The following is a 114,814-nucleotide window of genomic DNA, read 5'->3' on the forward strand; positions in this document are numbered from 1 at the left end:
TGTTCGGAGTGTGACCCGCTCTACGAACCGCCGGTCGCGTCCTGGTCCCGCAGGCGGAGGCGCTTGGCGCGCACGATGTCGGGATCGCGGGGGTCGAGGGATTCGAAGGGGGCGGACGGCTCGTCCGCGTACCGGCGGCGGGTGCGGGCCGGTCGTCGTGGTTTCTCGATCCGTGTCTGTCGCATTTCGACCAGCCCTCCGACTCGTGACCGTCCGCCGCTCGCCCGAGGGACGGACCCCCCACCTTCCCGCTTCCCGCACGTCGTAACCCCTCCGGCCCCCACCGCGCCCCCGCCGGACCCCCTGTCACCCCACCGCGCCCCCGCCTGACCACCCCCACCCCCACCGGCCGCCCCACCGCCCCCCACCCCGTCCCCACCCCACCCCCGTCCCCACTCCACCCCCACCACCCCCCCCGCTACCCCCCAGCCCCACCACCCCCCAGCCCCGCCGCCCTGTCGGTCCCCGCCAGTAGGGTGTGAGACATGGCCGACCCCTCCAGCTACCGCCCCAAACCGGGTGAGATCCCCGACTCGCCGGGGGTCTACCGGTTCCGCGACGAGCACCGCCGGGTGATCTACGTCGGAAAGGCGAAGAGCCTGCGCCAGCGCCTGGCGAACTACTTCCAGGACCTGGCCGGGCTGCACCCGCGCACCCGCTCCATGGTCACCACGGCCGCGTCCGTGGAGTGGACGGTGGTGTCCACGGAGGTCGAGGCGCTCCAGCTGGAGTACTCCTGGATCAAGGAGTACGACCCCCGGTTCAACGTCAAGTACCGCGACGACAAGAGCTACCCGTACCTCGCGGTGACGATGAGCGAGGAGTTCCCGCGCGTGCAGGTGATGCGGGGTCACAAGAAGAAGGGCGTGCGCTACTTCGGCCCGTACGCGCACGCGTGGGCGATCCGCGACACCGTGGACCTGCTGCTGCGGGTCTTCCCGGTCCGCACCTGCTCGGCCGGGGTGTTCAAGAACGCGGCCCGCACCGGCCGCCCCTGTCTGCTCGGTTACATCGGCAAGTGCTCGGCGCCCTGCGTGGACCGGGTCTCCGCCGAGGAGCACCGCGAACTGGCCGAGGAGTTCTGCGACTTCATGGCGGGCCGCACGGGCACCTACCTGCGCCGTCTGGAGAAGCAGATGACGGAGGCGGCCGAGGAGATGGAGTACGAGCGGGCCGCCCGTCTGCGCGACGACATCGGGGCCCTGAAGAAGGCCATGGAGAAGAACGCGGTCGTGCTCGCCGACGCGACCGACGCCGATCTGATCGCGGTCGCCGAGGACGAGCTGGAGGCGGCCGTCCAGATCTTCCACGTCCGCGGCGGACGGGTGCGCGGCCAGCGCGGCTGGGTCACCGACAAGGTGGAGGAGATCACCACCGGCGCCCTCGTCGAGCACGCCCTGCAGCAGCTCTACGGCGAGGAGAGGGGCGACGCGGTCCCCCGGGAGGTCCTGGTGCCCGCCCTGCCCGACCCGGTGGAGCCGGTCCAGCAGTGGCTCACCGAGCGGCGCGGCTCCGGCGTCTCCCTGCGGATACCGCAGCGCGGCGACAAGAAGGCTTTGATGGAGACCGTGGAGCGCAACGCCCAGCAGGCGCTCGTGCTGCACAAGACCAAGCGGGCCTCCGACCTCACCACGCGCTCGCGCGCGCTGGAGGAGATCAGCGACGCGCTCGGCCTGGACAGCGCCCCGCTGAGGATCGAGTGCTACGACATCTCGCACCTCCAGGGTGACGACGTGGTGGCGTCCATGGTCGTCTTCGAGGACGGACTGGCCCGCAAGAGCGAGTACCGCCGCTTCCAGATCAAGGGGTTCGCGGGGCAGGACGACGTCCGCTCCATGCACGAGGTGATCACCCGCCGCTTCCGCCGCTACCTGGCGGAGAAGGAGCGGACGGGGGAGTGGACCGACGGTGACGACGGCGCCCCGGGCACGGCCCCCGACGGTCTCACCGAGCCCCCCGCGAGCACCCTCACGGAGGACGACGGCCGCCCCAAGCGTTTCGCCTACCCGCCGCAGCTCGTCGTGGTCGACGGCGGCGCCCCGCAGGTCGCGGCGGCCCGGCGGGCGCTGGACGGGCTCGGCATCGACGACATCGCGGTGTGCGGCCTCGCCAAGCGGCTGGAGGAGGTGTGGCTGCCGGGCGAGAACGACCCGGTGGTGCTGCCCCGCACCAGTGAGGGCCTCTACCTGCTCCAGCGGGTCCGTGACGAGGCCCACCGCTTCGCGATCACCTACCAGCGCGCCAAGCGTGCCAAGCGCTTCCGTTCCAGTCCCCTGGACGACGTGCCCGGCCTCGGGGACACCCGCAAGCAGGCGCTGATCAAACACTTCGGGTCGTTGAAGAAGCTGCGATCGGCGACAATCGAGCAGATCTGTGACGTTCCGGGCATAGGTCGCAAGACGGCCGAGACGATCGTCGCGGCCCTCGCCCGGGCGGCACCCGCCGCCCCCGCCGTGAACACGGCGACGGGCGAGATCATGGACGACACGGAAGAACCCGGGGACACCACGGGTTCTCCCGGGGAACCCGTGTCCACGGGCGCCCCGGACGAACGACGGGGGCAGGAGCGATGACCGAGAACGAGACAGGGCCCGAGGCGCAGCGAGATCGGGCACAGCAGGACACCGGTGCGGACGCCACCCGCCCCGGCGACGGCCAGGACGACGGAGCACAGGTGGGTACGGGCAAGGAAGCGGCCGGGGTGCCCGAGGCGGCCATCCCCGAGCTGGTGATCATCTCCGGCATGTCCGGGGCCGGCCGCTCGACGGCCGCGAAGTGTCTGGAGGACCTCGGCTGGTTCGTCGTGGACAACCTGCCGCCCGCGCTGATCCCCACCATGGTGGAGCTCGGTGCCCGCTCCCAGGGCAACGTGGCGCGGATCGCGGTGGTCGTCGACGTCCGCGGCCGGCGCTTCTTCGACAACCTCCGCGAGTCCCTGGCCGACCTCGACGGACGCGGGGTCACCCGGCGGACGGTGTTCCTGGAGTCCTCCGACGAGGCCCTGGTGCGCCGCTTCGAGTCGGTGCGCCGCCCGCACCCGCTCCAGGGCGACGGCCGGATCGTCGACGGCATCGCCGCCGAGCGGGAGCTGCTGCGCGAGCTGCGCGGCGACGCCGACCTGGTGATCGACACCTCCAGCCTCAACGTGCACGAGCTGCGCGCCAAGATGGACGCCCAGTTCGCCGGGGAGGAGGAACCCGAGCTGCGTGCCACGGTGATGTCCTTCGGCTTCAAGTACGGCCTCCCGGTCGACGCCGACCTGGTCGTGGACATGCGCTTCCTGCCCAACCCGCACTGGGTCCCCGAGCTGCGCCCGTACACCGGCCTCAACGAGGAGGTGGCGGCGTACGTCTTCAACCAGCCCGGCGCCAAGGAGTTCCTCGACCGGTACGCCGAGCTGCTGCGCCTCATCGCCGCGGGCTACCGTCGTGAGGGCAAGCGTTACGTGACGATCGCCGTCGGCTGCACCGGGGGCAAGCACCGCTCGGTCGCCACCTCGGAGAAGCTCGCCGCCCGGCTCGCCGCCGAGGGCGTGGAGACGGTGGTCGTCCACCGGGACATGGGACGCGAATGACACCACGTACTCCGCGGCTGAGCCGGCTGCGCAGAGCGGTTCCCGAGGGGCGCGCCGGCCGGCCGGCCGACGTCCGCGGCGCGAGACCGCGCCGCAGGGGCGCCCAGCCGAAGGTGGTCGCCCTGGGCGGCGGCATGGGGCTGTCCGCCTCGCTCGCCGCGCTGCGCCGGATCACCGGCGACCTCACCGCCGTCGTCACGGTGGCCGACGACGGCGGCTCCAGCGGGCGCCTGCGGGACGAACTGGGCGTGCTGCCCCCCGGCGACCTGCGCAAGGCGCTGGCCGCGCTGTGCGGCGACGACGACTGGGGCCAGACCTGGGCCCGGGTCATCCAGCACCGCTTCCAGTCCAGGGGCGACCTGCACGAGCACGCGGTCGGCAATCTGCTGATCGTCGCCCTGTGGGAGCAGCTCGGCGACCACGTCCAGGCGCTGGACCTGGTCGGCCGGCTGCTGGGCGCGCACGGGCGGGTGCTGCCCATGTCCGCCGTCCCGCTGGAGCTCCAGGCGCTGGTCAGGGGGCACGACCCGGAGCGGCCCGAGGAGGTCGACACCGTCCGCGGCCAGGCGACCGTCGCCCTGACCCCCGGCGAGGTGCAGTCGGTGCACCTCGTGCCGAACGACCCGCCGGCCGTCCCCGAGGCGGTGGAGGCGGTCCTGGACGCCGACTGGGTGGTGCTCGGCCCCGGCTCCTGGTTCTCCTCGGTCATCCCGCACCTGCTCGTGCCGGACCTGCTGGACGCCCTCATCGAGACGAAGGCTCGCCGGGTACTCTCGCTGAACCTCGCCCCGCAGCCAGGAGAAACCGAGGGCTTCTCCCCGCAGCGTCATTTGGAGGTTTTGGGACGACACGCCCCTAAACTCGCCCTGGACGTGGTGCTGGCCGACGAGGCCGCCGTGCCCGACCGCGACTCGCTGACCGATGCCGCCAAGCGGCTGGGCGCCGCGGTCGAGCTGGCCCCGGTGGCCCGGCCCGACGGAAGCCCCCGGCACGATCCGGAGCTGTTGGCCGCCGCGTACGACCGTATTTTTCGGATGCATGGAAGGATCGGCCCATGGCGATGACGGCAGCGGTGAAGGACGAGATCAGCCGGCTCCCCGTCACCCGTACCTGCTGCAGGAAGGCGGAGGTCTCCGCCGTGCTGCGGTTCGCCGGCGGCCTCCATCTGGTGAGCGGGCGCATCGTGATCGAGGCGGAGCTGGACACCGCGATGGCGGCGCGCCGCCTCAAGCGCGACATCCTGGAGATCTTCGGCCACAGCTCCGAACTGATCGTGATGGCTCCGGGCGGACTGCGCCGCGGTTCGCGCTACGTCGTCCGGGTGGTCGCGGGCGGCGACCAGCTCGCCCGTCAGACGGGCCTGGTGGACGGCCGGGGCCGCCCGATCCGCGGCCTGCCCCCGCAGGTGGTCTCGGGGGCCACCTGCGACGCGGAGGCGGCCTGGCGCGGGGCCTTCCTGGCGCACGGCTCCCTCACCGAGCCCGGCCGTTCCTCCTCCCTGGAAGTGACCTGCCCCGGCCCGGAGGCCGCGCTCGCGCTGGTCGGCGCGGCCCGCCGGCTGTCGATCGCGGCGAAGGCGCGCGAGGTGCGGGGCGTGGACCGGGTCGTGGTCCGCGACGGCGACGCGATCGGCGCCCTGCTCACCCGCCTCGGCGCGCACGAGTCGGTGCTGGCCTGGGAGGAGCGCCGGATGCGCCGCGAGGTGCGCGCCACGGCGAACCGGCTGGCCAACTTCGACGACGCCAACCTGCGCCGTTCCGCCCGCGCGGCCGTGGCGGCCGGTGCCCGGGTGCAGCGTGCCCTGGAGATCCTCGCCGACGACGTGCCCGAGCACCTCGCCGCGGCCGGTCGGCTGCGCATGGAGCACAAGCAGGCCTCCCTGGAGGAGCTGGGCGCGCTCGCCGACCCGCCGCTCACCAAGGACGCCGTGGCCGGCCGGATCCGCCGGCTGCTCGCCATGGCCGACAAGCGCGCCGCCGACCTCGGGATCCCGGGTACGGACGCCAACCTGAGCGAGGAACTCGCCGACAATCTCGTCGGCTGACGGACCGTCCGGGGACCGGCGTCGACGCCCGCTCGGGTGAACGGCGCCGGTCTTCGCGTGTCACGACGGCGCCCTTGACTCGATCATGCCGTGTCATGAGCCTGGCATCTGTTCGCCGCTGTGGCGGACCCAGGCAAGGGGGGTTCATGAGACGAAGAGCGAGAGCGGTCCTCGCTGTCGGCGCGCTCCTGATCGGCGGAGCCGGCTTCGCACCCGTCGCCCAGGCACGACCCGCGGACCCGGCGGCCTCCGACACCGGCGAGGTGAAGGTCTTCCGCGCCGAGGTCACCGAGGAGCAGGTGCCCCTGCTGCTGGCGGCGGGGCAGGACGGACACGAACTCGGGGAGCGGGTGCCCGACCGGGGCACGGCCACCGTCGAGGTCTACCTGACCGACGGACAGGCCCGGAAGCTGGAGAAGCAGGGCGTCGACCTCACCGAACACACCCTCTCCGCCCGGGCGGAGAACCGGGTCGCGGCCGCCGCCGACGGCGTGTTCCGCCCGTACGGCGGCGAGGGCGGCCTCAAGGAGGAGATCCTGCGCACCGCGCGGGAGCACCCCGGCCTCACCAAGGTCGTCTCCATCGGCAGGACGATCAGGGGCCAGGACATCCTCGCCCTGAAACTCTCCCGGAACGCCAGGACCGCCGAGGACGGCTCCAAGCCCGCCGTCCTCTACCTGTCGAACCAGCACGCGCGGGAGTGGATCACCCCGGAGATGACCCGGCGGCTGATGCACCACTACCTGGACAGCTACCGGACCGACAAGCGGATCAAGAAGATCGTCGACACCACCGAACTCTGGTTCGTCCTGTCGGCCAACCCCGACGGCTACGACCACACCTTCGCCGACGACGACAACCGCCTGTGGCGCAAGAACCTGCGGGACGTCAACGGCGACGGTGTCATCGGCACCGGCGACGGCGTCGACCTGAACCGCAACTTCCCCTACAAGTGGGGCTACGACGACGAGGGCTCGTCCCCCAGCCCCACCAGCCAGACCTACCGCGGCGCGAGCCCCGGCTCCGAGCCCGAGACCAAGGCGATCGACGCCTTCCAGAAGCGGATCGGCTTCACCTACGGCATCAACTACCACTCCGCCGCCGAACTCCTCCTCTACGGGGTCGGCTGGCAGGTCGCCACGCCGACCCCGGACGACGTCCTCTACGAAGCCCTGGCCGGCACGCCCGGCAACTCCGCGATCCCCGGCTACCACCCGCAGCTCTCCTCGGAGCTGTACACCACCAACGGCGAGGCCGACGGCCACGCGGCCAACGTCAACGGCATGGCGATGTTCACCCCCGAGATGTCGACCTGCCAGACCGTGTCCGACCTCGACCCCGACGACGAGTGGAACGCGGGCGACTGCCGGTCGGGCTTCAACTTCCCCGACGACGAGAAGCTGATCCAGCAGGAGTTCGCCAAGAACGTCCCGTTCGCGCTCTCCGTGGCCGAGAGCGCCGCCCACCCCGACCGGCCGTCCTCCGCGGTCGGCCTCGAGGCCGCGGACTTCACCCCGGCCGCCTTCGGGACCTCGTACGCGCGCGGCGCCGACCAGGAGGTCTCCGTCGTCGTCCGCAGGGCGGTGCGCGACAAGGAGCTCAAATACCGCGTCAACGGGGGCCGTACGCACGAGGAGGACCTCGAACGCTTCAAGGGCGGCGAGCGGTACGGCGGCGAGGACAACCTCTACTTCGACGAGTACCGGGCCGAGGTGGAGCACGGCGGGCCGGGCGACGAGGTCGAGGTGTGGTTCACCGGCGAGTCCGAGAACGGCCGGGACGTCTCCAGCGAGCACTTCACCTACACCGTCGCCGAACGGCCCCGCGCGGACGTCCTCGTCGTCGCCGAGGAGGGCGCGAAGGCCGCACGGGCCGGGACGTACGTCGACGCGCTGAGGGCCAACGGCCACAGGGCGGCCGTCTGGGACGTGGCCGAGCGGGGCGCGCCCGACGCGCTCGGCGTGCTCGGCCACTTCCGCACGGTGGTGCACTACACCGGCGCCGGCACCCCGGGTGTCGCCACCCAGCTCCAGCTGCGGGCCTTCCTGAACGAGGGCGGCCGGCTGATCGAGGCGGGCGAGCAGGCCGGCGGCGGCGTCGACCTCGGCGGCGGCACCCTGTCCGACGACTTCGGCCAGTACTACCTGGGTGCCTACTCGCGCACCTCGGCCTCCGGGGCCGGCGCGTTCACCGGATCCGGGGGGCTGGCCGGCTTCACCGGCCCACTCGGCGACGCGCCCGGCAACCCGCTGGACAGGGCCGGCACCTACGGCGTCACCTCCGACGAGCTGCCGGCGGAGAAGTACCCGCGGTTCGCGAGCGCCGGCGCCGGCGGATACCCGGGCACGGTCAACCCGTACGGGCCCCACGCCGGCTCCTACATGGCCGCCGCCGTCCACACCGACGACGGCTACAAGCGCCTGACCCGCACCGTCGACCTCACCGGTGTCGACGCTGCCGATCGGCCCGCGCTGCGCACCCAGCTGCTGTGGGACACCGAGCAGGGCTACGACCACGTCGTCGTCGAGGCGCACACCGCCGGCGCCGACGACTGGACGACCCTGCCCGAGGCGGGCGGCGCGACCCGCACCACCGTGCCGAGCGAGTGCGCGGCCGGGTTCTACGTCGGCGGGCACCCCTGGCTGGAGCACTACCTGACGCTGTCCGACGACGGCTGCGCCGCGACCGGCACCACCGGGTCCTGGAACGCCCTCACCGGCTCCTCCGGCGGCTGGCGGCAGGTGGAGTTCGACCTGAGCGCCTACGCCGGGAAGACGGTCGAGGTCTCGATCGCCTACGTCACCGACCCGGGCGGCGGCGGCCACGGCGTCCTCGCCGACGACGCCTCCCTGGTCGTCGGCGGCACGGCCACCGGGACCGAGGGCTTCGAGACGTCCCTCGGCGTCTGGAGCGCCTCCGGGCCGCCCGCGGGCAGCCCGGCCGTCCTGAAGGACTGGACCCGCACCGGGGCGCTGTTCCGGACGTACGCGGCGGTCACCACCGGTGACACCGTGCTGCTGGGCTTCGGCCTGGAGCACCTGACGTCCCCGGCGGACCGGTCGGCGCTGCTGGGAAAGGCCCTGGCCGCCCTCGGCAGGTGACCGGCACCCATGGGCCGGGACCGGCGGCCCGTGGTCACCCGGAGTGACGAGGGGCCGCCGGCCGGTCCGGGCGGTCCGTGCCCTACCGACGGGTACGGACCGCCCTGCCGGGTACGGGGCAACTCGATGTCACGGCCAGGGCCCCGGAGAGGTAGGGTCGGCAGTGGTCGGGGACATCCCAAATACAGCTCGCCGGCACAGAGCCGGCGTACCAACGAGGAGATCGGTTCGTGACGATCCGCGTAGGCATCAACGGGTTTGGCCGCATCGGTCGCAACTACTTCCGCGCACTGCTGGAGCAGGGCGCCGACATCGAGATCGTGGCCGTCAACGACCTGGGTGACACGGCGACCACTGCGCACCTGCTGAAGTACGACACCATCCTGGGCCGCCTCAAGCAGGAGGTCTCCCACACCGCCGACACGATCACCGTGGACGGCAAAACGATCAAGGTGCTCTCCGAGCGCAACCCCGCCGACATCCCGTGGGGCGAGCTGGGCGTCGACATCGTCATCGAGTCGACCGGCATCTTCACCAAGAAGGCCGACGCCGAGAAGCACATCGCCGGCGGCGCGAAGAAGGTCCTCATCTCGGCTCCGGCCAAGGACGAGGACATCACCGTGGTCATGGGCGTCAACCACGAGAAGTACGACCCGGCGAACCACCACGTCATCTCCAACGCCTCCTGCACCACCAACTGCGTGGCGCCGATGGCGAAGGTGCTCGACGAGAACTTCGGCATCGTCAAGGGCCTGATGACGACGGTGCACGCGTACACGAACGACCAGCGCATCCTCGACTTCCCGCACAAGGACCTGCGCCGCGCCCGTGCCGCCGCCGAGAACATCATCCCGACCACGACGGGCGCCGCCAAGGCCACCGCCCTGGTGCTCCCGCAGCTCAAGGGCAAGCTGGACGGCATGGCCATGCGCGTCCCGGTCCCGACCGGCTCGGTCACCGACCTGGTCGTGGAGCTCTCCCGCGAGGTCACCAAGGAAGAGGTCAACGCCGCCTTCCAGAAGGCCGCCGAGGGCGAGCTCAAGGGCTACCTCGAGTACACCGAGGACGAGATCGTCTCCTCCGACATCGTCAACGCCCCGGCGTCCTGCACCTTCGACTCCTCCCTGACCATGGTCCAGGAGGGCAAGAGCGTGAAGGTCATCGGCTGGTACGACAACGAGTGGGGCTACAGCAACCGCCTCGTCGACCTGACGGTCTTCGTGGGCAACCAGCTCTGATCGTGGAGCGGGCAGCCTGATATGAGTGCAGGGCTCGGCCGGTGCGGCAACGCACTGTCCGAGCCCTGACGCACGTATCGGAACAGCCGCCCTCTTTCGATCACGAGCGATCACGAGCGAACACGAGCTCTAGCCAGGGAGCCCCCTCATGAAGACGATCGACGAACTCCTCACCGAAGGCGTCACGGGCCGGCGGGTCCTCGTCCGCGCCGACCTCAACGTGCCGCTGGACGGCACCACCATCACCGACGACGGCCGCATCCGCGCCGTGCTGCCCACCGTCAAGGCGCTCGCCGAGGCGGGCGCCCGCGTGGTCGTGGCCTCGCACCTGGGCCGCCCCAAGGGCGCCCCGGACCCCGCCTTCTCCCTCGCCCCGGCCGCCGCGCGCCTCGGTGAACTCCTCGGCGCCGACGTGGCGTTCGCGACCGACACGGTCGGCGAGTCCGCCGGCGCCACCGTCGCCGGCCTCGCCGACGGGCAGGTCGCGGTCATCGAGAACCTGCGCTTCAACGCCGGCGAGACCAGCAAGGACGACGCCGAGCGCGGCGCGTTCGCCGACCGGCTCGCCGCCCTCGCCGACGTGTACGTGGGCGACGGCTTCGGCGCGGTGCACCGGGGGCACGCCTCGGTCTTCGACCTCCCGGCCCGCCTGCCGCACTACGCCGGGTACCTCATCGCCACCGAGGTCGGCGTCCTGAAGAAGCTCACCGACGACGTCAAGCGCCCCTACGTCGTCGCCCTCGGCGGCGCCAAGGTGTCCGACAAGCTCGCCGTCATCGACGAGCTGCTCGGCAAGGCCGACCGGATCCTCATCGGCGGCGGCATGGCGTACACCTTCCTCAAGGCCCAGGGTCACGAGATCGGCACCTCCCTGCTGCAGGAGGACCAGATCCCGGCCGTCCTGGAGTACCTGGAGCGCGCCGAGAAGAACGGCGTCGAGCTGGTGCTGCCGGTCGACACGCTGGTCGCCGCGGAGTTCCCCGACATGAAGGCCAAGGCGCCGTCCCACCCCACCACCGTCGCCGCGGACGCCATGCCGGCCGGCCACATGGGTCTGGACATCGGTCCTCAGACCCGCAAGCTGTACGCCTCGAAGCTCGCCGACGCCGCCACCGTCTTCTGGAACGGCCCCATGGGCGTCTTCGAGCACCCCGACTACGCCGAGGGCACCAAGGCGGTCGCCCAGGCCCTCCTCGACTCCCCGGGCTTCACCGTGGTCGGCGGCGGCGACTCCGCCGCGGCGGTCCGTACCCTGGGCTTCGACGAGCAGGCATTCGGCCACATCTCGACCGGAGGCGGCGCCTCCCTCGAATACCTCGAGGGCAAGACGCTCCCCGGCCTCGCCGCACTGGAGGACTGACCTCAATGAGCACCCGCACGCCGCTGATGGCGGGCAACTGGAAGATGAACCTCAACCACCTCGAGGCCATCGCCCACGTCCAGAAGCTCGCCTTCGCCCTGGCCGACAAGGACTACGAGGCCGTCGAGGTCGCCGTCCTGCCGCCCTTCACCGACCTGCGCTCCGTACAGACCCTGGTCGACGGCGACAAGCTGCGGATCAAGTACGGCGCCCAGGACATCTCCGCGCACGACGGCGGCGCCTACACCGGTGAGATCTCCGGCCCGATGCTGGCCAAGCTGAAGTGCGCCTACGTCGCCGTCGGGCACTCGGAGCGGCGCCAGTACCACGCCGAGACCGACGAGATCGTGAACGCCAAGGTGAAGGCCGCCTACAAGCACGGCATCACCCCCATCCTGTGCGTCGGCGAGGAGCTGGAGGTCCGCGAGGCGGGCAACCACGTCACCCACACCCTCGCCCAGGTCGAGGGCGGTCTGAAGGACCTCCCGGCCGAGCAGGCCGAGTCGGTCGTGATCGCCTACGAGCCCGTGTGGGCCATCGGCACCGGCAAGGTCTGCGGCGCCGAGGACGCCCAGGAGGTCTGCGCCGCCATCCGCGGCAAGCTCGCCGAGCTGTACTCCCAGGAGCTGGCCGACGCGGTCCGCATCCAGTACGGGGGCTCCGTCAAGTCCGGCAACGTCGCCGAGATCATGGCGCAGGCCGACATCGACGGCGCCCTGGTCGGCGGCGCCTCCCTGGACGCCGACGAGTTCGTCAAGATCGTTCGTTTCCGTGACCAGTGAGTAGGCCGTAGCGGCGATTCGTCGTACGCTTGCGGGGTCCGGCGGTGTGCCGGGCCCCGCGTCGTCCATCCGCATCCGAGGAAGTTGGTCCAGCCGTGGTTCTGGGGTTCTCCATCGCCCTGATCGTCTTCAGCCTGCTGCTGATGCTGCTGGTGCTGATGCACAAGGGGAAGGGCGGCGGCCTCTCCGACATGTTCGGTGGTGGCATGCAGTCCTCCGTCGGCGGCTCCTCGGTCGCCGAGCGCAACCTCGACCGGATCACCGTCGTGGTCGGTCTGCTCTGGTTCGCGTGCATCGTCGTGCTCGGCATCACGATGAAGATGAACAACTGACCCGAGCACAATCCGCACGCATTCCCCACGCATTCCCCTCGTAACGCCCCATGTTCGGTACGCGCAGCTGAGCGCGGCCTATCATGGGGCGTGCGTCTGGATGCGGGGGGTTGGTAACTCCAGTCACTGGACGCGCGTTGGGCCTTACGTAGACTGAGGCGCTCGCGGCGAAGCGGTACGCCGACTCGCTTCGCGGCACCATCACGCAGGGAGTTACGACCGTGGCAAGTGGCAACGCGATCCGGGGAAGCCGGGTCGGGGCGGGGCCGATGGGCGAGGCCGAGCGCGGCGAGTCCGCGCCGCGGCTGCGCATCTCCTTCTGGTGCTCCAACGGGCACGAGACACAGCCGAGCTTCGCGAGCGACGCGCAGGTGCCCGATACCTGGGACTGCCCCCGCTGCGGATTCCCGGCCGGTCAGGACCGCGACAACCCCCCGGACCCGCCGCGCACCGAGCCCTACAAGACGCACCTCGCCTATGTGCGGGAGCGGCGCAGCGACGCCGACGGTGAGGCCATCCTCGCCGAGGCGCTCGCCAAGCTGCGGGGCGAGATCTAGACGGTCCGCTTCCGTCTCTTTCAGTCTTCTTCCCGTTCATCGCTGATCAATTAGGTTGGGAACAGCCGGGACAGCGGGGACATCCAAGGAAGAAGGCTGAAGTCCGAGATGAACGCAGACGGTCGTACCAGGCTCCACCAGACGCCCGAGTGGACCGCACTGGCCAAGCACCGTGAGGAGCTGGGCGAGGCGCGGCTGCGCGAGCTGTTCGCCGCCGACCCCGGCCGCGGCACCGCGTACACCCTCCGGGTCGGTGACCTGTACGTCGACTACTCCAAGCACCTGGTCACCGACGACACCCTGCGGCTGCTGGTCGAGCTGGCCGAGGCCACCGACGTGTCCGGTCTGCGGGACGCCATGTTCCGTGGCGAGAGGATCAACACCACGGAGGACCGGGCGGTGCTGCACACCGCGCTGCGGGCTCCGCGGGACGCGGTGGTCGAGGTGGACGGGGAGAACGTGGTCCCGGCCGTGCACGCCGTCCTGGACCGGATGGCGGACTTCGCCGGCCGGGTGCGTTCCGGGGAGTGGACGGGTCACACCGGCAGGCGGATCCGCAATGTCGTCAACATCGGCATCGGCGGCTCGGACCTGGGGCCGGCGATGGCGTACGAGGTGCTGCGCCCCTACACCGCCCGCGACCTGACGTTCCGTTTCGTGTCGAACGTGGACGGCGCCGACCTGCACGAGGCGGTGCGTGACCTGGACCCGGCTGAGACGCTGTTCATTGTCGCGTCCAAGACGTTCACCACCATCGAGACGGTCACCAACGCCACCTCCGCGCGGAGCTGGCTGCTGGACGCGCTGGGTGACGAGAAGGCGGTGGCCAGGCACTTCGTGGCCCTGTCGACGAACGCCGAGAAGGTCACGGACTTCGGCATCGACACGGCGAACATGTTCGAGTTCTGGGACTGGGTCGGCGGACGCTACTCGTTCGACTCGGCGATCGGGCTGTCGCTGATGATCGCGATCGGCCCGGACCGCTTCCGGGAGATGCTGGACGGCTTCCGCATCGTCGACGAGCACTTCGTCAACGCGCCCGCCGAGGCCAACGCGCCGCTGCTGCTGGGCCTGCTGGGCGTCTGGTACAACAACTTCCTCGACGCGCAGTCGCACGCGGTGCTGCCGTACTCGCACTACCTGTCGAAGTTCACCGCCTACCTCCAGCAGCTCGACATGGAGTCCAACGGCAAGTACGTCGGCCGGGACGGGCGCGAGGTGGAGTGGCAGACGGGCCCGGTGGTGTGGGGCACGCCCGGCACCAACGGGCAGCACGCCTACTACCAGCTGATCCACCAGGGCACGAAGCTGATCCCGGCCGACTTCATCGGCTTCGCCGAGCCCGCCGCCGAGCTGAGCGACGAACTCAAGGCGCAGCACGACCTGTTGATGGCCAACTTCTTCGCGCAGACCCAGGCGCTCGCCTTCGGCAAGACCCCGGACGAGGTGCGCGGCGAAGGGGTGCCGGAGGAACTGGTCCCGCACAAGACGTTCAAGGGGGACCACCCCACCACCACGATCCTGGCGCGCGAGCTGACGCCGTCGGTGCTCGGCCAGCTGATCGCGCTCTACGAGCACAAGGTGTTCGTGCAGGGCGCGATCTGGAACATCGACTCCTTCGACCAGTGGGGCGTCGAACTCGGCAAGGTGCTCGCCAAGCGCGTCGAGCCCGCCCTCACCGAAGGCGCCGACGTCCCCGGCCTCGACCCGTCCACCAGGGCGCTGGTCGCCACCTACCGGGAGCTGCGCGGACGGCGGTGACGACGCCACGGGAAAGCGGGCGGCGGGAGGCCGTCCGCTTACCGTAGAATCCACGGCGTTCATCACAGCGAGCGCTCGGGGGAGCACAAGGTGGCACGTACGCGCGGAAGTTGGACCGGTGGTGGCCTGACCCTCAAGTCGGTGCTGATGCCCCATCACTTCGCGCAGGCGGTGTTCCACCCGGCGTGGATCCCCGATTCGCTCGACCCGACGATCGAGCGGCTCAAACGCTTCCGGATCATCGCCGGCGCGGTGGCCTCGCTGGGCGTCTACACCTACATCGAGGGCGGTTTCGCCGTCGCGGAACTGCTGGAGAACGCGCTCACCGCCTCGGTGGTGCTGCTGTTCCTCACCCCGATGACGGTCGGCGCGATGCTCTTCGTGTGGCGGCGCACCGGAACCGCGCGCCAGTTGAGGGTGCCGCTGGTCAACGCCCTGAAACTGCTGCTGCTGTTCGTCGGCTGCGTCGTGGCCCTGGTGCTGCTGGTGCAGACGACGAACTCGTCCGGGGGCAACTTCGCCGTGATCATGGGCGCGGGCCTGACGATGATGTGGATGCTGATCTTCGTGGCCTACGGGGCCGTGCGGGTCTCCGGCAACTTCTTCGGCACGGCCGCCGTGCACCGCTGTCTGCCCGCGCTGCTCGCCACGGTGACCAGCTGGCTGATGGCCATCCCCGACCTGGTCACCGGTGATCTGCACGGGCTCGGCCTCACCATGGGCATCGTCTTCATCCTGGGCGCACCGGTCACGGTCACGCTGATCGCCCTGGCGGAGATGGGCCGGCTGAAGCGGCGCTACGGCATCAGGCTGGGCACCCACCCGGCGAGCCTCCCGCCGATCCCGGGCCACCTCCCGCCGATGCCGCCCCCCATGCCCCCGACGGGACTGCCGCACGTACCGCCGCAGGGCAACCCCTACGGCCACCCGCACCCGCCCACGACGGGCGGCAACCCCTACGCGCCGGGCGCGGGCGGCACCCCGTACGCCCCGCACCCGCAGCCCCCGTACAGTCCCCAGCCCCCGTACAGCCCGCCGAACCCGCACGGCCCCTACGGCGGCTGACCGGACCGGCCGGGACCCGGGCGCCTTCGCTCAGGTCACCGCGCTCAGGGTGTCCGCGAGACGTCGGCGGGCCGCTCGCGCGGCCGGCAGGGCGGCGAGGGCGGCGGCGCCCAGCACGGCGGCCGTCCCGAGCAGCAGCAGGAGCGCGGGGGAGGGCCCCTGGGCGATCCCGGCGCCGACGCCGCTCGACCTCCCCTGGGCGTCGATCAGCCAGTGCGCCAGCGGCAGCCCCAGCGCCATGGCCAGCAGCACGGCCGCGAGGGCCGTACCGGCCGTGGCCGTGACCGTGACGGCGGTGATCTGCCGCGGGGACAGACCGATGGCCTTGAGCGCCAGCAGGTCCCGCTCGCCCTCGCGGACCGTGCCGCCGATCGCCGTCAGCAGTTCGAGCAGTCCGATCAGGGCGAGGACGACGATCAGCCCGAGGACGACCGCGCGCAGCGGGGTCAGTTCGTCGGCCGGGTTGGCCACGGTGTGCACGTCCAGGTGGCCGCGCCCCGCCTCGGCCAGCCGCGCGGCGACCGCGCCCGGGTCGGCACCGGGCTCCAGCCGCAGCTGGTAGAGGCTCGGCCGGAGGTCCGGATCGTTGGCGTGGAGGGTGTCGAGCGAGGTGGAGATGACCCGGCCGGCGTTCTCCGGTTCGATGCTGCGGCCGACGATGTGCAGGATCTGCGGCCGGTCGCCGACGGTCATCCGCACCCAGTCGCCGACCCGGACGTGCAGCAGGTCCAGCAGCCCCTGACCGGCCACCGCCTCGTCCGTCCCGCGCGCGGCACGGCCCTCGGCCAGCGTGAACGGGTACGGCTCCCGCTGGGTGCCGAGGCCGCGCAGCGCGATGGTGGCGGTCTGGCCGGGCACCAGCGCGGCCACCTCCACCCCCGGGTAGGCGGCGGCGACCCCCGGGTCGCGCTCCAGCAGGGCGCGGGCCTCCCGGTCGCCCAGTGAGGCGTCCGCGCGCACGCTCAGCGCCGTGGGCAGGCCCATCCGCTCGGGGCTGCCGTGGAAGCGGTCGATGGTGGTCCACGCGCTCAGCGCCACGACGATCAGCAGCAGCGGGAGCGCCAGCCTGCCCACCGCGCCCAGCGCACGCGGCCGGCGCGAGAACGCCTTGTGCCAGCCCAGGACCAGCGCCGGAGGCACCCGCGCCCCCAGCGCCCGCCGCGCCAGTCCGCTCAGGCCCCCGGCCGGGGGTGCGGCGGGCCGTGGCACCGGAACCGGCGGCACCCGTCCCGCCCGCCAGGCGGCCAGCCCCGTGGTCGCGCCGATGAACAGCACCGCCCCCACCGGCACCACGAACAGCGCCACGGTGTGTCCGGGCAGCCCCTGCCACACGGCGACCGCGTCCCCGAGCCGCCCCGGTACCCCGCTGCCCAGCGCCTCGGTGAGCACGGCGGCGGCCACGGCACCGAGCAGCGCGTAGAGCAGGTGCTGGATGAGGAAGACCCGCACGACCTGGCCGGGGGTGAAACCGATCGCCTTCAGGACCGAGATGTCCCGCAGATGTCCCCGGATCCGGGTGGCGATCGCCCCGTGCACGGCGAACCCGGCGGCGGCCAGCGCGCCGAGCCCGAACAGGCCCAGCACCTGGCCGAGCAGCCGGTTGTCGCCCTGCGCCTCGGCGCGGGCCTGCTGCCAGGTGGAGACCTCGCCGATCGCCCCGGCGCCCAGCTCGGTCACCGCCCGCTGCACGGCGTACCCGGTGTCGCCCGGGTCGGTCAGCCGCAGCCCGATCACCTGGCCGTCCGGGGCCGCCACGGCCGAGGGCAGGGCCCACACCAGGCCGGAGCGCTCACCCGGCCGGTAGCGGGGCTCGGCGGTGTCGGCGACGCCCACCACGGTCAACCGCCGCGCCGTGCCCGGCACGGTGAGGGTGTCACCGGGCGCCGTCAGCAGGGCGCGGGCGAGACGGCTTTCCAGGACCACGCCGTCGGGGGTGGCCGGGTCCAGCCAGCGCCCGGAGGTGATCAGCGGGCGGCCGGGTTCGGGCCGTGCGGCGGTGCCGCGCAGCTCGACGGAGGCCCGGCCGCCCCGTGAGGCCAGGGTGAGCGAGGCGGTGGGGTGGGGGCCAGTGACCGACTCCACCCCGTCCAGGCCGGCCAGCTTCCCGGCGTCCGCGGCGGCGGTGGTGTGCAGCGTCACGTGCGCGCCGCGGGCCTGGGTGAAGACCCGCTGCCAGGGATTGGTCGCGTACCCGAACAGGGCCGTGGCCAGCAGCAGGGACGCGACGATGCCCGCGGTGGCGAGGACCAGGAACAGCGCCTCGCCGCGGTGCGTGCGCAGATCGGAGTGCGCCCAGCGCAGCGTCGCTCGCACCTGCCTCAGCCCTTCGGTCCTGTCGTCGCGGGGCGGTCGTGGAAGCGCATGTCAGTCCTTGAGCTCCAGCACACCCGAGATACCGCTCCGGCGCGGCGCGGGACCGCCCTCGAGTGCGGCGTCGTCGGCGATCCGGCCGTCGAAGAAGCTGATCACCCGGTCCGCGGCGCTCGCCAGCCGGGCGTCGTGGGTGACCAGCAGGATCGTCTGCCCGCGCTGGTGGAAGCGGGACAGCAGGCGCATCACCTCGCGGGTGCCCTTGCTGTCCAGGCTGCCGGCGGGCTCGTCGGCCAGCAGCAGCGGCGGATGGTTGACCAGCGCCCGGGCCAGCGCGACCCGTTGCTGCTCACCGCCGGACAGCTCGCCCGGCATGCTCCGCGCCTTGCCCTCCAGACCCAGCTCGGCCAGGAGCTCCTCGCGCCCGGCCCGGGCCTTCTTCGGCGACACCCCCGCGAGCAGGGCGGGCAGCTCCACGTTGTCGGCGACCGACAGGTCGGAGACGAGGTTGAAGAACTGGAAGACGATCCCGATGCGCTTGCGGCGCTCCACCGCCCACCGGGCCTCGCCGTAGCCGTCGGTGCGCTCGCCGTCCAGCCAGATGCTGCCCGCGTCGGGCCGCTGGAGTCCGCCGAGCAGGTGCAGCAGCGTCGACTTGCCCGCCCCGGAGGGGCCGGTGATCGCCACGAACTCGCCGCGCGTCACCCGCAGGTCGACCCCGCGCACGGCGTGCGCCGGGGCGCCCTCGCCGTGGTGCGTCTTGACCAGGCCTTCGGCGCGCAGCACGGGAGCGGGGCTCTCGCTCACTGAAGCTCCTCCAGCTCTTCCTGGCACCGCTCCAGCCAGTCGAGGTCGGCCTGCAGGTGCAGCATCGCGCCCTCGATCAGCAGGTGGGAGATGCGGTTGTCCCGGTCCTCGGCGGCGGCGAGCTTCGACAGCTGCCGCATGGTGTTCAGGTACTGGCGCCGCTGCTTGTTGATCAGGGCGATCTGGTCGGCGAGACCGGTCCGCGGGGCCAGGGCCAGTTTCATGAAGAACTCGTCCCGTACCCGCGGTTCGTCCGCCGTCTCCTCGTACCAGGCGCGCAGCGCCTCACGCCCGGCGTCGGTGAGGTGGTAGACCTTCTTGTTGGGCCGGCTCGACTGCTCGACGTCCTCGCCCTCGATCAGTCCGGTCTTCTCGAGGCGGCCGAGGGTGACGTAGATCTGGCCGACGTTCGGCTGAGGGTACGCGGAGCCCAGCAGTTGCTCAAGGTCCTGCTTGAGCTCGTAGCCGTGGGCCGGACCGCGGGCGAGCAGGCCCAGGAGGGGCAGCCGCACTCGTGCTCTCCTCCTCGCGCGTCCTGGGTAATGTGCCGCAGGGCCTAGTATCGCCCATACCTAACAGGTATACATGGCTGCTGACCCCGGCAAGGGTGCCCGGGTGCCGGTGTACAGGGAGGAACCTATGCGGTGGATCCATGCCGCGGGTAGGGGCCTTCTTGTCCTGATCGTCGTCCTGACCGGTTACGTCGCCTCCGGCGCGCGGGCCGACGAGGGCGGCGCGGACGGCCGCGGACCGCTCACCCTGGCCACCGCGGGCGACCTCACCGGCTACCTCGGCTCGGTGCTGGAAGGCTGGAACCGCACCCACCCCGGCGAGAAGGTGACCCTCGTCGAACTGCCCGACTCGGCCGACGAGACCCGCGCGCAGATGATCACCGACCTGCGCGGCGGCGAGCGCGGCCGGTTCGACGTGCTCAACATCGACGTCAGCTGGACCTCGGAGTTCGCCGCCGCCGGCTGGATCCGCCCGCTGCCCCGCGACCGCTTCCCGCTCGGCACCTTCCTGCCCCGGGTCGTGGACACGGCCACCTACGACGGCCGGCTCTACGCCGTCCCGTACGTCACCAACGCCGGGCTGCTCCTGTACCGCAAGGACGTCCTCGACGCGGAGGGCGTGCCGCCGCCGCGCACCTGGGCCGAGCTGGAGCGGGCGGCGAGGACCGTCGCCCCGGAGCACGGACTCGACGGCTACGCGGGCCAGTTCCTGCCCTACGAGGGCCTGACCGTCAACGCGGCCGAGGCCGTCTACTCGGCGGGCGGCACCATCCTCGGCGACGAGGGGGAGCGGGTCACCGTGAACTCGCGGGCGGCCCGGGAGGGCATCGGCTTTCTGGCGCGCGGGGTGCGCGAGGGCTGGATCCCGCGGGAGGCGCTGACGTACAAGGAGGAGGAGTCCAAGCAGGCCTTCCAGGACGGCCGGCTGCTCTTCCTGCGCAACTGGCCCTACGCCTACGTCGCCGCCTCCGCCCCGGGCTCCGCGGTCGCCGGCAAGGTCGGCGCCGTGCCGCTGCCGGGCCCGGACGGCGCGGGCACGAGCGTGCTCGGCGGCTCCAACCTCGCGGTCAGCGGCCACGCCCGGCACCCCGACTCCGCCGCGCGCCTGATCGCCTACCTCACCAGCGAGCGGGTCCAGCGCCAGGTCCTCACGCGGGGCGCGCTGCCGCCGGTACGGGCCGCGCTGTACGACGATCCGGCCCTGGTCCGGCGCTTCCCGTACCTGCCGACCCTGCGCGAGAGCGTGCTCGCCGCCGCTCCGCGCCCCAAGAGCCCGCACTACGACCAGGTGAGCCTGGTGGTGCAGGCGGTGGTGCACGACGCGATGAGCGGGCGGCAGACGCCCGAGGCCGCGGTGCGCCGGCTGGCGACCGAACTCGCCGCCGTCTCCTCCCGCTAGCGATCCACCCTAGTTACTTGTTAGGTAACGCGCACGTCTCAAATGGGTCCGTTATGACCCGGTCCAATGCTGTATGAACCCCCCAACCGCCAGCTACTTCGCGTACGTTCATTGACACCCGCTCGACACCCCTACCTAACATGCATGCATAACGACTGCTCCTCACAGACAGGTCAATGGGGTGAACAGGCACCACTGGTGGCGTGACGCGGTGATCTATCAGGTGTACGTCCGCAGCTTCCTGGACAGCACCGGTGACGGCATCGGCGATCTCGCGGGGGTCAGGGCGGGACTGCCGTACCTGAAGAAGCTCGGCGTGGACGGCATCTGGCTGAGCCCCTTCTACCCCTCGCCGCAGCACGACCACGGCTACGACGTCGCCGACTACTGCGACGTCGACCCGGTCTTCGGCGACCTCGCCGAGTTCGACCGGCTGGTCGGCACCGCCCGGCGGCTCGGCATCAAGGTGCTGCTCGACATCGTCCCCAACCACTGCTCCAGCGAGCACCCCTGGTTCCGCGCGGCCCTCGCCGCGGCCCCCGGCAGCCCCGAGCGCGCCCGCTTCCACTTCGCCGACGGCCGCGGACCCGACGGCGCCGAGCCGCCCAACAACTGGCACGCCATGTTCGGCGGCCCCGCCTGGACCCGGGTCACCGAACCCGACGGCCGCCCCGGCCAGTGGTACCTGCACATGTTCACGCCCGAACAGCCCGACTGGAACTGGCGCGAGCCGGCCGTCGCCGCCGAGTTCGACCGGATCCTGCGCTTCTGGCTCGACCGGGGTGTCGACGGCTTCCGCATCGACGTGGCCGCCGGCCTCTACAAGCACCCCGAACTGCCCGACTCGCCCGACCCCCTGGCCGACGCCCGCACCCGCGACTCGGTCAACCCGCTCGCCTGGAACCAGCCCGAGGTGCACGAGGTGTGGCGGCACTGGCGCGCGGTCTGCGAGGAGTACACCGCACGCGACGGCCACGAACGCCTGCTGGTCGGCGAGGTCTCCGTGCCCACCGCCCGCGAACACGCCCGCTACGTCCGCCCGGACGAGCTGCACCAGGCCTTCTTCTTCGACCTGCTCGGCGCGCCCTGGGACGCCGACGCCTTCCGCAAGGTCATCTCCGAGGCCCGGCAGGACATCGCCGGCACCGGCTCGACCGTCACCTGGGTCCTCAACAACCACGACCAGGTCCGCACCGTCACCCGCTACGGCGAGCCCGCCCCCCACGGCAGCGGCATCGGAGCCGCCCGCGCCCGCGCCGCCGCGCTGCTGATGCTGGCGCTGCCCGGCGCCGCGTACATCTACCAGGGCGAGGAACTGGGGCTGCCCGAGGTCGTCGACCTGCCCGACGACGTGCTCACCGACCCGATCTTCCGCCGCACCGGCAGCCGGGAGCGGATACGCGACGGCTGCCGGGTGCCTCTGCCCTGGTCGGGGCAGGCCTCGCCGTTCGGCTTCACCTCCGGCGCCGAAGGGGCCAGGCCCTGGCTGCCGCAGCCCGAGTGGTTCGCCGAGCACGCCACCGACCGCGCGCTGGCCGACACCCGCTCCTTCTGGCACCTGTACCGCGACGGCCTGCAACTGCGGGCCGCGCTGCCCCAGCTGGGCGAGGGCACGCTGCGCTGGCTGGACACCCAGCCCGGCGTCCTCGCCTTCGTCCGCGGCGACGACCTGGTCTGCGCCGTCAACTTCGGCACCGCCCCCGTACCCGCTCCGGTCCCCGGCACCCCGCTGCTCGCCAGCGGCCCCTGCGAGGCCGGCGTCCTGCCCGGCTCCACCGCCGCCTGGTGGATCGACGGCTCCTGAAACACCCGCGCAACTCCCGTACACCCGAAGGGACATCGACGATGATGCGACGACGTACCACCCTGCTCACCGGATGCACCGCCCTCGTGCTCGCGCTCGGCGCGACCGCCTGCGGCAGCGGCGAACCCGTCTCGGCCGGCGGCGGCGACAAGGCCCTCGGCGGCCAGACCGTCACCGTCGCCGGGGTGTGGTCCGGCAGTGAGCAGAAGAACTTCCAGAAGGTGCTGGACGCCTTCACCGAGAAGACCGGTGCGAAGACGCAGTTCGTCTCCACCGGTGACAACGTCTCCACCGTCGTCGGCAGCAAGATCGAGGGCGGCAACGCCCCCGACGTCGTCATGGTCCCGCAGGTCGGCGTGCTCAAGCAGTTCGCCGACAACGACTGGCTCAAGCCGCTGGACGAGAAGGTCCGGTCGACCGTGGGCACCAACTTCGCGAAGGTGTGGCAGAACTACGGCAGCGTCGACGGCACCCTGTACGGCCTGTACTTCAAGGCCGCCCACAAGTCGACCGTCTGGTACAGCCCCGAGGCGTTCGAGCAGGCCGGCGTCACCCCGCCGAAGACCTACGAGGCCATGCTGAAGGACGGGCGGACCATCTCCGACTCCGGTCTCGCGCCCTTCTCCGTCGCCGGACAGGACGGCTGGACGCTGACCGACTGGTTCGAGAACGTCTACCTCTCCCAGGCCGGACCCGAGAAGTACGACGCCCTCGCCGCCCACGAGATCAAGTGGACCGACCCGACGGTCGTGGACGCGCTCACCACCCTCGGCAAGCTGTTCAAGGACAAGCAGCTCGTCGCGGGCGGCCAGAAGGAGGCCCTCAACACCGACTTCCCCGGCTCGGTGGAGAAGGTCTTCGGCCCGAAGGCCGAGGCCGCCATGGTCTACGAGGGCGACTTCGTCGCCGGTGTCGCCAAGGACCAGTTCGGCCGGACCATCGGCACCGACGCCAACTTCTTCCCCTTCCCGCCGGTCGGCGGCGGCGAGGCGCCCGTGGTCAGCGGCGGCGACGCGGCCGTCGTCCTGAAGGACGGCAAGAACAGCGAGGCCGGCATGGCGCTCCTGGAGTACCTGGCCACCCCGGAGGCCGCCGCCGTGTGGGCCGAGGCGGGCGGCTTCCTCTCCCCGAACAAGAAGCTCGACCTCTCCTCCTACGGCGACGACGTCACCCGCGCGACCGCCGAGTCCCTGATCGGCGCCGGCGACTCGGTCCGCTTCGACATGTCCGACCAGGCCCCCGCGGCGTTCGGCGGCACCAAGGGCACCGGCGAGTGGAAGATCCTCCAGGACTTCCTGCGCGACCCGTCCGACCCGGCGAAGACCGCGGCCGAGCTCGAGGACGCCGCGGCCAAGGCGTACGGGAACTGACGGCCATGACCGCCACACTGGTCAAGGAGGCGAGCCCCCCGGCCGCCCCGCGCCCCGACGGCTCACGCGGCCTGCGCCTGCGCCGGCGCGGCCGGATCATCGCCCTGCTGTTCGTGTTCCCCGCGCTGCTCCTGCTGGGCGCCCTGGTCGTGTACCCGGTGCTGTTCTCCGTCGGCCGCAGCTTCTTCGACGCCACCGGCAACGAGTTCGTCGGCGGCGAGAACTACGCCGAGATGTTCCGCGACCCGGCCACCCTCAAGGCCATCCGGAACACCGCGATCTGGGTGGTCGTGGCGCCGACGCTGCTGACCGGGCTCGGCCTGATCCTGGCCGTCCTGGTCGAGAAGGTCCGCTGGGCCACCGCCTTCAAGCTGCTGCTGTTCATGCCGATGGCGGTGTCCTTCCTCGCGGCCGGCATCATCTTCCGCCTCGCCTACGACGAGGACCCCGACAAGGGCGTCCTCAACGCGGCCGTCGTCTCCGTCCACGACGCGTTCACGGGCACCTCCTCCTACCCGACCGCCCGCGCCCGCGACGGCGAGGGACTGACCGGGCAGCCGGACGGCTCGTACCTCACCGGCGACGTCCGGCCCGGCGGCACGGCGGCGCTCGGCCTGGTCGGCGTCGCCCCCAAGGACCTCCCGGGCGACGCCACGCCCGCCCACCCGGCGGCGTCCCGCACGGCCGGCGCCGATGCGATCGGCGGCGTCGTGTACCTCGACTTCACCCCCGGCGGAGGCGGCCGGCCGGGCGTGGTCGACCCGAGCGAGAGCGGCCTGCCCGGCATGGAGGTCGAGGCGGTCCGCGACGGCAGGACGGTCGCGAGCACCACCACCGCGGCCGACGGCTCCTTCCGCTTCACCGGACTGGACAGCGGCTCCTACGCGTTGAAGCTGCCCTCCGCCAACTTCGCGGCACCCTACGACGGCATCTCCTGGCTCGGCCCGGCGCTCGTCACGCCGGCGATCATCGGAGCGTACCTATGGATCTGGACCGGTTTCGCGATGGTGCTGATCGGCGCGGGCCTCGCCACCCTGCCCCGCGACGCGCTGGAAGCGGCACGCATGGACGGTGCCAACGAGTGGCAGATCTTCCGCCGCATCACGGTGCCGCTGCTCGCGCCCGTTCTCACCGTCGTCTTCGTGACCCTGGTGATCAACGTCATGAAGGTCTTCGACCTCGTTTACATCATCGCGCCGGGCCCCGTGCAGGAGGACGCGACGGTGCTCGCGACGCAGATGTGGCTGGTGTCGTTCGGCGGCGGCAACAACCAGGGCCTCGGCAGTGCCCTCGGTGTGCTGCTCCTGCTCCTGGTGATTCCGGCCATGGTGTTCAACGTCCGGCGTTTTCGAAGGAGTCAGCGATGAAGGCGATCCGGCGCGGCCTGGGCAACGCGGTGGTGCAGGCCTTCCTGGTCGTGATCGGCCTGGTCTGGATGACGCCGCTGGCCGGCCTCTTCCTGTCCTCGCTGCGGTCCGCCGAGGACACCGCCGAGGGCGGCTGGTGGACCGTGTTCACCGGCCCCGGGCAGCTGTCCTTCGACAACTACTCGGCGCTGCTGGAGAACTCGGGGATCACCCAGGCGTTCTGGAACACCGTGCTGATCTCGGTGCCCACGACCGTGCTGGTCGTGGTCGTGGCCGCGCTCGCCGGATACGCGTTCGCCTGGCTGGACTTCCCCGGGCGCGAGCCGGTCTTCCTGCTGGTGGTGGCGCTGCTGGTGGTGCCCGTGCAGATCGGGCTGCTCCCGGTGGCCAAACTCTTCGGTCAGCTGGGGCTGTTCGGCACGATCCCGGGTGTGGTGCTGTTCCACGTCGCCTACGGGCTGCCGTTCGCGATCTTCCTGCTGCGGAACTACTTCGCCGAGATGCCGAAGGAGATGCTGGAGGCCGCGCGGATGGACGGCGGCAGCGAGTGGCGGATCTTCACCCGGCTGGTGCTGCCGGTGGGGCGGCCGGCCATCGCCAGCCTCGCCATCTTCCAGTTCCTGTGGGTGTGGAACGACATGCTGGTGGCGCTGCTGTTCGCGGACAGCTCCGCGCAGCCGCTGACCGTGCAGCTCCAGTCGCAGATCCGGCAGTTCGGCAGCAACATCGATGTGCTGGCGCCGGGGGCGTTCCTGTCCCTGATCGTCCCGGTGGTGGTGTTCTTCGCCTTCCAGCGGCACTTCGTGCAGGGCGTCATGGCGGGGTCCGTGAAGTAGCGGGCCCGGACGGGGCGGTGGGGGCTCTCGCCCCCGCCGCCCCGTCCTGTTCCCGGGCCCGTCCGGGCCCGGACGGGCCGGTCAGGCCGACGCCGGCGGGTACAGCGACCTCGGCAGCTGGGAGGCCGCCGCCGCGTCCAGGAGCCACAGGGTGCGGGCGCGGCCGTACGCGCCCGCCGCCGGTGCCTGGATCTCGCCCGCGCCCGACAGGGCGATCGCCGCGGCCTCGGCCTTGTCCTCACCGGCCGCCAGCAGCCACACCTCACGGGCCGCGCGGATCGCGGGGAGGGTGAGGGTCACCCGGGTCGGCGGCGGCTTGGGGGCGCCGTGGACGCCGACCACCGTGCGCTCCGTCTCCCGGACGGCCGGCAGCTCCGGGAAGAGGGACGCCACGTGCGTGTCCGGGCCGACGCCCAGCATCAGGACGTCGAAGGTCGGCACCGGGCCGTGGTTCTCCGGGCCCGCCGCCGCGGCCAGCTCGTCCGCGTACGCCGCGGCCGCCGCGTCGACGTCGGAGCCGTACGGCCCGTCCGACGCGGGCATCGCGTGCACCCGCTTCGGGTCCAGCGGCACCGCGTCGAGCAGCGCCTTACGGGCCTGGGTGACATTGCGCTCCGGATCGCCCTCCGGCAGGAACCGCTCGTCGCCCCACCACAGGTCGAGCCGGCCCCAGTCGACCGCGTCCCGCGCCGGGGCCGCCGACAGCGCGGCCAGCAGGCCGTTGCCGTTGCGGCCGCCGGTCAGGACCACGGACGCCGAACCCCGCGAGGCCTGCGCGTCCACGATCCTGGTGATCAGCCGGGCCGCCGCGGCCCGCGCCATCAGCTCCTTGTCCCGGTGCACGACCAGCTGCGGTGCCGTACTCACTTCGCCGCCGCCTTCTTCACCGGTGCCGGCGCCGCCGCCCGGGCCGCGGGAGCTTTCGCAGCCGACTCGACGGGCGCGGGGACCGCCTCGCGTGCCGGTCCTCCTTTGGCCGGCGGCTCACCGGACGGCTCCCGCGCACCCTCCAGCCGTTGCACGCCGTAGCGCAGCGCCGAGGCGTAGGTGTCGTCCGGGTCCAGGCGCCGCAGTTCCTCCGCGATCAGCTCCGCCGTGTCCCGGCGCTTGAGCGCCACCGCACGCTTGGGCTGACCCTGGATGGACAGCGTCGCCAGCGAACCGTCGGCACGGTCCAGCACGATCGGACCGCAGTCGGTGTCCATGCGCACCGCCGTGAGCCCGGGGCCGCCGGACTGCGAGCGCCGGACGGGGACGTCCAGCCGGTCCGCGAGCCACATCGCCAGCAGCTCGCAGCTCGGGTTGGACTCCTCGCCCTCCACCTCGACGCCCCGCACCTCGCAGTCGACCTGGTCCAGCGCCGCGGCCAGCATCGAACGCCAGGGCGTGATGCGGGTCCACGACAGGTCCGTGTCGCCCGGGGTGTAGGCGTCGGCGCGGGCCGCGAGCTCCTCGACCGGGCGCTCGCAGGCGTAGGTGTCGGTCACCCGGCGCTGGGCCAGCGCGCCCAGCGGGTCCTTCGCCGGGTCCAGTGGAGCGTTGACCGGCCACCACACCACCACCGGGGCGTCCGGCAGCAGCAGCGGCAGCACCACCGACTGGGCGTGGTCGACGACCTCGCCGTACAGCCGCAGCACCACCGTCTCGCCGGTGCCCGCGTCCGCGCCCACCCGCACCTCGGCGTCGAGGCGGGACTGCGTACGGTCACGGGGCGAGCGGGAGACACGCTTGACGACCACCAGCGTGCGCGAGGGGTGCTCGCGCGAGGCGTCACCGGCCGCCTTCAGCGCGTCGTAGGCGTTCTCCTCGTCCGTGACGATGACCAGCGTGAGCACCATGCCGACGGCGGGTGTGCCGATGGCCCGGCGGGCCTGCACCAGCGCTTTGTTGATCTTGCTGGCCGTGGTGTCCGTGAGGTCTGTCTTCATGGCCGGCGCCAGCTCCGTCCGTCTCGCTCGAGCATTTCGTCCGCCTCGACGGGCCCCCAGGTACCGGCGGGGTACTGGGCGGGCTTGCCGTTCTCGTCCCAGTACTCCTCGATCGGGTCGAGGATCTTCCAGGACAGCTCGACCTCCTCCGTGCGCGGGAAGAGGTTGGAGTCGCCGAGCAAGACGTCGAGGATCAGCCGCTCGTACGCCTCCGGGCTGGACTCGGTGAACGACTCGCCGTAGGCGAAGTCCATCGACACGTCCCGGATCTCCATCGACGTGCCCGGCACCTTGGAGCCGAACCGCACCGTGACGCCCTCGTCCGGCTGCACCCGGATCACGATCGCGTTGGAGCCCAGCTCCTCGGTGGCCGTGGTGTCGAAGGGGGAGTGCGGCGCCCGCTGGAAGACCACCGCGATCTCGGTGACCCGGCGGCCGAGCCGCTTGCCGGTGCGCAGGTAGAAGGGGACGCCCGCCCAGCGGCGGTTGTCGATGCCCAGCTTGACCGCCGCGTAGGTGTCGGTCTTCGAGGACGGGTCGATGCCCTCTTCCTCCAGGTAGCCGACCGCCTTCGCGCCGCCCTGCCAGCCGGCCGCGTACTGACCGCGTACGGTGTCGCGGCCCAGGTCCTTCGGCAGCCGCACGGCGCCGAGCACCTTGGTCTTCTCCGCGGCCAGCGCGTCCGCGTCGAAGGAGGCGGGCTCCTCCATCGCGGTGAGCGCCAGCAGCTGCAGGAGGTGGTTCTGGATGACGTCACGGGCCGCGCCGATGCCGTCGTAGTAGCCCGCGCGGCCGCCGATGCCGATGTCCTCGGCCATCGTGATCTGCACGTGGTCGACGAAGGACCGGTTCCATATCGGCTCGAACATCGTGTTGGCGAAGCGCAGCGCCAGGATGTTCTGGACCGTCTCCTTGCCCAGGTAGTGGTCGATCCGGAAGACCTGGTCCGGGGCGAACACCTCGTGGACGATCGCGTTCAGCTCCTCGGCCGACTTCAGGTCGTGGCCGAAGGGCTTCTCGATGACCGCGCGCCGCCAGGAGCCGCTCGTCTGGTCGGCCAGCCCGTGCTTCTTCAGCTGCTGGATGACCACGGGGAAGGAGCGCGGCGGCACCGACAGGTAGAAGGCGAAGTTGCCGCCCGTGCCCTGGGCCTTGTCCAGCTCCTCGATCGTGCCGCGCAGCCGCTCGAAGGACTCGTCGTCGTCGAAGGTGCCCTGCACGAAGCGCATGCCCTGGATGAGCTGCTGCCAGACCTCCTCGCGGAAGGGGGTGCGGGCGTGCTCCTTGACCGCGTCGTGCACCTCCTGGGCGAAGTCCTCGTGCTGCCACTCGCGGCGGGCGAACCCGACCAGCGAGAAGCCCGGCGGCAGCAGGCCCCGGTTGGCGAGGTCGTACACGGCCGGCATCAGCTTCTTGCGGGACAGGTCGCCCGTCACACCGAAGATGACCAGGCCCGACGGCCCCGCGATGCGCGGGAGCCGTCGGTCCGCCGGGTCACGCAGCGGGTTGCTGCTCGACAAGGTCTCAGCCCTCCGAGGGGGCGAGGCGCTGGAGCTCCGCCTCGGTCGACTTCAACAGGTCGTTCCAGGACGCCTCGAACTTGTCGACGCCCTCGTCCTCGAGGAGCTGCACCACGTCGTCGTAGGCGATGCCGAGCGCCTCGACCGCGTCGAGGTCGGCGCGCGCCTGCTCGTAGGTGCCGGCGACGGCGTTGCCGCGGATCTCGCCCTGCTCCTCGGTGGCCGCCAGCGTCGCCTCCGGCATGGTGTTCACCGTGTTCGGCGCCACCAGCTCGTCGACGTACATCGTGGACTTGTACGCCTTGTCCTTCACACCGGTCGACGCCCACAGCGGACGCTGCTTGTTGGCGCCCTCGCGCTCCAGCGCGTTCCAGCGGTCGGTGGAGAAGACCTCCTCGTACGCCTGGTAGGCGAGACGGGCGTTGGCGATGGCGGCCTTGCCGCGCAGCGCCTTGGCCTCGTCGGTGCCGAGGGCGTCGATCCGCTTGTCGATCTCGGAGTCCACGCGGGACACGAAGAAGGACGCCACGGAGTGGATCTTCGACAGGTCCAGGCCCTTGGCCTTCGCCTTCTCCAGGCCCGCCAGGTAGGCGTCCATGACGTCGCGGTAGCGCTCCAGCGAGAAGATCAGCGTGACGTTGACGCTGATGCCGTTGCCGATCGTCTCGGTGATCGCCGGCAGGCCCGCCTTGGTGGCCGGGATCTTGATCAGGGTGTTGGGCCGGTCCACCAGCCAGGCCAGCTGCCGGGCCTCGGCGACCGTCGCACGGGTGTTGTGGGCCAGCCGCGGGTCGACCTCGATGGAGACCCGGCCGTCCTGGCCGCCGGTGGCGTCGAAGACCGGGCGCAGGATGTCGGCGGCGTCGCGGACGTCCGCCGTGGTGATCATGCGGATGGCCTCTTCGACGGTGACCTTGCGGGCGGCGAGGTCGGTCAGCTGCTGGTCGTAGCCGTCGCCCTCGGAGATCGCCTTCTGGAAGATCGTCGGGTTGGTGGTGACGCCCACGACGTGCTGCTGGTCGATCAGCTCGGCGAGGTTGCCGGACGTGATGCGCTTGCGCGACAGGTCGTCCAGCCAGATCGCGACGCCCTCCTCGGAGAGGCGCTTCAGTGCGTCTGTCATGGAAATTCCATCTCCTACGTGTCGTGTGTGAGCGTCAGCGCTGGGCCGCGGCGATCGATTCCCGGGCGGCGGCGGCCACGTTCTCGGCGGTGAAACCGAACTCCTCGAACAGGACCTTGCCGTCGGCGGAGGCACCGAAGTGCTCCAGGGACACGATGCGTCCGGCGTCCCCCACGTACTTGTGCCAGGTCAGGCCGATGCCCGCCTCGACGGCGACGCGCGCCTTCACGGACGGCGGCAGGACGCTGTCCCGGTACCCCTGGTCCTGCTCCTCGAACCACTCCACCGACGGCATCGACACCACGCGGGTCGGCACACCGTCGGCCTGGAGCCGCTCGCGGGCCTCGACGGCGACGTGCACCTCGGAACCGGTCGCGATCAGGACGACCTGCGGCTCACCGCCGTCGGCGTCGAACAGCACGTAGCCGCCGCGCGCGGCGTCCTCGTTGGGCTCGTAGGTCGGCACGCCCTGGCGGGTCAGCGCCAGACCGTGCGGGGCGCCCTTGCCGAACTCCTTCGTCCAGCGCGAGAGGATCTCCCGCCAGGCGATCGCGGTCTCGTTGGCGTCCGCCGGGCGGACGACGTTCAGCCCCGGGATGGCGCGCAGCGAGGCCAGGTGCTCGACCGGCTGGTGCGTCGGGCCGTCCTCGCCGAGGCCGATGGAGTCGTGCGTCCACACGTACGTCACCGGCAGGTGCATCAGGGCGGACAGCCGCACCGCGTTGCGCATGTAGTCGGAGAACACCAGGAAGGTGCCGCCGTAGACGCGCGTGTTGCCGTGCAGGGCGATGCCGTTCATCTCCGCGGCCATCGCGTGCTCGCGGATGCCGAAGTGGATGGTGCGGCCGTACGGGTCGGCCTCCGGCAGCGGGTTGCCCGCGGGGAGGAACGACGACGTCTTGTCGATGGTGGTGTTGTTGGAGCCCGCCAGGTCGGCCGAGCCGCCCCACAGCTCCGGGACCACCGCGCCGAGCGCCTGGAGGACCTTGCCGGACGCGGCACGCGTGGCCACGCCCTTGCCCGGCTCGAACACCGGGATGGCGTCCTGCCAGCCCTCGGGCAGCTCACCGGCGGCGATGCGGTCGAACGCGGCGGCGCGCTCGGGGTTGTTGTCCCGCCACTGCTGGAAGGACTTCTCCCACACCGCGCGGGCCGCCTGGCCCCGCTCCAGTGCCTTGCGGGTGTGGCCGATGACCTCGTCGGCCACCTCGAACGTCTGCTCGGGGTCGAAGCCCAGGACCCGCTTGGTGGCCGCGACCTCGTCGTCGCCCAGCGCCGAGCCGTGCGCGGCCTCGGTGTTCTGCGCGTTCGGCGCCGGCCAGGCGATGATCGAGCGCATGGCGATGAAGGACGGCTTGTCCGTGACCTTCTTCGCCTCCTGGATCGCGTCGTAGATCGCGTTCGGGTCCAGGTCGCCGTCGGGCTTCGGGGCGACGCGCTGCACGTGCCAGCCGTACGCCTCGTACCGCTTGCAGGTGTCCTCCGAGACGGCCGTCTCGGTGTCGCCCTCGATGGAGATGTGGTTGTCGTCCCACAGCAGCACCAGGTTGCCCAGCTTCTGGTGCCCGGCCGTCGAGGACGCCTCCGCGGAGATGCCCTCCTGGAGGCAGCCGTCACCGGCGATGCAGTAGACGTAGTGGTCGAACGGGGACTCGCCCTCGGCGGCCTCCGGGTCGAACAGGCCCCGCTCGTACCGGGCGGCCATCGCCATGCCCACCGCGTTGGCCACGCCCTGGCCCAGCGGGCCGGTCGTCGTCTCCACGCCCGTGGTGTGCCCGTACTCCGGGTGGCCCGGGGTCTTCGAGCCCCAGGTGCGGAAGGCCTTCAGGTCGTCCAGCTCCAGGCCGAAGCCGGCCAGGTACAGCTGGGTGTAGAGGGTCAGGGACGAGTGGCCGGCGGACAGCACGAAACGGTCGCGCCCGACCCAGTCCGGGTCCGCGGGGTCGTGCCGCATCACCTTCTGGAAGAGGGTGTAGGCGGCAGGCGCCAGGCTCATCGCCGTACCCGGATGGCCGTTACCGACCTTCTGTACGGCATCGGCGGCCAGGACGCGGGCGGTGTCCACGGCCCGCTGGTCCAACTCGGTCCACTCGAGGTCTGTGGTGGTCGGCTTGGTGCTCACCCTGAGTCAGGGCTCCTCTCCACATGTCGGATGCCGGTGAATGCCCACCGGCGAGGTCGAGCCTACCCCCGTGGGACGTGCCTTCTTTCGAGTCATTCCAGACTGTGGGAACTGCCGTGTAATCGCCTCCTGACCGGTCCGTTTTCCCGTTCGGCAGATGAATACGGGGCCGCTCATCCGGGTGCTCAATCGAGCCGGTGGGCGCACCTCGGAGGGCGCCGCCCAACACGAGCCGACCCCCGCGAATGTCCGGGTCTGGGCAACGTCTACAGTGGCGTGGTACGCGCGAGCCTTTACCCCCGCTTCACCAGGGTGCGGCTTGCTGGGATGTCTCTGTAGGGGTGTGCGTGACGGCCGTTGAATCCCGTCCTGCGGGAATTGTGGGGACCAGTCAGAGCCCTGCCCGTCGGCCGTTCGGGGCCCGTGCGATGGCGTTCGTGGCTCTCACCAAGCCGAGGATCATCGAGCTGCTGCTCATCACCACCGTGCCGGTGATGTTCCTGGCGCAGCAGGGCGTGCCCGACCTGACACTGGTGCTGCTGACGTGCGTCGGCGGCTACCTGTCCGCGGGCGGCGCCAACGCGCTCAACATGTACATCGACCGCGACATCGACGCCCTGATGGACCGCACCTCGCAGCGCCCGCTGGTGACCGGCATGGTCAGCCCGCGCGAGGCCCTGGTCTTCGGCATCACCCTGGCGGTCGTCTCGACGCTGCTGTTCGGCCTCACCGTCAACTGGCTGTCCGCCTGGCTCTCCCTCGGCGCGCTCCTCTTCTACGTGGTCGTCTACACGATGATCCTGAAGCGGCGCACCTCGCAGAACATCGTGTGGGGCGGCATCGCCGGCTGCATGCCGGTGCTGATCGGCTGGACCGCGGTCACCAACTCGATGGCGTGGGCGCCGGTCATCCTCTTCCTCGTCATCTTCTTCTGGACGCCGCCCCACTACTGGCCGCTGTCGATGAAGGTGAAGGACGACTACGCGCGCGTCGGCGTGCCGATGCTGCCGGTGATCGCCGGCAACAAGGCGGTCGCCAAGCAGATCGTGCTCTACAGCTGGGTCATGGTCGCGGTGTCCCTGCTGCTGACCCCGCTGGGCTACACGGGCTGGTTCTACACCGCGGTCGCGCTGGCCGCCGGCGGCTGGTGGCTGTGGGAGGCGCACGCGCTGCTGAACCGCGCGAAGGCCGAGGTGACGGGCGGCAGGCTCAAGGAGATGCGCCTGTTCCACTGGTCCATCACCTATGTGTCGCTGCTCTTCGTGGCCGTCGCCGTGGACCCCTTCCTGCGGTAGGCCCTTGCGTACCGGACCCGGGCGGGGCGCGTGGCCAAGGCCACGGACCCCGCCCGTCGCCGTTCCGTCTACCCGTCGGTAGCATCCTGGTCATGGCAGACACGCAGCAGGTGGACCCGAAGGCCGGACAGAAGGCGGCCCGGCTCGCCAAGCAGATCAGCGGCTTCGCCAAGGCGCACGGCGGCGCCGAGGGACAGGTCGCGTACCTCGGACAGCGCGGCGCCCGGATCGTGCTCGTCGGCGCGGACGGCGGCTGGGGCGACCTGGTGGCGCCCTCCTACGAGATCGCCCGCACGGCCGTCGAGAAGGCCGGCATCACCGTCCACGAGGACTTCGACGGCGAGTTCGCGGCGAAGGTGCGGACGGGCCCGTACGAGTGGAAGCGGATGGCCGGCATCCAGGTGGGCGGCTGAGCGACGCCCCCGTGGGCCCTGCGCCCACGGAAACCGGCCGCACTCCGCGGACGCTCCCGCGCCACCTCACCCCCGGTTCACCCGTTAGGACCCGTGAAGCGTCAGCACACGGTCCCGCCCCGGGGAGCTCCGGATGATCGACACGCCCTCACTCGTGGACCAGTACTGCCACGGAGTGCTCCGCACCGAGCTGGGCCTCGGCACCTTCGAGGCCCAGCTGGCCCGCACCGAGGGCCCGCCCGCGCCCGGCACCACCCTCTTCGACACCCAGACCGGTTTCGCCGTACGCCGCTGGTGCCCGCCCCTGCTCGGCCTGGAGCCGCACTGCCCGCCCGCCCGGTACCTCGCCCGGCGCCGTGAGCTGGGCGTGATCGAGGCGGGGCGCCGGCTGCTGCGGGGCAGCGGCATCACCGCCTACCTGGTCGACACCGGGCTGCCCGGCGACCTCACCGGCCCCGGCGAGCTGGGCAGGGCCGGGAACGCCGAGGCCCATGAGATCGTCCGCCTGGAACAGCTGGCCGAACAGGTCGCCGACACCTCCGGCACCGTCGAGTCCCTCCTCGCCAACCTCGCCGAGTCCGTGCACGCGGCCGCCGCGCACGCCGTCGCCTTCACCTCCGTGGCCGGCCTGCGGCACGGGCTGGCGCTCGCCCCCGAGCCGCCCGGGCCGGGGGAGGTGCGCGGCGCGGCCGGGCGCTGGCTGGCCGCACGCCGGGCCGGGGACGAGCTGAGCGACCCGGTGCTGCTGCGGCATCTGCTGTGGATCGCGGTCGCCTCGGGCCGGCCCCTCCAGCTCCACGCGGGGCTGGGCGCGCCGGGCGCCCGCATCGACCGCACCGACCCGGTGCTGCTGACCGACTTCGTCCGGGCCACCGCCGGACTCGGCACCGACCTCGTGCTGCTGCACGGCTACCCGTACCACCGCCACGCGGCCCATCTGGCCGGCGTCTTCCCGCACGTCTACGCCGACTCGGGCGCCGCCCTGGTGCGCACCGGCGCCCGCGCGGCGACCGTCCTCGCGGAGATCCTGGAACTCGCCCCCTTCGGCAAGATCCTCTTCTCCAGCGGCGCCCGGGGCCTGCCCGAGCTGCACGTGGTCGGCGCCGGACTGTTCCGCGAGGCCCTCGGCCGGGTGCTCGGCACCTGGGTGGCCGAGGGGGCGTGGTCGCTCGAGGACGCCCAGCGGGTGGCCGGCATGATCGCGTCGGGGAACGCGGGCAGGGTGTACGGACTGGCGTGAGGGAGGAAGACTGGGCGGATGCCGACCGACGCGCTGCTCGACCGCTTCCTCACCGGCCTGGCACCACTGTCGCCCGTCGCCGTGTGGGCGCACGGCTCACTGGCCGGCGGCGACTACCAGGAGGGCCGCAGCGACCTGGACCTGATCGCGGTCCTGGACCACCCGATCGGCGCCCGGACGGTGTGGCGGATCGCCCTGCTGCACAACCGGCTGCGGGCCGGACCGCTCGCCGACCGGCTGCACTGCACCTATCTGACGCCGTCCACCGCGGCGGACGCCGAACGGCGCCACCTCACCTGGGCGCACGAGAAGCTGTTCCGGCGCCCGGTCACCCCGGTCACCCGGGCCGAGCTGCACCGCTTCGGCCGGGTCCTGCGCGGGGCGCCGCCCGCGGACGTACTGCCCCCGGTGCCGGACGGTGAACTGGCCGCGTTCGTGGTGCGCGACCAGCGCGACTTCTGGCGGCGCGCGGTGGACCGGGCCGCCCACTGGACCCAGGACGTGTGGGTGGACCTGGGCCTGCTGACCTTCGCCCGCGCCACCGTCACCCTGCGCGAGGGCCGCCTGATCACCAAGCGGGAGGCCCTGGACGTCCTGCCCGGGCTGGGCGCCCCCGCCGAGGTCGTCGCGGACATCGGCAGGCGGCGCTACGGCGATCCCGCGCCGCCTGCCGCGGAGTGGACCGAGCGGCGGGCCCGGCTGACCCGTGACTACCTGGGGCCGGCCATCGACGCGCTCGTGGCGGGCTCCTGAGCGGCCGGTACGGCCGCCTCGGGAGCCGTCGTCCCGGCGCGTTCGCGCAGCGACAGCAGGACCCGCAGGACCCAGATCCACATCACGCACGAGCCGAACATGTGCAGGCCCACCAGGACCTCGGGCAGGTCGGTGAAGTACTGGACGTAACCGATGGCGCCCTGGGCGAGCAGGATCAGGAACAGCTCACGGGTGCGGGCCAGCGGCCCGCCGGGGGCGTCGACCGCCTTCAGCACGAACCACAGGGCGAACGTCAGCGTCACCACGATCCAGGCGAGGACGGCGTGCAGCTTGCTGACCGTCTCCCAGTCCAGCGGCATCCGCGGGACCTCGCTGGAGTCACCCGCGTGCGGGCCCGCGCCGGTGACCACCGTGCCGGCCGCGATCAGCAGCACGGAGACGGCCACCATGCACCACACCAGCTGCTGCACGGCCTTGCCGACCAGCGGCCGGGGCTCGGCGTCGCCCTCCCGGGTGCGCTGCCACATCACCGCGGCGACCGCGATCAGCGCGGAGGAGAGCAGGAAGTGCGCGGCGACCGTGTACGGGTTGAGGCCGACGAGGACCACGATGCCGCCCAGGACGGCGTTGCCCATCACGATCCAGAACTGCGTCCAGCCCAGCCGGGTCAGCCCGCGCCGGTACGGCTTCTGCGAACGCGCCGCGATGATCGCCCAGCCGACGGCGGCGCACAGCACGTAGGTCAGCAGGCGGTTGCCGAACTCGATGATGCCGTGCAGGCCCATCTCTCTGGTCGTGGTCAGTGAGTCGTCGGTGCACTTGGGCCAGGTCGGGCAGCCGAGGCCGGAGCCGGTCAGCCGCACGGCACCTCCGGTGACCACGATGACCACCGCCATGACGAGGGCGGCGAGGGCGGCCCGCCGGACGGTCCGGGGATCCGGCGTCCAGCGTGCGGCGATGAAGGCGAGCGGGTTGCGCACGGCGGCTGCGGCGTCCGAGCGGGTCACGTTTGGCACGCGTCCCATCGTAGGCGTCCGCTTGTGCACGCTTTCACGAGGGTCCGTCCCGGCCATGACGCCCTACTCCCAGCGGAAGAACTTTCCGGCCGCCGCGAGCCCGGCGACCGCCCAGACGGCGAGGATCCCGAGGCAGCCCCACGGCATCCCGGCCCCGTCCTTCAGGACGTCCCGCAGCCCCTCCGACAGCGCGGAGATCGGCAGCAGGCCGAGCACGTCACGGGCCGCGTCCGGGAACTCCTCCAGCGGGACCACCACCCCGCCGCCCACGAGCAGCAGCAGGAACACCAGGTTGGCGGCGGCGAGCGTCGCCTCGGCCTTCAGGGTGCCCGCCATCAGCAGACCGAGCCCGGAGAAGGCGGCGGTGCCGAGGAGCAGCAGCAGGAACACCGCGAAGGGGTTGCCCCGCGGGGACCAGCCGAGCGCGAGCGCGATCACCGTGACGAGGGCGACCTGGAGGACCTCGGTGACCAGCACCGACAGCGTCTTCGCGGTCATCAGTCCCCAGCGCGGCAGCGGTGAGGCGGCCAGCCGCTTCAGCACGCCGTAGCGGCGCTCGAAGCCGGTCGCGATGGCCTGCCCGGTGAACGCCGTCGACATCACCGCGAGCGCGAGGACGCCGGGGGCGAGGAAGTCGACCGCCTCGCCGTCGCCGGTGTCCACGACGTCCACGGTGCTGAAGAGCACCAGCAGCAGCGTGGGGATGACCACGGTCAGCAGCAGCTGCTCGCCGTTGCGCAGCAGCATCTTCGTCTCGAGCGCCGCCTGCGCGCCGATCATGCGGGCCAGGGGAGCGGCCCCCGGCCGGGGGGAGTGGGTGCCGGTGGCCGTCACGCGCGCAGCTCCTTGCCGGTGAGCTCCAGGAAGACGTCTTCGAGGGTGTGCCGCTCGACCGAGATCCGGTCCGGCATCACCCCGTGCTGCGCGCACCAGGAGGTGACGGTGGCGAGCAGCTGGGGGTCGACCTTGCCGGTGACCCGGTACGAGCCCGGGGCCACCTCGGTGGCCGAGGAGTCGGCGGGCAGGGCCTTGAGCAGGGCGGCCACGTCCAGACCCGGCCGCCCCGAGAAGCGGAGCGTGTTCTCGGCGCCGCCCCGGCACAGCTCCTCGGGGGAGCCCTGGGCGATGACCCGGCCGGCGTCGATGATCGCCACGTCGTCGGCCAGTTGCTCGGCCTCGTCCATGTAGTGGGTGGTGAGGATGACGGAGACGCCGTCGGCGCGCAGGTCCCGCACCAGGTCCCAGGTGGCGCGGCGGGCCTGCGGGTCGAGGCCGGCGGTCGGCTCGTCCAGGAACACCAGCTCGGGACGTCCGACCACGGCCATCGCCAGCGCGAGCCGCTGCTGCTGGCCGCCGGAGAGCCGCCGGTAGGCGGTGCGGCCGCAGGAGCCGAGTCCGAGCCGCTCGATCAGCGCGTCCACGTCCAGCGGGTGCGCGTGCAGCTTCGCCACGTGCCGCAGCATCTCGTCCGCGCGGGCGCCCGAGTAGACGCCGCCGGACTGGAGCATCACCCCGACGCGGGGCCGCAGCGCCGCGGACTGGCGCACCGGGTCGAGGCCCAGGACGCGCACGGTGCCGGAGTCCGGCCGCCGGTACCCCTCGCAGGTCTCGACCGTGGTCGTCTTGCCCGCCCCGTTGGGGCCGAGCACGGCGGTCACGCCCTGCCGGGCCACCAGGTCGAGGCCGTCCACCGCGGTCTTCTTTCCGTACCGCTTCACCAGGGCCTGGACCTGGACCACGGGCTCGCTTCGCATGGGTCACGAGTCTAGGGAGACGAGCCGGGGGTCAGATCCTGGGGTGCCGGAACTCCTCCTCGCGGGGCCGGTGCACCGCCAGCCACCGCTCGGCGTAGGCCACCGCCTCCGCCACCGGGAACAGCCGCGCCTCGGCCGCCCCGACCCTGCCGCGTACGACGGGACGGTCCCGTTCGAAGTCGTACCCCAGCTCGTCGAAGCGCTCCGAGGTGATCGACACCTCCGTCACCGTCTCCCAGCCGCCCGGACCGGGGCGGCCCACCGCGACGCGCGGGGAGGGGACGCGGTACTCGGCGAGGTGGAAGCTGGTGCAGCTGTCGTACCCGGCGCCGAGCAGCAGCACCCGCGCGCCGGTGCGCTCCAGCTTCGCCAGCGGACTCCGCTCGCCGAGCCGGCAGTCGGCCGCGTGCCCGTCGACGATCTCCGCCGCGCGGGGGCCCACCGCGGCGAACGACGTCTGCGGGTGCGCGCTGCGCCGTGCGCCCGGCCAGGTCCGCACGGTCTCCGGGATCACGCCGACCCCGTGCGAGGGCGTGGTCAGCGGGTCGTAGGCGGGCATGGTGGCCCGGATGGTCTCCCACCACTCCTCGGGCACCGGCGGTGCCTGCCACACGGCCGGGTCGGAGAGGCCGCCGGTCTGGGTGGGGACCACCAGGGTGCCGTCCGGGCCCAGCGCGTCGAGCAGCGCCCGGACGACCGTGACCGGCCCGCCGTTGACCCAGCCCAAGGAGCTGAGCGAGGAATGCGCGAGAAGGGTCTCACCCGGCCGGACGCCGCGGGCGCGCAGCTGCGCGGTGAGACTGCCGAGGGTGACAAGAGGGCCGGTCGGAGGGGGTGTGGGCATGGTCCGGCAGTGTCCCGCACGCCGTCGTCCGACGCCACCGGATTGATCGATCAAAGATCGTTTCCGCAGGTCAGATTAGGTCTACCTAAGTGATGCAGCGCACCTTCGGGTCGATCGGGCGCGGCTTGCCCGGCTCGGATGAATTACGCAACAATGGCGTTGTGAAAAACGGCGCACGATCAACGGAGCCTCCCAGCGAGGAGCTGGCGACCGGAGAGCGGTCCACCCGCAACCGGGTCGCCCGTTCCATCCTGGACCACGGCCCCTCGACCGTCGCCGAGCTGGCCGAGCGCCTCGGGCTCACCCAGGCGGCCGTCCGCCGGCACCTGGACGCGCTGGCCGCGGACAACGTGGTGGAGGCGCGCGAGCGGCGCGTCTACGGCGCGCGCACGCGCGGGCGCCCGGCCAAGGTGTTCGCCCTGACGGACTGCGGACGCGACGCCTTCGACCAGTCGTACGACCAGCTCGCCGTGGACGCCCTGCGCTGGATCGGTGAGCGGGAGGGCGGCAGCGACGCGATCGCCGCGTTCGCCCGCGCCAGGATCGCCGCCCACGCGGAGGCCTACCGCGAGGCGGTCGAGGCCGCCGCCCCCGACGAGCGGACGGAAGCCCTGGCCAAGGCCCTGAGCGCGGACGGGTACGCTGCAACCGCGCGCAGCGCACCGGTCGGCGAACAGCTCTGCCAGCACCACTGCCCGGTCGCCCACGCCGCCGAACAGTTCCCGCAGCTGTGCGAGGCCGAGACGGAATTTTTCGCCGAGCTTCTCGGTACGCACGTACAGCGGCTGGCGACGATCGCGCACGGCGACGGCGTCTGCACGACGTTCATCCCCAAGATTTCCCACAACGCATCTGCAAGCACGTCCGGGAGGAACCCCGCATGACTCTCCCCACGGAGACTGCCCACCCCGAGCTGGAGGGTCTGGGCAAGTACGAATACGGCTGGGCCGACCGTGACGAGGCCGGTGCGGCGGCGCGCCGCGGCCTGAACGAGGACGTCGTCCGGGACATCTCCGCCAAGAAGGACGAGCCGGAGTGGATGACCAAGCTCCGCCTCAAGGGCCTGCGCCTGTTCGAGAAGAAGCCCATGCCGAACTGGGGCTCCGACCTCTCCGGCATCGACTTCGACAACATCAAGTACTTCGTGCGCTCCACGGAGAAGCAGGCGGAGTCCTGGGAGGACCTGCCCGAGGACATCAAGAACACCTACGACAAGCTGGGCATCCCCGAGGCGGAGAAGCAGCGCCTCGTCGCCGGTGTCGCCGCCCAGTACGAGTCGGAGGTCGTCTACCACCAGATCCGCGAGGACCTGGAGGAGCAGGGCGTCATCTTCCTGGACACCGACACCGCGCTCAAGGAGCACCCGGAGCTCTTCAAGGAGTACTTCGGGACCGTCATCCCCGTCGGTGACAACAAGTTCGCTTCGCTGAACAGCGCCGTGTGGTCCGGCGGCTCCTTCATCTACGTCCCGCCGGGCGTGCACGTCGAGATCCCGCTCCAGGCCTACTTCCGGATCAACACCGAGAACATGGGCCAGTTCGAGCGGACCCTGATCATCGTCGACGAGGGTGCCTACGTGCACTACGTCGAGGGCTGCACCGCCCCGATCTACAAGTCGGACTCGCTGCACTCCGCGGTCGTCGAGATCATCGTCAAGAAGAACGCCCGCTGCCGCTACACGACCATCCAGAACTGGTCGAACAACGTCTACAACCTGGTCACCAAGCGCGCCGTGGCCTACGAGGGCGCGACCATGGAGTGGGTCGACGGCAACATCGGCTCCAAGGTGACGATGAAGTACCCGGCCGTCTACCTGATGGGCGAGCACGCCAAGGGCGAGACCCTGTCCATCGCCTTCGCCGGCGAGGGGCAGCACCAGGACGCGGGCGCCAAGATGGTCCACATGGCCCCGAACACCTCGTCCAACATCGTCTCCAAGTCGGTGGCGCGCGGCGGCGGCCGTACCTCCTACCGCGGTCTGATCGAGATCGGAGAGGGCGCCCCGGGCTCCAAGTCCAACGTGCTCTGCGACGCCCTGCTCGTCGACACCATCTCCCGCTCGGACACCTACCCCTACGTGGACGTCCGTGAGGACGACGTGTCCATGGGCCACGAGGCGACCGTCTCCAAGGTCTCCGAGGACCAGCTCTTCTACCTGATGAGCCGCGGTCTGAGCGAGTTCGAGGCGATGGCGATGATCGTGCGCGGCTTCGTCGAGCCGATCGCCAAGGAACTGCCGATGGAGTACGCGCTCGAGCTCAACCGGCTGATCGAGCTCCAGATGGAAGGCGCGGTCGGCTAAGCACCAGCGCCGTTCCGTCAAGCCCCTTACGCAAAGGAAAGCGAGCACTACGACAGCCATGGCTGAGGCTCAGAACTCCCCCGCTCTCGGTTCCACTCGAGCGGGGGGACCCCCACCGGTGGGCTCCACCACCGCCGGCTCGATCGCGGTGGCCGCCGAGTCGACCGTCGCCACCCGCATGAGCGCGCCCCCGTCCTTCGACGTGGCGGACTTCCCCGTCCCCCACGGCCGCGAGGAGGAGTGGCGGTTCACCCCGCTGGAGCGGCTGCGCGGTCTGCACGACGGCACCGCCACCGCCAACGGCGAGGGCGTCAAGGTCACCGTCGAGGCGCCCGAGGGTGTCGTCGTCGAGACCGTCGGCCGCGACGACGCGCGGCTCGGCCGCGCCGGTACGCCGGTGGACCGCGTCGCCGCCCAGGCGTACTCCGCCTTCGAGCGGGCCTCGGTCGTGACCGTGCCGAAGGAGACCGTCCTCACCGAGCCGGTCCGCATCGCGGTGCACGGCGAGGGCGGCACCGCCTACGGCCACCAGGTGATCGAGCTCGGCGCCTTCGCCGAGGCCCTCGTGGTCATCGACCACACCGGTGACGCGGTGCTCGCCGCCAACGTCGAGTACGTCCTCGGCGACGGCGCCAAGCTGACCGTCGTCTGCGTCCAGGACTGGGACGACAAGGCCGTGCACGTCGCCCAGCACGACGCGCTGGTCGGCCGGGACGCCACCTTCAAGTCGGTCGTCGTCACCTTCGGCGGCGACGTCGTCCGGCTGCACCCGCGCGTGACGTACGCCGGTCCCGGCGGCGAGGCCGAGCTGTACGGCCTGTACTTCACCGACGCCGGCCAGCACCAGGAGCACCGCCTCCTGGTCGACCACAACGTGCCGCACTGCAAGTCCAACGTCGCCTACAAGGGCGCGCTCCAGGGCGACGCCGCGCACGCCGTGTGGATCGGTGACGTGCTCATCGAGGCCAAGGCCGAGGGCACCGACACCTACGAGATGAACCGCAACCTGGTCCTCACCGACGGCGCCCGCGTCGACTCCGTGCCCAACCTGGAGATCGAGACCGGCGAGATCGTCGGCGCCGGACACGCCTCCGCGACCGGACGCTTCGACGACGAGCAGCTCTTCTACCTGATGGCCCGCGGCATCCCGGAGCAGGACGCCCGCCGCCTGGTGGTCCGCGGCTTCTTCGCCGAACTCGTCCAGCAGATCGGCGTCCCGGACATCGAGGAGCGCCTGCTGGCCAAGATCGAGGAGGAGCTGGAGGCGGCGGTCTCATGACCTTCCGACGCGCCTGCGGGCTGAGCGAGCTGGAGGAGGACACCCCGAAGCGGGTGGACCTCGACGGCACGCCGGTCTCCATCGTGCAGACCGAGGGCGAGGTGTTCGCGATCAACGACATCTGCTCGCACGCGAACGTCTCCCTCTCGGAGGGCGAGGTGGACGACTGCCACATCGAGTGCTGGCTGCACGGCTCGCGTTTCGACCTCCGTTCCGGCAAGCCCGACGCCCTTCCGGCGACGCGCCCCGTCCCCGTATACCCCGTAAAGATCGAAGGGGACGACGTGCTCGTCTCCCTCACCCAGGAGTCCTGAGGCACCCATGGCAACGCTTGAAATCCGAGACCTGCACGTCACCGTCGAGGCCGACAACGCCACGAAGGAGATCCTCAAGGGCGTCGACCTCACCGTGAAGCAGGGCGAGACGCACGCCATCATGGGCCCGAACGGCTCCGGCAAGTCGACCCTCGCCTACTCGCTGGCCGGTCACCCCAAGTACACGATCACCGGCGGCACCGTCACCCTCGACGGCGAGGACGTCCTGGAGATGTCCGTCGACGAGCGCGCCCGCGCCGGCCTGTTCCTCGCCATGCAGTACCCGGTCGAGGTCCCCGGTGTCTCCGTCTCCAACTTCCTGCGCACCTCCGCCACCGCCATCCGCGGCGAGGCCCCCAAGCTGCGCACCTGGGTGAAGGAGGTCCGCGAGGCCATGGAGCGCCTCAACATGGACCCCGCCTTCGCCGAGCGCAACGTGAACGAGGGCTTCTCCGGCGGTGAGAAGAAGCGCCACGAGATCCTCCAGCTCGAACTGCTCAAGCCGAAGGTCGCGATCCTCGACGAGACCGACTCCGGCCTGGACGTCGACGCCCTGCGCGTCGTCTCCGAGGGCGTCAACCGCGTCCGCGAGTCCGGTGAGGTCGGCACCCTGCTGATCACGCACTACACGCGCATCCTCCGCTACATCAAGCCCGACCACGTCCACGTCTTCGCGGCCGGACGGATCGCCGAGTCCGGCGGCCCCGAGCTCGCCGACAAGCTGGAGGCCGAGGGCTACGAGGCCTACACGAAGGGTGGCGCATCCGCGTGACACAGCTGCCGGGCCTCCTCGACACCGAGGCGATCCGCAAGGACTTCCCGATCCTCGACCGCCAGGTCCACGACGGGCACAAGCTCGTGTACCTGGACAACGCGGCGACCTCCCAGAAGCCGCGCCAGGTGCTGGACGCGCTGAGCGAGTACTACGAGCGCTACAACGCCAACGTCCACCGTGGCGTGCACGTCCTCGCCGAGGAGGCCACGGCACTGTACGAGGGCGCGCGCGACAAGGTCGCGGAGTTCGTCAACGCGCCCAGCCGCAACGAGGTGATCTTCACCAAGAACGCCTCCGAGTCGCTCAACCTCGTGGCCAACATGCTCGGCTGGGCCGACGAGCCCTACCGGGTGGACCACGAGACCGAGATCGTCATCACGGAGATGGAGCACCACTCCAACATCGTGCCGTGGCAGCTGCTCGCGCAGCGCACGGGCGCGAAGCTGAAGTGGTTCGGCCTGACGGACGACGGCCGTCTCGACCTCTCCAACATCGACGAGATCATCACCGAGAAGACGAAGATCGTCTCCTTCGTGCTGGTGTCCAACATCCTGGGCACGGTCAACCCGGTCGAGGCGATAGTGCGCCGCGCCCAGGAGGTCGGTGCGCTCGTCTGCATCGACGCCTCCCAGGCCGCCCCGCACATGCCGCTGGACGTCCAGGCCCTCCAGGCCGACTTCGTGGCCTTCACCGGCCACAAGATGTGCGGCCCGACCGGCATCGGCGTCCTGTGGGGCCGCCAGGAACTCCTGGAGGACCTTCCTCCGTTCCTCGGCGGCGGCGAGATGATCGAGACCGTGTCGATGAGCTCGTCGACGTACGCGCCGGCCCCGCACAAGTTCGAGGCGGGCACCCCGCCGGTCGCCCAGGCGGTCGGTCTCGGCGCGGCGATCGACTACCTGTCGGCCATCGGCATGGACAAGATCCTCGCCCATGAGCACGCCATCACCGAGTACGCGGTCAAGCGCCTGACCGAGGTCCCGGACCTGCGCATCATCGGCCCGGCCACGGCCGAGGAGCGCGGCGCCGCGATCTCGTTCACCCTGGGTGACATCCACCCGCACGACGTGGGCCAGGTCCTGGACGAACAGGGCATCGCCGTCCGGGTCGGCCACCACTGCGCGCGGCCGGTCTGCCTCAGGTACGGAATTCCTGCGACCACGCGAGCGTCGTTCTATCTGTACTCCACGCCGGCCGAGATCGACGCACTGGTCGACGGCCTGGAGCACGTACGGAACTTCTTCGGATGAGGGGCTGAGGCGTGAAGCTGGACTCCATGTACCAGGACGTCATCCTGGACCACTACAAGAACCCGCACGGGCGGGGTCTCAGGGATGGCGACGCCGAGGTGCACCACGTCAACCCGACGTGCGGTGACGAGATCACGCTGCGCGTGAAGTACGACGGCACGACCATCCGCGACGTCAGCTACGAGGGCCAGGGCTGCTCCATCAGCCAGGCTTCCGCCTCCGTGCTGAACGAACTGCTGGTGGGCAAGGACGTCGCCGAGGCGCAGAGGATCCAGGCGACGTTCCTGGAGCTGATGCAGTCCAAGGGGAAGATCGAGCCCGACGACGCGATGGAGGAGGTGCTGGAGGACGCGGTCGCGTTCGCCGGCGTCTCCAAGTACCCGGCCCGGGTCAAGTGCGCCCTCCTCAGCTGGATGGCGTGGAAGGACGCGACGGCCCAGGCGCTGGGCGCCGACGCCGAAAGGACAACGGCATGAGCGAGACCCTGGAGATGAAGCCGGCCTCGGAGGAGGAGCTCCGCGAGGCCCTGATGGACGTCGTCGACCCCGAACTGGGCATCGATGTCGTCAACCTCGGCCTCATCTACGGCATCCACATCGACGACTCCAATGTGGCGACGATCGACATGACCCTGACGTCGGCGGCCTGTCCGCTGACCGACGTCATCGAGGACCAGGCCAAGTCCGCCACGGACGGTCTGGTCAGCGAGTTGCGGATCAACTGGGTCTGGATGCCGCCGTGGGGCCCCGACAAGATCACCGACGACGGCCGGGAACAGCTCCGGGCGCTGGGCTTCAACGTCTGAGCGTCCCCGTTCACGGACCTCGAAGCGGCCCCCGGCGCTCCGCCGGGGGCCGCTTCGCGTCCCGGGGGCCCTCGTTACGATCACCGGCATGGGGTACGCACTGCTCGCCGGAGCCATCGCAGCCGAAGTCGTCGGGACCACCGCCATGAAGTACAGCGAGGGCTTCACCCGCCTGTGGCCCTCGCTGGTCACCGTCGTCGGGTACCTCGTCGCCTTCGCGCTCCTCGCGCAGACCCTGAAGTCCCTGTCGGTCGGCACGGCGTACGCCATCTGGTCCGGGGCGGGGACGGCCGTCATCGCGGCGATCGGGACGATGTTCCTCGGCGAGGGGCTCACCCTCGCCAAGGCCGCCGGCATCGGGCTGATCATCGTCGGCGTGGTGGTGCTGAACCTGGGCGGGGCGCACTGAACGGCGGGGGCGCGGCGCGCCGGCGGACCGCCCCCTGAGACGCCGCCCCGACCGGTTCGCGTCCGTGGCCACCGGGCGGTTAGGTTGCCCTTATGACCGACACGACTGCTCACAGCACCACCGGCGCAGTGGCCGCCGGCCTCGCCACCATCGCCGCCGACGGCACCGTCCTCGACACCTGGTTCCCCGCCCCCGCGCTGGCCGCGGACCCCGGCCCGTCCGGCACCGAGCGGCTCTCCGCCGAGCGGGCCGCGGAACTGCTGGGCGGCGGCGCCACCGCCGCGGTCGGTCCGGACGCCCGCCGGGGTGTCGAGGTCGTCGCGGTCCGCACGGTCATCTCCTCGCTGGACGAGAAGCCGATCGACGCGCACGACGTCTACCTGCGCCTGCACCTGCTCTCGCACCGCCTGGTCCGGCCGCACGGCCAGAACCTCGACGGCATCTTCGCCTTCCTCGCCAACGTCGCCTGGACCTCGCTCGGCCCGGTCGCCGTGGACGACCTCGAGAAGGTGCGGCTCAACGCCCGCGCCGAGGGCCTGCACCTGTCCGTGACCTCCGTGGACAAGTTCCCCCGCATGACGGACTACGTCGCCCCGAAGGGCGTGCGTATCGCCGACGCCGACCGGGTGCGGCTCGGCGCGCACCTCGCCGAGGGCACCACCGTCATGCACGAGGGCTTCGTCAACTTCAACGCCGGCACGCTCGGCACCTCGATGGTCGAGGGCCGCATCTCCGCCGGTGTGGTCATCGGCGACGGCTCGGACATCGGCGGCGGCGCCTCCACCATGGGCACCCTGTCCGGCGGCGGCGACGTGCGCATCAGCGTCGGCGAGCGCTGCCTGATCGGCGCCGAGGCGGGCGTCGGCATCGCCCTGGGCGACGAGTGCGTGGTCGAGGCGGGTCTGTACGTCACCGCGGGGACGCGCGTCACGATGCCCGACGGCCAGATCGTCAAGGCCCGTGAGCTGTCCGGCGCCTCCCACATCCTCTTCCGCCGCAACTCCGTCACCGGCACGGTCGAGGCCCGGCCGAACAACGCGGTCTGGGGCGGCCTGAACGAGGTCCTGCACAGCCACAACTGACCTGATTGTCACACCCGTATGCACGTACGGGTTACTCCCCGTGACCCCGGGGTCGTTTTGGCAGATGAACGGGTGGACACAGAGTCCGATCAGACGCCGGGACGACTGACATAAAGGAATGGGGACGGGCGATGACGAACGAGTGGGTGTGGGGCGTGCTGCGCTACGCGGTCGGAGTGATGGGGGTGGTGGCCGTGGTGATGCTGTGCGGGACGCTGGCGGGTTCCGCCCACGCGGACGAGACCAACACCAACTCCCACAACGGCCACCGGTTCGGACTGCTCAACGCCAACACGGGGCAGATCGACGACCCCGCGGAGGACGTGCTGGAGCACTTCCTGCTCCTCGGGGACGGATACGTCTGGGACTGAAGGGTCTCGCTCCGGCGGGCCGGACCGCACGCGTCGTCACGCGTGATGCGGTTCCGGCCCGCTTCTTTGCGTGGTGCGCGCCGTGTCTCCCCCCCGGCGCGCGCCGTACGTCTTCGCGGCGCGTGCCGTGCGCCGGGTCAGGTGGCCACCAGCGCGTCGTGGACCGACCTGAGCCCGTCCGTCGTCGCGCGGTCGGCGGGCGCCAGGGGCGGGCGGACCGGGCCCGCGGGGAGGGACAGGGTGGCGAGGAGGGCCTTGGCCGTGACGGTGCCGGGCAGGCCGTTCGCCATCATCGCCTCGATGAGGGGCGTGAGCCGCTGCTGGAGGTGCGCCGCGCGGGCCGTCAGGCCCGCGTCGAAGGCGTCCAGGACCGCGCGGACGTGGTCGGGGGCGACATTGGCGACCGTGCTGACGCATCCGGCGCCGCCGACGGCGTAGAGGGCGAGGTTGTGCTCGTCGCAGCCCGCGTAGTAGGCGAGGCCGGTGCGGGCGAGGACCTTCTGGGCGGCCAGGAAGTCGTAGGAGCAGTCCTTCACCGCCACGATCCGGGGGTGCTCGGCGAGGCGGAGCAGGGTGTCGGCCTCGATACGGACGCCGGTGCGGGCCGGGATGTCGTAGAGGACCAGCGGGAGGCCCGTGGCGTCCGCGATCCGGCGGAAGTGCGCCTCGACCGCGTCCTGCGGGGGACGGCTGTAGTACGGGGCGACCACCAGCAGGCCGTCGGCGCCGGCCCGCTCGGCCTCGCGGGCCAGTCGGGTGGTGTGCAGGGTGTCGGGGGTGCCGATGCCGGCGACGATCGTGGCGCGGGTGCCGACCGCCTGGCGCACCGCCGCGATGAGGGCGGCCTTCTCCGCGTCCGTGGTGGTGGGGGACTCGCCCGTGGTGCCGGAGAGGACCAGGCCGTCGCAGCCGCGCCCGACCAGGTGGGCGGCCAGTTCCTGGGCACCGTCGAGGTCGAGGGCGCCGGCGGGGGTGAACGGGGTGATCATCGCGCACAGGGTGCGGCCGAAGGGTGGCGTCATGGGGGTAGTCTCGGCCGCTCGGTAGTGAAGTTCCACTTAAATGTTCTGTCCGGTACGGGTAAGCGTTGCTTCATGGATAGGGGGGATGGGTGGGGGGTACCCGGAGAGCCCGACCGAGAGGAGGCAACGTCGTGACCGGAACCATCGATCATCGGCGGGTTCGCGACGAGCACAGCGTGGGCGAGCTCGTCGGGCAGGCCACCGAACAGATCTCACGGCTCGCCCGGCAGGAAGTCGCCCTCGCCAAGGAGGAACTGGCGGAGAAGGGCCGCCGGGCCGGCCGCGGCGGAGGGATGCTGGGCGCGGCGGGTGCGTTCGCCTACGCGGGACTGCTCGCGCTGGCCGCGACGGGTGTCGTCGCGCTCGATCTGGTGCTGCCCCTGTGGGCGGCGGCGCTGATCATCACCGGGGTGCTGTTCGCCCTCGCGGGCCTGCTGGCCCTCGCCGGTCGCGGGCAGTTGCGCCGGGCCACACCGCCCAAGCCCGAACGGACGCTGGGCAGCGTGAAGGCCGATGTGGAGGAGATCAAGGGAAGGGCGCACCGATGACGCACGATATGAGGCGCGCGGGGTCCCATGTCGACGCGAGCGCGGAGAGCGCGGCGGCGGCGCGGGGGGCCAAGGGGCCGGACGAGCTGCGGCGGCAGATCGAGCGGACGCGGCACGAACTCGGCGACACCGTCGAGGAACTGGCGGGCAAGATGGACGTCAAGGGGCGGGCGCGGGCCCGGGCCGACGACCTGCGGGACCGGGCCGGGGCGATGACCGTGCAGCTGCGGAGCAGCGCCGCGCACGCCGGTGAGGTCGGGGCCCGGCAGCGCAAGCCGATCCTCCTGGCCGCCGCGGCGGTGGCGGTGATCGTCGCCATGGGCGTGATGACGCGGCGGCGGCACCGCGGCTGAGCGGATCCGGGTGCCCACAGCCGGTGGGCGGGGCGCGGTGGGGCCGGTCGGGCGGAGGTGCGCCCGGCCGGCCCCTTCGCTTCCCGTGCGGTCGGCGCTTGACCTCAAGTCCGGTTGAGGTCGGAGGGTGGGGTCGTCACCCACCGACGGAGGAAGCCATGCGTACGACCCGGCAGCCCGACCTCGCCGACCCGCGGATCGGGGCGTCCCTGTTCAGCACCTGGCGGGTGGGCACGCCCGAACGGCAGCGGCAGGCCGTCGAGGCCATCGGACGGACCTGGGAGCGGCGGCCCTGGCCGGCCCGTGATCTGCTCGGCTACCACGTCTACGCGGGCGAGGACGGGGACACGCTGCTGCACTACTCGCAGTGGGCGAGTGAGGGGGCGTACGAGTCGTTCGTGAAGACGCACCGGCAGGAGCGGGTGGACGAGATCGACACCGCCGTGCCGGGGATCGAGCGGGTGGCGCTGCACCGGTACCGGCACTACCGCAGCGGGGTGCGGGACGGCAGCCCGGTGCCCGGGTGCGTGGTGATCGTCGACGTCGAGTTCGAGGGCTCCGACGCCGGACGGCTGCGGAGCTGGACCGACGCCGTCTTCGAGGCGCTGGAGGGTGAGGCCGAGCCGCCCGCGGGCGGCATCTCCGCCCACTTCCACCTCGGGACCGACGGGGACCGGGTGCTCAACTACGCGGAGTGGGAGAGCGCCCGGGCGCACCGGGACGCCCTGGCCGCGCCCGGACCGGGAATCGGGTCGGGGAGCGCCGCGTGGCGCCGGGTGCAGGAGTGGCCCGGGCTGCGGAGCAGCACCGTCCGGCGGTACGTGCACGCGCTCGGGCTCGTGCCCGGCGGGGCCGGCCGAAGGGTTCGGCCGGCCCCGGGCGGGACTACGGACGGAACCGCAGGACCTGCGGGTCGTGGTCGCTGATCTGGTCGTGGAACTCGGCGTTGAGGTGCACGCTGTCGTAGCTGAACGCGTGCGAGCGGCGGATTGACGGGCTGATCAGGATCTGGTCCAGGGCCTGGCTGTTGCCCTGGTAGACGTACGAGTAACGCTCGGACTTCGGAAGGGACTTGATGGCCGACCAGAGGGTGCCGTCGCCCTCGAGGAGGTCGGTCGTGGTGGAGAACTCGAAGTCGTTGATGTCGCCGAGGACCACGACGTCCGCGTTCTTCTGCGCCTTGAGGATCTTCGCGGTGAAGTCGTGGACGGCCCGCGCCTGGAGGTGGCGCTGCTCCTCCGAGCCGCGGGACGGCGGCTGGTACTGCGAGGTCAGGCCCTGGTCGCCGCCCTTGGACGCGAAGTGGTTGGCGATCACGATCACCGTGCGCCCGCGGAAGACGAACTCCCCGGCCAGCGGCTTGCGGCTGTTGTCGAAGGCCGCGGACGCCGGGTCGACGCGGCCCGGCGAGAGCGTCAGGGCCGCCTTGCCGCGGACCTTGGTGACGTCGACCGGGGTGGTGGCGTCACCGCCGGCCCGGTCGGTGAAGGAGACGCGGTCCGGGTTGAAGAGGAAGACCTGGCGGATGTTGCCGCCGGGCTGGCCGCCGTCGGCCTTGTCGGCCGGGTCGACCGAGCGCCAGTCGTAGCGCGGGCCGCCCGCCGTCTCGATGGCGTCGATGAGCGCGGCCATCGTCCGGTCGGCCGCCACCGTGCCGTCGTCGGTGGCGCCGTTGTTGTCCTGGATCTCCTCCAGGGACACGATGTCGGGCGACTGCAGGTTGTTCACGATCGCGGCGGCGTGCGCGGCGAAGGTGTCGTCGGAGGGGTCGAGGTTCTCGACGTTGTAGGTGGCGACCGCCAGTTCGCCGGCGCGCTGCTCGCGGGTGGTCTCCCGCCGCAGGCCGCCGTCCTGGAGCGTGCCGAGTTCGGCGGCCACGAGGGTGTAGCCGCCGTACTGGTTGTAGTCCAGCGGGCCCGAGGTGGTGCCGGCGAGGGTGTCGCCGACGTTCGCGTCCGGGAAGTCGGCCGCCCTGCCCAGCGACTGGATCTGGAGCCGGCCGGTGTTCTGGGCGTCGTAGGAGCCGTAGACCGTGCCGCCGCGGTGGTTGCGGTGCTCGTCGGGCTTCACCGTGACCCAGAGTTCCGTGTACGGGTCGGTGGCGCCCACCACCCGGGTGTCGGAGACCCGGACGTTCATGCCCTCCAGGGACTCGTAGTGGTCCAGGGCGTACTCGGCGGGGCGCAGCGGGAGCGCGTTGACCGAGCCGTTCGGCGACGCCGTGTAGGCGTCCGGGACGGACCGCTCGTCGATCGTGACCGCGGCCGGGACCTCGTTGCCGCCGGAGACGACCGTGAAGGTCGGACGCGTGATCTCCGTCAGGGACTGGTTGCCGGAGGACGTGCCGCCGGGGACGTACTCCGAGACCGTGCCGGACACCGTGACGGCGTCGCCGACCGCCACCCCCTTCGGCGTGGAGCCGGTGAAGACGAAGACGCCCTCGCTGGTGGCGGGGTCGGCGTCCGGGGCGGGGTCCTGGATCCAGAAGCCGCGGGACGAGCCGTAGGTGCGGATGCCGGTGACGATCCCGGTCACGTCGGTGACCTGCTCGCCGGCGTACGGCGAGATGCGGGTGTCGCCCTGGAGGTCATGGATGCGCACGGTCTCCGCGTGCGCGGGCGACGTGAGGACGACGGTGGACGCCGCGGAGCACACGGCGGCGACGGTGAGCGCGGCGAGACGCGCGGACGACTTGCTCGGCAACGGATTTCCCTCCGGGGACGTGATCTGCGCCGGGAGGAGGGTGGAGCGTGCGTCACTCCCGGTCTACGCGCGTCAATCTCCAGCCTGGTCACGCCACTTGTCAAGGTTTCGGCCATGTACGGCCGCTGAAGGGGAGATGAAGCGGGCGGCATGGGTGGAAATCCGTCTAGGCTGAGCGGCTGAGTCGTAAGAGGCGCCCTAGGAGAAACAGCCGATGTCAGACAGCTCCATCATGCCCCCGGCGCGGCTGCACCCCGAAGCGGAGCTGGCGCGCGACGCCCTGTCCACCCCGCTGCTGTCCCGGGCCGCCCGGCTCGCCCGCTGGGCCGGCCCCGGCACCCGGGTGGACGCCGGCGGCAGCCTCGTCGAGGAGCAGATTCCGGCCGCCGCCGCGGAGCTCGGGCTGACCGGCGAGGACGCCGCGGCCGACGCCTCCGAGGCCTGGCGGGTCGCCGTGGACACCGGGCTCGTCGAGGTGGTCGACGAGGAGGAGGGGACGGTCGCCGCGGGCGCCGGCCCGGCACTGCTCACCGGGGGCTCGCCGCAGGACGTGCTCGGGGTGTGGCTCACCGCCCTGGAGACGGTGCTCGCCGACGCGAGCGTCCCCGACCTCGGCGGGCTGGTCGACGCCATCGCCGAGGGGGACGGCTCCGGCGAACTCGACCTCGGCGCGCTGGACTGGCAGCCGGAGGCCGAGGCGGAGTTCCTCGACGCGGTGCTGGGCAACCTGTACCTGCTGACCGTCGGCGAGGAGGGGCCCGGCGCCGCCATGGTGCCGCTGCCCGCCCTGGCCGCCTCCGTGATCGTGCCCGGTGACATGGCGGAGCCCACCGACGACGTCCTCGAGCAGGTGTCCGACGCGATGATGCGGCTGGACGACCGGTTCCGGATGCTGGAGCCGATCGGGCTCGTGGAGTACCGGCCGGTCGACGAGGCGCTGATGGCCGACGGCGACGAGGAGCCCGCGGCGCCGCTGGACGACACCGACGTCGCCCGGTACGGCATGGTGCGGCTGACCCCGCTCGGACTGTACGGACTGCGCGCCCGGCTGCTGGAGGCCGGCTTCCAGGCCCCGGTCGTCGGCGACCTCGCGGACAAGGGCGCGGACGCGCTGCTCGACGGCACGGCCGTCTTCCCGTCGGCGGCGGCCCACGCGGAGACCGAGCACTGGCTGTCCCGGCGCGAACCGCTCGCCGCTGCGCGGGAGTTGCTGGCCGCGGCCCGGGGCGCCGACGAGGGCGCGCCGCTGCGCAGGCTGCGCTGCCAGCAGGCGCTGTCGCTGGTCGGCGCCTCGGCGGAGCCCGCGCTGCGCGAGGTGCTCGACGACGCCGAACTCGGCGGCCTGGCCCGGGTGTGGCTGGCCGAGCACGGGGCGGCGGACGTGCCGCCGCCGTCCCAGGCGATGATCTTCTGGCTGACCATCGACACGGTGGCCGCCCAGCTCGCGGCCGAGGGCAACTCCGAGGAACTGCGCTCCCTGGTGGAGGGACTGGCCGGCCGGCACAGCGGCTTCTTCGCCGCCGCCTGGCGGGTGGACCACCCGGCCACGGCGGACGTGCTGGAGGCCATGGGACGCCTCCACCCGGACAAGAAGATCGCCAAGGAGGCGCGGAAGGCGGCGTTCAAGGCGCGGTCGCAGTCCCCGCACGGCAGCTGACCCGACCTCGCGCGGCGGCCGCGGGGAAGCGCGCGGTTCACGGAAGCGAGAACCGGTGGGCCCCTCGGCGTTCAACCGGTGTTCAGGGACGGGCGGGAGCGTGGCGGGCGAACGGGGTCCGCCACCCTCCACGGCCTATCCACCGTCACAGGAGACAGCATGTCGCTCACCCGCAGGGACTTCGCCAGAACGTCCGCGATCGCCGGTGCCGGCGTCGCGCTGGCGGGCAGTGTCGGCGCCCTCGCCTCCGCGCCCAACGCCCTCGCGTCCGCCGACACCGAGACCGCGGACGAGCACGCCGAGGACACGGCGGACCGGCACGGGGGCGTCGGCTACGGGCCGCTCGTCCCGGACCCGGCCGGGCTCCTCGCCCTGCCCGCGGGATTCACCTACCGCGTCCTCACCCACACCGGCAGGACCCGCCTGGAGTCGGGCGAGTTCACGCCCGCCGAGCACGACGGCACGGCCGCCTTCCCCGGCCCGCGCGGCACCACCCTCCTGGTCAACAACCACGAGATGGACGGCCCCCGCGACGAGGTCGAGTTCCCGGTGCCGCTCGTCGAGGGCCTCGTCTACGACCCGGCCGCACCCGGCGGCTGCACCGTCGTCGAAGTCCGCCCCGACGGCGGCGTCGCCGAGTGGGTCGGCATCGCCGGCACCGCCAACAACTGCGCCGGCGGCAGCACCCCCTGGGGCACCTGGCTCACCTGCGAGGAGAACTCCGACCGGGCCGGCGAGAACGGCATGACCAAGGACCACGGCTACGTCTTCGAGGTCGACCCCGCCGACCGGCGCGCCAACCGCGACCCCAAGCCGTTGAAGTTCTTCGGCCGCTACGACCACGAGGCCGTCGTCATCGACACCAAGCGCGGCCACGCCTACCTCACCGAGGACGCCGACGAGCCCAACGGCCTCTTCTACCGCTGGACCCCGCCGGAGGGCTTCCGCTACGGCCCCGGCACGCTGCGCAACCTCGCCGACGACGCCGGCGTCCTCCAGGCGCCCAAGTGCTACGACTCCGGCGGCCGGTACGTCGACGACCTGTCCCGCGCCACGAGGACCGGCACCGTGTACGGCGTCGACTGGGTCGACGTGCCCGACCGGGACGCCCGCGAGGTCGCGGTCCGCGAGCAGTTCGGCGAGGGCGAGGTCACCCGCGCCCGCAAGCTGGAGGGCATGTGGTGGGGCGACGGCGGGGCGTACATCGTCGCCTCGTACGCCCGTGACGAGAGCCCCGTCCAGCACGACGGACAGGTCTGGTTCTACGACCCCAAGCGCCGCACCCTCACCCTGAAGGTGCTGCTCGGCGTCAACCGGAACCCGGCCGAGGACGGCGCCTTCGACGGCCCCGACAACATCACCGTCTCCCCGTACGGCGGGCTGATCATCGCCGAGGACGGCGAGGGCGTGCAGCACCTGTTCGGCGCCACCGACAGCGGACGCACCTACCCGATCGCCCGCAACGAACTGAACATCGGCACCGAGGAGGAGCCCGAGTTCAGCGAGTTCACCGGCGTCACCTTCTCGCCCGACGGCAGGACCCTCTACGCCAACATCCAGGAACCGGGCATCATGCTCGCCATCACCGGGCCCTGGAAGCGGCAGAAGCGCGGCTGACCTCCCGGCCCGGGAACCTCCCCGCCCGCCCTCGATAGGCTACGGGGAGGGTCCCCGGGGGCGAGGAGTGACTGATGGCCCAGGTCAGGCCCATGCGCGCGGACGCTCGGCGCAATCACGAGCGGTTGCTGAAGGTGGCGGTGGAGGCCTTCGCCACGTACGGCGAGGGCGCCTCGCTCGACGACATCGCCAAGCGGGCCGGTGTCGGCTCCGGCACGCTCTACCGGCACTTCCCGACCCGCCGGGCGCTGCTGGAGGCCGCCTACGTCGACCGGATCGAGTCGATCGCGGCGCGCGCCGCCGAGCTGGGCGAGCGGCTGCCGCCCGGTGAGGCGCTGGTGGAGTGGCTGAACGAGCTGGGCGCCGGGATGATCCAGCTCCGCGGGCTGCGGGTGCTGCTCGGCACGGCGGTCGGGGGCGGCACGCCCGCGGGCGACGCCACCGACTGCTGCGATCCGCTGCTGCGGGCCGTGGCCCGGCTGGTCGGGGCGGCCGTGGAGGCGGGCGCGGTGCGGGCGGACGTCGAGCCGGTCGACGTGCTGCGGCTGGCCCACGGCGTGGCGACGGCCTCGGAGCTGGCGGGCGGGGAGGGCGCGCACGTCCGCCGCTACCTGGAGCTGCTGATGACGGGGCTGCGGGCGTAGGCCGGGCGCCCCCTCGGTCGTGGGGGCGCCCTTCGGTCCCGCGGGGGTGCTCAGAGGGCCTGGGCGGCCGGCTTCACCATCCCGCGGACGGTGCGGGACTTCACGAAGTCGCCCATCGCGGTCATCTCCCACTCGCCGGAGTACTGGCGGATCAGCTTCGCCATCATCACGCCCGTCTGCGGCTCGGCGCTCGTGAGGTCGAAGCGGACCAGTTCCTCGCCGGTGGTGGCGTCCAGCAGGCGGCAGTACGCCTTGGCCACCTCGGTGAACTTCTGCCCGGTGAAGGAGTTGACCGTGAAGACCAGGCCGCTGACCTCCTGGGGGAGACGGCCGAGGTCCACGGTGATCACCTCGTCGTCGCCGCCGCCCTCGCCGGTGAGGTTGTCGCCGGAGTGGCGGATCGCGCCGTTCACGATCTGGAGCTTGCCGAAGTAGCAGCTGTCGATGTGGTTGCGCTGCGGGCCGTAGGCGATGACGGAGGCGTCGAGGTCGATGTCCTTGCCGCGGTAGGCGGGCTCCCAGCCGAGGCCCATCTTGACCTGGGAGAGCAGCGGGCGGCCGCCCTTCATCAGGGAGACGGTCTGGTTCTTCTGGAGGCTGACCCGGCCCTTGTCGAGGTTGATCTTCCCGGTGCCGGGGGCGGCGGCGGGCGGGGCGGCCGGGGGCGCGGCGGGGGCGGTGGCGGGCATGGGGGGTGCCTGCGGGGCGGCCGGCTGGGCCGGGGCGGCGGGCTCCTCGACCGTGACACCGAAGTCGGTGGCGATGCCGGCCAGGCCGTTGGCGTATCCCTGGCCGACGGCGCGGGCCTTCCAGGCGCCGTTGCGCAGGTAGATCTCGATGATCACCAGCGCGGTCTCGCTGCCGAGCCGCGGGGGTGTGAAGGTGGCGAGGACGGCGTTGTCGTCCGCGCTGCGGAGGGTGGCGGTCGGTTCGATGCCCTGGAAGGTCTGGCCCGCGGCGTCCGGGCTGGCGGTGACGACGATCTTCTCGATGCCGGGCGGCAGGGCCGCGGTGTCGACCGTGATGGCGTCCGGGGCGGTGCCGCCGCCGGAGCGGTGGGTCACGCCGGGGCCGGCGGGCTGGTTGTAGAAGATGAAGTCGTCGTCGGAGCGCACCTTGCCGTCGGCGGTGAGCAGCAGGCCCGAAACGTCGAGCCGCACCGGGGCGGCGACGTCCACCGTCACGCGGGCGGTGGGGAGGGGGATGTTCGAGCCGGGGGTCATAGCTGTCATGCCGGGTGAACGAGCGGGGGCGTTTTACCGTTCCCTTACCTGGTCCGATCGGGCCGGGACGTCGCCCCGGCCGCCCCTTCCCGTCCCGTCCCGGGGGCGGTGCCCCGGACCGCGGTCGGCCCGCGGCCTCGTACGCGGACGCCGGACGGGCTGGCGGGGGACCAGTCCGTCCGGCGTCCGACGGGGCGGGCGCCGCCCTCCGGGAGGGAAGGGCGGCGCGGGCGGGGAACCCTACGGCACCACCACGATCTTCCTGCCCACGCCCGCGGCGAACTGCTCCAGCGCCTGCGGGTAGCGGTCCAGCGGGATGCGGTCGCTGATGAAGACGTCCGGGTCGAGCACGCCGTTCGCGAACAGCTCCGCCGCCCGCTCGAAGCTGTGCAGCACGGCCATCGAACCCGTGATGGTGATCTCCTGGTTGTAGATCCGGTACGGGTCGATCGTCACGCGCGTCGCGTAGTCGGCGACACCGAACTGGAGGAAGGTGCCCGCCTTGGCCACCCGGTCCAGACCGTCCTGGATCGCCGCCGCGTTGCCGGTCGCGTCGATGACGAGGTCCCAGCCCTGGGGGCGGTCCAGCTCGTCCGGGGTGGCGGCCGACGCCGAGACGCCCAGCTTTCGGGCGGTCTCCAGACGCGTCGGGTTGAGGTCCACCATGTCCACGCTGGCCGCGCCGGTGCGCTTGGCCAGCTCCAGCATCATCAGCCCCATGGTTCCGGAGCCGTAGATCAGCACATGGGCGCCGAGGCGGGACTGGAGCACGTCGTAGCCGCGCACCGCGCAGGAGAGGGGCTCGATCAGCGCCGCGTCCTGGGTGCGGACGTGCTCGGGGAGCTTGACGCAGTTCGCCACCGGGGCCATCGCGTACTGGGCCGCGCCGCCGGCCGTGGTGACACCGATCGCCGCCCAGCGTTCGCAGAGGTTGTTGTGGCCGTTGCGGCAGTAGCGGCACTCGTAGCAGTAGAGGGAGGGGTCCACCGCGACCTGGTCGCCGACCGCGACCTCCGTGACCTGGGCACCGACGGCGACCACCTCGCCGGCGAACTCGTGCCCCGGCACGATCGGGAGCTTCGGGGCGAACTCGCCCTGGAGGATGTGCAGATCGGTGCCGCACAGACCGCAGGCCGCGACCTCGACGACGACGTCACGCGGCCCGGGCGTCGGGTCGGGGACCTCGGTGACGACGGCCTTCCCCACGGACTCGATGACGGCGGCCTTCATTTCACGGCTCCCAACGACAGGCCCTGGACGAGTTTGTCCTGGGCGGCGAACCCCGCGGCGAGCACCGGCAGGGAGATGACGAGCGACGCGGCGCACACCTTGGCCAGGAACAGGCCCTGGCTGGTGATGAAGCCGGTCAGGAAGACGGGGGCGGTCTCGGCCACCACGCCCGTCAGGACCCTGGCGAACAGCAGTTCGTTCCAGCTGAAGATGAAGCAGATGAGGGAGGTCGCCGCGATGCCGGGGAGCGCGATGGGCGCGACCACCCGGGCCAGGATCGTCGGCAGCTTCGCGCCGTCCACCCGCGCGGCCTCGATGATCGCGACCGGGACCTCGGCGAGGAAGGACTGCATCATCCACACCGCGATCGGCAGGTTCATGGAGGTGTAGAGGAGGACCAGCAGCCAGATGTTGTCGAGCATGTCCGTGTTCTTGGCGAACAGGTAGATCGGCAGCAGACCGGCCACGACGGGCAGCATCTTGGTGGAGAGGAAGAAGAAGAGGACGTCCGTCCACTTCTTCACCGGGCGGATGGACAGCGCGTAGGCCGCCGGGAGGGCCAGCAGCAGGACCAGCAGCGTCGAGGCGACGGACGCCACGGCGGAGTTGATCAGGGCCGGCCAGGGGCTCGCACCGCCGCCCGCGCCGAAGAACTCGCGGTAGCCGTCGAGGGTGAGGGCGGCGGTGAAGGACGGCGGGTTGGTGGCCGCGTCCGCCTCGGAGTGGAAGGACGTCAGGGCCATCCAGGCGATGGGCAGGAAGAACACGATTCCGGCCAGCCAGGCGACCAGACCAAGACCCGCTCCGTTGCGGAACCGGCCGCGGGTGCGTACGGCGATGCTGCTCATGCGCGGGACACCTCCTCGCGGAACAGGGACGACACCACGCGCAGGGCGAAGGTCGCGATGATGATCGAGCCGATGACGACCAGGACGCCGGCCGCCGAGGCGAGGCCGTTCTCGTGGGCCTGGTAGAAGGTCTGGTAGACGGTGTAGGGCAGGTTGGCGGTGCCCAGACCGCCGGACGTGATCGTGAAGACCGCGTCGAAGTTCTGCACGATGTAGATCGAGCCGAGCAGGGCGCCCAGTTCGAGGTAGCGGCGCAGGTGGGGCAGGGTCAGGTGGACGAAGATCTGCCAGTCGCTCGCGCCGTCGACCCGGGCCGCCTCCAGCTGCTGCTGGTCCCGGCTCTGCAGTCCGGCGAGCAGGATCAGCATCATGAACGGGGTCCACTGCCACACCAGCGAGGCCTCGACGGCGAGCAGCGGGGTGTTGCTGATCCAGTCGGGCTGGGGGCCGCCGACGTAGTGCAGCAGGCCGTTGAGGAGGCCGTACTCCGGGTTGTAGAGGACGTGCTTCCACAGCAGGGCCGCCGCCACCGGGACCACCAGGAAGGGGGCGATGAGCAGGGTGCGGACGATGCCACGGCCGCGGAACCTGCGGTCCAGCAGCAGGGCGAGGAGCAGTCCGAGGACGAGGCTGGCGAGCACCACCGCGACGGTCAGCAGGATCGTCGTCCAGACGGACTTGCGCAGCGCCGCGTCGGTGAGGACCTCCTGGTAGTTCTCGAAGCCGGCGAAGTGCCGGGCGTCGGGATACAGGGAGTTCCAGTCGAAGAAGGAGATCACCAGGGTCGCCACGAAGGGCAGCTGGGTGACCGCGATCATGAAGATCAGGGCGGGCAGCAGGGGCGCCCGGGTGGCCCAGGCGCGCAGCCGGGCGGAGGGCGGGCGGGGGGTGGAGCGGGTCTCCGGTGCGGCCACGGGGGCCGTTGTCGTGGCGGTCATCGTCCCTCGTACTCCTCGGAGATCTCTTCTGCGAGCTGCTGGGACTTCTTCAGGGCCGATTCGACGGACTGGCGTCCGGCGATGGCCGCGCTGATCTCCTGGGAGACCTTGGTGCCGAGGTCGGTGAACTCGGGGATGCCGACGAACTGGATGCCGGGCGCCGGGCGGGGCTGGACGCCGGGGTCGTCGGGCCGGGCCTTCTCGATGGCCTCCTTGGTCATCTCCTGGAAGGCGGCGGCCTCCGCGCGGTAATCGGGGTTGGAGTAGGTGGAGGCGCGCTTGCCGGCCGGGATGTTGGACCAGCCGAACTCCTCGCCGACCAGCTGCTCGTACTCCTTGCTGGACGCCCAGGAGACGAACTTCCAGGCGTTGTCGGGGTTGCGGGAGGCGTTCTGGATGCCCCAGGCCCAGGTGTAGAGCCAGCCGGACGACTCGGTCTTCTCCACGGGCGCGGGGGCGTAGCCGACCTTGCCCTGGACGGGGGACTTGGCGGCCTCCAGGGAACCGGCCGCGGAGGTGGCGTCGTACCACATGGCGACCTTGCCCTGGGTCATGTTGTTCAGGCACTCGGCGAAGCCGGCCTGGGCGGCGCCGGACTCACCGTGCTCACGGACCAGGTCGACATAGAACTTCGTCGCCTTCTCGAACTCGGGGGAGTCGAGGCGGGCCTTCCAGTCCTTGTCGAACCAGGTGCCGCCGAAGGTATTGACCACGGTGGTGAGCGGGGCCATCACCTCGCCCCAGCCGGGCAGGCCGCGCAGGCAGATGCCCTTCATGCCCGGTTCGGCGCCGTCGAGTTCGGCGGCGAGGCCGGCCACCTGCTGCCAGGTGGGCTTCTCGGGCATGGTCAGGCCCTCCTTCTCGAAGATGTCCTTGCGGTACATCAGGAAGGAGGACTCGCCGTAGAAGGGCTGGCCGTAGAGCTTGCCGTCGTCGCCGGTGAGGGACTGGCGCATCGGCTTGAGGACGTCCTGCTCGTCGTACGCCTTGTCCTTGGCGACGTAGGGGTCCATCTCCTTGAGCCAGCCGTTGCGGGCGTAGATGGGGATCTCGTAGTTGGACAGCGTGGCCACGTCGTACTGGCCGGCCTGGTTGGCGAAGTCCTGGCTGATCTTGTCGCGGACGTCGTTCTCCGGCAGCACGGTGAAGTTCACCTTGATACCGGTGTCCTTGGTGAAGTGCTCGGCGGTCAGCTTCTGCAGTTCGACCATCTGCGGGTTGTTGACCATCAGGACGTTGACGGAGTCACCGCCGGATCCTGCCCCGCCCGCTCCGACCCAGCAGCCGGAGAGCAGCGGGGCGAGCAGCGTCCCTGCGGCGACCGCGGCGAGTGTGGCTCGCGGCGGCCTCCGTCGGCTCTGGGTTCGCATGGATCGCTCCTGGACGTATAGGGGGATTGCGGGGCGTAACCGGGCATGGCTCCGCCCCGGAGGGATGTGAATCATGTGGTGATGTACCGACCTGCTGAATGCGGCTCAGACCCGGATGACCTGGGGTCCGAGCAGGGAGTAGCGGTGGGCCTCGGCGGCCGGCAGCAGGGTGCTCGTGACGATCGCCTCCAGCGCGCCGACCTCGGCGAACCGGCAGAAGCTGACCGCCCCGAACTTGGTGTGGACGCCGGCGAACACCACCCGGCGGGCGGCCCGGACCGCCTGTGCCTTGACCTCGCTGACCGCCGGGTCGGGCGTGGTCAGACCGTGTTCGCGGGAGATGCCGTTGGCGCCGATGAACGCCAGGTCGATGACGAAACCGGAGAGCATCTTCGTCGTCCAGTGGTCGACGGTGGCGAGGGTCCCGGAACGGACCCGGCCGCCGAGCAGCAGGACGGACGCGGTGCCGCTCTCCGCGAGCGCGCCCGCGACCGGGAGGGACGCGGTGACCACGGTGAGCGGCCGGTCGGTGGGCAGGGCCTCGGCGATGAGCTGGGGGGTGAAGCCCTCGTCGACGAAGACCGTCTCCGCGTCCCCGAGCAGCTCGGCCGCGGCGGTGGCGACCCTGCGCTTCTCGGGCACGTGGCTGGTGGCACGGAAGGCGAGGGTCGTCTCGAAGCCGGCGCTCTCCACGGGGTAGGCGCCGCCGTGGGTGCGGCGCACCAGACCGTGGTCCTCCAGTGCGCGCAGATCCCGTCGTACGGTCTCCTTGGCCACGCCCAGTTCGACGGCGAGCGCCGTGACGTCGACCGAACCGGTGGCGCGCGCCACCCGCACGATCTCCCGCTGGCGCTCTTCGGCCGTCCTGTTGCTCATGGACGGACACCTGCTTCCTGATCTCACTGCCCGTTCGGGCCCGGTGGGGCCCATGCAGGAAGTTCTACAGCGGGTGCTCGGTGCTGACCAGGCCTGTTGGGAACCCGGTCCTGCCCGGTTGTGCCCGTTCGACCCGGGCCGTGCCTGGCCCGGACCAGGAAAAGGGCGGGTGGGCGCGGCGAAGCGGGCAGTGGGTCTGCCCGTTTGGGGTGTCGAACGGGTCCGTTCGATGCCCGCACGCCGGTGCGACCGTCCATTTCACGCCGACCGGGCGCGCGGAGGCGTGGGGAAGTCGTGTGCGGTGGGGGCGCGTGAGGTGGACGCCGTGGGGGCGTCCGGTGGGTGCTCAGTACGGCCAGATGGGCGGGTCGGTGACGAAGTGGCCGCCCAGGCGGGCGTGCGCCGGGTTGTCCGGGTCCAGTTCGCCCTGCTCGGCGATCAGCTTCTCGGCGAACACCTCGGAGTCGTCCTGCGGTGCGTAGCCGAGCGCCCGCGCGGAGGTGAGGTCCCACCACAGGCGGGTGTTGGCGGAGGAGCCGTGGACCACGGTGTGGCCGACGTCCTCGGCGGTCAGGGCCGCGTGGAAGAGGCGGGCGCCGTCGGCGGGGCTCATCCACACCGAGAGCATGCGCACGCTCGTCGGTTCGGGGAAGCAGGAGCCGATGCGCACGGAGACGGTCTCGATGCCGTGCTTGTCCCAGTAGAGCTGGGCCAGGTCCTCGCCGAAGCACTTGGACAGGCCGTAGAAGGTGTCCGGGCGGCGCGGGGTGTCGACCGGGATCAGCGGGTCGTCGCCCCGCGGGCGCGGGGTGTAGCCGACGGCGTGGTTGGAGGAGGCGAAGACGATGCGCCGGACGCCCTCCTCGCGGGCGGCCTCGTACAGGTTGTACGTGCCCTCGATGTTGGCCTTGAGGATCTTGTCGAAGGAGGCTTCCAGGGAGATGCCCGCGAGGTGGATGATCGCGTCGACGCCGCGGACCGCCTCGCGCACGGCCTCGCGGTCGGCGAGGTCGGCGACGACCGCGTCCGGCTCGCCGTCGATCGGGCGCAGGTCGAGCAGGCGCAGCGCGTAGCCGTGGTCCGGGAGCAGGCCCCGCATCAGGGTGCCGAGTCCTCCGGCGGCGCCGGTGAGCAGAACGGTGCGGGGAGCGGGCATCCTCGGGTCTCCTTGCATCGCCGGCCGGGCGGCCGTACATATGGGCGTGCGTGTACATGGGCGCACGGCATTCATATTCGTGGACACGCTAAGGAGGTGGGGTGTGACCCGTCAAGTGTGCCGCGACTTCCCGCGGAACGCGAGAATCCGCTGGTGTGTGGTGGGTTGCGGTGCTTGACCGTGGTCCCCGGGGCGTCTTAGCGTGTACATGTTCAGGAATATGGACGTGAATCATGAATATGGACCTGGGAGAGCTTGTGACGCCAGCCCCTCTCGCCGCCCGACTCGGTGTCCCCAGCGGGCCGTTGTTCTTCCCGGTCACCGCCTACGGGCCCGACGGCGCCGTCGACCCCGACACCTACCGGCTGCACGTGCGGCGCGGGGTGGAGGCCGGAGCCGCCGCCGTCTTCGCCTGCTGCGGCACCGGTGAGTTCCACGCGCTGACGCCCGAGGAGTTCGAGACCTGCGTACGGGCCGCCGTGGAGGCCGCCGAGGGACGCGTCCCGGTCGTCGCCGGCGCCGGCTACGGCACGGCGCTCGCCGTGCGCTACGCCCGGCTGGCCGAGCGCGCCGGGGCCGACGGACTGCTCGCCATGCCGCCGTACCTGGTCCGGGCGGCGCAGGAGGGACTGCTGCGGCACTACCGGGAACTCGCCGCCGCCACCTCCCTGCCGGTGATCGTCTACCAGCGGGACAACGCCGTCCTCACCCCGCGGACCGTCGTCGAACTGGCCCGCACCGACGGCATCATCGGCTTCAAGGACGGCCACGGCGACCTCGACCTGATGCAGCGGACCGTCAGCGCCGTGCGCACCGAGGTACCCGGGGACTTCCTCTACTTCAACGGACTGCCCACCGCCGAGCTGACCCAGCTCGCCTACCGCGGCATCGGCGTCCCCCTCTACTCCTCCGCGGCGTTCTGCTTCGCCCCCGAGATCGCCCTCGCCTGCCACACCGCCTTCCGCACCGGCGACGACGCCACCGCGAACCGGCTGATCGACGGCTTCTACCGGCCGTTCGCCAACCTGCGCGCCCAGGGCCCCGGCTACGCCGTCTCCCTGGTCAAGGCCGCCGTACGGATGCGCGGCCTCGACGTGGGGGAGGTGCGGCCGCCGCTGCACGAACCGTCCGGGGATCATGTCGAGCAACTCGCCCGGCTGATCGAGCGGGGACAGGCACTGCTGGAGGAGGACCGGTGAAGGCGTCGGCATTCGTCTACCCCTGGGACGTCAACGGGGACCCGGAGGCGCCCGCGCGGATCGCCGCGCTCGGCACGGCGCAGGTCACGCTCGCCTCCGCCTACCACTCCACGCGCGCCCTGACCCCCCGCCATCCGCGCCACCGCGTCGTCACCGCCGAACACGCGGCCGTGCTCTACCCGGTGGACGACCGCTGGTCCGGGCGCACCCTGCGCCCGTACGCGGCCGGCGACTGGGCGCCGGGCGACGCCTTCGGCGAGGCCGCCGCCGCGCTCGCGGACGCCGGTCTCGACGTGCACACCTGGGTGGTGCTCGCGCACAACTCCCGCCTGGGCGCCGAGCATCCGGACACCTCGGTGGTCAACGCCTACGGCGACCGCTACCCGTGGGCGCCGTGCATCGCGCAGCCCGCCACCCGCGCCTACCTGACCTCGCTGGCCGCCGAGGCGGCGGTGCGTCCCGGGGCGAGCGGCACCGAACTGGAGTCCCTCGGCTGGTACGGGCTGGCCCATCTGCACGCCCACGACAAGACCGCCGGGGTCGGGCTCGGGGACGCCGGGCAGTACCTGATGTCCCTGTGCTTCTGCCCGGCCTGCCGCGACGGCTACGCCGCCCAGGGCCTGGACGCCGGTGAACTGGCCGCCGCCGTACGGGCCGCGCTGGAACCGGTGTGGCGCGGCGCCCCCTCCGACGGCGGCTGGGCGGGGGTCGAGAAGCTGCTCGGCGAGGCGCCGGCGCACGCCACGCGCGCCTGGCGCGACCTGACCGCCCGCACGCTGCAGGAGGCGGCGGTCACCGCCGTACGACGGGCCGCGCCCGAGGGGTTCCAGGTGCTGCTGCACGCCGATCCGGTCTCCCACCACTGCGGCGCCAACGCGGGTGTCGACCCCGCGCACATCCTCTCCGTCGCCGACGGCGTGGTCGTGCCCTGCACCGGAGGGGCCGGCCTGCTGACGCCGTTCGCCGCGCAGCACCGCGAGGGCGCCGTCCTCGCCGCCAACTTCACCGTGGTCTCCGGCATGGGCGGCAGCCCCGCCACCCTCGCGGCCGACGCGTCCGAGGCCCTCCGCCTGGGCGCCACCGAACTGCGCCTCTACCACGCCGGGCTGGCGTCGGACGAGGACCTGGAGGCGGTGCGGGGGGCCCTCGCCGGGCTGTGAGGTGAGGGGGCGCGTGCCGGGGCGGGCGGCTCCGGGGGCGCCTGGGGCCCGGTGGGCTCCGGCCGGGGCGGGCGCCGGGGCATGGCGGCTCCAGGGGCGTGCCGGGGGCCGTGTCACGTCGGGCTGCCGTCGGACGGGGTGCCGGACGCGGCGGGCTCGGGGTGTGCCGGGTCGGCGTGCCGCAGGGTTGCCGCCGTCGCGGCCAGGGCGCATCCGAGGGCGGCCAGCGGCAGCCGGTGGCCGACGAGTTCGACCAGGGCCGCGCCCGCCGCCAGGCCCAGCACGTTCGGGGCGAACACCAGGGTGTTGGCGGTGGCGGTGACCCGGCCCAGCAGCGGACCCGGGGTCGCCCGCTGCACGGCGGTCAGCGTGGCGATCAGCACCGCCGGCAGGCCCGCCCCGATGGCCGCGCTGCACGCCCACGCCAGCGGGTCCGACGGCACCGCGCGCAGCGCCACCGCGGCGGCCAGGAGGGCGATGCCGTACGCCGCGAAGCGCCGTGCGCCGACACGGCGCAGGGCCGGGCCGGCGAGCACCCCGACGGTCACCGACCCGGCGCCCTGCACGGCGTAGAGCACACCGGCGTACGCGGGGGAGTGGCCGAGGTCGTCGACCACCGCGTGGACGAGCGCGCCGCTCAGCCCCGCGCACAGCATCGTGGCGCCGCCCGCCCGCACCAGCGGGCGCAGCCCCGGATGCGACCACAGGAAGCGGGCGCCCTCGACCGTCCGCGCCCGGCGGCTGCCCGCCGGCGGCACGGGACGGTCCGCCGGGACGCGCAGGAACGCGTAGACGACGGCGGCGAGCAGGAAGGTGAGCGCGTCCAGGAGGGCCACGCCGGGCCCGCCGTACGCGGCGTACAGGCCCGCTCCCGCCAGCGGGGCCAGCAGCTTCACGCCCTCGTTGGCGGTCATCCGCAGCCCGTTGAAGTCGCCGAGCAGCGAGCGGTCCACGGCGGTCGCGATCAGCGCGGACTCGGCCGCGTCGTGGACGACGCCCGCCGCGCCGTACACGCACAGCACCGCGTACAGCAGCCACAGCACGTGCGGCGGGTCCACGGCGCACAGCGTCAGCAGGAGCGCCGCCATGAGCAGGCTCGCGCCGATCAGCAGCGGCTTGCGGCGGGTCCGGTCGGCGAGCGTGCCCAGCAGCGGGCCGGCCAGGGTGGGCGCCCACATCGCCAGCATGCACAGGGCCGCCAGGCCGTCCGAGCCGGTGAGGTCCTTCACCCACACTCCGGAGGCGAGCCACAGCGCGGAGGTGCCGAAGCCCGAGATCACCACCCCGGCGAGACAGAGTGCGGCGTCGCGGTCCCGCACCACGCGTGCCACCGGCCGGCCGGCCCTGTCGGTCTTCTTGGTCTGCTCGGTCGTCATGCCTGGCCATCGTGGGTCTAAGGACCGCCCGCGCGGATCGGGAAAGTGCCCAGGACCGGGGACGGGCGAGCGATGAGTTCCGCGGCCCGCATCGGTCTCACTTCCCGTGGGACAGCCCGGTGCGCACCTCACCGGGACACGACGACGGAAGGCACCCGATGACCGACACCCCCCTCGACCTCGGACCGCAGGCGCGGATCGTGGCCCGCCTCGCGGAAGGCGTCACGGACGAGCAGCTGGCCGACGGCACGCCCTGCCCGGACTACGCGGTGCACCACCTGCTGGGTCACCTCATCGGGCTGGCCGTCGCCTTCCGCGACGCGGGGCGCAAGGACCTCGGCGTCACCACCGACACCCGCCCGGACGCCGCCGTGCCGGACATCGGCCCCGGCTGGCGCGAGGACCTGCCCAAGGCGCTCGACGAACTGGCCGAGGTGTGGCGGGACCCGGCCGCCTGGACCGGTATGACCAGGGCCGGGGGCGTGGACCTCCCGGGCGAGGTCGCCGGTGCCGTCGTCATCGACGAACTGGTGACCCACGGCTGGGACCTGGCCCGCGCGACCGGCCAGGACTACACCCCCGACCCCGCCGCCCTGCGCGCGACGCACGACTTCCTCGCCGCGGCGGCCGAGGAGGCCGACCGGGGCGACATCTTCGGCCCCGTCGTCCCCGTCCCGTCCGACGCCCCGCTCCTGGACCGCACGGTCGGGCTGAGCGGCCGCGACCCCCACTGGACGCGCCCCGTCTGACGCACCCCGTCCGACCCGCCCCGGGGCGGTGCCCTCCATCACCCCCCGAGCGCCCACCGCCCCCACCCCGCACCCCGCACACCCACCGCTCCCCGCCCGCCCGCGCCCGACGCGGACGGGCGGGGCGCGGTCTTTCGGGGGCGGACCGGGCACCGACCGCGCAGGACCGCCAGGACCCACCGCGTTCACCACGTCGCGAAGGCACACCATCGCGGGGGCGCGCACCGCCACGCCAACCACCGCTGCCACCGCGCCCCTTCACGTCCACCCCTCCCGGACGGCACCGACCGGCATCGCATCCGCGAACGCGGACGTCCGGCGCACGGAAGCGTGCCCTCCGTGCCGTCGCGGTCGCGCAGGGTCGCTTCCGCCCCGTGGGAAGCAACGACAACTTCTCCTGTCGGAAGCATTGACGAAACCCCGGGCCACTCCTACGGTCATCGCGTCGTACTTCGTACGTCATATATGAGACGCGATACGCGAGATCAGCTCCGCGACATCCGAGAGGCGCGCATGACCTCTGTGCCCACGCCGATCCCCTCCCGCACGCAGTACGTGCTGGAGGAGATCAAACGCCGCATACTCACCGGCCGGTTCACACCGGGCCAGGCCCTGGTCGAGACCGACCTCGCCGCACAGTTCGGGGTCTCCAAGACCCCGGTGCGCGAGGCGCTCAAGACCCTGGCCGGCACCGGTCTGGTCGTGATGAGCCAGTACAAGGGCGTCACGGTGCGCATGGTCGACGCGGACATGGCGCGCGAGGTCTACGACGTGCGGCTGCTCCTCGAACCCGAGGCGCTCAAGCGCGCCGTCCGCCGCGGCGCCTCCCTGGACGCCGCGCGCGACGCGCTGACCCGTGCCGACGGGGCCACCGACACCGCCGAACGCTCCCTGGCCAACCGCGCGTTCCACCGCGCCCTGTACGTGCCGTGCGGCAACCCGCTGCTCGGCCGGATGCTCGACGAGGTCCGCGACCAGGCCGCCCTCGTCTCGGCCGTCGCCTGGGCCGCCGACCCCTCCTGGGAGCGGGAGGCGAGCGAGCACCGGGAGATCCTGCGGCTCGCCCTCGACGGCGACGCGGACGGCGCGGCGCGCGCCCTGCACTCGCACATCGCGTCGTTCGTGCGGCGGGCGTTCCCCGAAGCGGGGTTCGACACCCCGGAGGCCGGGGACGCCCCGGAAGCCCAGAAAGAGGACGGTCAGGCATGACAACGACGTTCGAGACCCAGCGGGCGGCCCTGGCCGACGTGGTGGCGATCCCGGTGACCCCGTTCGCCGAGGACGGCACGGTCGACCCCGGCACCTACCGGGCCCTGCTGCGTCGTCTCCTCGACGGTGGCATCACGACCCTCACGCCGAACGGCAACACCGGTGAGTTCTACGCCCTGACGCCCGACGAGCGCCGTCTGGTCACCGAGCTGACCGTCGAGGAGGCCGGCGGACGCTCGGCGATCCTGGTGGGTGTGGGCCACGACGTGCCCACCGCCGTCGCCTCCGCGCGCCACGCCCGTGAACTCGGCGCCCAGATGGTGATGGTGCACCAGCCCGTCCACCCCTACGTCTCGCAGAGCGGCTGGGTCGACTACCACCGCGCGATCGCCGAGGCGGTGCCCGAGCTGGGCGTCGTCCCCTACATCCGCAACGCGCAGCTGACCGGCGCCCGCCTCGCCGAACTCGCCGACGCGTGCCCCAACGTGATCGGCGTGAAGTACGCCGTGCCGGACGCGTCGAAGTTCGCCGCGTTCGCCCGGGACGCGGGACTCGAACGGTTCGTGTGGGTCGCGGGACTCGCCGAGCCGTACGCCCCCTCCTACTTCTCGGCCGGCGCCACCGGCTTCACCTCCGGACTGGTCAACGTCGCCCCGTCGGTCTCGCTGAACATGATCGAGGCGCTGCGCTCCGGCGACTACCCGACCGCCATGAAGGTGTGGGAGCAGATCCGCCGCTTCGAGGAACTGCGCGCCGCCAACGGCTCCGCCAACAACGTCACCGTCGTCAAGGAGGCCCTCGCCTCCCTCGGCCTGTGCCGCCGCGAGGTCCGCCCGCCGAGCAGACCGCTGCCCGAGAGCGAGCGCGCCGAGGTCGCCGCCATCGCCGCGGGGTGGTCGATATGAAGTCCCCCGAGCAGCTCCGCAGCCACCAGTGGTACGGCACCGACGGCCTGCGCTCCTTCAGCCACCGCGCCCGCACCCGCCAGCTCGGCTACCTGCCCGAGGAGCACCTGGGCAAGCCCGTCGTCGCGATCCTCAACACCTGGTCCGACATCAACCCCTGCCACGTCCACCTGCGCGACCGCGCGCAGGCCGTCAAGCGGGGCGTCTGGCAGGCGGGCGGCTTCCCCCTGGAGTTCCCGGTCTCCACCCTCAGCGAGACCTTCCAGAAGCCGACCCCCATGCTCTACCGCAACCTCCTCGCCATGGAGACCGAGGAACTGCTGCGCTCCTACCCGGTCGACGGCGCCGTCCTGATGGGCGGCTGCGACAAGTCCACGCCCGCGCTGCTGATGGGCGCGGCCAGCGCCGACCTGCCGGCCGTGTTCGTGCCCGCCGGGCCGATGCTCCCCGGGCACTGGCGCAACGAGGTCCTCGGTTCCGGCACCGACATGTGGAAGTACTGGGACGACAAGCGGGCCGGCCTCATCGGCGACTGCGAGATGCAGGAGCTGGAGAACGGCCTGGCCCGTTCGCCCGGCCACTGCATGACCATGGGCACGGCCTCCACGCTGACCGCGGCCGCCGAGGCGCTCGGCGTCACGGTGCCGGGCGCGTCCAGCATCCCGGCCGTCGACTCCGGGCACGACCGGATGGCCGCGCGGGCGGGCATGACGATCGTCGACCTGGTCCACAAGGACCGGAAGCTGAGCGACATCCTCACCGCGGACGCGTTCGAGGACGCGGTGACGACCGTCCTCGGACTCGGCGGCTCCACCAACGCCGTGATCCACCTGATCGCCATGGCCGGACGCGCCGGCGTCCGGCTCACCCTCGACGACTTCGACCGCATCGCCCGCACCGTCCCGGTGCTGGCCAACGTCCGGCCCGGCGGACAGAAGTACCTGATGGAGGACTTCCACTTCGCCGGCGGTCTGCCCGGGTTCCTCTCCCGGATCCCCGACCTGCTCCACCTGGACCGGCCCACCGTCTGCCACGACACGCTGCGCGAGCAGCTCGCCGGCGCCCAGGTGCACGACGACGACGTCATCCGGCCCCGCGACAACCCGGTCGCGGACGAGGGCGGGGTGGCCGTGCTGCGCGGCAACCTCTGCCCGGACGGCGCCGTCATCAAGCACATCGCCGCCGAACCCCACCTGCTCAAGCACACCGGTCCCGCCGTGGTCTTCGACGACTACCGGCAGATGCAGCGGACCATCAACGACCCGGCGCTGAACATCACCGCCGACAGCGTGCTCGTGCTGCGCAACGCCGGCCCCAAGGGCGGCCCGGGCATGCCCGAGTACGGGATGCTGCCGCTGCCCGACCACCTGCTCAAGCAGGGGGTGCGGGACATGGTGCGGATCTCCGACGCCCGGATGAGCGGCACCAGTTACGGCGCCTGCGTCCTGCACGTCGCCCCCGAGTCGTACGTCGGCGGGCCGCTGGCGCTGGTGCGCACCGGGGACACCATCACCCTCGACGTCGAGAACCGCACCCTGCGGCTCGACGTGGACGACGAGGAGCTGGAGCGCCGCAGGGCGCGCTGGACACCGCCGCCGGTCCGCTACGAACGCGGCTACGGCGCGCTCTACAACGAGCAGATCACCCAGGCCGACACCGGCTGCGACTTCGAGTTCCTCGCCCGCCCGGGCACCGTCCAGGACCCGTACGCCGGCTGACCGGCCGTCGGGTCCCGGCTTCCGCACACCCACGCAGAAAGCGCTTCCCCCCGCTCACGCACCACACAGCACGACGTACCGAGAAACGGAGAACAGTCATGGCCCATGCCGCAGCCGTGGCGAAACCGCCCAGGCCACCCCGGCGGCGCCGTGCCTCCGCCACGCCCCGCAGGCTCCCCTACCTGCTGATCGCGCCGGCCGCCCTGCTCATGCTGGGTTTCATCGCGTACCCGGTCATCAGCGTCTTCTACTACAGCCTGCAGAACTACAACCCCACCAAGCCGTGGCGGAACGGCTACGCGGGCTTCGACAACTTCACCCGCATCTTCACCGACGACCCGCTGTTCTGGGACACACTGGTCTTCAGCGCCAAGTGGGTGTTCGTCGAGGTCGGCCTGCAACTGCTGTTCGGCCTGGCGCTCGCCCTCATCGTCAACCAGACCTTCGCCGGGCGGGCCCTGGGCCGCGCCCTGGTCTTCTCACCGTGGGCCGTCTCCGGCGTCCTGACCTCCGCGATCTGGGTGCTGCTCTACAACTCCCAGACCGGCATCACCCGTTACCTCGCGGACATGGGCATCGGCGACTACGGCGTCAGCTGGCTGTCGGACACCTCCACGGTCTTCCCGGCGGTGGTCGTCGCCGACCTGTGGCGCGGCGTGCCCTTCTTCGCGATCCTCATCCTCGCCGACCTCCAGTCCGTCTCGAAGGACCTCTACGAGGCCGCCGAGGTCGACGGGGCCAGCCGCATCAAGCAGTTCTGGCACATCACGCTGCCGCACCTGAAGGACGCCATCATCCTGTCCACGCTGCTGCGCGCGGTGTGGGAGTTCAACAACGTCGACCTGCTCTACACGCTGACCGGCGGCGGACCCGCGGGCGAGACCACGACGCTGCCGCTCTACATCGCCAACACCTCGGTCGACGCCCACAACTTCGGCTACGCGTCGGCCCTGACCACGGTCGCGTTCGTGATCCTGCTCTTCTGCTCGATGGTCTACCTGCGGCTGAGCAAGTTCGGAGGCGAAAGCAAGTGATCACCAAAGAGGCCGCACAGGCCGCCCCCGCCCCCGCGCCCACCGCCCCCGAACCGCCCCGCCCGGCCAAGCGCCGCCGGGCCTGGGACGAGGCGCCCCGCTGGCAGATCTACCTGCCCCTCGGCATCTACCTGGTCTTCACCCTCATCCCCTTCTACTGGATCCTGCTCTTCGCGCTGCGCCCGGCCGGCTCGACCTCGCTGGTGCCCTGGCCGATGACCTTCGTCCACTTCGAGAAGGTGTGGACGGACCGCAGCTTCGGCACCTTCTTCTACAACAGCGTCCTGGTCGGCGTCGCCACGCTGATCACGACCACCCTGGTCGCGCTGGCCGGCGGCTACGCCCTCGCCCGGTTCGACTTCAAGATCAAGCGGGCGTTCATGCTGGGCCTGCTCTGCTCCCAGTTCGTGCCCGGCGCGCTGCTGCTGGTCCCGCTGTTCGAGATCTTCGCCGAACTGCAGATGATCAACTCCCTCGGCAGCGTCATCATCGCCGAGACGGTGTTCCAGCTGCCGCTGTCGATGATCCTGATCAGCAACTTCATCAAGAACGTGCCGTACTCCCTGGAGGAGGCCGCCTGGGTCGACGGCTGCAACCGGATGACGTCCTTCAGGATCGTCGTCCTGCCGCTGCTGCGGCCCGGTCTGATCGCCGTCGGCTCCTTCGCCTTCGTCCACTCCTGGAACCACTTCCTGTTCGCCCTGATGTTCCTCAACAACCAGGAGAAGCAGACCATCCCGGTCGGCCTCAACACCCTGATGAGCGCGGACAGCGTCGACCTCGGCGCGCTCGCGGCGGGCGGCATCATCGCGGCCGTCCCCGTCGTGATCGTCTTCGCCTTCATCCAGAAGTGGCTGATCACCGGCTTCAGCGCGGGGGCGGTGAAGGGATGACGGAACCCCGGACCGCGCCCGGCGCCCCCGTCCCCGTCGTCCTCGCCGGCGCCCGCGGCCACGGCCGCTGGCACGTGGCGAACATCCGCAGACTCCAGGACCTCGGCGTCGTACGGCTGGTGGGGATCTGCGAACTCACCCCGCTCACCGAGGACGAGTTCGGCGGGGAACTCCCCGAGCAGTCCTCCGACTTCGGCGCGCTGCTGGACTCCACCGGCGCCCGGATCGCGGTGGTCTGCACCCCCATCCCCACCCACACCGACCTGGCCCTCACGGCCGCCGGGCGGGGCGTGCACCTGCTGCTGGAGAAGCCGCCCGCGCCCTCGTACGCCGAGTTCCGCCGGATGGCCGACGGGGTGGCCGCCGCCGGTGTCGCCTGCCAGATCGGCTTCCAGTCGCTGGGCTCGCACGCCGTGCCCGCGATCCGGGACCTGATCGCCGAGGGCGCCGTCGGCGAGGTGCGGGGGATCGGCGGGGCCGGCGCCTGGGTGCGGCCCGAGACGTACTTCCGGCGGGCGCCCTGGGCGGGCCGGCGGCGCCTGAACGGCGTCGACGTGATCGACGGGGTGCTGACCAACCCGCTCGCCCACGCCGTCGCCACCGCCCTCGCGCTCGCCGGCAGCACCCGCGCCGAGGACGTCACCCGCATCGAGACCGAACTGCTGCGCGCCAACGACATCGAGTCCGACGACACCTCCTGCGTACGGGTCACCACCGCGCGGGGCGGGCCGGTGACCGTCGCCGTGACGCTGTGCGCCGAGCGGGCCGACGAGCCGTACGTCGTGGTGCACGGCACCCGGGGCCGGATCACCTTCTGGTACAAGCAGGACCGCGTGCTGCTCCAGCGCACCGAGCACGGCCCCGAGGAGACGCGGTTCGAGCGCACCGACCTGCTGGCGAACCTCGTCGCCCACCTCACCGACGGCACCCCCCTCCTGGTCACGCCGGACGGGACCGGCGCCTTCATGAAGGTGGTCGAGGCGATCCGGCAGGCCCCCGACCCGGCCCCGCTGCCGGACGGCGCCTGGCACCGCGTCCCCGGTGAGAACCGCCGGGTCGTGCCCGGCATCGACGGCCTCGTCGCGGCCGCCGCCGACACCCTGTCCCTCTACTCCGAGCTGGGCGCCCCCTGGGCGCCGCCCGCGCACCACCTGCCGAAAGAGGTGAGCACCCGATGACCGGCAACGACTCCGTGGTCCTGCGCGTCGCGGGCCGGCCCGTCGGCCGGTACGTCACCCGGCCCGAACTGCCGGCCCGGCTCTCCCCGCGGCCGTACCTGCACCCCGTCACCACCCTGGCCGGCACGGCGGTCACCGAGCTGAGCCCCGCCGACCACGCACACCACCTCGGCGTCGGTGTCGCCGTTCCCGACGTCGAGGGGTTCAACTTCTGGGGCGGACGCACCTACGTCCGCGACCGGGGCCCCACCGAGCTGGACAACCACGGCTCCCAGCGGCACACCGCCTACCAACTGCGCGACCCCGACGGGTTCGTGGAGGAGCTGCGCTGGGTGGCCGCGCCCGGCGAACTGCTGCGCGAGCGCCGCACGGTGGCGGCCACCGAACTCACCGGCACCGCCTGGGCGCTGGACCTCACCTTCTCCCTTACCAACATCACCTCCGCCCCGCTCTCCCTGGGCAGCCCGGCCACCAACGGCCGCCCCGGCGCGGCCTACGGCGGCTTCTTCTGGCGGGCCCGCAAGGAGGACACGGCCCCGGACGTCTTCACCGCCGACGCCGAGGGGGAGGGCGCGGTCCACGGCCGCCCCGCCGACTGGCTGGCGCTCGCCGGATCCACCTGGACCCTGGTCTTCGCCGGGGTCACCGCACCGACCCGGCGCGACCCCTGGTTCGTGCGCACCGCCGAGTACCCGGGCGTCGGCTCCTCCCTGGCCCACGGGGCGCGGCTGCCGGTGCCGCCGGGCGAGACCGTGGTCCGCCGCGTCGTCACCGTCGTCGCCGACGGCCGCCTCGGCCGGGACGAGGCCGCCGCCCTGGTCCGCAAGGCGGTGAGCGCGTGACCGCCGGGCGGACGGAGTCCACCTACCGCAATCCGGTCCTGAACGCCGACTGGTCCGACCCCGACGTCATCCGTGTGGGCGACGACTTCTACCTGACCGCCTCCAGCTTCGGCCGGGTCCCCGGACTGCCCCTGCTGCACTCCCGCGACCTCGTCAACTGGACCCTCGTCGGGCACGCCCTGGACCGCCTCGAACCCGAGGCCGAGTTCGCCGTGCCCCGCCACGACTGCGGCGTCTGGGCCCCGTCCCTGCGCCACCACGACGACCGGTTCTGGATCTTCTGGGGCGACCCCGACCAGGGCATCTTCCAGGTCAACGCCCCCGAGATCCGCGGGCCCTGGACACGGCCGCTGCTGGTGAAGGCCGGCAAGGGCCTGATCGACCCGTGCCCGCTGTGGGACGAGGAGACCGGCGAGGCGTATCTCGTGCACGCCTGGGCCAAGTCCCGCAGCGGCGTCAAGAACCGCCTCACCGGCCACCGGATGCACCCGCACGGCACCGAACTCCTCGACGAGGGCAAGGTGATCGTCGACGCCGACCGCATCCCGGGCTGGTTCACCCTGGAGGGCCCCAAGCTCTACCGGCACGACGGCTGGTTCTGGATCCTCGCCCCCGCCGGGGGCGTGGAGACCGGCTGGCAGGGCGCCTTCCGCTCCCGCGCGTTCTTCGGACCGTACGAGGAGAGGGTCGTCCTCGAACAGAAGGACACCGACGTCAACGGCCCCCACCAGGGCGCCTGGGTGCGCACCCCGTCCGGTGAGGACTGGTTCCTGCACTTCCAGCAGCGCGGGGCGTACGGCAGGGTGGTCCACCTCCAGCCGATGGGCTGGAGCGGTGGGGGCACCTCCCGGCCGAGCGAAGCCGGGGACGGGGGAGGCTGGCCGGTGCTCGGGGCCGACGGCGCCCCCGTGACCGTCCACCGCCGCCCCGACCTGCCCGCGCAGCCGCCCGCCGCGCCCGCCACCGACGACGACTTCCCCGGCGGACGCCACGGCCGGCAGTGGCAGTGGACGGCCAACCCGCGGGAGGGCTGGGCCACCCAGCACTCCGCCGACGGGCTGCGGCTGACCTGTGTGCGCTCCGCCGACGCGGACGACCTGCGCCGGCTGCCGAACGTGCTCACCCAGCGGCTGCCCGGCACGCCCTGCACCGTCGAGGTGGAACTGCGGCTCGACAGCGAGGAACCCGGGGCGCGCGCCGGGCTCGCGGTGCTCGGGGACGCGTACCGCTGGATCGGGCTCCAGCGGGGCGCGGACGGCGCGGTGCACCTGGTGCACCGGTTCGCCGAGACCGTCGCCGAGGGGGAACGGGACGCCGATCACGCGCGGCCCGCCCCCGAGGGCCGGGCCCGGCTGCGCATCGACATCGGCGCCGGTGCGCGCTGCCGCTTCTCCTACGACACCGGCGACGGCTTCCGCCCCACCGGTCAGGTCTTCGCCGCCACGCCGTGGCGCTGGGTCGGGGCGCTGCTCGGCCTGGTCGCCCTGGCGCCCACCGGTCAGGGACACGCCGGTGCCGCCACGTTCACCCAGTTCAGGATCAGCGCCCCGGCGCACGGCTGACCGTCGCCGGACGGCCGTGACAGAGCCCCACAACCGCACAGTCCGTTGCATCCGGAAGAAGAGAGCCGACCAATGAAGATCAGCATTCGCAGAAGCAGCACAGGCAGGCGCCGGACGTCGGCCGCCGTCGCCCTGGGGGCCGTGCTCGCCCTGACCGCCACCGCCTGCGGCGACGACGGCAGCGGCGCGGGCGGCGACGACGGCGCCGAGGGCAGCGGCACCGGCAAGATCATCTTCTGGGACAACAACGGCGGTGTCCGTACCGACATCTGGAAGGAGGTCATCGCCGACTTCGAGAAGGCGAACCCCGACATCGACGTCCAGTACGTCGGCATCGCCTCCACCGAGTACCAGTCCAAGGTCGACACCGCCATCCAGGGCGGCGGACTGCCGGACGTCGGCGGCATCAGCGCGTCCATGCTCGCGGGCTTCGCCGCCCAGGGCGCGCTGGAATCGCTGGACTTCCGCCTGGCCAAGTCCTCCCTGAACGGCAAGCTCAACAAGGACATGATCGAGTCGCTGCGGGCCGCCGGCGGCGGCGACGACAAGCTGTACTCGATCCCGACCTCGGCCAACAACGGCGTCCTCTACTACCGCACCGACCTGTTCGAGAAGGCGGGCCTCGAGGAGCCGACCACCTGGGACCGCTTCTACGAGGCCGCGGAGAAGCTGACGGACAAGGGCAAGAACGAGTTCGGCTACACCATCCGCGGTGGCGCCGGCTCCATCGCCCAGGCCCTGGACGCGATGTACGGCCAGTCGGGCATCACCTCGTTCTGGGACTCGACCGGCAAGAAGACCACGGTCAACGACCCCAAGAACGTCGAGGCGCTGGAGAAGTACGCGGCCCTGTTCAAGAAGGCCACGCCCGCCGCCGACCTGAACAACGACTTCACCAAGATGGTCGCGCAGTGGGACTCCGGCCAGATCGGCATGCTCAACCACAACCTGGGCTCCTACCAGGACCACGTGAAGGCGCTCGGCGGCGACAAGTTCCGGGGCATCCCGCAGCCCACCGGGCCCGGCGGGAAGCGCGTCCAGGTCTCCAACCCGGTCGACGGCGTCGGCCTGTTCAAGAGCTCGAAGAACAAGGAGGCCGCCTGGAAGTTCATCGAGTTCGCCACGTCGGCCGCGTCCAGCTCGAAGTTCAACGAGTCGGCCGGACAAGTGCCCGCGCACCTGGACGCCGCGAAGGCCGACTGGATCGCCGAGGCCGAGCCGACGAAGCTGGCGGCCGAGGCGCTGAGCGACGGCTCCACCAGCATCGTGCAGCTGCCGTACTACCTGCCGGACTGGAACACGATCTCCAAGGCGGACAACGAGCCGAACTTCCAGAAGGTGCTGCTGGGCGACATGAGCGCCAAGGAGTTCCTGGACACGATGGCCGAGCAGCTGAACGAGGCCCAGACGGAGTGGCAGGAGCAGCTGGGCTGACCGGTACGGCTCCGCCGTGGGGCGGCCCGTGGTTCCCGGGCCGCGGGCCGTCCCCGGCACAGCACCGAACCCCCGGGCATCCGTCCGTTCCCCCAGGAGAAAGGGCCACCGGCGTGTCGCTCAGCCGAAGACAGGTCACCGCCGCCGCTGTCGCTTCCCTTCCCGCGGCGCTCGCCGCGACCGGTACCGCCCATGCCGGCGGCCACCGTCACCGCACCCTCTACATCGCCGGTGATTCCACCGCCGCGCAGAAGTACGCCGACGCCGCGCCCGAGACCGGGTGGGGCATGGCGCTGCCCTTCCTGCTGCACCGGCATCTCACGGTCGCCAACCACGCCGTCAACGGGCGCAGTTCCAAGAGCTTCGCCGACGAGGGGCGGCTGGAGGCGATCCTCTCCGTCGTCCGGCCCGGTGACCTCCTCCTCGTGCAGTTCGCGCACAACGACGAGAAGACCGCCGACCCCACCCGCCACACCGAGCCCTGGTCGACGTACCAGGAGTACCTGCGCCGGTACGTCGACGGCGCCCGGGCCCGTGGGGCGCGGCCCGTGCTGGCCACGGCCGTGGAGCGGCGGAGGTTCGACGCGGAGGGCCGTGCCGTGCCGAGCCACGGCGAGTATCCGGCCGCGATGCGGGCGCTGGCGCAGGAGGAGCAGGTCGCGCTGCTCGACGTCCAGGCCCTGTCGCTGGCGCTGTGGCAGCGGCTCGGGGCCGAGGGGACCAAGACGTACTTCAACTGGACGGCGACCGAGCAGGACAACACGCACTTCAACCCGCCGGGCGCGATCGCCGTGGCGCGGCTGGTCGCCCGGGAGCTGCTGCGCACCCGGGTGCTCGCCCCGCGCGACGTGCGGCGGCTGGAGGAGGAGATCCCCGAGTCGTGGATCACCTGGCCGGAGGCCGCCGCGTAACACCCCCGACCACGAAGGAGAGCCGCACCATGAACCGATCGAAATGGCATGGGCATGCCAGGGCGAGAGCCGCCTCGCTGGCCGGCTGCACCGCCCTCGTGCTGGCCCTGACCGGCACCGGCGCCCAGGCGCACTCCCCGTCGCACCACCACCACGATCCCGCCCGGCAGACGCTGACCGCCGGTGACGGCTGGGCCTCCCACGGCACCGGCACCACGGGCGGCGCGCACGCCGGCGCCGAGCACGTGTACACCGTGACCACCTGGGCCGGGTTCAAGGCCGCGCTGGCCCGCGGAGGCAGCGCACCGAAGATCATCAAGGTGAAGGGGACCATCGACGCGGTCTCCGAGGGCTGCGAGGCCTTCGCCGCGCCCGGCTACGACTTCGACGCCTACCTGGAGAAGTACGCGCCGCAGACCTGGGGCCTGGAGCGGGACCTGAGCGCCGAGCCCGACGACAGCCCGGAGGGCCTGCGCAGGGCCTCCGCCGCCCGGCAGGACACCGCCATCAAGGCGGACGTCCCCGCCAACACCACCATCATCGGCGTGGGACGCGACGCCGGCCTCAAGGGCGCCAGCCTCCAGATCCGCGGCGTGGACAACGTCATCGTCCGCAACCTCACCCTGCAGAGCCCGGTCGACTGCTTCCCGCAGTGGGACCCGACCGACGGCAGCAAGGGCAACTGGAACTCCGAGTACGACACCGCCGTGGTGTACGGCTCCACGCACGTCTGGCTGGACCACAACACCTTCACCGACGGCGAGCACCCCGACAGCGAGGCCCCCACCCACTTCGGCATGCTGTACCAGCAGCACGACGGCGAACTGGACATCGTCCGCGGCGCGAACTACGTCACCGCCTCCTGGAACGTCTTCACCGAGCACGACAAGACGATCCTGATCGGCAACAGCGACGGCGAGTCCACCGCCGTCGGCGACCGGGGCAAGCTCAAGGCGACCTTCCACCACAACCTGTTCTCGCACCTGGTCGAGCGCGCGCCGCGCGTCCGCTTCGGACAGGTCGACGTCTACAACAACCACTTCGTGGCGGACGCCGGCTACTCCTACAGCTTCGGCATCGGCAAGGAGTCCCAGCTCGTCGCCGAGCACAACGCCTTCACCCTCCCCGAGGGAGTCAGCCCCGCGAAGGTCCTCAAGCGGTGGAACGACTCGCCGCTCACCGCCGCGCACAACCGGGTCAACGGCCGCTCCGTCGACCTCATCGCCGTGCACAACGCGGAGATCCCGGCCGAGACCCTCCGCTCCGGCGCCGGCTGGACCCCCACCCTGCGCACCGCGGTCCACCCGGCCCGGGCGGTCCCGGCCCTGGTCGCGCACGGCGCGGGCGCCGGCCGCGTCCGCTGACGCCGCCGAGCGGCGTCCGCGTCCGCCGGCACTCCCCGAACACCGGCCGGGGCGGTCCGCACCCACCCCCACCCCGGGGTGCGGACCGCCCCGGGCCGTATCCGTCGTCAAGGAGCACCCGTATGGCACCGTCCCCGTCCAGAAGGACCTTCCTGCTCGCCGGCGCCACGGCCGGCACCGCGCTCGCCCTGTCCGCCGCCCCCGCCCGGGCGGGCCACCGGCCCCGCGGCCCGTTCGGCCGGTACGGCTCACCGTCCGCCCGCCTCACCCCCCGCACCGTCTACGTCCACCCCGGCGGCGCCGGTGACTTCCCCTCCGTCCAGGCCGCCGTGACCGCCGCCACCGGCACCGGACGCACCCTCGTCATCGCCCCGGGCACCTACCGCGAGACCGTCTCGGTCGACGCCGACCGCACCGGCATGACCTGGATCGGCGCCTCCGAGGACCCCCGCGACGTGGTGATCGTCTACGACAACGCGGCCGGCACCCCCAAGCCCGACGGCTCCGGCACCCACGGCACCTCCGGCTCGGCCACCACCACCCTGCGCCCCGACGGCTTCACCGCCCGCTGGATCACCTTCGCCAACGACTGGCTGCGCACCGACCTCCCCGGCACCAGCGGCACCCAGGCCGTCGCCCTCAAGGTGCAGGGCGACCGCAGCGCCTTCACCCACTGCCGGTTCCTCGGCCACCAGGACACCCTGTACGCCGACTCGCTCTCCCTGGACGCCTTCGCCCGCCAGTACTTCTCCCACTGCTACGTCGAGGGCGACGTCGACTTCGTCTTCGGCCGGGCCACCGCCGTCTTCACGCACTGCCACTTCCGCACCCTGGTCCGCCCCGACCTCACGGCCGCGCCGTACGGCTTCGTCTTCGCGCCGTCCACCGCCGGGGCCAACCCGCGCGGCTACCTGGTCACCCGGAGCAGGATCTCCAGCGAGGCCCCCGACGGCTACTACAAGCTGGCCCGCCCCTGGGTGCCCAGCTCCGACACCACCGCCCGCCCCATGCTCACCGTGCGCGAGACCCACCTCGGCGCGGGCATCGACGCGGTCGCGCCCTACGCGAACATGCGGGACGCCCACCCCTGGCAGGACCAGCGCTTCGCCGAGTACCGCAACACCGGCCCAGGCGCCGTGATCACCGTCCCCGGGAACCGGCCCCAGCTCACCCGCGCCGAGGCCGCCTCCCACACCCCGCGGGCCTACCTCGGCGACTGGCGGCCCGGTGCGTAGCGGCGCGGCGCGCCCCGGACGGCGGGCGTTCGTGACCGGGGCCACCGCCGCTGCCCTCGCCGCGGGCGGCGGGAGCGCGCGGGCGGCCGAACCCGTCGGCGGCAACCTGCCGGGCTTCCACCCCGCCCTCAAGGACGACCTGCGGTTCCCGCTCGCCTGGGGCACCTCACCCGTGCGGGACTTCCGCGCATGGCGGCGGGCGGCCCGCGCCAAGGTCGAGGAACTACTGCTGACCGACCGGCAGGAGGACACCCCGTACGCGCCCGAGTTCACGGCGGGCGGCCGGGGCGACGGCTACACGCGGGAGTCGGTGACCGTCTCCCTCACCCGGTACGAGAGGGTGCGCGGCTCCCTGCTCACCCCGGACGGCCCGGGGCCCTTCCCCGCGGTGCTCCTGCTGCACGACCACGGATCCAGGTTCGACATCGGCAAGGAGAAACTGGTCCGGCCCTGGGACGACGACACCCGGCTCGCCTCCGCGCGGGGCTGGGCGGACCGGTACTTCGACGGACGGTTCGTCGGCGACGAACTCGCCCGGCGCGGCCATGTGGTGCTGTGCCTGGACGCGCTCGGCTGGGGCGACCGCGGCCCCCTCGTCTACGAGCAGCAGCAGGCGCTGGCGAGCAACCTCTACCACCTGGGGTCCTCGCCCGCCGGGCTGATGGCGCGCGAGGACCAGCGGGCCGCGGCCTTCCTGGCCGGCCTGGACCGGGTGGACGCACGCCGCGTCGCCGCCGTCGGGTTCTCCATGGGCGGCTACCGCGCCTGGCAGGCCGCCGCCCTCAGCGACGACATCGCGGCGGCGGCGAGCGTGTGCTGGATGACGGGCCTGAAGGAGATGATGGTCCCCGGCAACAACACGCTGCGCGGGCAGTCGGCGTTCCACATGCTCCACCCGGGGCTCTCCCGGCACCTCGACATCCCCGACGTGGCGAGCATCGCCGCGCCCCGGCCGATGCTGTTCCTCCACGGCGGGCAGGACACCCTGTTCACCGCCGACGGGGTGCGGGTGGCCCACGAGAAGCTGCGCGCCGTCTGGCGCTCGCGCGGCGCCGGGGAGCGGCTGCGGCTGAGGACGTGGCCGGAGTACGGCCACGTCTTCAACGCCGTGATGCAGGACGAGGTGTACGGCTGGCTCGACGCCGTGCTGTGAGCCGGGCGCGGTTCAGCGCCGCACCGGCCGGACCGACTCCAGGGTCGGCACCACCGGCTCGATGCCGCCGTCGGCCGCGAACTCCAGGCGGTCGACGGTGGTCTCCCGGTGCGTGCCGTCCCCGCCGGACCTCCCGGGGCCGTTCAGCGCGAACCGGTGGTAGACGATGTACCAGTCGTCGGTGCCGGGGGTGTTGACCACGGAGTGGTGGCCGGTGCCGAGGATGCCGTACTCGGGGCGCTTGGACAGGATCGTGCCCCGCTCGGTCCAGGGGCCGAGCGGGGACGGCCCGGTCGCGTAGGCGACGTGGTAGTCCTCGCTGCGGGTGTCGTCCTCGGACCACATGAAGTAGTAGGTGCCGTCGCGCTTCACCACGAAGGAGCCCTCGCGGAAGTCGCCCGGGGTGATGTCCTTCACCCGGGAGGCGTCGAAGGACACCATGTCGTCGTTCAGCGGGACCACATAGCCGTGCCCGTTGCCCCAGTACAGGTACGACTGCCCGTCGTCGTCGGTGAACACGGCCGGGTCGATCATCTGGCCGCTGAACTGCGTCTTCCCGATCAGCGGCTTGCCGAGCGCGTCCGTGAACGGGCCGGCCGGGGAGTCGGCCACCGCGACGCCGATCTGCTGCTCGGCGCAGAAGTAGAAGTAGTACGTCCCGTCGCGTTCCGCGATCGCGGGCGCCCAGGCGTTCCTGTCGGCCCAGGACACGTCCGGCCCGAGGTCCAGGATCACCCCGTGATCCGTCCAGTGGACCAGGTCCTTCGACGAGAACGCCTTGAACCGGGTGCCGCCCCAGCCGGGGAAGCCGTCCGTGGTCGGGTAGATCCAGTACCGGCCGTCCAGGTACCGCACGTCGGGGTCCGCGTACAGGCCGGGCAGGACGGGGCTGCGGGTGGGCACCGCCTCGACGGTCCAGGTGCGCCGGGTGCCGTCGGCGGCCGTCACCGTGTACGTCCGCGGCGCGCGGAAGTCGCGGCGGACACCGGGCCGCGGGCTGACCGTCGCGCCCTCGCCCACCCACAGCCTGGGCGCGAGGTGCCGCAGGTCGGCGTCCGGCTCCATCGGCAGGACGACCTTGCCGGTCTCCTCGCTGACGACGGCGTACCCCTTCTGGCCGGGGGCCGTGGCGTCCACGACCGACGCGGGGCTCTCCGGGTACGCGGCCAGCAGCCGGTCGTACTCCGCCCGCGTCACCGGGATGACGGTGCCGTGCCGCGGGCTCGCCGGCAGCTGGTAGCCGGTGGACGGGGTCCACCGGCCCGAGGCGAGGTCGGTGGTCTCGAAGGGGAGGTAGCCCCGGCCGCCGTACTCGTCGATGAACAGGTACCACTTCTCCTCGGTGTTCGACTTGAACACCGTCGGCCCCTCGCCCCGGCTCATCGCGCCGCTGCCGATGCAGTCGGAGACGAAGTCGTACGAGGTGTCGGTCAGCGACGTGGACTTCTCGCCGGTGATGAACTTCGAGCACGGGGAGCCGGAGGACGGGTCGCGTTCGTCCTTGGTGTAGCGGTAGTACGTGCCCTCGTGCTCGACGACGGTCGAGTCGATGACGGAGTAGCCCGGGTCGTTCCAGACCTTCGGCTCGCTGAAGGTGCGGAAGTCCTTCGTGGTCGCGTACAGCATCCGGTTGTACGTCGAGCCGGTGTGGTCCGGGTCGTCGTCGGCGTACAGCTTGGACGCCCAGAAGACGACGTAGGCGTCGAGCTCGTCGTCCCAGTAGGCCTCCGGCGCCCAGGTGTTGCCCGCGTTGCCGGGGGAGACCTGCACCAGCCGCTGGTCGGTCCAGTGGACCAGGTCGGTGGACTCCCACACCATGATCGACCTGCTGCCGTGCCGCTGGACCTCGTCCCAGCTGCCGCTGCTGTTGCGGTACATCCGCAGATCGGTGGCGATCATGTAGAACCGGTCGCCGCCGGGCGAGCGGATCACGAACGGGTCGCGCAGCCCCTTCTCACCGGTGGTCGAGGTCAGCACCGGCTTGCCGCCGTTCAGTTCGCGCCAGTGCAGGGCGTCGTTGCCGCGGCTGAGGGCGTAGCGGATCTGCTCGCCGTCGGCGGTGCCCTCGCCGGTGAAGTAGGCGAAGAGGTAACCGGCGTACGGGGGCTGCTTCACGGGTGGTGCTCCGGAGTGTGCGGTGCCCGGCGGGGCGGCGAGCAGGGCGAGGAGGAGGGCGAGGAGGGGGACGAGAAGCGCGCGGCGTGCGGTGTGGCGGCGCATGACACTTCCTGTCGCAGTCTGAGGGATTCTGTTGGTTGACGGGTTCTCGGAGTGTCACCAGTGCGGTGCGGGGCGTCAACCGATGCCGGCGGGACCCGGGGCACCGAAAGTTTTCGGGTGTTTTCGCTGTTCGGAGACTCGGACAACGAGGGACGCCCCCGCCGGGCGTGGCCGGCGGGGGCGTCCTGGCGGCCGTCCGGATGGGGGTCCGGAGAGCCGGGGTCCGGCCGCCCGAGGGGGGCTCGGGCGGTACCGGGACCGGGCCGCCGGACGTCGAAGGCGGCGGCCCGGGGTCGGTCACGGGCTCGGCGGGATCACTTGTAGGTGATGTCCGAGGCCGAGAACTTGCAGTACGTGCCGTCGGGACCGGAGCCGAGGTCCTTCGGCTCCTTGCCCGTGTTGTTGCCCTGGTAGCGGGTGCACGTCTTGATCTTCTTCTTGCTGTCGCCCTGGATGCGGATGCCCGACAGCGTGGCGGTGTCGCCGTAGTTGGTGTTGATGCCGACCAGCGACTTGCCGGGCGCGACGACGTCGATGTCCTTCAGCACGATCGTGCGCTTGTACTGCGTCTTGCAGTTGCCGCAGGAGCGCACCAGCTTGCCGAAGTCCTCGACCCGGAAGCCGCTGACGGTCAGCGTGCCGGCGCCGTTGAACTGCAGCACCTTGTCGTCGGCCTTCTTCGCGCCGCCGCCGATCACCTTGTACTGGGCCGACGAGGACTTGCCCTTGAAACTGGCGGCGTCCTCGCCGACGTCCAGCCACCACACGTTCTCCAGCGTGCAGCTGCCCTTGCAGTGCACGCCGTCCGCGGCCGGGGTGCCGATGATCACGTTCTTCAGCGTGGCGCCGTCGGCCAGCTCGAAGACCGGGTCCTGGCCCTCGTCCTGGCCGTCGCCGCCCAGGGCGCCGGTGCCGTAGAACTTCTTCATGCCGCCGTCGTAGACGCCGGAGACCGGGACGGTCTTCGAGACCGGCTTGCTGCCGGTGTCCGAGGGCCACGTCGAGGCGGCGCCCGCGGGAGACAGCATCGTCGTGGTGACGATCGCCGCCCCCGTGATGCCGAGCGCGGAGAACCCGGCGATCACGGCCCGCCGCCTGGTGGTCCGGCGGCGGTGGGAGACGGGCTGTTCGGGTCGTGCAGTCATGCGCGATGTCCTTGCGTGGAGGGGGTCTGTGCGTCTTCTGGTCGCCGCCGCCGCGAGAAGGGTTGCCGCGTCGGCGATCTTTTTTCACGACTCCCCGTCGTCCGCCGCGTCCTTGTCGCCCTGTGCCGCGAAATCCCCGCCCACCGCGAGCCGTCCGGACCCGGTGCCGGCCGTCGCCGCGTAGGTGTCGTCCCCCGCGTCCCGGCCGCCGCGCTCGTGGTCGTACTGCCCCGCGAACATCCACTCGCCCGCCGGGACCGTACGGCCCTCCACGAGCGTCCAGGTGTAGACGAGGAAGCCGTCCCGCTCCTCGACCGTGAGCGCGAAGTCCCCCTCGGGCAGCGAACGCCAGGCGCCCGCGGAGCGCACCCCGCCGGTCTGCGCGACCCGCAGTTCCACGGTGAGCGACGTCAGGGGGACGTCCGTCTTCAGCGTGACGTTGCTCTGCGCCCAGAACTCGTTGCTGTGCGGGTCCACCGAGCCGTCCGACCACAGCGGCCCGTCCGCCACACCGGCCGGTGGCCGGGAGGCTCCGCCGGACGGACCCGGCGTCCCGGCGGGCGGCGTGGCGCTGTCCCGGGGCTCGTCCGGGGCGTCGGGCGAGGGGTTCGCCGGCGGCTCGGGCGCGCGGCTCGTCGCCGCCGGGGACGGCGTGGGGGCCGGTGAGACGACCACCTGCCGCTGCGGGGGAGGCGCGTCGTCCTTCACCGCGGACGCCACCGCGTAACCGCCCACCGCCAGCACCCCGGCCACCGCCGCCGTCGCGCTCGCCACCCGCACCCAGCCGAACACCGGCGGGCGGGTGGCCCGGTGATCCGGACGGGAGGGGCCGGCCATGCCGCGCTCCACCCGGGCCAGGATGCGCTCCCGGTCGGGCTCGTGCGCCCCGGCCGCGTCGTGCAGCCGGGCGCGCAACTCCTCGTGCACGTCCCGCCGCATCGTCATCGGTCCCTTCCCGTGGCCTCGTCGGCGCGTGCGCGCACGCCGGCGCCCTCGTCCCCGCGGGCGGTGGCCGCCACCGCGGCGTGCACCCGGCGCGGCACCTCCCGCGTGCCCAGCAGCCGCTGCAGTTCGGTCATCCCCTTCGAGGTCTGGCTCTTCACCGTACCCACCGAGATGCCGAGGGCCAGCGCGGTGTCCTTCTCCGACAGGTCGAAGGCGTGCCGCAGCACCACGCACGCCCGTTTGCGGAACGGCAGCCGGCGCAGCGCCTCCTGCACGTCCACCACGCCCGGCACGTCGGGGTTCTCGGTCCGCTCCTCGCGCGGCGACCAGAACAGCGCGATCCGCCGCCGCTCGCGCACCGCGCTGCGGATCCGGGTGCGGGCCAGGTTGGCCACCACTCCCCGGGCGTACGCCGCCGGATGGTCGGCGGCGCGCACCCGGTCCCAGCGGTGCCACAGGGCCAGCAGCGCGTCCGCCGCCAGATCGTCGGCGGTGTCCGGCTCACCCGTCAGCAGGTGGGCCAGCCGGGCCAGTTCGGCGTAGTGGCGCTCGAAGAACGCCTGGAACTCCACGGAGGCGGCATCGTCGACGACGGTGCCCACGGGCGACCTCCCCTCGCAGCGGCGTCGGGCGCCCGACGGGGCACCGATGACGGTGTGTGTCATGTAGATGACATGTGAATGTCCGGAGTCGACCGGCGCGAGTTCCGGAGCGTAGCAGTGATCATTCACGGGTTCGTACGGAGGGTCGAACGGTGTCTGGCCGGTCGGCATGGGAATGCGTAACACGGACCCCGCCCGATGGAGGTTCACCACGGGCACGATCCGGCCTGGGACCCGCGCACTGTCCGGCCGGGCGCCTAGGGGCAGTTGCCCGGTCCGGGGCGCGGAGGACGGACGGCCGGCCCGTGACCCGGCCACCCGCGGTGAACAGCCCCGACCGGTTCCTCCACGTCCTCGAAGGCGCGGCGGCGCTCGGCCGCGCTCGGCCGGGAGGCACGCGGCGGCCTCACCGCGTGCCTCCCGGCGGCCCCCATCCTTGGCCTGAATTCCTCACCCCGGGACGGCGGTCACCGCGCGCGGACGGGCCCGCCCCCGGGGGGAGGGAGCGGGCCCGTCCGTACAGACGGCGCTGCGGCCGGGGAGGTTCACTCCTCGAGCGCCGCCTCCATCACCGCCTTGGCGACCGGGGCCGCCAGACCGTTGCCGCTGACCTCCGAGCGGGCCGCGTCGGACTGCTCCACCAGGACCGCCACGGCGACCTGCTCACCGCTGGAGCCGGACGTGCCGTAGGAGGTGAACCAGGCGTACGGCGTCCTGCTGTTGTTCTCGCCGTGCTGCGCGGTGCCCGTCTTGCCGCCCACGGTGACACCGTCGATCCGCGCGTTCGACCCCGTGCCCTCCTCGACGACCGTCTCCATCGCCGACCGCAGCTGCGCGGCGGTCGAGGAACTGACGATCCGCTCCGTCCCGGCCTCCTCGTCGTAGTCCTCCAGCACATCGCCGCCGCTGTCGGTGACGCGGCTGACCATGTGCGGTGACACCATCTCGCCGTCGTTCGCCAGGGCCGCCGACACCATGGCGATCTGCAACGGCGTCGCCGTCACGTCGAACTGGCCGATCCCGGTCAGCGCGGTCTGCGAGGGCTCCATGTCCGACGGGTACACGCTGGTGTAGGCGCGCACCGGCACGTCCTGCGTCTCGTCGTTGAAGCCGAACCTCTCGGCCATCGCCCGCACCTTGTCCTGCCCCAGCTGAACGGCCAGCTTCGCGAAGACGTTGTTGCAGGAGTACTGAAGCCCGACACGGATCGAGGCGTTCTCACAGGGCGCGCCGGGGTTCTCGTTGGTCAGCTCCGTGACGGTGCCCGGCAGCGTGTACGGGTCGGGGCTGTCGGTCGGCTCGTCCACCGACGCGTACAGCCCGTCCTCCAGCGCGGCCGCCGCGACCACCAGCTTGAACGTCGAGCCCGGCGGCAGCGGCTGACGCAGCGCCCGGTTGACGAGCGGCTTGTCCGGGTCCTCGGTGAGCCGCTCCCATGCCTCGCCCGCGGTGTTGGCGTCGGTCAGCGACGCCGGGTCGTACGACGGCGTCGACACCGCCGCCAGGATCCGGCCCGTCCCCGGGTCGATCGCGACGGCCGCGCCCTTCTTGTCGCCGAGCGCCTCGTACGCCGCCTTCTGCACCGCCGGGTCGATGGTGGTCACCACGTCGCCCGGGTCCGCCCGCCCGTCGGTCACGGTGTCCATGACCGTCCGCAGCCGCGGGTCCGTGCCGTTGAGCAGGTCCGCGTAGATGCCCTCCAGCTGCGTCGGCGCGTACGCCTGCGAGGCGTAGCCCGTCACCGCCGCGTACAGCGGGCCGTTCTCGTACGTGCGCTTGTACGCGAGGTCGCCCCCCTTCGTCCGCGCCGAGCCGGTGATCGACTCACCCGCCACGACGATGTCGCCCAGCGGCTCCGCGTACGTCCTGATCGCGTTGCGCCGGTTGTGCTGGTCGTCCGCCAGTGCCCGGCCCTCGTGGAACTGCACCCAGGTCGCCCTGACCAGCAGGGCGAACACCAGCAGCAGCGTGAAGACCGAGGCACGCCTGATCGTCTTGTTCATCGCGTTCGGACAGACGAACGGGACGGGGTGAATGTTCCCTTCCGACCCGGTTTCTCATCGGGCGTTCATGAAGCGGACCCAGGGGGTGGCGGGCGGGGCGCCGCTCACGCGCCGCGCAGGAAGCCCGACTCGTAGGCCGCGATGACGGCCTGCGTGCGGTCCCGGGCGCCCGTCTTGGCCAGCACCGAGGCCACGTGCGTCTTCACCGTCGCGGCGCCGACCTCCATCCGCCGGGCGATCTCCGCGTTGGTCAGCCCGGCCGCCATCAGCCGCAGCACCTCGCTCTCGCGCCCGGTCAGCCGCGCCACCCACGCCGCGGGCGCGGCGCACGCGCGCGCGTGCTCGGCGGCGAGCGCGCGGACCGCCGCCGGGAACAGCAGGGTGTCGCTGCGCGCCACCATCCGCACCGCCCCGACGAGCGCGTCGGCGTCCGACCGCTTCAGCAGGAACCCGGCGGCCCCCACCCGCAGGGCGTCGTACACGTAGGAGTCGTTCTCGAAGGTGGTGACGACCACGATCCGGGGCGGCGCGTCCAGCCCGGCGAGGATCTGCTCGGTCGCGCGGATGCCGTCGATCTGCGGCATCCGGACGTCCATCAGTACGACGTCGGGCCGCAGCTTCCGCACCACGGCGACCGCCTCCGCGCCCGTGGCCGCCTCGCCGACCACCTCCAGATCCGCCTCCGCGGACAGGATGGCCCGCAGGGCGGTGCGCACCATGCGCTCGTCGTCGGCGAGCACGACACGGATCGGGGCGGGGCCGGTCATGAAACGTCCTTCAGGTGGGGGGCGGGCCGGATCAGGGCGTCGCGCGGGTCGGGAGGCGTACGTGCAGGCGCCAGGTGTCCCCGGCCGGGCCCGCGGAGGCCGTGCCGCCCAGGACGCGGGCGCGGGACTCGATGCCGGGCAGCCCGTGGCCGCCGCCGGGACGCGTGGCGGGAGCGGGCGGAAGGGGGTTCTCCACGGTGAGGTCCAGGCCGTCGTCGTCCAGCGCGACGCGCACGCTCACCCCGGCCCCCTCACCGGCGTGCTTGAGCGCGTTGCTCAGTCCCTCCTGCACGATGCGGTAGGCCTCGCGGGAGAGCACCGGCGGCAGTGCCTCCAGCGGTGCCCCGACCGCGGCCGTCACCGTCATCCCGGCCGTCCGGGTGCGGTGCAGCAGACCGTCGAGGTCGGTGGCGAGCGTGGGCGCCGGCGCCGTACCGGGCGCGTCGCCGTCCCGCAGCAGACCGAGGACGGCGTCGAGTTCGCCCACCGTGCGCCGGGTGGTCTCCTCGATCGCGGCGAGGGCCTCGCGGACGAACCCCGGGTCGGCGTCCAGGACCCGGCGGGCCGCGCCCGCCTGAAGGGTCACCGCGCTCAGCGCGTGCCCGACGCAGTCGTGCAGCTCCCGCGCCAGGCGGTTGCGCACGGCGAGATCGGCGGCGCGCGCCTCGGCGGCGGCGAGCCGGTCCTCGGGGGTGGGACCGAGCAGCGCGGGCGCCCAGCGGGCCAGCAGCGCCCCGGCCGCCGCCGCGCAGCAGGCCAGCGCCAGCAGTGACGCCACGCCCGCGAGGGGCGCGAGCGCCATCGCCCACGGCTGGTCGAACACCTCGGGGAATCCGAGCCGTTCGTGGAACACCCCGCCGGCGAGCGGCATCACGAGCAGCACGACCGCGAACGGCGGCACCGCCAGCGACATCCCCGCGAGGATCCCGCCGAACGCCAGGTGCAGCGTGAACCACAGCGCCGTACGGCCCTTGGCGGCCCGGCCGCGGGCGGGCCCGTCGGCGAGCCGGTCCGCCGGCACCCCGCACAGCCAGCGCACGGCGGCGCTCTCCAGCGGCCGGGTCAGCGGGAACAGCGAGGTGACGGCGGCCAGCGGCAACCCCACGGCGAACGACGACAGTTGCAGCGGGAACGACGAGAAGACGTCGGAGGAGCCGGCCACCGGACCGACGACGACCGCGCCGACCAGGACGTACGGCATGGCGAGCGCGCCGCCCAGGATCAGGTGGATCCAGCGCAGCCGCGCCCGCCGGCCGAACAGCGGCCGGGCGAAGGCCCTCACGGCGCCGGGTGCCGCACGGCCCCGGCGGACCGTGCCGCGAGGAAACGGGCGGCGACGAGGGCGACGAGCAGGCCGACGGTCATCTGGCCAGCGTAGGCCAGGAGCATCAGCCCCGTCGGGCGGTGTGCGGCATCCCCCTGCGTGACCACGGCGGCGGCCGCCATCCAGCCGCCCCAGCAGGCCACCGCCCCCGAGCCGATCCCGGCCAGGACGAGCGGCACCCGCACCGGCAGCGCCGGGACCCGGCGGAAGGCCAGCAGGAGCCCGCCGGTGACCGCGGCCAGGAGGTAGACGACGTACAGGGACTCCAGGACGTGGAAGTCGCTGCCCCGCTCCGCGACGACGCCCGCGCTCAGCCCGGTCGTGCCACCCCCGGCCCACAGGGCCCGCAGGGTCAGCGGGAACAGCACCAGCACCGCGGCCGCCACCGCCGCCGCCCGCTGCGCCCGCTCCGCCGGACCGGCGGGCAGGTCCGCCAGGCGGCCGCGCCACAGATGACCCCAGCGGTCCCGGGCGTACAGACAGAACAGCGCGCCCAGCGCCAGGCCCTGGAGGATGAAGCCGCCGTAGACGACGGCGAACACCCAGTCGTGCAGGAAGGGTTCGCCCCCGCCGCCGGAGGTGCCCGCGGCGCTCCCGCCGAACGCGCGCACCAGCAGCTGGAGCGGATAGCCGGCCATGACCGGGGCCAGCAGCCCGGCCGCGATCCACATCGGCGCCACGAGCAGCCACGCGGGCACCGCGCGCCCCCACGGCCGGGTCAGCAGCAGCGCCAGCACGATCACGGCGCCGTCCATCGCGACCGTGACGACGTTCGCGACGACCAGCGCGGTGCCGTGGTCCAGCAGCGGGCTGCCCTCCGGCATGCCGACCCGGCTGCCGGCCACCCAGAGGGTCTTGAGCGTGAGGTACGGCAGGCAGGCCACGACGGCGGCGGCGCGCAGCAGCCTGCGGGAACGGGGAAGGGCGGGGCCGGCGGTGGCGACGGCCGGGGCGAGTGTCTGCGACATGCCCCCAGCCTTCCGCGCGGGCGCCCGCCGGCACCTCCTGCGCGGCGACGATCCGCCTCCGCCGCGCGGGGGAGGAGCGGGTCAGCCTTCCAGGACGAGCACGAACTCCTCGATCTCCGCGCCCCGCGCGGGCGCGTACCCCGTGGCCCGCGCCCGGACCTCGAAACCGCACCGCCGCAGCACCCGCAGCGACCCGGCGTTGTCCGCCGCCGCGCGCGCGTACAGCGGGCGCTCGGTCACCTCCGCCAGCAGTCCGCTCAGCGCTGCCGTGGCGACGCCCTTGCCCCAGTGGGCGCGGTCGATCCAGTACGTCACCTCGCGCTCGCCCGGCTCCCCGTACACCGAGGCGTGGCCCACCACGTCGCCGTCGCCCAGGACCGTGCGCACCACGACCCCCGGCGAGGTGCGGATGCGCGCCCAGTGGGCGTCGAAGGCGTCCCGGTCGGCCGGGTCCTCGGGGGTGAAGGCCGCCATGCGCAGCGCGTCCGGGTCGTTGAGCTGCCGGTAGAAGACCGGGAGGTCGCTGTCGTGCACGGGCCGCAGGGAGACGTCCATGGCTCAGAGCCTACGGGTGGCCAGGGTCAGCCGGTCGCGCGCGTCGAACAGGGCGTCCTTGACCAGCTGCTCGTGCGCGGGCGTGAGCCGCGCCACCGGAACCGAGCAGCTGATCGCGTCCCGCGCGGGGGTGCGGTACGGGATCGCCACGCCGAAGCAGCGCAGGCCCAGCGTGTTCTCCTCGCGGTCCACGGCGAAGCCCTGCTCGCGCACCAGGTGCAGCTCCTCGATGAGCTTCTCCCGGTCGGTGATGGTGTTCTCGGTCAGCGCGGGCAGCGTCTCCGGGAGCATCTTGCGCACCTGCTCGTCGGAGTAGGTGCTCAGCAGCGCCTTGCCGAGCGACGTCGAGTGCGCGGGCAGCCGCCGGCCGACCCGGGTGAACGGGCGCAGGTAGTGCTGCGACTGGCGGGTGGCCAGGTAGACCACGTTGGTGCCGTCGAGGCGGGCGAGGTGGATGGTCTCCGTCGTGTCGTCGGAGAGCCGGTCCAGGGTCGGGCGGGCCGCCGCGACCACCTCGTCGCCGTCGATGTAGGAGGTGCCGACCAGCAGCGCCCGGACGCCGATGCCGTACCGCGTGCCCGTCGCGTCCGTCTCCACCCAGCCGAGGTCCACCAGGGTGCGCAGCAGCATGTAGAGGCTCGACTTGGGGTAGCCGACGGCCTCCTGGACCGCCGCCAGGGAGTGCATGCCGGGGCGCCCGGCGAAGTATTCGAGCAGTTCAACGGTCCGTACCGCGGACTTGACCTGTGCCCCGCCGCCCGTCTCGCCAGCCGACATCGCCCTTGACCCCTTCGTTCGCCGGGAAATAGTCTCCGTAGCACATTCATCCACAGAGACGGCGTTCAGTATATCGAACGCCCCTGGTGGGTGACGCACATACTGCGGCATTCGTTGCGGCAATCAAGTGGAGGGACCCGCGGTGGCAGCAGCACCAGTCTGGAGTGTCGACCCCCGAACCGGGAAGCAGCGTGAACAGGTTGCGGTGGAGGCCACAGCCCAGGAGGTGGACGCCGCCGTACGCGCCGCGCACGACGCGCGCGGCGCGCTGGTGGACCGCACCGTCCGTGCCGCCTTCCTGCGCACGGCCGCCGACGAGCTCGAGGCGGCCAGGGACCAGCTCGTCGAGGCCGCCGACGCGGAGACCGCGCTCGGCCCGGTCCGGCTGACCGGCGAGCTCGCCCGCACCTGCTACCAGCTTCGGGCCTTCGCCGGCATCGTCGACGAGGGCGCCTTCCTCGACGTCGTCATCAACCACCCCGACGACACCGCGACGCCGCCCGTCCCCGACCTGCGCCGCTACAAGGTGCCGCTGGGCGTCGTCGCCGTCTACTCGGCGTCCAACTTCCCCTTCGCCTTCTCCGTGCCCGGCGGCGACACCGCGAGCGCGCTCGCGGCCGGCTGCCCGGTCGTCGTCAAGTCCCACCCGGACCACCCCGGCCTGTCCGAGCTGGTCGCCAAGGTGCTGCGCCGGGCCGCCGCCCGGCACGACATCCCCGACGGCGTGCTCGGTCTGGTGCACGGCTTCGAGGCCGGCGTCGAACTCATCAAGCACCCGCTGGTCGCGGCGGCCGGCTTCACCGGATCGGTCCGCGGGGGCCGCGCCCTCTTCGACGCGGCCGCCGCCCGGCCCGTCCCGATCCCCTTCCACGGTGAGCTGGGTTCCCTGAACCCGGTCGTCGTCACCGAGGCCGCCGCCGCCGAGCGCGGCGAGGCGATCGGCGCCGGGCTCGCCGGTTCCATGACCCTGGGCGTCGGCCAGTTCTGCGTGAAGCCCGGCCTGGTCCTGGCTCCGGCCGGCGAGGCCGGCGACCGGCTGCTGAAGTCCCTGACCGAGGCCGTCAGCGACACCGACGCGGGCGTCCTGCTCGACCACCGCATGCGCGACAACTTCGTCGCCGGGGTCGCCGAGCGCGCCCAGCTGCCCGACGTGGAGTCCCCGGTCACCCCGGGCTCGGGCGGCGAGCACACCGTCAGCGCGGGCTTCCTCACCGTCCCGGCGAGCCGGCTGGCCCAGGAGGGCGAGCACGACCTGCTCCTCGAGGAGTGCTTCGGGCCGGTCACCGTGGTGGCCCGTTACGAGGACGACGACGAGGTGCGGGCGGTGCTGTCGCGGCTGCCCGGCAACCTCACCGCGACGGTGCAGCTGTCCGCCGGGGAGGCGGCCGGTGAGGGGCGCGGCGCGGAGATCGTGCGGGAGCTGACGCCGCTGGCCGGGCGGGTGCTGGTGAACGGCTGGCCGACGGGCGTCGCGGTCGCCCCCGCGCAGCACCACGGCGGGCCCTACCCGGCGACCACCTCGACCTCCACGTCGGTGGGCGGCACGGCCATCGAGCGCTGGCTGCGGCCGGTCGCCTACCAGGGGACCCCCGAGGCGCTGTTGCCCGAGGAGCTGCGCGACGACAACCCGCTGGGGCTGCCGCGACGCTTCAACGGCGTGCTGGAGCGCTAGGGACGTCGTGCGGAGGCGGGTGCGCCCGCCCTGGGAGTGCACCAGCACCCTCAGGGCGGGCGCACCCGCCCTGGGATACTCGGGCGATGGACATGGAGCTTCCCGAACTGCCCTTCGCCCTGCGCACCTACGGCCCCGACGGGCACTGGTCCTACGAGGACGGGGTGCTGACCGGCTGGGCGGGCGCCCGGCAGGACCGTTTCGTGCCGCCCACCGGTGAGGCCCTGGACCCCGCCTCCGACGCGCCCCGCCTGCTGGGCGCCCCCGAGGGCGACTTCCAGCTGATCGCCCGGGTCACCGTCGGGTTCGCCGCGTCCTTCGACGCCGGGGTGCTCTACGTCCACGCCGGCGAGCGGGCCTGGGCCAAGCTCTGCCTGGAGTACTCCCCGGACGTGCCCACCGTCTGCACGGTGGTCACCCGGGGCCACTCCGACGACGCCAACTCCTTCACCGTCGACGGCACCTCCGTCTGGCTCCGGGTCAGCCGCACCGGGCGTGCCTTCGCCTTCCACGCCTCCCGCGACGGCGAGCGCTGGACCTTCGTCCGCCTCTTCACCCTCGGCGACGAGAAGGAGACCGGGGCCGCCCTGATCGGCTTCATGACCCAGTCGCCGATGGGGGAGGGCTGCGTGGTGACGTACGACCACCTCGCCTACCGGCCGCAGTGGCCGCGCGACCTGCGGGACGGCAGCTGAGGGCGAGGAATGAAAGCGGCTGCTTGAACGTTCACGCAGTCGCCGGAGGGAGTCTCCGCACCCGTACGACCCTGGAGAGAGCCGACTCATGCGCGTCGAGATCTGGAGCGACATCGCCTGCCCCTGGTGCTATGTCGGAAAGGCCCGGTTCGACAAGGCGCTGGCCGCCTTCCCGCACCGCGAGCAGGTCGAGGTGGTGCACCGCTCCTTCGAGCTGGACCCCGGCCGCGCCAAGGACGACATCCAGCCCGTGATCACGATGCTCACCAAGAAGTACGGCATGAGCGAGGCCCAGGCCGAGGCCGGTGAGGACAACCTGGGCGCCCAGGCCGCCGCCGAGGGCCTGCCCTACCGCACCCGGGGCCGCGACCACGGCAGCACCTTCGACATGCACCGCCTGCTGCACCACGCCCGCGAGCAGGGCCGCGAGGCGGAGCTGCTCGACCTGCTGTACCGGGCGAACTTCGCCGAGGAGCGGTCCGTCTTCGGCGACGACGAACGGCTCGTCGGACTCGCCACCGCCGCCGGTCTCGACGAGGACGCCGTGCGCGCGGTCCTCGCCGACCCGGAGGCGTACGCCGACGGGGTCCGCGCCGACGAGCGCGAGGCCGCCCGGCTCGGCGCGAGCGGAGTGCCGTTCTTCGTGCTGGACCGCAAGTACGGCGTCTCCGGCGCCCAGCCCGCCGAGGTCTTCGCACAGGCACTCACCCAGGCCTGGGGCGAGCGCCCGGCGCTCCAGCTGATCGACGACGGTGCCGAGGCCTGCGGCCCGGACGGCTGCGCGGTGCCCCAGCGGTAGACGCCCAGGTCAGGACGTATGCATAAGCGTTCCTTGGCGATACCGCGCAGAACGCGGCAATGGACGGGGGGATCCCGGGCCTCCAGAGTGGTCCCATGGAGAACTTCGAGAACCTCGTCCGTGCCGAGTTCGCCCCGGAGAACACCTTCCTGAACACCGCCAGCAATGCCCTGCTGCCGGCCCGGACCGTGGCCGCGCTCCAGGACGCCGCACGGCTGCGCGCCGAGGGCCGCTCGCTCGACCCGCTCTTCGCCGACGTCGAGGCCTGCCGCGCCGCCTACGCCCGGCTGGCCGGTGTCCCGGCCGAGCGGGTCGCGGCCGGCGCGACCGTCGCCCTGTTCACCTCACTGGTCGCGGCCTCGCTGCCGCCCGGAGCCGAAGTCCTCACCGCGGAGGACGACTTCACCTCCGTACTCCAGCCCTTCCACGCCCGCGGCGACCTCAAGGTGCGGGCGGTGCCGCTGGAACGCCTCGCCGACTCCGTCCGCCCCGGCACCGCGCTGGTCGCGGTCAGCGCCGCGCAGTCCGCCGACGGACGGATCGCCGACCTCGCCGCGCTGCGCGAGGCGGCCCGGGCCCACGGCGCGCGCACCTACGTCGACTTCTCCCAGGCGGCCGGCTGGCTGCCGGTCACGGCCGGCGACCACGACTACAGCGTCACCATCACCTTCAAGTGGCTGCTCGGCCCGCACGGCGCGGCCTTCCTCGTCGTGCCGGAGGACTTCGGCGACCTGACGCCGGTGCAGGCGGGCTGGGTCGCGGGGGAGAACCCGTGGGACAGCTGCTACGGCCCCGTCGCCGAACTCGCCCACTCCGCCCGGCGGTTCGACTCCAGCCCGGCGCTGTTCAGCTACGCGGGGCTGCGCGCCTCGCTCGGACTCGTCGAGGAGATCGGCGTGGACGCCGTCCGCGCCCACGACCTGGCCCTCGCCGACCGCTTCCGCGCGGGGCTCGCGGAGCTGGGCCGCACGCCCCTGCCCGCGCCCGGCTCACCGATCGTGTCCGTGCCCGGACTGGGCCGCCTCCAGCCGGAGCTGGCCGAGGCGGGCATCCAGGTGTCGAACCGCGCGGGCAGTCTGCGGGCGTCCTTTCACCTCTACAACACGGCCGCCGACGTGGACCGGCTGCTCGACGCCCTGTCCGGCTGACGGCACGGCAGCGGGCCGGTGCCTCCCTGTCCCACACGAGGAGGCCCGGCCCGCGGTCCGTGTCACGCGGCTACTTCACCGGGGTGAAGTCCCGCGCGCCGATGAACTCCGGCCGCCGGATCGGCGCCGCGAAGGGCTCGACCGCCGTGTTCTCGACGCTGTTGAACACGATGAACACGTTGCTGCGCGGGAACGGCGTGATGTTGTCGCCGGAGCCGTGCATGGCGTTGCAGTCGAACCAGGTCGCCGAGCCGGCCCTGCCGGTGAACAGCTTGATGCCGTACTCCGACGCCATCTTCGTCAGCGCCTCGTCGGACGGGGTCCCCGCGTCCTGCATCTGCAGGGACTTCTTGTAGTTGTCCTTCGGCGTGGCCCCCGCGCACCCGAGGAACGTCTTGTGCGACCCCGGCATGATCATCAGACCGCCGTTGGTGTCGTAGTTCTCGGTGAGCGCGATCGAGACCGAGATGGTGCGCATGTTCGGCAGGCCGTCCTCGGCGTGCCAGGTCTCGAAGTCCGAGTGCCAGTAGAAGCCGCTGGCGCCGAAGCCCGGCTTGACGTTGATCCGCGACTGGTGGACGTAGACGTCCGAGCCGAGGATCTGCCGGGCGCGCCCGACCACCCGCTCGTCGCGCACCAGGTTCGCGAAGACCTCGCTGATCCGGTGCACCTCGAAGACGGACCGGATCTCCTTGGACTGCGGCTCCACGATGGAGCGTTCGTCCGCGCGGATCGCCGGGTCGGTGGTGAGCCGCTCCAGCTCGCGCTGGTAGACGGCGACCTCGTCCGGCCCGATGAGCTGGTCGACGGCGAGGAAGCCGTCGCGCTCCAGGGCCTGGAGATCAGCGGCCGGGACGGGACCGGGCGTGTCCGGGGAGCCCCAGACGACCGGGTCCTGCCGGGGGGTCGCCACCTCGGTGGCGCCGCGGGTCGGGTAGAGGTCGGTGATGTGCGCGGTCGTGGTCACGGTGACTCACACCTCCTCGGTGAGCAGCGGGTAGACGCCGTTCTCGTCGTGGTCCTCCCGTCCGGTCACGGGCGGGTTGAAGACACAGATGCAGTGGAAGTCCTCCTTGACCTTGAGCGTGTGCCGCTCGTGGCCGTCCAGGAGGTACATGGTGCCGGGCGTGATGCGGTACGTCTTCCCGGTCTCGCGGTCGGTCAGCTCGGCGTCGCCCTTGGTGCAGACGACGGCCTCGATGTGGTTCGCGTACCACATGTCGGTCTCCGTACCCGCGTAGAGGATCGTCTCGTGGACGGAGAAGCCGACCTTCTCCTTGGCGAGGACGATGCGCTTGCTCTCCCAGGTGCCGGACGCGGACTTCACGTGCCGGTCGGTGCCTTCGATCTCCTTGAAGGAACGGACAATCACGGTGCTGCGATGCCTCCTCGGCTCGGGTGCGTGGTTCAGGCGGTTTCGCGGACGGCTCGGGCGAGGGTGGTGAGCCCCTCGTCCAGCTCGTCCGGGGTGATGGTCAGGGACGGGAGCAGCTTGACGACCTCGCTCTCGGGTCCGGACGTCTCGATCAGCAGCCCCAGTTCGAAGGCGCGCGCGGCGATCCGTCCCGCGCGCTCCTTGTCGCGGAACTCCAGGCCCCACACCAGGCCGCGGCCGCGGTACTCCTTGACGTCGGCGAGGTTCTCCTCGGTGATGGCGATCAGCGCCTGCTCGACCTGCTCGCCGCGCGCACGGGTCTGCTTCTCCATCGCCGACCCGTCGGCCCAGTACGCCTCCAGGGCCGCGGTGGCCGTGACGAAGGCGGGGTTGTTGCCGCGGAAGGTGCCGTTGTGCTCGCCCGGCTCCCAGACGTCCAGCTCGGGCTTGAACAGGGTCAGCGCCATCGGCAGTCCGTAACCGCTGATCGACTTGGACACGGTGACGATGTCGGGCGTGATGCCGGCCTCCTCGAAGGAGAAGAAGGCACCGGTGCGGCCGCAGCCCATCTGGATGTCGTCGACGATGAGCAGCATGTCCTGGCGTGCGCACAGCTCGGCCAGGGCGCGTAGCCACTCGGGCCGGGCGACGTTGATGCCGCCCTCGCCCTGGACGGTCTCGACGATCACGGCGGCGGGCTTGTTCAAGCCGGAGCCCTGGTCCTCCAGGATCCGCTCGAACCACAGGAAGTCCGGGACCTGGCCGTCGAAGTAGTTGTCGAACGGCATCGGCGTGCCGTGCACCAGCGGGACGCCCGCGCCGGCCCGCTTGAAGGCGTTGCCGGTGACGGCGAGCGAGCCCAGCGACATGCCGTGGAAGGCGTTGGTGAACGACACGATCGCCTCGCGCCCCTTCACCTTCCGCGCCAGCTTCAGCGCGGACTCCACGGCGTTGGTGCCCGTCGGGCCCGGGAACATCACCTTGTACGGCAGGTCGCGCGGGCGCAGGATCCAGTTCTGGAAGGACTCCAGGAACGCGCGCTTGGCCGTGGTCGACATGTCGAGGCCGTGGGTGACGCCGTCGCGCTCCAGGTAGTCGATCAGGGCGCGTTTCAGGACGGGGTTGTTGTGCCCGTAGTTGAGTGAGCCGGCTCCGGCGAAGAAGTCGAGGTACTCGTGGCCGTCCTCGTCATACATGCGGCTGCCGTGCGCGCGGTCGAAGACGGTGGGCCAGCCGCGGCAGTAGCTGCGCACCTCGGACTCGAGGGTCTCGAAGACGCTGAGGTCGGGCTGGGTGATGGTCACGGCGAATCGCTCCTCGGTGGCGTGGGAGGTCAGAGGGAGTCGGAAGATCAGGGGGCGGCGGGCCGGCCGGGCGGTCAGTGCGCGAGCGGCCCGATGCGGTACAGCACCTCGGGGTCGTGCGACCCGTCGGGGAACTGGCCGGCGTCGAACAGCACCTCGCGCTCCAGCCGGGCGCCGTGGCGCTCGGCGAACGCGGTGAACAGGCGCTCCGACGCGATGTTGCCCGGAGTGATGGTGGTCTCCACGGCGGTCACCCCGTGCTCGGCGGCGGTCCGGGCGACCAGTCCGTCGAGCAGGGCGGCGGCGAGGCCGCGGCCGCGGTACGTCTCGTCGACCGCGACCTGCCAGACGAGCAGGGTGCGCGGGCTGTCCGGCCGCAGGTATCCGCTGACGAAGCCGATCGGCTCTCCGTGCTCGTCGCGGGCGACGGCCGAGGTGGCGGCGAAGTCGCGGCACCACAGCAGATAGCTGTACGACGAGTTCAGGTCGAGGACCTTCGAGTCCTTGGCTATCCGCCACAGCACGGCTCCGTCCGCCACGGTGGGGCGGTCGATTTGCAGGTCTGCTTGTGCGGCAGTCATGCGAATTGAACTTACCCAGGTAAATTCGAAATTGCATCGCCTGACGGGGTTACGTACCGGCTTGATCTGTGTTATCGCGCGTACGGGTGGGTCCGCGCGAGCACTCGGCGGTATGCCCGCATTTGCACGGGATATAGGGCGCGAAACGGGCGTGGTGTGGAACCGGTCACACCTGTGTAACTCTCATGACCATGTCCGGAACGCACCGGTTCCCGCTCTCGGAATCGTGGCGTTTAGGGTCCGGAAAAGCGGGCAGAAGAAGACGGGAAGCTACCCCGGAAGATAATCGCGGAATAAGCGAAAGAATGTCGCAGGAGAATATGTGCGAGGGATTGTGATAATCCCGCTGAATTCACGCCCCGGTCACTTCGCCGATACGCTCCCGCAGGACTTCGCGCCAGGCCCGCTCCGCCGCGCCCAGCGCCGCCGCCACGTCCACCGTCAGCCCGGCGTCCGCCAGCGCGCCGCCCAGGGCCGCCAGGCTCGCCCGCACCGCGCCCGGGCTCGCCTCGGGCCCGTAGTGGTTGACCCGGATCATCTCCTTGGCCAGCGCGCCGCCGCCGGCCGCCAGCACGAGCCCCGGGTCGGCGGCCAGGGCGCGCCCCACCAGCTCCGCGGCCACCGTGCCGGACGGCGCCCGCAGCGTGGTGGCGACCGGCGCCGCCTCGGCCGCGTCGTGGACGTACGGCTCCAGGCCGCCGCCCAGCGCCGACGCGCCCGCGCGGGTGGCCGCCGCGGCCGCCGCGTGCCGGGCCATCACGGTGTCCGGGCCCGCCGCCTCGATGCGCTCCACGCACGCCTCCAGCGCCAGCATCTCCAGCTGGGCCGGCGCGTGCAGCAGCGCCCTGCGGCCCCCGTCGATCCAGCGCTCCTTCCAGTCCAGCAGGGACAGGTAGGAGCGCCGCGGCGCCCGCGGGTTGGCGGCCATGCGCGCCCACGCCCGCTCGCTCACCGACACCGCCGACACCCCGGCCGGGCCGCCCATCGCCTTCTGCGCCCCGATCACGCACAGGTCCACGCCCCACGCGTCCGGCAGCACCGGCTCCGCGCCGACCGACGCCACCGCGTCCAGGTAGAACAGCGCCCCGTGCGCCCGCACGACCTCGCCGATCTCCGCGACCGGGTTGGTGTTCCCGGTGGCCGCCTCCGCGTGCACCAGCGACACGAAGTCGATCTCCGGGTGCTCCGCGAAGGCGTCCCGGACCTGCCCGGCCGTCACCGCCGTGTGGAAGGGCACCGCCAGATCGATCACGGTGGCACCGCAGTCCCGCAGCCAGTCGCCGAAGGTCTGCCCGTACGGGCCCGTGATCACGTTCAGCGCGGTCGTGCCCGGACCGGCGGTCGCGCGGATCGCGCCCTCCAGCGGCAGCAGCGCCTCACCCTGCATGATCACGACGTCCTGCCGGGTGCCCAGCAGCCGGGCCACCCGGTCCTCGATCGAGGCGAAGCGCGCGGCGCTCAGCGGGGGCAGGTCGAGGAGGAGGTGGGTCACGGCGGTGCTCTCTTCGCTGTGCGGCTGCGGGGGTACGACGCAGTCGAGCGTAAACCGTCCGTAGCGCCGCCCGGCCGCCGGTTCTCAGGCCGCCGGGCCCCGTCGCCATCGGGTTGGTTTGAGGCGGTCAAACCCCTCCTTATAATCGGAACTCACAGTTCCCTGACAGGAGGCCCCCCGTGAAGACGCTCCTCGGCCGCCGGACCCGCATGCTGGCCGCCACCACCGCGACGGCCGGGCTGGTCCTCCTGACCGCCTGCACCTCCAGCGACGACGGAGGCAGCGGGTCCAAGACCGCCGCCGGCGGGGTCGAGCTCGTCAAGGCGGGGCAGCTCACCACCTGCACCCACCTGCCCTACCCGCCCTTCCAGTCGGAGATCGACGGCAAGGTGCAGGGCTTCGACGTCGCCCTGATCGACCTGGTCGCCAAGGACCTGGGCGTGAAGCAGGAGATCCTCGACACGCCCTTCGAGAACTTCAAGACCGGCGCCTTCCTCAACTCCGGCGAGTGCGACCTGGCCGCGGCCGGCATGACCATCACCGAGGAGCGCAAGAAGAACGTCGACTTCTCCGACCCCTACTTCAACGCCACCCAGGCGGTCCTCGTCGACAAGAAGAGCGGCGTCACCTCCCTCGACGACGTGAAGGCGAAGAACGTCAAGCTCGGCGCCCAGGCGCAGACCACCGGTGAGGACCACGTCAAGAAGCAGGGCCTGGACCCTGTCTCCTTCGAGTCCTCCGACGCCGTCCTCAACGGCCTGCGCACCGGCCAGGTCAAGGCCGTCGTCATCGACTACCCCGTGGTCCAGGGCTGGCTGAAGGACAAGGCCAACGCCGACGCCTTCGAGGTCGCCGAGCAGATCGACACCGGCGAGGAGTACGGCGTCACCGTGAAGAAGGGCAACACCGCGCTGCGCGAGGCCATCAACAAGGCGCTCGCGGACGCCAAGGCGGACGGCACGTACAAGAAGCTGTACGAGCAGTGGATCGGCCCCTACGACGAGTCCGCCGCCTCGCCGGCCGCATCCTGAGTCCATGACCGACACGGACACACGACTCCAGCCTAGGAAAAAGGGACTGACGCGGCGTCAGAAGCGGAGCCTGTCGCGCGGCATCCAGTACGCCGTCTTCGTCGCGGCCGTGATTGCCTTCGCGCTCGCGGCCGACTGGGACCGGTTGCAGAACCAGTTCGCGCAAGCGGACATCGCGCGGCAGATGTTCCCCGAGGTCATCACGCTGGCGCTGAAGAACACCGTGCTGTACACGGTGACCGGCTTCGCCGTCGGGCTCGCCCTCGGCATGCTGATCGCGCTGATGCGGCTGTCGTCCGTCGGCCCCTACCGCTGGCTGGCCGGCGTCTACATCGAGATCTTCCGCGGCCTGCCCGCCCTGCTGATCTTCATCTTCATCGGCGTCGCCGTGCCGCTCGCCTTCCCCGGCACGGAGATCATCGGCGGCACCTACGGCAAGGTCGCCCTCGCCCTCGGCCTGGTGGCCGCCGCGTACATGGCGGAGACCATCCGGGCCGGCATCCAGGCCGTCCCCAAGGGGCAGATGGAGGCGGCCCGTTCGCTGGGCTTCTCGCCCGCCCGGGCCATGGTCTCCGTCATCATCCCGCAGGCCTTCCGGATCATCCTCCCGCCGCTCACCAACGAACTCGTCCTGCTCTTCAAGGACTCCTCGCTGGTGCTGTTCCTCGGCGTCACCCTGGAGGAGCGCGAACTGTCCAAGTACGGCCGCGACCTGGCCAGCACCACCGCCAACTCCACGCCCATCCTGGTGGCCGGCCTGTGCTACCTGCTGATCACCGTCCCCCTCGGCTTCGTCGTGCGCCGCATGGAGGCCAAGGCCCAGGAGGCCGTGAAATGAGCCGGCCCGAGATCCGCGTCAGCGGCCTGCACAAGTCCTTCGGCGACAACCAGGTGCTGCGCGGCATCGACCTGGAGATCGGCCAGGGCGAGGTCGTCTGCGTCATCGGCCCCTCCGGCTCCGGCAAGTCGACCCTGCTGCGGTGCGTGAACCTCCTGGAGGAGCCCACCAAGGGCCAGGTCTTCGTCGGCGGTACGGAACTCACCGACCCGGACGTCGACATCGACGCCGTACGCCGCCGCATCGGCATGGTGTTCCAGCAGTTCAACCTGTTCCCGCACCTCACCGTCACCGAGAACCTGACCCTGCCGCAGCGCCGGGTGCTGCGCAGGGGCAAGGCGGAGGCCGCGAAGGTCGCCGCCGAGAACCTGGCCCGGGTGGGCCTCGCCGAGAAGGCGGACGCCTACCCGGCCTCCCTCTCCGGCGGCCAGCAGCAGCGCGTCGCCATCGCCCGCGCGCTGGCGATGGGCCCCGAGGTGATGCTGTTCGACGAGCCGACCTCGGCGCTCGACCCCGAACTGGTCGGCGACGTCCTCGCCGTCATGCGCATGCTCGCGCACGAGGGCATGACGATGATGGTCGTCACCCATGAGATGACCTTCGCCCGCGAGGTCGCCGACCGGGTCGTCTTCATGGACGGCGGCGTGATCGTCGAGGACGGCAGCCCGGAGCAGGTCATCGGCCGGCCCCGGCACGAACGCACCCGCCACTTCCTCTCCCGCCTCCTCGACCCGGCGATGGCCGAGGTCGAGGAGGAGACCTCGGACCAGGTGGGCAAGTCCGGGTAGCGCCTGACTAGGGTGCCGGGTATGAGCGAACGCGCGGTGCTGCACGTGAAGGGGCGGATCCTCGTCGGCCCGGACGAGGTCCGCGACGAACTCTGGGTGGTCGGCGGCCGGATCTCCTACGACCGTCCCGCCGGCGCCCGCGACCTGCGGACCGTGGAGGGCTGGGCGCTGCCCGGGCTGGTCGACGCCCACTGCCACGTGGGCCTCGACCGGCACGGCCCCGTCCCCGCCGAGACCGCCGAGAAGCAGGCGCTCACCGACCGCGACGCCGGGGCGCTGCTGCTGCGCGACGCGGGTTCGCCCTCCGACACCCGCTGGATCGACGACCGCGACGACCTCCCGAAGATCATCCGGGCCGGGCGGCACATCGCCCGCACCCGCCGCTACATCCGCAACTACGCCTGGGAGATCGAGCCCGACGACCTGGTCGCGTACGTCGCCCAGGAGGCCCGGCGCGGCGACGGCTGGGTCAAGCTCGTCGGCGACTGGATCGACCGCGATTTGGGCGACCTGTCGGCCTGCTGGCCGCGCGGCGCGGTCGAGGCGGCTATCGCCGAGGCGCACCGGCTGGGCGCCCGCGTCACCGCCCACTGCTTCGCCGAGGACTCGCTGCGGGACCTGGTCGAAGCCGGCATCGACTGCGTCGAGCACGCCACGGGCCTGACCGACGACACCATCCCGCTGTTCGCCGAGCGGGGCGTCGCCATCGTCCCCACCCTCGTCAACATCGCCACGTTCCCCTCGCTCGCCGCGGGCGGCGAGGCCCGGTTCCCGCACTGGTCGGCCCATATGCGCCGGCTCCACGAACGCCGCTACGACACCGTGCGCTCCGCCTGGGACGCCGGCATCCCCGTGTTCGTCGGCACGGACGCGGGCGGCGGCCTGGCGCACGGCCTGGCGGCGGACGAGGTCGGGGAACTGACCAAGGCCGGCATCCCGCCCGTCGACGCCCTGTCCGCCGGAACCTGGGCCGCACGCGCGTGGCTCGGCCGCCCCGGCCTGGAGGAGGGCGCCCCGGCGGACCTCGTCGTCTACGCCTCCGACCCGAGGACCGACGTCCGCGTCCTGACGGACCCACGCCGGGTGATCCTCAACGGCCGGGTGGTGGGCTGATCACGGGGCTGTGGGCCTGTGTGCCGTGGTCCGTCGGCCCGCCGTCTCTCGGCGCGTCGTCCTCGGCCTGGCGAGCCGTCGGTCCGCCGATCGGGCCCACGGCTCGCGCTCCCGCTCCCGGCACCGGGATCGGGTACCGGACGGCCGTCGGGGCGGTGCGGTGCGGTGTGCGGGCTGTTTTCCAGGAGGCCGAGCGGCGGTCCACTCGGTGCTCGGCGGGCCCCGGCCGCCTCGCCGAGCGCGGTGCTCAGCGCCGTCCCAGTGCGACGGCCAGCGCCGTGAGGAAGCGATCCGTCGTCTCCCGGTCGCGGACGGCCAGGCGCAGCCAGGTGTCGTCCAGACCAGGGAACGAGTCGCCGCGGCGCACCGCGTAGCCGAGGGAGCGCAGCCGGGCGCGTACCGTCGCCGCGTGCGGCAGGCGCAGCAGGACGAAGGGGCCCTCGGCGGGGCCCGCCGCGCGGACGCCGCGGTCGGCGAAGCGGGCCAGTCCCGCCAGCAGATAAGCCCGGTCCGCCGCGACGCGGTGCGCCGCGTGCGCGGCCTCCGCCAGCGCCCGGGTACCCACGCAGACCTCGGCCGCCGCCAGCGCCGGTGTGGACACCGGCCACAGCGGCTGGGCACGCTCCAGCTCCGCGACGGTCTCCGGGGCGGCGAGGACGTAACCGATGCGCAGCCCCGCCAGGCCCCAGGTCTTGGTGAGGCTGCGCAGGACCACCAGGCCGGGCACGTCCGTCCGCCCGGCCAGCGCCTCGCGCTCGCCGGGCACCGCGTCCATGAACGCCTCGTCCACCACCAGCGTCCGCCCGGGCCGGGCGAGCCGGGCGATGTCCGCGGCCGGGTGCAGCACCGACGTCGGGTTCGTCGGGTTGCCGATCACCACCAGGTCCGCGTCCTCGGGCACCGCCGCCGGATCCAGCCGGAAGCCCTCCGCCTCCCGCAGCAGCACCCGGCCCACCGTGTGCCCGGCGTCCCGCAGCGCCGCCTCCGGCTCCGTGAACTGCGGATGCACCACCACCGGCCGGCCCACCTTCAGCGCCCGCGCCAGCAGCACGAACGCCTCCGCCGCACCGGCCGTCAGCAGCACCCGCTCCACCGGCAGCCCGTGCCGGGCCGCCACCGCCGCCCGTGCCGCCCGCCCGTCGGGATAGGCGGCGAGGCCCGACAGGGACGCGGCGATGTGCCGCCGCAGCCACGGCGGCGGCGTGTCCGCCCGGACGTTCACCGCCAGGTCGACCAGCGCCGAGCCGTCGTCGCGGACCTCGGCGTCGCCGTGGTGACGCAGGTCGTGCCCGCCGCCCCCCGGCTCAGTGCGCATGGGAGTGGCTGTGACCGTGCCCGTGATGGTGCCCGTGGTGGTGGCCGTCGTCGTCGGGGTGGAAGTGCGGCTGCTGCGGCAGGCCCACCTTGTCCTCGAAGCCCGGCAGCGCGATCCGGTACACGCACGAGTCGCAGTTCATCCGCAGGTCGCCCTTGACGGCCTCCTCGTACCGCTCCCACACCAGGTCGAGCAGTTCCGGCTCGGGACCGATGACGTCCGCCGACCGCACCCCGGTCTCCGGGTGCGCCGCCGCCCACTCCTCGGTCTGCTGCCGCACCCGGTCCGGCAGGATCCCGGTGAACAGGAAGTACGGCAGGACCACCACCCGCCGGGCGCCCAGCCGGGCGCACCGGTCGAGCCCGCTCGGCACGTCCGGCGCCGCCAGCGACACGAACGCCGTCTCCACCGCCGCGTAGCCGCGCCCCTCCCACAGCAGCCGCGCCGCCTTGAACACCTCGGCGTTGGCGTCCGGGTCCGTCGAGCCGCGCCCCACCAGCAGCACGGTCACCTCGGACGGGTCCCAGGACGGGTCCACCGCCTCGGCCAGCCGCCGCTCCAGCACCCGCAGCAGGGCGGGGTGCGGGCCCAGCGGACGGCCGTACGTGTACGTGATCCCCGGGTGGCGCTCCTTCTCGCGGGCCAGCGCCGCCGGGATGTCGCCCTTGGCGTGCCCGGCGGACACCAGCATCAGCGGCACGGCCGCGAACCGGCGCGCCCCCCGCTCCACCAGCTCGGTGACGGCCTCGCCCAGCGGCGGCGGCGACAGCTCGATGAAGCCGCCGGCGACGGGCAGTTCGGGGTGACGGCGGCCCAGCTCCCGCACGAAGTCGCGGAACGCCTCCGCGCCGGCGTCGTCCCGGGTGCCGTGGCCGGCGATGAGCAGGGCGGGCGGGGTGGTCACAGGTTCTCCTCGGAGGAAATCGGGTGGTACAGCAGGGCGTTGAGCGCGGCGGCGGCCACCGCCGACCCGCCCTTCTCGGACACGTTGCTCACGGCCGGCAGCCCGCTCTCGCGCAGCGCGGCCTTGGACTCGGCCGCCCCGACGAAACCGACGGGCAGACCGATGACGAGGGCGGGGGAGGCGTCGAGGGTCAGCAGCTCCTCCAGGGCGGTCGGCGCACAGCCGATCACCCACAGGGCACCGGGCCCGACCTCCTCGTAGGCCAGCCGCATCGCGTGCGCCGAACGCGTCAGGTCCGGCCCCGCCTTCGCGTCCCTCAGCCGGCACACGGTCTCCCGGCGGGTGATGCCCGCCGCGACCATCTCCACGTCCACCACGACCGGCGCCCCGGCGTGCAGCGCGGCGTGCGCCGTCACCAGCTCGCCCTCGTCCATGACGAGTTCACCGGCGTAGCCGAGGTCGGCGGAGGAGTGGATGACGCGTTCGACGACCGCCCGGGTCAGCGGCGGGAAGTGCGAGGTGTCCAGGCGGGCGCGCAGCCGCCGGAAGGACTCCTGCTCGATGGGGTGCACCACGCGGTTCACCGGGGCTCCTCCTGCCAGCGGTAGCCACGCGGGGTGACCATGCGCCCCGCGATCTCACGGGTCGCCGTGTTGCCCACGGTCACGACCGTCATCATGTCGACCGTCGCCGGATCCAGCGCGGCCAGGGTGGTCAGCCGGCTCGACTCGTCGGCGCGGGACGCGTTGCGCACGACGCCGACCGGCGTCCCGGGCTCCCGGTGCCCGGCGAGGATCGCCAGCGCCTTCGGCAGCTGCCAGTCCCGGCCCCGGCTGCGCGGGTTGTAGAACGTCACCACGATGTCCGCCTCGGCCGCCGCCCGCACCCGGCGCTCGATGACCTCCCACGGGGTGTGCAGGTCGGACAGGCTGATCGAGACGTGGTCGTGGCCCAGCGGCGCGCCCAGGATCGCCCCGGCCGCCAGCGCCGCGGTCACACCGGGCACACCGACCACGTCGATGTCGTCGGACGCCTCCGCCAGCGCCGGCGACGCCATGGCGTACACGCCCGCGTCGCCGCTGCCGATCAGCGCCACCGCCCGGCCCTCGCGGGCCTCGGCGACGGCCGTGCGGGCCCGCTCCTCCTCCGCGCCGAGGCCCGACTCCAGCACGCGCGTGCCGGGCCGCAGCAGGTCGCGGATCTGGTCGACGTACTGGTCGAGGCCCACCAGCACCGAGGCGCGGCGCAGTTCGGCCTCGGCACGCGGGGTGAGCAGATCGCGGGCGCCGGGCCCCAGCCCGACCACCGCCAGCCGCCCCCGCCCCGGCCGTCGCACGACGGCGCAGGTCGCCATCGCGGGCCGCCCGTCGGCGCGCCGCGACTTCCGCTTGGGCACCAGCAGTTCACCGCCGCCCAGCAGCGCGGCGGCCTCCGCGACCGACGGGGTGCCGACGGCGTCGAGCGGCGCGTCGGAGGGGTTCGGCACCTCCACCCGCGCCAGCTCCGCGGCACCGTGCGTCACCAGCGGCACGCCGAGCCGCCGGGCCGCCTCCACGATGCCCGGCTCCCCGGCCTTGGCGTCCACGGTGGCCAGTTCGGCGAGCGACGCCGCCGACAGCCCGGCCTCCCGCAGCGCGTCCTCGACGAGCGCCAGCACCTCCTCCTCGGGGGCGCCCTTCGACGCGCCGACGCCGACGACGAGGGTCGGCGGGCGCAGCAGCACCTCCCGTTCGGCCGGCCCGGCGAGCCGGTCCGTCACCCGGATCGTGTACCGGCCCTCGTCCGCCACCGGCAGCGGCGGCAGCGGCCACGCCACCTCGGCGCGCAGCGCCACCGCCTCGCCGTCCAGCAGGGCCCGGGACACGGCGGCGACGTCGCCCTCCACCGGCAGGCCCAGCGTGTCCAGACCGGGCAGCCCCACGGCGTCGGTCGCCGTGGTGATCACCGGTTCGGCGCCCAGCACCCCGGCCACCGCGCGGGCGAGGTCGTTCGCCCCGCCGCCGTGCCCGCCGAGCAGCGACACCGCGAACCGTCCGCCCTCGTCGACGCAGACCACGCCCGGGTCGCTGGTCTTGCCGGCCAGCAGCGGCGCCACCAGCCGCACCACGGCACCCGTGGCGAGGAAGCACACGAGCCGCTCGCACTCGGCGAACGCCGACCGCACCGCGTCCGGCACGGGGCCTTCGTACACGCGCGTCCGGTCCGGCCACGCGGCGGCCAGCCGGTCCCGCGCGGCGGCTCCCGCCGCCGTTGCGGAGATGAGGCCGATCACTGGACAACTCCTTCGGTGTGCGCCGGAGGCCTGACGCCCCACAGCAGGAAAACGGGATTGGCCGCCGCCAGCCGGGTCACGTCCCCGGGCAGCGGCGCCAGACGCGACGACTGCAACAGCACCCCGTCGCAGGTGAACCCGGCGCCGGTCAGCGCCTCGCGCGCGGCCGGCACCCGGTCCAGGGCGGCCACGGCGACCACCACCGTCCGCCGGGCCCGCCGCGCGCACGCCGTGACGACGGCGGGCAGCTCCCGCCCGCCGCCGCCGACGAACACGGCGTCGGGGTCGCCGTCCAGGCCGGACAGCACGGCCGGCGCCGCCCCGTGCACCACGTGCACGTCGACGCCGTGCGCCGCGGCGTTCGCCCGGACGCGCTCCACACCGTCCGGGGTCTTCTCCACGGCGGTGACGGCGGCGCCGAGCCGCGCGCACTCCACGGCCACGGACCCCGAGCCCGCGCCGACGTCCCACACCAGCTCGCCCGGACGCGGCCCGAGGCGCGCCAGCGCCAGCGCCCGCACCTCGAACTTGGTGATCATCGAGTCGCGGTGGGCGAACGCGGCCTCGTCCAGCGCCCACCCGGCGGGCGCGGACGGCGGGCCCGCGACCGTGCGCACCGCCCCGAGCGCCCGCTCCTCGTCCAGACAGAGCACCACGCTCACCGCCGTCCCCCAGTCCCGGGCGGCGGCCTCGGCGGGCGTCACCCGCTCCACCCGCTCCGCCGCGGAACCGAGCGCGGAGGCGACGACCAGCACCCGCGCGTGCGCCCGCAGCGCCGCCCCGAGCTCCGCCGGACCGGCCCCGGGCCCCGTCAGCACGGCGACCTTCGGATACGCCCGGCACAGGTTCACCGCCGTACGCGCGTCCCGCCCGTGCGCGCTCACCACCACCGCGTCGTCCCAGGGCAGCCCCACCCGCGCGAACGCGGCGGCCACCGACGGCACCCCGGGCCGCACGTCCAGCCGCTCCGGCCCGAACCGCTCGGCCAGCGCCCGGACGATGCCGAAGAACCCCGGGTCCCCGGAGGCCAGCACCACCACCCGCCGCTCCTCGGCGACGTACTTCGCCACGGTGTCGAGCGCGGGCGCCAGGGGCCCCAGCACCACCCGCTCGGCCCCCTCCGGCAGGGCCACCGCGTCCAGATGCCGCCGTCCGCCGACCACCAGCTCGGCCCCGGCCGCAGCCGAGGCGTCGACCGGCGCCCCCGCCCCCATACCGACGACCGTGATCACGTGCTCGCACCCCGCGAACGCAACGCCCTGCGCGCCTCGGGGTCCGCCTTGCGGAAGCCGTGGAAGT

106 protein-coding genes (1 of these 106 running past the window's edge) are annotated in these 114,814 nt (G+C 72.3%); 62 read left to right on the top strand and 44 right to left on the bottom strand.

Translation table 11 applies throughout. The features are described 5' to 3' along the window. Positions 1–20 precede the first annotated feature (20 nt). Positions 21–185 (bottom strand): hypothetical protein, encoded by a 165-nt coding sequence (locus FHX78_RS36920; RefSeq protein WP_167531863.1) that lies wholly within the window; start codon positions 183–185, stop codon positions 21–23. A 300-nt stretch (positions 186–485) separates the two neighbouring features. Between FHX78_RS36920 and uvrC the strand changes: the two genes are divergently transcribed. The 12 genes from uvrC to FHX78_RS26785 all read left to right on the top strand — a co-directional run bounded on the left by uvrC (position 486) and on the right by FHX78_RS26785 (position 15,814). Continuing rightward, positions 486–2,573, top strand: a complete 2,088-nt coding sequence (gene uvrC / locus FHX78_RS26730) for an excinuclease ABC subunit UvrC (RefSeq protein WP_145869950.1) — start codon at positions 486–488, stop codon at positions 2,571–2,573. Beyond that, on the top strand, positions 2,570–3,574 hold the full coding sequence (gene rapZ, locus FHX78_RS26735) for an RNase adapter RapZ (RefSeq protein WP_145869951.1): 1,005 nt from the start codon (positions 2,570–2,572) through the stop codon (positions 3,572–3,574). Before uvrC ends, rapZ begins: the two co-directional genes overlap by 4 nt. After that, positions 3,571–4,638, top strand: a complete 1,068-nt coding sequence (locus tag FHX78_RS26740; RefSeq protein ID WP_145869952.1) for a gluconeogenesis factor YvcK family protein — start codon at positions 3,571–3,573, stop codon at positions 4,636–4,638. The genes rapZ and FHX78_RS26740 overlap by 4 nt, the downstream gene beginning before the upstream one ends. Then, entirely contained in the window at positions 4,629–5,618 is a 990-nt protein-coding gene (whiA, locus tag FHX78_RS26745; protein ID WP_145869953.1) for a DNA-binding protein WhiA, read from the top strand. Before FHX78_RS26740 ends, whiA begins: the two co-directional genes overlap by 10 nt. A gap of 146 nt (positions 5,619–5,764) precedes the next feature. Beyond that, entirely contained in the window at positions 5,765–8,719 is a 2,955-nt protein-coding gene (locus FHX78_RS26750; protein WP_145869954.1) for a M14 family metallopeptidase, read from the top strand. Positions 8,720–8,949: 230 nt separating this feature from the next. After that, positions 8,950–9,957 (top strand): type I glyceraldehyde-3-phosphate dehydrogenase, encoded by a 1,008-nt coding sequence (gene gap, locus FHX78_RS26755; protein ID WP_145869955.1) that lies wholly within the window; start codon positions 8,950–8,952, stop codon positions 9,955–9,957. Positions 9,958–10,105: 148 nt separating this feature from the next. Next, positions 10,106–11,317, top strand: coding sequence for a phosphoglycerate kinase (locus FHX78_RS26760; RefSeq protein ID WP_145869956.1), 1,212 nt, complete (start codon positions 10,106–10,108; stop codon positions 11,315–11,317). Between the two features lie 5 nt (positions 11,318–11,322). Next, entirely contained in the window at positions 11,323–12,099 is a 777-nt protein-coding gene (tpiA, locus tag FHX78_RS26765; protein WP_145869957.1) for a triose-phosphate isomerase, read from the top strand. A 101-nt stretch (positions 12,100–12,200) separates the two neighbouring features. Further along, on the top strand, positions 12,201–12,431 hold the full coding sequence (gene secG / locus FHX78_RS26770; RefSeq protein ID WP_030858697.1) for a preprotein translocase subunit SecG: 231 nt from the start codon (positions 12,201–12,203) through the stop codon (positions 12,429–12,431). Between the two features lie 221 nt (positions 12,432–12,652). After that, complete coding sequence (locus FHX78_RS26775) at positions 12,653–12,988, top strand: RNA polymerase-binding protein RbpA (protein ID WP_003957010.1); 336 nt, start codon at positions 12,653–12,655, stop codon at positions 12,986–12,988. Positions 12,989–13,096: 108 nt separating this feature from the next. Continuing rightward, positions 13,097–14,749, top strand: coding sequence for a glucose-6-phosphate isomerase (gene pgi / locus FHX78_RS26780; protein WP_145869958.1), 1,653 nt, complete (start codon positions 13,097–13,099; stop codon positions 14,747–14,749). A gap of 90 nt (positions 14,750–14,839) precedes the next feature. Next, positions 14,840–15,814, top strand: a complete 975-nt coding sequence (locus FHX78_RS26785) for a hypothetical protein (protein WP_145869959.1) — start codon at positions 14,840–14,842, stop codon at positions 15,812–15,814. Between the two features lie 30 nt (positions 15,815–15,844). Here the strand turns inward: FHX78_RS26785 and FHX78_RS26790 are convergent, their stop codons facing one another. From FHX78_RS26790 to FHX78_RS26800, 3 genes are read right to left on the bottom strand one after another with little or no spacing between them, the layout of a single operon-like run. Then, a complete protein-coding gene (locus FHX78_RS26790; RefSeq protein ID WP_145869960.1) occupies positions 15,845–18,127 on the bottom strand; it encodes an ABC transporter permease in 2,283 nt (760 codons plus the stop codon). A gap of 51 nt (positions 18,128–18,178) precedes the next feature. Beyond that, complete coding sequence (locus FHX78_RS26795; protein ID WP_145869961.1) at positions 18,179–18,931, bottom strand: ABC transporter ATP-binding protein; 753 nt, start codon at positions 18,929–18,931, stop codon at positions 18,179–18,181. Next, positions 18,928–19,443 (bottom strand): PadR family transcriptional regulator, encoded by a 516-nt coding sequence (locus FHX78_RS26800; RefSeq protein ID WP_145869962.1) that lies wholly within the window; start codon positions 19,441–19,443, stop codon positions 18,928–18,930. The genes FHX78_RS26795 and FHX78_RS26800 overlap by 4 nt, the downstream gene beginning before the upstream one ends. A 127-nt stretch (positions 19,444–19,570) precedes the next feature. Between FHX78_RS26800 and FHX78_RS26805 the strand changes: the two genes are divergently transcribed. The 5 genes from FHX78_RS26805 to FHX78_RS26825 all read left to right on the top strand — a co-directional run bounded on the left by FHX78_RS26805 (position 19,571) and on the right by FHX78_RS26825 (position 26,219). Further along, complete coding sequence (locus FHX78_RS26805; RefSeq protein ID WP_145869963.1) at positions 19,571–20,842, top strand: ABC transporter substrate-binding protein; 1,272 nt, start codon at positions 19,571–19,573, stop codon at positions 20,840–20,842. A gap of 181 nt (positions 20,843–21,023) precedes the next feature. After that, positions 21,024–22,646, top strand: a complete 1,623-nt coding sequence (locus tag FHX78_RS26810) for a glycoside hydrolase family 13 protein (protein ID WP_145869964.1) — start codon at positions 21,024–21,026, stop codon at positions 22,644–22,646. Positions 22,647–22,687: 41 nt separating this feature from the next. After that, entirely contained in the window at positions 22,688–24,016 is a 1,329-nt protein-coding gene (locus FHX78_RS26815) for an ABC transporter substrate-binding protein (RefSeq protein ID WP_145869965.1), read from the top strand. A gap of 5 nt (positions 24,017–24,021) precedes the next feature. Beyond that, entirely contained in the window at positions 24,022–25,383 is a 1,362-nt protein-coding gene (locus FHX78_RS26820; protein ID WP_145869966.1) for an ABC transporter permease, read from the top strand. Continuing rightward, positions 25,380–26,219, top strand: a complete 840-nt coding sequence (locus tag FHX78_RS26825) for a carbohydrate ABC transporter permease (RefSeq protein WP_145869967.1) — start codon at positions 25,380–25,382, stop codon at positions 26,217–26,219. The genes FHX78_RS26820 and FHX78_RS26825 overlap by 4 nt, the downstream gene beginning before the upstream one ends. An 81-nt stretch (positions 26,220–26,300) precedes the next feature. Here FHX78_RS26825 and pgl read toward each other — a convergent pair whose 3' ends face one another. Genes pgl through tkt form a run of 5 tightly spaced genes read right to left on the bottom strand, consistent with a single transcriptional unit; the run spans position 26,301 to position 32,912 of the window. After that, positions 26,301–27,086: a 6-phosphogluconolactonase gene (gene pgl, locus FHX78_RS26830; RefSeq protein WP_145869968.1), complete on the bottom strand. Its 786-nt coding sequence runs from the start codon at positions 27,084–27,086 to the stop codon at positions 26,301–26,303. Continuing rightward, positions 27,083–28,147, bottom strand: a complete 1,065-nt coding sequence (gene opcA, locus FHX78_RS26835; RefSeq protein ID WP_145869969.1) for a glucose-6-phosphate dehydrogenase assembly protein OpcA — start codon at positions 28,145–28,147, stop codon at positions 27,083–27,085. The genes pgl and opcA overlap by 4 nt, the downstream gene beginning before the upstream one ends. After that, positions 28,144–29,667 carry a glucose-6-phosphate dehydrogenase gene (gene zwf / locus FHX78_RS26840; protein ID WP_145869970.1) on the bottom strand — a complete coding sequence of 508 codons (1,524 nt, stop codon included), beginning with the start codon at positions 29,665–29,667 and terminating at the stop codon, positions 28,144–28,146. Before zwf ends, opcA begins: the two co-directional genes overlap by 4 nt. A gap of 4 nt (positions 29,668–29,671) precedes the next feature. Next, positions 29,672–30,790: a transaldolase gene (gene tal, locus FHX78_RS26845; RefSeq protein ID WP_145869971.1), complete on the bottom strand. Its 1,119-nt coding sequence runs from the start codon at positions 30,788–30,790 to the stop codon at positions 29,672–29,674. A 34-nt stretch (positions 30,791–30,824) separates the two neighbouring features. Continuing rightward, positions 30,825–32,912 carry a transketolase gene (tkt, locus tag FHX78_RS26850; protein WP_145869972.1) on the bottom strand — a complete coding sequence of 696 codons (2,088 nt, stop codon included), beginning with the start codon at positions 32,910–32,912 and terminating at the stop codon, positions 30,825–30,827. A gap of 341 nt (positions 32,913–33,253) precedes the next feature. On the opposite strand from tkt, the gene FHX78_RS26855 reads away from it, so the two are divergent. From FHX78_RS26855 to FHX78_RS26870, 4 genes are all read left to right on the top strand, one after another. Next, the gene (locus tag FHX78_RS26855; RefSeq protein ID WP_145869973.1) at positions 33,254–34,207 is read left to right on the top strand and encodes a heme o synthase; all 954 of its coding nucleotides are present in this window, start codon (positions 33,254–33,256) and stop codon (positions 34,205–34,207) included. A gap of 92 nt (positions 34,208–34,299) precedes the next feature. Further along, complete coding sequence (locus FHX78_RS26860; RefSeq protein ID WP_167531864.1) at positions 34,300–34,620, top strand: hypothetical protein; 321 nt, start codon at positions 34,300–34,302, stop codon at positions 34,618–34,620. 133 nt (positions 34,621–34,753) lie between these two features. Continuing rightward, a complete protein-coding gene (locus FHX78_RS26865; protein WP_145869974.1) occupies positions 34,754–35,860 on the top strand; it encodes an amidohydrolase family protein in 1,107 nt (368 codons plus the stop codon). Positions 35,861–35,878: 18 nt separating this feature from the next. Beyond that, positions 35,879–36,613 (top strand): nucleotidyltransferase domain-containing protein, encoded by a 735-nt coding sequence (locus tag FHX78_RS26870; RefSeq protein ID WP_145869975.1) that lies wholly within the window; start codon positions 35,879–35,881, stop codon positions 36,611–36,613. Here the strand turns inward: FHX78_RS26870 and FHX78_RS26875 are convergent. Genes FHX78_RS26875 through FHX78_RS26890 form a run of 4 tightly spaced genes read right to left on the bottom strand, consistent with a single transcriptional unit; the run spans position 36,571 to position 40,188 of the window. Further along, positions 36,571–37,599: a COX15/CtaA family protein gene (locus FHX78_RS26875; RefSeq protein ID WP_229924073.1), complete on the bottom strand. Its 1,029-nt coding sequence runs from the start codon at positions 37,597–37,599 to the stop codon at positions 36,571–36,573. The two genes, FHX78_RS26870 and FHX78_RS26875, sit on opposite strands and share 43 nt — an antisense overlap. A 54-nt stretch (positions 37,600–37,653) precedes the next feature. Next, on the bottom strand, positions 37,654–38,424 hold the full coding sequence (locus tag FHX78_RS26880; RefSeq protein WP_145869977.1) for an ABC transporter permease: 771 nt from the start codon (positions 38,422–38,424) through the stop codon (positions 37,654–37,656). Beyond that, entirely contained in the window at positions 38,421–39,344 is a 924-nt protein-coding gene (locus tag FHX78_RS26885; protein ID WP_145869978.1) for an ABC transporter ATP-binding protein, read from the bottom strand. Before FHX78_RS26885 ends, FHX78_RS26880 begins: the two co-directional genes overlap by 4 nt. A gap of 31 nt (positions 39,345–39,375) precedes the next feature. Then, positions 39,376–40,188, bottom strand: a complete 813-nt coding sequence (locus FHX78_RS26890; RefSeq protein WP_145869979.1) for an AAC(3) family N-acetyltransferase — start codon at positions 40,186–40,188, stop codon at positions 39,376–39,378. 125 nt (positions 40,189–40,313) lie between these two features. Here FHX78_RS26890 and FHX78_RS26895 point away from each other — a divergent pair, with 125 nt between their 5' ends. From FHX78_RS26895 to FHX78_RS26945, 11 genes are all read left to right on the top strand, one after another. Then, the gene (locus FHX78_RS26895) at positions 40,314–41,072 is read left to right on the top strand and encodes a helix-turn-helix transcriptional regulator (RefSeq protein WP_229924078.1); all 759 of its coding nucleotides are present in this window, start codon (positions 40,314–40,316) and stop codon (positions 41,070–41,072) included. Continuing rightward, entirely contained in the window at positions 41,069–42,490 is a 1,422-nt protein-coding gene (gene sufB / locus FHX78_RS26900; protein WP_145869981.1) for a Fe-S cluster assembly protein SufB, read from the top strand. Before FHX78_RS26895 ends, sufB begins: the two co-directional genes overlap by 4 nt. A 58-nt stretch (positions 42,491–42,548) precedes the next feature. Continuing rightward, positions 42,549–43,769, top strand: a complete 1,221-nt coding sequence (gene sufD, locus FHX78_RS26905; protein WP_145869982.1) for a Fe-S cluster assembly protein SufD — start codon at positions 42,549–42,551, stop codon at positions 43,767–43,769. Next, positions 43,766–44,083, top strand: coding sequence for a non-heme iron oxygenase ferredoxin subunit (locus FHX78_RS26910; RefSeq protein ID WP_145869983.1), 318 nt, complete (start codon positions 43,766–43,768; stop codon positions 44,081–44,083). Before sufD ends, FHX78_RS26910 begins: the two co-directional genes overlap by 4 nt. Before the next feature lie 7 nt (positions 44,084–44,090). Beyond that, positions 44,091–44,855 carry a Fe-S cluster assembly ATPase SufC gene (sufC, locus tag FHX78_RS26915; protein ID WP_145869984.1) on the top strand — a complete coding sequence of 255 codons (765 nt, stop codon included), beginning with the start codon at positions 44,091–44,093 and terminating at the stop codon, positions 44,853–44,855. Beyond that, positions 44,852–46,108 (top strand): cysteine desulfurase, encoded by a 1,257-nt coding sequence (locus tag FHX78_RS26920; RefSeq protein WP_145869985.1) that lies wholly within the window; start codon positions 44,852–44,854, stop codon positions 46,106–46,108. Before sufC ends, FHX78_RS26920 begins: the two co-directional genes overlap by 4 nt. 11 nt (positions 46,109–46,119) lie before the next feature. Then, the gene (sufU, locus tag FHX78_RS26925) at positions 46,120–46,584 is read left to right on the top strand and encodes a Fe-S cluster assembly sulfur transfer protein SufU (protein WP_145869986.1); all 465 of its coding nucleotides are present in this window, start codon (positions 46,120–46,122) and stop codon (positions 46,582–46,584) included. Further along, positions 46,581–46,913, top strand: coding sequence for a metal-sulfur cluster assembly factor (locus FHX78_RS26930; protein WP_145869987.1), 333 nt, complete (start codon positions 46,581–46,583; stop codon positions 46,911–46,913). The genes sufU and FHX78_RS26930 overlap by 4 nt, the downstream gene beginning before the upstream one ends. A gap of 88 nt (positions 46,914–47,001) precedes the next feature. Beyond that, positions 47,002–47,322, top strand: a complete 321-nt coding sequence (locus tag FHX78_RS26935) for a DMT family transporter (protein WP_145869988.1) — start codon at positions 47,002–47,004, stop codon at positions 47,320–47,322. Positions 47,323–47,414: 92 nt separating this feature from the next. Beyond that, positions 47,415–48,404 (top strand): 2,3,4,5-tetrahydropyridine-2,6-dicarboxylate N-succinyltransferase, encoded by a 990-nt coding sequence (gene dapD, locus FHX78_RS26940; protein ID WP_145869989.1) that lies wholly within the window; start codon positions 47,415–47,417, stop codon positions 48,402–48,404. A 131-nt stretch (positions 48,405–48,535) separates the two neighbouring features. Next, positions 48,536–48,775 carry a hypothetical protein gene (locus tag FHX78_RS26945; RefSeq protein ID WP_145869990.1) on the top strand — a complete coding sequence of 80 codons (240 nt, stop codon included), beginning with the start codon at positions 48,536–48,538 and terminating at the stop codon, positions 48,773–48,775. Positions 48,776–48,912: 137 nt separating this feature from the next. On the opposite strand, the gene dapA is transcribed toward FHX78_RS26945, so the two are convergent. Continuing rightward, positions 48,913–49,797 carry a 4-hydroxy-tetrahydrodipicolinate synthase gene (dapA, locus tag FHX78_RS26950; protein ID WP_167531865.1) on the bottom strand — a complete coding sequence of 295 codons (885 nt, stop codon included), beginning with the start codon at positions 49,795–49,797 and terminating at the stop codon, positions 48,913–48,915. A gap of 131 nt (positions 49,798–49,928) precedes the next feature. Here dapA and FHX78_RS26955 point away from each other — a divergent pair, with 131 nt between their 5' ends. The 3 genes from FHX78_RS26955 to FHX78_RS26965 all read left to right on the top strand — a co-directional run bounded on the left by FHX78_RS26955 (position 49,929) and on the right by FHX78_RS26965 (position 51,624). Continuing rightward, positions 49,929–50,345 carry a phage holin family protein gene (locus FHX78_RS26955; protein WP_145869992.1) on the top strand — a complete coding sequence of 139 codons (417 nt, stop codon included), beginning with the start codon at positions 49,929–49,931 and terminating at the stop codon, positions 50,343–50,345. Then, positions 50,342–50,698, top strand: a complete 357-nt coding sequence (locus tag FHX78_RS26960; RefSeq protein ID WP_145869993.1) for a DUF3618 domain-containing protein — start codon at positions 50,342–50,344, stop codon at positions 50,696–50,698. Before FHX78_RS26955 ends, FHX78_RS26960 begins: the two co-directional genes overlap by 4 nt. Positions 50,699–50,856: 158 nt before the next feature. Further along, positions 50,857–51,624, top strand: a complete 768-nt coding sequence (locus FHX78_RS26965) for an antibiotic biosynthesis monooxygenase (protein ID WP_145869994.1) — start codon at positions 50,857–50,859, stop codon at positions 51,622–51,624. Here the strand turns inward: FHX78_RS26965 and FHX78_RS26970 are convergent. Continuing rightward, entirely contained in the window at positions 51,584–53,401 is a 1,818-nt protein-coding gene (locus FHX78_RS26970) for an endonuclease/exonuclease/phosphatase family protein (protein WP_145869995.1), read from the bottom strand. The two genes, FHX78_RS26965 and FHX78_RS26970, sit on opposite strands and share 41 nt — an antisense overlap. 214 nt (positions 53,402–53,615) lie before the next feature. Here FHX78_RS26970 and FHX78_RS26975 point away from each other — a divergent pair, with 214 nt between their 5' ends. The 3 genes from FHX78_RS26975 (at position 53,616) to FHX78_RS26985 (ending at position 57,319) form a co-directional block, all read left to right on the top strand. Next, the gene (locus FHX78_RS26975) at positions 53,616–55,058 is read left to right on the top strand and encodes a hypothetical protein (RefSeq protein WP_145869996.1); all 1,443 of its coding nucleotides are present in this window, start codon (positions 53,616–53,618) and stop codon (positions 55,056–55,058) included. Between the two features lie 159 nt (positions 55,059–55,217). Further along, a complete protein-coding gene (locus FHX78_RS26980) occupies positions 55,218–56,675 on the top strand; it encodes an alkaline phosphatase PhoX (RefSeq protein WP_145869997.1) in 1,458 nt (485 codons plus the stop codon). Positions 56,676–56,749: 74 nt separating this feature from the next. After that, positions 56,750–57,319: a TetR/AcrR family transcriptional regulator gene (locus FHX78_RS26985; RefSeq protein WP_145869998.1), complete on the top strand. Its 570-nt coding sequence runs from the start codon at positions 56,750–56,752 to the stop codon at positions 57,317–57,319. 50 nt (positions 57,320–57,369) lie between these two features. On the opposite strand, the gene FHX78_RS26990 is transcribed toward FHX78_RS26985, so the two are convergent. The 7 genes from FHX78_RS26990 to FHX78_RS27020 form a co-directional block, all read right to left on the bottom strand. After that, entirely contained in the window at positions 57,370–58,542 is a 1,173-nt protein-coding gene (locus tag FHX78_RS26990) for a TerD family protein (RefSeq protein WP_145872175.1), read from the bottom strand. Positions 58,543–58,782: 240 nt separating this feature from the next. Next, the gene (locus FHX78_RS26995) at positions 58,783–59,772 is read right to left on the bottom strand and encodes a zinc-dependent alcohol dehydrogenase family protein (protein WP_145869999.1); all 990 of its coding nucleotides are present in this window, start codon (positions 59,770–59,772) and stop codon (positions 58,783–58,785) included. Continuing rightward, a complete protein-coding gene (locus tag FHX78_RS27000; protein WP_145870000.1) occupies positions 59,769–60,620 on the bottom strand; it encodes a carbohydrate ABC transporter permease in 852 nt (283 codons plus the stop codon). The genes FHX78_RS26995 and FHX78_RS27000 overlap by 4 nt, the downstream gene beginning before the upstream one ends. Beyond that, positions 60,617–61,558 carry a carbohydrate ABC transporter permease gene (locus FHX78_RS27005; protein ID WP_145870001.1) on the bottom strand — a complete coding sequence of 314 codons (942 nt, stop codon included), beginning with the start codon at positions 61,556–61,558 and terminating at the stop codon, positions 60,617–60,619. The genes FHX78_RS27000 and FHX78_RS27005 overlap by 4 nt, the downstream gene beginning before the upstream one ends. After that, on the bottom strand, positions 61,555–62,928 hold the full coding sequence (locus FHX78_RS27010) for an ABC transporter substrate-binding protein (RefSeq protein WP_145870002.1): 1,374 nt from the start codon (positions 62,926–62,928) through the stop codon (positions 61,555–61,557). Before FHX78_RS27010 ends, FHX78_RS27005 begins: the two co-directional genes overlap by 4 nt. A gap of 105 nt (positions 62,929–63,033) precedes the next feature. Beyond that, positions 63,034–63,804 carry a DeoR/GlpR family DNA-binding transcription regulator gene (locus FHX78_RS27015; RefSeq protein ID WP_145870003.1) on the bottom strand — a complete coding sequence of 257 codons (771 nt, stop codon included), beginning with the start codon at positions 63,802–63,804 and terminating at the stop codon, positions 63,034–63,036. Between the two features lie 346 nt (positions 63,805–64,150). After that, positions 64,151–64,960 (bottom strand): NAD-dependent epimerase/dehydratase family protein, encoded by an 810-nt coding sequence (locus FHX78_RS27020; protein WP_145870004.1) that lies wholly within the window; start codon positions 64,958–64,960, stop codon positions 64,151–64,153. Between the two features lie 257 nt (positions 64,961–65,217). Between FHX78_RS27020 and FHX78_RS27025 the strand changes: the two genes are divergently transcribed. Both FHX78_RS27025 and FHX78_RS27030 read left to right on the top strand, forming a co-directional pair. Beyond that, on the top strand, positions 65,218–66,159 hold the full coding sequence (locus FHX78_RS27025; protein WP_145870005.1) for a 5-dehydro-4-deoxyglucarate dehydratase: 942 nt from the start codon (positions 65,218–65,220) through the stop codon (positions 66,157–66,159). After that, positions 66,156–67,319 (top strand): hypothetical protein, encoded by a 1,164-nt coding sequence (locus FHX78_RS27030; protein ID WP_145870006.1) that lies wholly within the window; start codon positions 66,156–66,158, stop codon positions 67,317–67,319. Before FHX78_RS27025 ends, FHX78_RS27030 begins: the two co-directional genes overlap by 4 nt. 113 nt (positions 67,320–67,432) lie before the next feature. Here the strand turns inward: FHX78_RS27030 and FHX78_RS27035 are convergent, their stop codons facing one another. Continuing rightward, the gene (locus FHX78_RS27035) at positions 67,433–68,695 is read right to left on the bottom strand and encodes an MFS transporter (RefSeq protein WP_145870007.1); all 1,263 of its coding nucleotides are present in this window, start codon (positions 68,693–68,695) and stop codon (positions 67,433–67,435) included. Positions 68,696–68,853: 158 nt separating this feature from the next. Between FHX78_RS27035 and FHX78_RS27040 the strand changes: the two genes are divergently transcribed. From FHX78_RS27040 to FHX78_RS27105, 14 genes are all read left to right on the top strand, one after another. Next, positions 68,854–69,444 carry a TIGR03086 family metal-binding protein gene (locus tag FHX78_RS27040; protein ID WP_145870008.1) on the top strand — a complete coding sequence of 197 codons (591 nt, stop codon included), beginning with the start codon at positions 68,854–68,856 and terminating at the stop codon, positions 69,442–69,444. Positions 69,445–69,957: 513 nt separating this feature from the next. Next, on the top strand, positions 69,958–70,653 hold the full coding sequence (locus FHX78_RS27045) for a GntR family transcriptional regulator (protein ID WP_145870009.1): 696 nt from the start codon (positions 69,958–69,960) through the stop codon (positions 70,651–70,653). Continuing rightward, entirely contained in the window at positions 70,650–71,558 is a 909-nt protein-coding gene (locus FHX78_RS27050; RefSeq protein ID WP_145870010.1) for a dihydrodipicolinate synthase family protein, read from the top strand. Before FHX78_RS27045 ends, FHX78_RS27050 begins: the two co-directional genes overlap by 4 nt. Continuing rightward, positions 71,555–73,276 carry an L-arabinonate dehydratase gene (gene araD, locus FHX78_RS27055; protein ID WP_167531867.1) on the top strand — a complete coding sequence of 574 codons (1,722 nt, stop codon included), beginning with the start codon at positions 71,555–71,557 and terminating at the stop codon, positions 73,274–73,276. Before FHX78_RS27050 ends, araD begins: the two co-directional genes overlap by 4 nt. A 98-nt stretch (positions 73,277–73,374) precedes the next feature. Then, positions 73,375–74,310 (top strand): carbohydrate ABC transporter permease, encoded by a 936-nt coding sequence (locus FHX78_RS27060; protein WP_145870012.1) that lies wholly within the window; start codon positions 73,375–73,377, stop codon positions 74,308–74,310. Further along, entirely contained in the window at positions 74,307–75,203 is an 897-nt protein-coding gene (locus FHX78_RS27065; protein WP_145870013.1) for a carbohydrate ABC transporter permease, read from the top strand. The genes FHX78_RS27060 and FHX78_RS27065 overlap by 4 nt, the downstream gene beginning before the upstream one ends. Further along, on the top strand, positions 75,200–76,381 hold the full coding sequence (locus FHX78_RS27070) for a Gfo/Idh/MocA family protein (protein ID WP_145870014.1): 1,182 nt from the start codon (positions 75,200–75,202) through the stop codon (positions 76,379–76,381). The genes FHX78_RS27065 and FHX78_RS27070 overlap by 4 nt, the downstream gene beginning before the upstream one ends. After that, a complete protein-coding gene (locus FHX78_RS27075; RefSeq protein ID WP_145870015.1) occupies positions 76,378–77,223 on the top strand; it encodes a DUF6807 domain-containing protein in 846 nt (281 codons plus the stop codon). The genes FHX78_RS27070 and FHX78_RS27075 overlap by 4 nt, the downstream gene beginning before the upstream one ends. Then, positions 77,220–78,785, top strand: a complete 1,566-nt coding sequence (locus FHX78_RS27080) for a glycoside hydrolase family 43 protein (protein ID WP_145870016.1) — start codon at positions 77,220–77,222, stop codon at positions 78,783–78,785. Before FHX78_RS27075 ends, FHX78_RS27080 begins: the two co-directional genes overlap by 4 nt. A gap of 72 nt (positions 78,786–78,857) precedes the next feature. Further along, complete coding sequence (locus tag FHX78_RS27085; RefSeq protein ID WP_145870017.1) at positions 78,858–80,219, top strand: ABC transporter substrate-binding protein; 1,362 nt, start codon at positions 78,858–78,860, stop codon at positions 80,217–80,219. 113 nt (positions 80,220–80,332) lie between these two features. Beyond that, positions 80,333–81,130, top strand: coding sequence for a rhamnogalacturonan acetylesterase (locus tag FHX78_RS27090; protein ID WP_145870018.1), 798 nt, complete (start codon positions 80,333–80,335; stop codon positions 81,128–81,130). Positions 81,131–81,159: 29 nt separating this feature from the next. Continuing rightward, positions 81,160–82,494, top strand: coding sequence for a pectate lyase family protein (locus FHX78_RS27095; RefSeq protein WP_145870019.1), 1,335 nt, complete (start codon positions 81,160–81,162; stop codon positions 82,492–82,494). Between the two features lie 122 nt (positions 82,495–82,616). Continuing rightward, positions 82,617–83,729: a pectinesterase family protein gene (locus FHX78_RS27100; RefSeq protein ID WP_145870020.1), complete on the top strand. Its 1,113-nt coding sequence runs from the start codon at positions 82,617–82,619 to the stop codon at positions 83,727–83,729. Positions 83,730–83,760: 31 nt separating this feature from the next. After that, the gene (locus FHX78_RS27105; RefSeq protein WP_229924074.1) at positions 83,761–84,882 is read left to right on the top strand and encodes a dienelactone hydrolase family protein; all 1,122 of its coding nucleotides are present in this window, start codon (positions 83,761–83,763) and stop codon (positions 84,880–84,882) included. Positions 84,883–84,894: 12 nt separating this feature from the next. Here FHX78_RS27105 and FHX78_RS27110 read toward each other — a convergent pair whose 3' ends face one another. The 10 genes from FHX78_RS27110 to FHX78_RS27155 all read right to left on the bottom strand — a co-directional run bounded on the left by FHX78_RS27110 (position 84,895) and on the right by FHX78_RS27155 (position 96,188). Further along, a complete protein-coding gene (locus FHX78_RS27110; protein ID WP_145870022.1) occupies positions 84,895–87,102 on the bottom strand; it encodes a glycoside hydrolase family 43 protein in 2,208 nt (735 codons plus the stop codon). A 314-nt stretch (positions 87,103–87,416) separates the two neighbouring features. After that, positions 87,417–88,247 carry a pectate lyase gene (locus FHX78_RS27115; RefSeq protein WP_145870023.1) on the bottom strand — a complete coding sequence of 277 codons (831 nt, stop codon included), beginning with the start codon at positions 88,245–88,247 and terminating at the stop codon, positions 87,417–87,419. A gap of 84 nt (positions 88,248–88,331) precedes the next feature. Then, positions 88,332–89,192, bottom strand: a complete 861-nt coding sequence (locus FHX78_RS27120; protein WP_145870024.1) for a hypothetical protein — start codon at positions 89,190–89,192, stop codon at positions 88,332–88,334. Further along, positions 89,189–89,794, bottom strand: a complete 606-nt coding sequence (locus FHX78_RS27125) for a SigE family RNA polymerase sigma factor (protein ID WP_145870025.1) — start codon at positions 89,792–89,794, stop codon at positions 89,189–89,191. Before FHX78_RS27125 ends, FHX78_RS27120 begins: the two co-directional genes overlap by 4 nt. A gap of 545 nt (positions 89,795–90,339) precedes the next feature. Continuing rightward, positions 90,340–91,797, bottom strand: coding sequence for a peptidoglycan D,D-transpeptidase FtsI family protein (locus FHX78_RS27130; RefSeq protein ID WP_145870026.1), 1,458 nt, complete (start codon positions 91,795–91,797; stop codon positions 90,340–90,342). Between the two features lie 104 nt (positions 91,798–91,901). Further along, positions 91,902–92,564 (bottom strand): response regulator transcription factor, encoded by a 663-nt coding sequence (locus FHX78_RS27135; protein ID WP_145870027.1) that lies wholly within the window; start codon positions 92,562–92,564, stop codon positions 91,902–91,904. A gap of 31 nt (positions 92,565–92,595) precedes the next feature. Next, positions 92,596–93,846 carry a sensor histidine kinase gene (locus FHX78_RS27140; RefSeq protein ID WP_145870028.1) on the bottom strand — a complete coding sequence of 417 codons (1,251 nt, stop codon included), beginning with the start codon at positions 93,844–93,846 and terminating at the stop codon, positions 92,596–92,598. Continuing rightward, positions 93,843–94,856: a hypothetical protein gene (locus tag FHX78_RS27145; RefSeq protein ID WP_145870029.1), complete on the bottom strand. Its 1,014-nt coding sequence runs from the start codon at positions 94,854–94,856 to the stop codon at positions 93,843–93,845. The genes FHX78_RS27140 and FHX78_RS27145 overlap by 4 nt, the downstream gene beginning before the upstream one ends. 81 nt (positions 94,857–94,937) lie before the next feature. Further along, entirely contained in the window at positions 94,938–95,411 is a 474-nt protein-coding gene (locus FHX78_RS27150; protein ID WP_145870030.1) for a GNAT family N-acetyltransferase, read from the bottom strand. Between the two features lie 3 nt (positions 95,412–95,414). Beyond that, positions 95,415–96,188: an IclR family transcriptional regulator gene (locus tag FHX78_RS27155; protein ID WP_145870031.1), complete on the bottom strand. Its 774-nt coding sequence runs from the start codon at positions 96,186–96,188 to the stop codon at positions 95,415–95,417. A gap of 142 nt (positions 96,189–96,330) precedes the next feature. Here FHX78_RS27155 and FHX78_RS27160 point away from each other — a divergent pair, with 142 nt between their 5' ends. The 4 genes from FHX78_RS27160 (at position 96,331) to FHX78_RS27175 (ending at position 100,502) form a co-directional block, all read left to right on the top strand. Further along, complete coding sequence (locus FHX78_RS27160) at positions 96,331–97,860, top strand: aldehyde dehydrogenase (NADP(+)) (RefSeq protein ID WP_145870032.1); 1,530 nt, start codon at positions 96,331–96,333, stop codon at positions 97,858–97,860. Positions 97,861–97,946: 86 nt separating this feature from the next. Beyond that, complete coding sequence (locus tag FHX78_RS27165; RefSeq protein ID WP_145870033.1) at positions 97,947–98,555, top strand: DUF1349 domain-containing protein; 609 nt, start codon at positions 97,947–97,949, stop codon at positions 98,553–98,555. 88 nt (positions 98,556–98,643) lie between these two features. Beyond that, on the top strand, positions 98,644–99,354 hold the full coding sequence (locus FHX78_RS27170; RefSeq protein ID WP_145870034.1) for a DsbA family oxidoreductase: 711 nt from the start codon (positions 98,644–98,646) through the stop codon (positions 99,352–99,354). Positions 99,355–99,449: 95 nt separating this feature from the next. Next, complete coding sequence (locus FHX78_RS27175; protein ID WP_145870035.1) at positions 99,450–100,502, top strand: aminotransferase class V-fold PLP-dependent enzyme; 1,053 nt, start codon at positions 99,450–99,452, stop codon at positions 100,500–100,502. A 70-nt stretch (positions 100,503–100,572) separates the two neighbouring features. Here FHX78_RS27175 and thpD read toward each other — a convergent pair whose 3' ends face one another. The 5 genes from thpD to FHX78_RS27200 all read right to left on the bottom strand — a co-directional run bounded on the left by thpD (position 100,573) and on the right by FHX78_RS27200 (position 105,254). Then, positions 100,573–101,469, bottom strand: a complete 897-nt coding sequence (gene thpD, locus FHX78_RS27180) for an ectoine hydroxylase (protein ID WP_145870036.1) — start codon at positions 101,467–101,469, stop codon at positions 100,573–100,575. Positions 101,470–101,475: 6 nt separating this feature from the next. Then, positions 101,476–101,874, bottom strand: a complete 399-nt coding sequence (locus tag FHX78_RS27185; RefSeq protein ID WP_145825109.1) for an ectoine synthase — start codon at positions 101,872–101,874, stop codon at positions 101,476–101,478. A 35-nt stretch (positions 101,875–101,909) separates the two neighbouring features. Then, positions 101,910–103,181, bottom strand: a complete 1,272-nt coding sequence (ectB, locus tag FHX78_RS27190; RefSeq protein WP_145870037.1) for a diaminobutyrate--2-oxoglutarate transaminase — start codon at positions 103,179–103,181, stop codon at positions 101,910–101,912. Between the two features lie 74 nt (positions 103,182–103,255). Beyond that, positions 103,256–103,762 (bottom strand): diaminobutyrate acetyltransferase, encoded by a 507-nt coding sequence (gene ectA, locus FHX78_RS27195; RefSeq protein WP_145870038.1) that lies wholly within the window; start codon positions 103,760–103,762, stop codon positions 103,256–103,258. A gap of 352 nt (positions 103,763–104,114) precedes the next feature. Continuing rightward, entirely contained in the window at positions 104,115–105,254 is a 1,140-nt protein-coding gene (locus tag FHX78_RS27200; RefSeq protein ID WP_145870039.1) for a pyridoxal-phosphate-dependent aminotransferase family protein, read from the bottom strand. Positions 105,255–105,433: 179 nt separating this feature from the next. Between FHX78_RS27200 and FHX78_RS27205 the strand changes: the two genes are divergently transcribed. Genes FHX78_RS27205 through FHX78_RS27220 form a run of 4 tightly spaced genes read left to right on the top strand, consistent with a single transcriptional unit; the run spans position 105,434 to position 109,024 of the window. Further along, positions 105,434–106,285: a transporter substrate-binding domain-containing protein gene (locus tag FHX78_RS27205; RefSeq protein WP_145870040.1), complete on the top strand. Its 852-nt coding sequence runs from the start codon at positions 105,434–105,436 to the stop codon at positions 106,283–106,285. 4 nt (positions 106,286–106,289) lie between these two features. Further along, complete coding sequence (locus tag FHX78_RS27210; RefSeq protein WP_145870041.1) at positions 106,290–107,123, top strand: amino acid ABC transporter permease; 834 nt, start codon at positions 106,290–106,292, stop codon at positions 107,121–107,123. Further along, positions 107,120–107,911, top strand: a complete 792-nt coding sequence (locus FHX78_RS27215) for an amino acid ABC transporter ATP-binding protein (RefSeq protein WP_145870042.1) — start codon at positions 107,120–107,122, stop codon at positions 107,909–107,911. Before FHX78_RS27210 ends, FHX78_RS27215 begins: the two co-directional genes overlap by 4 nt. Before the next feature lie 21 nt (positions 107,912–107,932). Continuing rightward, positions 107,933–109,024 carry an amidohydrolase family protein gene (locus FHX78_RS27220; protein ID WP_145870043.1) on the top strand — a complete coding sequence of 364 codons (1,092 nt, stop codon included), beginning with the start codon at positions 107,933–107,935 and terminating at the stop codon, positions 109,022–109,024. Positions 109,025–109,271: 247 nt separating this feature from the next. Here FHX78_RS27220 and cobC read toward each other — a convergent pair whose 3' ends face one another. The 6 genes in view from cobC to cobM are tightly spaced (each overlapping or abutting the next) and all read right to left on the bottom strand, a layout consistent with a single transcriptional unit that may run on beyond the window. Beyond that, a complete protein-coding gene (cobC, locus tag FHX78_RS27225; protein WP_145870044.1) occupies positions 109,272–110,339 on the bottom strand; it encodes an Rv2231c family histidinol phosphate aminotransferase CobC in 1,068 nt (355 codons plus the stop codon). Then, positions 110,329–111,243 carry a sirohydrochlorin chelatase gene (locus tag FHX78_RS27230; RefSeq protein WP_145870045.1) on the bottom strand — a complete coding sequence of 305 codons (915 nt, stop codon included), beginning with the start codon at positions 111,241–111,243 and terminating at the stop codon, positions 110,329–110,331. Before FHX78_RS27230 ends, cobC begins: the two co-directional genes overlap by 11 nt. Further along, the gene (locus tag FHX78_RS27235) at positions 111,240–111,827 is read right to left on the bottom strand and encodes a precorrin-8X methylmutase (RefSeq protein WP_145870046.1); all 588 of its coding nucleotides are present in this window, start codon (positions 111,825–111,827) and stop codon (positions 111,240–111,242) included. Before FHX78_RS27235 ends, FHX78_RS27230 begins: the two co-directional genes overlap by 4 nt. After that, complete coding sequence (gene cobJ / locus FHX78_RS27240; RefSeq protein WP_145870047.1) at positions 111,824–113,515, bottom strand: precorrin-3B C(17)-methyltransferase; 1,692 nt, start codon at positions 113,513–113,515, stop codon at positions 111,824–111,826. Before cobJ ends, FHX78_RS27235 begins: the two co-directional genes overlap by 4 nt. Then, positions 113,512–114,747, bottom strand: coding sequence for a precorrin-6y C5,15-methyltransferase (decarboxylating) subunit CbiE (gene cbiE, locus FHX78_RS27245; protein ID WP_167531868.1), 1,236 nt, complete (start codon positions 114,745–114,747; stop codon positions 113,512–113,514). Before cbiE ends, cobJ begins: the two co-directional genes overlap by 4 nt. After that, positions 114,744–114,814, bottom strand: the 3' portion of a protein-coding gene (gene cobM, locus FHX78_RS27250; protein WP_145870048.1) for a precorrin-4 C(11)-methyltransferase. The gene runs 748 nt beyond the window's last position; only the last 71 of its 819 coding nucleotides appear in the window; its start codon lies off the right edge, out of view; it ends in the stop codon at positions 114,744–114,746. Before cobM ends, cbiE begins: the two co-directional genes overlap by 4 nt.

Origin of the sequence: Streptomyces capillispiralis (genome assembly GCF_007829875.1) — a bacterium.
Classification (GTDB): domain Bacteria; phylum Actinomycetota; class Actinomycetes; order Streptomycetales; family Streptomycetaceae; genus Streptomyces; species Streptomyces capillispiralis.

Bases quoted from the DNA above. Each gene is read 5' to 3' on its own strand.
- FHX78_RS36920 (WP_167531863.1), bottom strand. From the start codon at position 185: ATGCGACAGACACGGATCGAGAAACCACGACGACCGGCCCGCACCCGC.
- uvrC (WP_145869950.1), top strand. From the start codon at position 486: ATGGCCGACCCCTCCAGCTACCGCCCCAAACCGGGTGAGATCCCCGAC.
- rapZ (WP_145869951.1), top strand. From the start codon at position 2,570: ATGACCGAGAACGAGACAGGGCCCGAGGCGCAGCGAGATCGGGCACAG.
- FHX78_RS26740 (WP_145869952.1), top strand. From the start codon at position 3,571: ATGACACCACGTACTCCGCGGCTGAGCCGGCTGCGCAGAGCGGTTCCC.
- whiA (WP_145869953.1), top strand. From the start codon at position 4,629: ATGGCGATGACGGCAGCGGTGAAGGACGAGATCAGCCGGCTCCCCGTC.
- FHX78_RS26750 (WP_145869954.1), top strand. From the start codon at position 5,765: ATGAGACGAAGAGCGAGAGCGGTCCTCGCTGTCGGCGCGCTCCTGATC.
- FHX78_RS26760 (WP_145869956.1), top strand. From the start codon at position 10,106: ATGAAGACGATCGACGAACTCCTCACCGAAGGCGTCACGGGCCGGCGG.
- tpiA (WP_145869957.1), top strand. From the start codon at position 11,323: ATGAGCACCCGCACGCCGCTGATGGCGGGCAACTGGAAGATGAACCTC.
- pgi (WP_145869958.1), top strand. From the start codon at position 13,097: ATGAACGCAGACGGTCGTACCAGGCTCCACCAGACGCCCGAGTGGACC.
- FHX78_RS26805 (WP_145869963.1), top strand. From the start codon at position 19,571: ATGCGGTGGATCCATGCCGCGGGTAGGGGCCTTCTTGTCCTGATCGTC.
- FHX78_RS26815 (WP_145869965.1), top strand. From the start codon at position 22,688: ATGATGCGACGACGTACCACCCTGCTCACCGGATGCACCGCCCTCGTG.
- FHX78_RS26820 (WP_145869966.1), top strand. From the start codon at position 24,022: ATGACCGCCACACTGGTCAAGGAGGCGAGCCCCCCGGCCGCCCCGCGC.
- FHX78_RS26825 (WP_145869967.1), top strand. From the start codon at position 25,380: ATGAAGGCGATCCGGCGCGGCCTGGGCAACGCGGTGGTGCAGGCCTTC.
- opcA (WP_145869969.1), bottom strand. From the start codon at position 28,147: ATGAAGACAGACCTCACGGACACCACGGCCAGCAAGATCAACAAAGCG.
- tal (WP_145869971.1), bottom strand. From the start codon at position 30,790: ATGACAGACGCACTGAAGCGCCTCTCCGAGGAGGGCGTCGCGATCTGG.
- FHX78_RS26860 (WP_167531864.1), top strand. From the start codon at position 34,300: ATGGCAGACACGCAGCAGGTGGACCCGAAGGCCGGACAGAAGGCGGCC.
- FHX78_RS26865 (WP_145869974.1), top strand. From the start codon at position 34,754: ATGATCGACACGCCCTCACTCGTGGACCAGTACTGCCACGGAGTGCTC.
- FHX78_RS26870 (WP_145869975.1), top strand. From the start codon at position 35,879: ATGCCGACCGACGCGCTGCTCGACCGCTTCCTCACCGGCCTGGCACCA.
- FHX78_RS26875 (WP_229924073.1), bottom strand. From the start codon at position 37,599: ATGGGACGCGTGCCAAACGTGACCCGCTCGGACGCCGCAGCCGCCGTG.
- FHX78_RS26885 (WP_145869978.1), bottom strand. From the start codon at position 39,344: ATGCGAAGCGAGCCCGTGGTCCAGGTCCAGGCCCTGGTGAAGCGGTAC.
- FHX78_RS26890 (WP_145869979.1), bottom strand. From the start codon at position 40,188: ATGCCCACACCCCCTCCGACCGGCCCTCTTGTCACCCTCGGCAGTCTC.
- sufB (WP_145869981.1), top strand. From the start codon at position 41,069: ATGACTCTCCCCACGGAGACTGCCCACCCCGAGCTGGAGGGTCTGGGC.
- sufD (WP_145869982.1), top strand. From the start codon at position 42,549: ATGGCTGAGGCTCAGAACTCCCCCGCTCTCGGTTCCACTCGAGCGGGG.
- FHX78_RS26910 (WP_145869983.1), top strand. From the start codon at position 43,766: ATGACCTTCCGACGCGCCTGCGGGCTGAGCGAGCTGGAGGAGGACACC.
- sufC (WP_145869984.1), top strand. From the start codon at position 44,091: ATGGCAACGCTTGAAATCCGAGACCTGCACGTCACCGTCGAGGCCGAC.
- FHX78_RS26930 (WP_145869987.1), top strand. From the start codon at position 46,581: ATGAGCGAGACCCTGGAGATGAAGCCGGCCTCGGAGGAGGAGCTCCGC.
- FHX78_RS26935 (WP_145869988.1), top strand. From the start codon at position 47,002: ATGGGGTACGCACTGCTCGCCGGAGCCATCGCAGCCGAAGTCGTCGGG.
- dapD (WP_145869989.1), top strand. From the start codon at position 47,415: ATGACCGACACGACTGCTCACAGCACCACCGGCGCAGTGGCCGCCGGC.
- FHX78_RS26945 (WP_145869990.1), top strand. From the start codon at position 48,536: ATGACGAACGAGTGGGTGTGGGGCGTGCTGCGCTACGCGGTCGGAGTG.
- dapA (WP_167531865.1), bottom strand. From the start codon at position 49,797: ATGACGCCACCCTTCGGCCGCACCCTGTGCGCGATGATCACCCCGTTC.
- FHX78_RS26960 (WP_145869993.1), top strand. From the start codon at position 50,342: ATGACGCACGATATGAGGCGCGCGGGGTCCCATGTCGACGCGAGCGCG.
- FHX78_RS26965 (WP_145869994.1), top strand. From the start codon at position 50,857: ATGCGTACGACCCGGCAGCCCGACCTCGCCGACCCGCGGATCGGGGCG.
- FHX78_RS26975 (WP_145869996.1), top strand. From the start codon at position 53,616: ATGTCAGACAGCTCCATCATGCCCCCGGCGCGGCTGCACCCCGAAGCG.
- FHX78_RS26980 (WP_145869997.1), top strand. From the start codon at position 55,218: ATGTCGCTCACCCGCAGGGACTTCGCCAGAACGTCCGCGATCGCCGGT.
- FHX78_RS26985 (WP_145869998.1), top strand. From the start codon at position 56,750: ATGGCCCAGGTCAGGCCCATGCGCGCGGACGCTCGGCGCAATCACGAG.
- FHX78_RS26990 (WP_145872175.1), bottom strand. From the start codon at position 58,542: ATGACCCCCGGCTCGAACATCCCCCTCCCCACCGCCCGCGTGACGGTG.
- FHX78_RS26995 (WP_145869999.1), bottom strand. From the start codon at position 59,772: ATGAAGGCCGCCGTCATCGAGTCCGTGGGGAAGGCCGTCGTCACCGAG.
- FHX78_RS27000 (WP_145870000.1), bottom strand. From the start codon at position 60,620: ATGAGCAGCATCGCCGTACGCACCCGCGGCCGGTTCCGCAACGGAGCG.
- FHX78_RS27005 (WP_145870001.1), bottom strand. From the start codon at position 61,558: ATGACCGCCACGACAACGGCCCCCGTGGCCGCACCGGAGACCCGCTCC.
- FHX78_RS27010 (WP_145870002.1), bottom strand. From the start codon at position 62,928: ATGCGAACCCAGAGCCGACGGAGGCCGCCGCGAGCCACACTCGCCGCG.
- FHX78_RS27015 (WP_145870003.1), bottom strand. From the start codon at position 63,804: ATGAGCAACAGGACGGCCGAAGAGCGCCAGCGGGAGATCGTGCGGGTG.
- FHX78_RS27020 (WP_145870004.1), bottom strand. From the start codon at position 64,960: ATGCCCGCTCCCCGCACCGTTCTGCTCACCGGCGCCGCCGGAGGACTC.
- FHX78_RS27035 (WP_145870007.1), bottom strand. From the start codon at position 68,695: ATGACGACCGAGCAGACCAAGAAGACCGACAGGGCCGGCCGGCCGGTG.
- FHX78_RS27040 (WP_145870008.1), top strand. From the start codon at position 68,854: ATGACCGACACCCCCCTCGACCTCGGACCGCAGGCGCGGATCGTGGCC.
- FHX78_RS27045 (WP_145870009.1), top strand. From the start codon at position 69,958: ATGACCTCTGTGCCCACGCCGATCCCCTCCCGCACGCAGTACGTGCTG.
- FHX78_RS27050 (WP_145870010.1), top strand. From the start codon at position 70,650: ATGACAACGACGTTCGAGACCCAGCGGGCGGCCCTGGCCGACGTGGTG.
- araD (WP_167531867.1), top strand. From the start codon at position 71,555: ATGAAGTCCCCCGAGCAGCTCCGCAGCCACCAGTGGTACGGCACCGAC.
- FHX78_RS27060 (WP_145870012.1), top strand. From the start codon at position 73,375: ATGGCCCATGCCGCAGCCGTGGCGAAACCGCCCAGGCCACCCCGGCGG.
- FHX78_RS27070 (WP_145870014.1), top strand. From the start codon at position 75,200: ATGACGGAACCCCGGACCGCGCCCGGCGCCCCCGTCCCCGTCGTCCTC.
- FHX78_RS27075 (WP_145870015.1), top strand. From the start codon at position 76,378: ATGACCGGCAACGACTCCGTGGTCCTGCGCGTCGCGGGCCGGCCCGTC.
- FHX78_RS27085 (WP_145870017.1), top strand. From the start codon at position 78,858: ATGAAGATCAGCATTCGCAGAAGCAGCACAGGCAGGCGCCGGACGTCG.
- FHX78_RS27095 (WP_145870019.1), top strand. From the start codon at position 81,160: ATGAACCGATCGAAATGGCATGGGCATGCCAGGGCGAGAGCCGCCTCG.
- FHX78_RS27100 (WP_145870020.1), top strand. From the start codon at position 82,617: ATGGCACCGTCCCCGTCCAGAAGGACCTTCCTGCTCGCCGGCGCCACG.
- FHX78_RS27110 (WP_145870022.1), bottom strand. From the start codon at position 87,102: ATGCGCCGCCACACCGCACGCCGCGCGCTTCTCGTCCCCCTCCTCGCC.
- FHX78_RS27115 (WP_145870023.1), bottom strand. From the start codon at position 88,247: ATGACTGCACGACCCGAACAGCCCGTCTCCCACCGCCGCCGGACCACC.
- FHX78_RS27120 (WP_145870024.1), bottom strand. From the start codon at position 89,192: ATGACGATGCGGCGGGACGTGCACGAGGAGTTGCGCGCCCGGCTGCAC.
- FHX78_RS27130 (WP_145870026.1), bottom strand. From the start codon at position 91,797: ATGAACAAGACGATCAGGCGTGCCTCGGTCTTCACGCTGCTGCTGGTG.
- FHX78_RS27135 (WP_145870027.1), bottom strand. From the start codon at position 92,564: ATGACCGGCCCCGCCCCGATCCGTGTCGTGCTCGCCGACGACGAGCGC.
- FHX78_RS27145 (WP_145870029.1), bottom strand. From the start codon at position 94,856: ATGTCGCAGACACTCGCCCCGGCCGTCGCCACCGCCGGCCCCGCCCTT.
- FHX78_RS27150 (WP_145870030.1), bottom strand. From the start codon at position 95,411: ATGGACGTCTCCCTGCGGCCCGTGCACGACAGCGACCTCCCGGTCTTC.
- FHX78_RS27155 (WP_145870031.1), bottom strand. From the start codon at position 96,188: ATGTCGGCTGGCGAGACGGGCGGCGGGGCACAGGTCAAGTCCGCGGTA.
- FHX78_RS27165 (WP_145870033.1), top strand. From the start codon at position 97,947: ATGGACATGGAGCTTCCCGAACTGCCCTTCGCCCTGCGCACCTACGGC.
- FHX78_RS27170 (WP_145870034.1), top strand. From the start codon at position 98,644: ATGCGCGTCGAGATCTGGAGCGACATCGCCTGCCCCTGGTGCTATGTC.
- FHX78_RS27175 (WP_145870035.1), top strand. From the start codon at position 99,450: ATGGAGAACTTCGAGAACCTCGTCCGTGCCGAGTTCGCCCCGGAGAAC.
- ectA (WP_145870038.1), bottom strand. From the start codon at position 103,762: ATGACTGCCGCACAAGCAGACCTGCAAATCGACCGCCCCACCGTGGCG.
- FHX78_RS27210 (WP_145870041.1), top strand. From the start codon at position 106,290: ATGACCGACACGGACACACGACTCCAGCCTAGGAAAAAGGGACTGACG.
- FHX78_RS27215 (WP_145870042.1), top strand. From the start codon at position 107,120: ATGAGCCGGCCCGAGATCCGCGTCAGCGGCCTGCACAAGTCCTTCGGC.
- FHX78_RS27220 (WP_145870043.1), top strand. From the start codon at position 107,933: ATGAGCGAACGCGCGGTGCTGCACGTGAAGGGGCGGATCCTCGTCGGC.
- cobC (WP_145870044.1), bottom strand. From the start codon at position 110,339: ATGCGCACTGAGCCGGGGGGCGGCGGGCACGACCTGCGTCACCACGGC.